This window comes from Mycobacterium lepromatosis (genome assembly GCF_000975265.2).
GTDB classification, from domain to species: Bacteria; Actinomycetota; Actinomycetes; order Mycobacteriales; family Mycobacteriaceae; genus Mycobacterium; species Mycobacterium lepromatosis.
Window position 1 is genome coordinate 691,730 of sequence record NZ_CP083405.1, and the last position, 115,343, is coordinate 807,072.

At 59.2% G+C, this 115,343-nt stretch carries 90 protein-coding genes and 20 pseudogenes (1 of these 110 cut by a window edge); 82 read left to right on the forward strand and 28 right to left on the reverse strand.

From position 1 onward, the window contains the following. Positions 1-264: 264 nt before the first annotated feature. Positions 265-630, reverse strand: a pseudogene (locus MLPF_RS03180) (MmcQ/YjbR family DNA-binding protein). A 291-nt stretch (positions 631-921) separates the two neighbouring features. Between MLPF_RS03180 and MLPF_RS16970 the strand changes: the two are divergent. The 20 genes and pseudogenes from MLPF_RS16970 to aroQ all read left to right on the forward strand — a co-directional run. Beyond that, positions 922-1,164: pseudogene (locus MLPF_RS16970) on the forward strand (hypothetical protein); the annotation flags it as partial. A 184-nt stretch (positions 1,165-1,348) separates the two neighbouring features. Then, positions 1,349-1,633, forward strand: a complete 285-nt coding sequence (locus MLPF_RS03185) for a hypothetical protein (RefSeq protein WP_236684857.1) — start codon at positions 1,349-1,351, stop codon at positions 1,631-1,633. A gap of 47 nt (positions 1,634-1,680) precedes the next feature. Then, positions 1,681-1,968, forward strand: coding sequence for a hypothetical protein (locus MLPF_RS03190; RefSeq protein ID WP_052696423.1), 288 nt, complete (start codon positions 1,681-1,683; stop codon positions 1,966-1,968). An 83-nt stretch (positions 1,969-2,051) separates the two neighbouring features. After that, the gene (locus tag MLPF_RS03195) at positions 2,052-2,327 is read left to right on the forward strand and encodes an alpha-E domain-containing protein (protein ID WP_050038919.1); all 276 of its coding nucleotides are present in this window, start codon (positions 2,052-2,054) and stop codon (positions 2,325-2,327) included. A gap of 82 nt (positions 2,328-2,409) precedes the next feature. Beyond that, complete coding sequence (locus MLPF_RS03200) at positions 2,410-2,706, forward strand: hypothetical protein (protein ID WP_050038920.1); 297 nt, start codon at positions 2,410-2,412, stop codon at positions 2,704-2,706. Positions 2,707-2,716: 10 nt separating this feature from the next. Beyond that, positions 2,717-3,115 (forward strand): alpha-E domain-containing protein, encoded by a 399-nt coding sequence (locus MLPF_RS03205; RefSeq protein WP_052696424.1) that lies wholly within the window; start codon positions 2,717-2,719, stop codon positions 3,113-3,115. Positions 3,116-3,121: 6 nt separating this feature from the next. Next, positions 3,122-4,058: pseudogene (locus MLPF_RS03210) on the forward strand (transglutaminase family protein). Next, positions 4,055-5,107, forward strand: a pseudogene (locus MLPF_RS03215) (putative zinc-binding metallopeptidase). The pseudogenes MLPF_RS03210 and MLPF_RS03215 overlap by 4 nt, the downstream one beginning before the upstream one ends. A gap of 234 nt (positions 5,108-5,341) precedes the next feature. Then, the gene (locus tag MLPF_RS03220) at positions 5,342-6,697 is read left to right on the forward strand and encodes a replication-associated recombination protein A (protein WP_162196869.1); all 1,356 of its coding nucleotides are present in this window, start codon (positions 5,342-5,344) and stop codon (positions 6,695-6,697) included. 31 nt (positions 6,698-6,728) lie between these two features. Beyond that, on the forward strand, positions 6,729-6,986 hold the full coding sequence (locus MLPF_RS03225; RefSeq protein WP_175266336.1) for a hypothetical protein: 258 nt from the start codon (positions 6,729-6,731) through the stop codon (positions 6,984-6,986). A 440-nt stretch (positions 6,987-7,426) separates the two neighbouring features. Continuing rightward, a pseudogene (locus MLPF_RS16975) lies at positions 7,427-7,519 on the forward strand (secondary thiamine-phosphate synthase enzyme YjbQ); the annotation flags it as partial. A 153-nt stretch (positions 7,520-7,672) separates the two neighbouring features. After that, the gene (gene alaS, locus MLPF_RS03230; RefSeq protein WP_045842514.1) at positions 7,673-10,399 is read left to right on the forward strand and encodes an alanine--tRNA ligase; all 2,727 of its coding nucleotides are present in this window, start codon (positions 7,673-7,675) and stop codon (positions 10,397-10,399) included. After that, positions 10,400-10,954: a Holliday junction resolvase RuvX gene (ruvX, locus tag MLPF_RS03235; RefSeq protein ID WP_045842515.1), complete on the forward strand. Its 555-nt coding sequence runs from the start codon at positions 10,400-10,402 to the stop codon at positions 10,952-10,954. Further along, entirely contained in the window at positions 10,947-12,200 is a 1,254-nt protein-coding gene (gene mltG / locus MLPF_RS03240; RefSeq protein ID WP_045842516.1) for an endolytic transglycosylase MltG, read from the forward strand. The genes ruvX and mltG overlap by 8 nt, the downstream gene beginning before the upstream one ends. Then, positions 12,175-13,014 (forward strand): shikimate dehydrogenase, encoded by an 840-nt coding sequence (locus MLPF_RS03245; protein ID WP_045842517.1) that lies wholly within the window; start codon positions 12,175-12,177, stop codon positions 13,012-13,014. The genes mltG and MLPF_RS03245 overlap by 26 nt, the downstream gene beginning before the upstream one ends. Before the next feature lie 86 nt (positions 13,015-13,100). Then, positions 13,101-13,389, forward strand: a pseudogene (locus MLPF_RS03250) (prepilin peptidase); the annotation flags it as partial. A gap of 176 nt (positions 13,390-13,565) precedes the next feature. After that, positions 13,566-14,780 carry a chorismate synthase gene (gene aroC / locus MLPF_RS03255; RefSeq protein ID WP_045842519.1) on the forward strand — a complete coding sequence of 405 codons (1,215 nt, stop codon included), beginning with the start codon at positions 13,566-13,568 and terminating at the stop codon, positions 14,778-14,780. 15 nt (positions 14,781-14,795) lie between these two features. Further along, positions 14,796-15,395, forward strand: a complete 600-nt coding sequence (locus tag MLPF_RS03260; protein ID WP_045842520.1) for a shikimate kinase — start codon at positions 14,796-14,798, stop codon at positions 15,393-15,395. Further along, a complete protein-coding gene (gene aroB, locus MLPF_RS03265; RefSeq protein ID WP_045842521.1) occupies positions 15,392-16,480 on the forward strand; it encodes a 3-dehydroquinate synthase in 1,089 nt (362 codons plus the stop codon). Before MLPF_RS03260 ends, aroB begins: the two co-directional genes overlap by 4 nt. Next, on the forward strand, positions 16,477-16,914 hold the full coding sequence (gene aroQ, locus MLPF_RS03270) for a type II 3-dehydroquinate dehydratase (protein WP_045842522.1): 438 nt from the start codon (positions 16,477-16,479) through the stop codon (positions 16,912-16,914). The genes aroB and aroQ overlap by 4 nt, the downstream gene beginning before the upstream one ends. Here the strand turns inward: aroQ and MLPF_RS03275 are convergent. After that, positions 16,911-17,589, reverse strand: a pseudogene (locus MLPF_RS03275) (B-4DMT family transporter). The gene aroQ and the pseudogene MLPF_RS03275 overlap by 4 nt on opposite strands. A gap of 33 nt (positions 17,590-17,622) precedes the next feature. Between MLPF_RS03275 and MLPF_RS03280 the strand changes: the two are divergent. The 6 genes and pseudogenes from MLPF_RS03280 to MLPF_RS03305 all read left to right on the forward strand — a co-directional run bounded on the left by MLPF_RS03280 (position 17,623) and on the right by MLPF_RS03305 (position 23,504). Continuing rightward, entirely contained in the window at positions 17,623-18,753 is a 1,131-nt protein-coding gene (locus MLPF_RS03280; RefSeq protein ID WP_045842524.1) for an aminopeptidase P family protein, read from the forward strand. A 14-nt stretch (positions 18,754-18,767) separates the two neighbouring features. Further along, complete coding sequence (efp, locus tag MLPF_RS03285) at positions 18,768-19,331, forward strand: elongation factor P (protein WP_045842525.1); 564 nt, start codon at positions 18,768-18,770, stop codon at positions 19,329-19,331. 3 nt (positions 19,332-19,334) lie between these two features. Next, a pseudogene (nusB, locus tag MLPF_RS03290) lies at positions 19,335-19,787 on the forward strand (transcription antitermination factor NusB); the annotation flags it as partial. Between the two features lie 119 nt (positions 19,788-19,906). Continuing rightward, positions 19,907-20,122, forward strand: a pseudogene (locus MLPF_RS03295) (hypothetical protein); the annotation flags it as partial. Positions 20,123-20,444: 322 nt separating this feature from the next. Beyond that, positions 20,445-23,297, forward strand: coding sequence for an aminotransferase class I/II-fold pyridoxal phosphate-dependent enzyme (locus tag MLPF_RS03300; protein WP_045842527.1), 2,853 nt, complete (start codon positions 20,445-20,447; stop codon positions 23,295-23,297). A gap of 45 nt (positions 23,298-23,342) precedes the next feature. After that, positions 23,343-23,504, forward strand: a complete 162-nt coding sequence (locus MLPF_RS03305) for a hypothetical protein (RefSeq protein WP_175266337.1) — start codon at positions 23,343-23,345, stop codon at positions 23,502-23,504. A 658-nt stretch (positions 23,505-24,162) separates the two neighbouring features. On the opposite strand, the gene MLPF_RS03310 is transcribed toward MLPF_RS03305, so the two are convergent. The 5 genes from MLPF_RS03310 to MLPF_RS16980 all read right to left on the reverse strand — a co-directional run bounded on the left by MLPF_RS03310 (position 24,163) and on the right by MLPF_RS16980 (position 29,595). Further along, positions 24,163-24,390, reverse strand: a complete 228-nt coding sequence (locus MLPF_RS03310) for a hypothetical protein (protein ID WP_045842528.1) — start codon at positions 24,388-24,390, stop codon at positions 24,163-24,165. 146 nt (positions 24,391-24,536) lie between these two features. Beyond that, entirely contained in the window at positions 24,537-24,905 is a 369-nt protein-coding gene (locus MLPF_RS03315) for a hypothetical protein (protein ID WP_237817242.1), read from the reverse strand. Between the two features lie 479 nt (positions 24,906-25,384). After that, positions 25,385-25,693, reverse strand: a complete 309-nt coding sequence (locus MLPF_RS03320) for a hypothetical protein (RefSeq protein WP_045842530.1) — start codon at positions 25,691-25,693, stop codon at positions 25,385-25,387. A 2,331-nt stretch (positions 25,694-28,024) separates the two neighbouring features. After that, positions 28,025-28,420, reverse strand: coding sequence for a serine hydrolase (locus tag MLPF_RS03325; protein WP_050038926.1), 396 nt, complete (start codon positions 28,418-28,420; stop codon positions 28,025-28,027). Positions 28,421-29,256: 836 nt separating this feature from the next. Next, the gene (locus MLPF_RS16980) at positions 29,257-29,595 is read right to left on the reverse strand and encodes a hypothetical protein (protein ID WP_236684858.1); all 339 of its coding nucleotides are present in this window, start codon (positions 29,593-29,595) and stop codon (positions 29,257-29,259) included. A gap of 335 nt (positions 29,596-29,930) precedes the next feature. Between MLPF_RS16980 and MLPF_RS16985 the strand changes: the two genes are divergently transcribed. From MLPF_RS16985 to MLPF_RS03410, 16 genes and pseudogenes are all read left to right on the forward strand, one after another. Next, positions 29,931-30,077, forward strand: a complete 147-nt coding sequence (locus MLPF_RS16985; protein WP_237817243.1) for a hypothetical protein — start codon at positions 29,931-29,933, stop codon at positions 30,075-30,077. A 413-nt stretch (positions 30,078-30,490) separates the two neighbouring features. Beyond that, positions 30,491-31,059, forward strand: a pseudogene (locus MLPF_RS03340) (type I phosphoribosyltransferase). After that, complete coding sequence (locus tag MLPF_RS03345; RefSeq protein ID WP_045842533.1) at positions 31,031-31,993, forward strand: aspartate carbamoyltransferase catalytic subunit; 963 nt, start codon at positions 31,031-31,033, stop codon at positions 31,991-31,993. Before MLPF_RS03340 ends, MLPF_RS03345 begins: the two are co-directional and overlap by 29 nt. Beyond that, complete coding sequence (locus tag MLPF_RS03350; protein WP_045842534.1) at positions 31,990-33,282, forward strand: dihydroorotase; 1,293 nt, start codon at positions 31,990-31,992, stop codon at positions 33,280-33,282. Before MLPF_RS03345 ends, MLPF_RS03350 begins: the two co-directional genes overlap by 4 nt. A gap of 37 nt (positions 33,283-33,319) precedes the next feature. Continuing rightward, a complete protein-coding gene (locus MLPF_RS03355) occupies positions 33,320-33,787 on the forward strand; it encodes a PH-like domain-containing protein (RefSeq protein WP_236684859.1) in 468 nt (155 codons plus the stop codon). A 76-nt stretch (positions 33,788-33,863) separates the two neighbouring features. After that, the gene (carA, locus tag MLPF_RS03360; protein ID WP_045842536.1) at positions 33,864-34,991 is read left to right on the forward strand and encodes a glutamine-hydrolyzing carbamoyl-phosphate synthase small subunit; all 1,128 of its coding nucleotides are present in this window, start codon (positions 33,864-33,866) and stop codon (positions 34,989-34,991) included. Between the two features lie 82 nt (positions 34,992-35,073). Beyond that, complete coding sequence (gene carB, locus MLPF_RS03365) at positions 35,074-38,436, forward strand: carbamoyl-phosphate synthase large subunit (RefSeq protein WP_045842542.1); 3,363 nt, start codon at positions 35,074-35,076, stop codon at positions 38,434-38,436. After that, entirely contained in the window at positions 38,436-39,284 is an 849-nt protein-coding gene (pyrF, locus tag MLPF_RS03370) for an orotidine-5'-phosphate decarboxylase (RefSeq protein ID WP_045842537.1), read from the forward strand. The genes carB and pyrF overlap by 1 nt, the downstream gene beginning before the upstream one ends. 301 nt (positions 39,285-39,585) lie before the next feature. Continuing rightward, a complete protein-coding gene (locus tag MLPF_RS03375; RefSeq protein WP_045842538.1) occupies positions 39,586-39,885 on the forward strand; it encodes a PE family protein in 300 nt (99 codons plus the stop codon). Then, positions 39,882-41,513 (forward strand): PPE family protein, encoded by a 1,632-nt coding sequence (locus tag MLPF_RS03380; RefSeq protein WP_237817244.1) that lies wholly within the window; start codon positions 39,882-39,884, stop codon positions 41,511-41,513. Before MLPF_RS03375 ends, MLPF_RS03380 begins: the two co-directional genes overlap by 4 nt. 822 nt (positions 41,514-42,335) lie before the next feature. Further along, complete coding sequence (gene mihF / locus MLPF_RS03385) at positions 42,336-42,653, forward strand: integration host factor, actinobacterial type (RefSeq protein WP_045842545.1); 318 nt, start codon at positions 42,336-42,338, stop codon at positions 42,651-42,653. Positions 42,654-42,708: 55 nt separating this feature from the next. After that, positions 42,709-43,335 (forward strand): guanylate kinase, encoded by a 627-nt coding sequence (gene gmk / locus MLPF_RS03390; protein WP_156146966.1) that lies wholly within the window; start codon positions 42,709-42,711, stop codon positions 43,333-43,335. Between the two features lie 84 nt (positions 43,336-43,419). Further along, a complete protein-coding gene (rpoZ, locus tag MLPF_RS03395; RefSeq protein ID WP_045842547.1) occupies positions 43,420-43,752 on the forward strand; it encodes a DNA-directed RNA polymerase subunit omega in 333 nt (110 codons plus the stop codon). 19 nt (positions 43,753-43,771) lie between these two features. Next, positions 43,772-45,031 (forward strand): bifunctional phosphopantothenoylcysteine decarboxylase/phosphopantothenate--cysteine ligase CoaBC, encoded by a 1,260-nt coding sequence (coaBC, locus tag MLPF_RS03400; protein WP_045842548.1) that lies wholly within the window; start codon positions 43,772-43,774, stop codon positions 45,029-45,031. 121 nt (positions 45,032-45,152) lie between these two features. Then, entirely contained in the window at positions 45,153-46,364 is a 1,212-nt protein-coding gene (metK, locus tag MLPF_RS03405; protein ID WP_045842549.1) for a methionine adenosyltransferase, read from the forward strand. Positions 46,365-46,382: 18 nt separating this feature from the next. Further along, complete coding sequence (locus MLPF_RS03410; protein ID WP_237817245.1) at positions 46,383-46,535, forward strand: hypothetical protein; 153 nt, start codon at positions 46,383-46,385, stop codon at positions 46,533-46,535. 492 nt (positions 46,536-47,027) lie between these two features. Here the strand turns inward: MLPF_RS03410 and MLPF_RS03415 are convergent, their stop codons facing one another. Next, positions 47,028-47,360 (reverse strand): alpha/beta hydrolase fold domain-containing protein, encoded by a 333-nt coding sequence (locus tag MLPF_RS03415; protein ID WP_236684860.1) that lies wholly within the window; start codon positions 47,358-47,360, stop codon positions 47,028-47,030. Between the two features lie 220 nt (positions 47,361-47,580). Further along, positions 47,581-47,691, reverse strand: a complete 111-nt coding sequence (locus MLPF_RS03420) for an alpha/beta hydrolase fold domain-containing protein (RefSeq protein ID WP_236684861.1) — start codon at positions 47,689-47,691, stop codon at positions 47,581-47,583. 571 nt (positions 47,692-48,262) lie between these two features. Between MLPF_RS03420 and MLPF_RS16990 the strand changes: the two are divergent. The 3 genes and pseudogenes from MLPF_RS16990 to MLPF_RS03440 form a co-directional block, all read left to right on the forward strand. Further along, positions 48,263-48,657: pseudogene (locus MLPF_RS16990) on the forward strand (lysoplasmalogenase family protein); the annotation flags it as partial. A 213-nt stretch (positions 48,658-48,870) separates the two neighbouring features. Continuing rightward, positions 48,871-50,865: a primosomal protein N' gene (locus tag MLPF_RS03430; RefSeq protein ID WP_175266345.1), complete on the forward strand. Its 1,995-nt coding sequence runs from the start codon at positions 48,871-48,873 to the stop codon at positions 50,863-50,865. 1,101 nt (positions 50,866-51,966) lie between these two features. Further along, positions 51,967-52,452, forward strand: coding sequence for a MarR family winged helix-turn-helix transcriptional regulator (locus MLPF_RS03440; RefSeq protein WP_045842551.1), 486 nt, complete (start codon positions 51,967-51,969; stop codon positions 52,450-52,452). A 134-nt stretch (positions 52,453-52,586) separates the two neighbouring features. On the opposite strand, the gene MLPF_RS03445 is transcribed toward MLPF_RS03440, so the two are convergent. After that, positions 52,587-53,411, reverse strand: coding sequence for a class I SAM-dependent methyltransferase (locus MLPF_RS03445; RefSeq protein ID WP_045842552.1), 825 nt, complete (start codon positions 53,409-53,411; stop codon positions 52,587-52,589). A gap of 186 nt (positions 53,412-53,597) precedes the next feature. On the opposite strand from MLPF_RS03445, the gene fmt reads away from it, so the two are divergent. The 4 genes and pseudogenes from fmt (at position 53,598) to ribD (ending at position 57,671) form a co-directional block, all read left to right on the forward strand. Continuing rightward, a complete protein-coding gene (fmt, locus tag MLPF_RS03450; RefSeq protein WP_162196871.1) occupies positions 53,598-54,548 on the forward strand; it encodes a methionyl-tRNA formyltransferase in 951 nt (316 codons plus the stop codon). Then, positions 54,545-55,933 (forward strand): annotated as a pseudogene (locus MLPF_RS03455) (RsmB/NOP family class I SAM-dependent RNA methyltransferase). The gene fmt and the pseudogene MLPF_RS03455 overlap by 4 nt, the downstream one beginning before the upstream one ends. 23 nt (positions 55,934-55,956) lie before the next feature. Then, on the forward strand, positions 55,957-56,655 hold the full coding sequence (rpe, locus tag MLPF_RS03460; protein ID WP_162196872.1) for a ribulose-phosphate 3-epimerase: 699 nt from the start codon (positions 55,957-55,959) through the stop codon (positions 56,653-56,655). Positions 56,656-56,687: 32 nt separating this feature from the next. Next, a complete protein-coding gene (gene ribD, locus MLPF_RS03465) occupies positions 56,688-57,671 on the forward strand; it encodes a bifunctional diaminohydroxyphosphoribosylaminopyrimidine deaminase/5-amino-6-(5-phosphoribosylamino)uracil reductase RibD (RefSeq protein WP_162196873.1) in 984 nt (327 codons plus the stop codon). Here ribD and MLPF_RS03470 read toward each other — a convergent pair. Together MLPF_RS03470 and MLPF_RS03475 are read right to left on the reverse strand one after the other, a co-directional pair. Beyond that, on the reverse strand, positions 57,652-59,244 hold the full coding sequence (locus MLPF_RS03470; RefSeq protein ID WP_045842555.1) for an MFS transporter: 1,593 nt from the start codon (positions 59,242-59,244) through the stop codon (positions 57,652-57,654). The genes ribD and MLPF_RS03470 overlap by 20 nt on opposite strands. Then, complete coding sequence (locus tag MLPF_RS03475) at positions 59,244-59,963, reverse strand: LppX_LprAFG lipoprotein (protein ID WP_045842556.1); 720 nt, start codon at positions 59,961-59,963, stop codon at positions 59,244-59,246. The genes MLPF_RS03470 and MLPF_RS03475 overlap by 1 nt, the downstream gene beginning before the upstream one ends. A 149-nt stretch (positions 59,964-60,112) precedes the next feature. On the opposite strand from MLPF_RS03475, the gene MLPF_RS03480 reads away from it, so the two are divergent. From MLPF_RS03480 to MLPF_RS03530, 11 genes and pseudogenes are all read left to right on the forward strand, one after another. Next, the gene (locus MLPF_RS03480) at positions 60,113-60,736 is read left to right on the forward strand and encodes a riboflavin synthase (RefSeq protein ID WP_045842557.1); all 624 of its coding nucleotides are present in this window, start codon (positions 60,113-60,115) and stop codon (positions 60,734-60,736) included. Positions 60,737-60,892: 156 nt separating this feature from the next. Further along, a complete protein-coding gene (locus MLPF_RS03485; protein ID WP_045842570.1) occupies positions 60,893-62,170 on the forward strand; it encodes a bifunctional 3,4-dihydroxy-2-butanone-4-phosphate synthase/GTP cyclohydrolase II in 1,278 nt (425 codons plus the stop codon). Beyond that, positions 62,167-62,649: a 6,7-dimethyl-8-ribityllumazine synthase gene (gene ribH / locus MLPF_RS03490; RefSeq protein WP_045842558.1), complete on the forward strand. Its 483-nt coding sequence runs from the start codon at positions 62,167-62,169 to the stop codon at positions 62,647-62,649. The genes MLPF_RS03485 and ribH overlap by 4 nt, the downstream gene beginning before the upstream one ends. Then, positions 62,646-63,131, forward strand: a complete 486-nt coding sequence (locus MLPF_RS03495) for a PH domain-containing protein (RefSeq protein ID WP_045842559.1) — start codon at positions 62,646-62,648, stop codon at positions 63,129-63,131. Before ribH ends, MLPF_RS03495 begins: the two co-directional genes overlap by 4 nt. 294 nt (positions 63,132-63,425) lie before the next feature. Further along, positions 63,426-65,369, forward strand: a complete 1,944-nt coding sequence (gene uvrC, locus MLPF_RS03500) for an excinuclease ABC subunit UvrC (protein WP_045842560.1) — start codon at positions 63,426-63,428, stop codon at positions 65,367-65,369. Then, positions 65,366-66,262 carry an RNase adapter RapZ gene (rapZ, locus tag MLPF_RS03505; protein ID WP_045842561.1) on the forward strand — a complete coding sequence of 299 codons (897 nt, stop codon included), beginning with the start codon at positions 65,366-65,368 and terminating at the stop codon, positions 66,260-66,262. Before uvrC ends, rapZ begins: the two co-directional genes overlap by 4 nt. Next, positions 66,259-67,338: a uridine diphosphate-N-acetylglucosamine-binding protein YvcK gene (gene yvcK, locus MLPF_RS03510; protein ID WP_045842562.1), complete on the forward strand. Its 1,080-nt coding sequence runs from the start codon at positions 66,259-66,261 to the stop codon at positions 67,336-67,338. Before rapZ ends, yvcK begins: the two co-directional genes overlap by 4 nt. Beyond that, positions 67,335-68,312, forward strand: coding sequence for a DNA-binding protein WhiA (whiA, locus tag MLPF_RS03515; protein ID WP_156146969.1), 978 nt, complete (start codon positions 67,335-67,337; stop codon positions 68,310-68,312). Before yvcK ends, whiA begins: the two co-directional genes overlap by 4 nt. A gap of 115 nt (positions 68,313-68,427) precedes the next feature. Further along, a pseudogene (locus MLPF_RS03520) lies at positions 68,428-68,856 on the forward strand (wax ester/triacylglycerol synthase domain-containing protein); the annotation flags it as partial. A 411-nt stretch (positions 68,857-69,267) separates the two neighbouring features. Beyond that, a pseudogene (locus tag MLPF_RS03525) lies at positions 69,268-71,004 on the forward strand (DUF3556 domain-containing protein). A gap of 312 nt (positions 71,005-71,316) precedes the next feature. Continuing rightward, entirely contained in the window at positions 71,317-71,856 is a 540-nt protein-coding gene (locus tag MLPF_RS03530; protein ID WP_237817246.1) for a hypothetical protein, read from the forward strand. A gap of 781 nt (positions 71,857-72,637) precedes the next feature. Here the strand turns inward: MLPF_RS03530 and MLPF_RS16995 are convergent. Beyond that, the gene (locus tag MLPF_RS16995) at positions 72,638-73,216 is read right to left on the reverse strand and encodes an ATP-binding protein (RefSeq protein WP_082082306.1); all 579 of its coding nucleotides are present in this window, start codon (positions 73,214-73,216) and stop codon (positions 72,638-72,640) included. Then, positions 73,213-73,470 carry a hypothetical protein gene (locus MLPF_RS03535; RefSeq protein ID WP_045842572.1) on the reverse strand — a complete coding sequence of 86 codons (258 nt, stop codon included), beginning with the start codon at positions 73,468-73,470 and terminating at the stop codon, positions 73,213-73,215. The genes MLPF_RS16995 and MLPF_RS03535 overlap by 4 nt, the downstream gene beginning before the upstream one ends. A gap of 3,731 nt (positions 73,471-77,201) precedes the next feature. Here MLPF_RS03535 and MLPF_RS03540 point away from each other — a divergent pair. After that, on the forward strand, positions 77,202-77,348 hold the full coding sequence (locus MLPF_RS03540; RefSeq protein WP_237817247.1) for a hypothetical protein: 147 nt from the start codon (positions 77,202-77,204) through the stop codon (positions 77,346-77,348). Positions 77,349-78,120: 772 nt separating this feature from the next. On the opposite strand, the gene MLPF_RS03545 is transcribed toward MLPF_RS03540, so the two are convergent. Continuing rightward, a complete protein-coding gene (locus tag MLPF_RS03545; protein WP_045842604.1) occupies positions 78,121-78,936 on the reverse strand; it encodes a L,D-transpeptidase in 816 nt (271 codons plus the stop codon). A gap of 424 nt (positions 78,937-79,360) precedes the next feature. Between MLPF_RS03545 and gap the strand changes: the two genes are divergently transcribed. From gap to ppc, 6 genes are all read left to right on the forward strand, one after another. Continuing rightward, positions 79,361-80,380 (forward strand): type I glyceraldehyde-3-phosphate dehydrogenase, encoded by a 1,020-nt coding sequence (gap, locus tag MLPF_RS03550; protein WP_045842574.1) that lies wholly within the window; start codon positions 79,361-79,363, stop codon positions 80,378-80,380. 2 nt (positions 80,381-80,382) lie between these two features. Then, on the forward strand, positions 80,383-81,633 hold the full coding sequence (locus tag MLPF_RS03555) for a phosphoglycerate kinase (protein WP_045842575.1): 1,251 nt from the start codon (positions 80,383-80,385) through the stop codon (positions 81,631-81,633). Continuing rightward, entirely contained in the window at positions 81,630-82,415 is a 786-nt protein-coding gene (gene tpiA, locus MLPF_RS03560) for a triose-phosphate isomerase (RefSeq protein ID WP_045842576.1), read from the forward strand. Before MLPF_RS03555 ends, tpiA begins: the two co-directional genes overlap by 4 nt. Positions 82,416-82,572: 157 nt before the next feature. After that, positions 82,573-82,737 (forward strand): hypothetical protein, encoded by a 165-nt coding sequence (locus MLPF_RS03565; RefSeq protein WP_237755943.1) that lies wholly within the window; start codon positions 82,573-82,575, stop codon positions 82,735-82,737. 1,633 nt (positions 82,738-84,370) lie between these two features. Continuing rightward, positions 84,371-84,604: a preprotein translocase subunit SecG gene (gene secG, locus MLPF_RS03570; protein ID WP_045842579.1), complete on the forward strand. Its 234-nt coding sequence runs from the start codon at positions 84,371-84,373 to the stop codon at positions 84,602-84,604. 29 nt (positions 84,605-84,633) lie between these two features. After that, positions 84,634-87,438 carry a phosphoenolpyruvate carboxylase gene (gene ppc, locus MLPF_RS03575; RefSeq protein WP_045842580.1) on the forward strand — a complete coding sequence of 935 codons (2,805 nt, stop codon included), beginning with the start codon at positions 84,634-84,636 and terminating at the stop codon, positions 87,436-87,438. A gap of 108 nt (positions 87,439-87,546) precedes the next feature. Here the strand turns inward: ppc and pgl are convergent, their stop codons facing one another. From pgl to tkt, 5 genes and pseudogenes are all read right to left on the reverse strand, one after another. Beyond that, positions 87,547-88,290, reverse strand: coding sequence for a 6-phosphogluconolactonase (gene pgl, locus MLPF_RS03580; protein ID WP_045842581.1), 744 nt, complete (start codon positions 88,288-88,290; stop codon positions 87,547-87,549). Continuing rightward, a pseudogene (gene opcA, locus MLPF_RS03585) lies at positions 88,287-89,164 on the reverse strand (glucose-6-phosphate dehydrogenase assembly protein OpcA). Before opcA ends, pgl begins: the two are co-directional and overlap by 4 nt. Before the next feature lie 49 nt (positions 89,165-89,213). Beyond that, positions 89,214-90,755 (reverse strand): annotated as a pseudogene (gene zwf, locus MLPF_RS03590) (glucose-6-phosphate dehydrogenase). Beyond that, complete coding sequence (tal, locus tag MLPF_RS03595; RefSeq protein WP_045842582.1) at positions 90,752-91,879, reverse strand: transaldolase; 1,128 nt, start codon at positions 91,877-91,879, stop codon at positions 90,752-90,754. The pseudogene zwf and the gene tal overlap by 4 nt, the downstream one beginning before the upstream one ends. 16 nt (positions 91,880-91,895) lie before the next feature. Then, on the reverse strand, positions 91,896-93,995 hold the full coding sequence (gene tkt, locus MLPF_RS03600) for a transketolase (protein ID WP_045842583.1): 2,100 nt from the start codon (positions 93,993-93,995) through the stop codon (positions 91,896-91,898). 257 nt (positions 93,996-94,252) lie between these two features. On the opposite strand from tkt, the gene MLPF_RS03605 reads away from it, so the two are divergent. Beyond that, a complete protein-coding gene (locus MLPF_RS03605; RefSeq protein WP_045842584.1) occupies positions 94,253-95,155 on the forward strand; it encodes a heme o synthase in 903 nt (300 codons plus the stop codon). Positions 95,156-95,333: 178 nt separating this feature from the next. Here MLPF_RS03605 and MLPF_RS03610 read toward each other — a convergent pair whose 3' ends face one another. After that, the gene (locus MLPF_RS03610; RefSeq protein ID WP_237755945.1) at positions 95,334-95,690 is read right to left on the reverse strand and encodes a hypothetical protein; all 357 of its coding nucleotides are present in this window, start codon (positions 95,688-95,690) and stop codon (positions 95,334-95,336) included. 737 nt (positions 95,691-96,427) lie between these two features. On the opposite strand from MLPF_RS03610, the gene MLPF_RS03615 reads away from it, so the two are divergent. Next, a complete protein-coding gene (locus MLPF_RS03615; RefSeq protein ID WP_082082307.1) occupies positions 96,428-96,691 on the forward strand; it encodes a hypothetical protein in 264 nt (87 codons plus the stop codon). A 257-nt stretch (positions 96,692-96,948) separates the two neighbouring features. On the opposite strand, the gene MLPF_RS03620 is transcribed toward MLPF_RS03615, so the two are convergent. The 4 genes and pseudogenes from MLPF_RS03620 to mptB all read right to left on the reverse strand — a co-directional run bounded on the left by MLPF_RS03620 (position 96,949) and on the right by mptB (position 102,118). Continuing rightward, complete coding sequence (locus MLPF_RS03620; RefSeq protein ID WP_420329575.1) at positions 96,949-97,962, reverse strand: COX15/CtaA family protein; 1,014 nt, start codon at positions 97,960-97,962, stop codon at positions 96,949-96,951. Between the two features lie 631 nt (positions 97,963-98,593). Next, a complete protein-coding gene (locus tag MLPF_RS03625) occupies positions 98,594-99,304 on the reverse strand; it encodes an ABC transporter permease (protein ID WP_236684882.1) in 711 nt (236 codons plus the stop codon). A gap of 86 nt (positions 99,305-99,390) precedes the next feature. Further along, on the reverse strand, positions 99,391-100,338 hold the full coding sequence (locus tag MLPF_RS03630) for an ABC transporter ATP-binding protein (RefSeq protein ID WP_045842587.1): 948 nt from the start codon (positions 100,336-100,338) through the stop codon (positions 99,391-99,393). After that, positions 100,335-102,118 (reverse strand): annotated as a pseudogene (gene mptB, locus MLPF_RS03635) (polyprenol phosphomannose-dependent alpha 1,6 mannosyltransferase MptB). The gene MLPF_RS03630 and the pseudogene mptB overlap by 4 nt, the downstream one beginning before the upstream one ends. On the opposite strand from mptB, the gene MLPF_RS03640 reads away from it, so the two are divergent. From MLPF_RS03640 to MLPF_RS03675, 8 genes are read left to right on the forward strand one after another with little or no spacing between them, the layout of a single operon-like run. Continuing rightward, positions 102,088-102,267, forward strand: a complete 180-nt coding sequence (locus MLPF_RS03640; RefSeq protein WP_162196874.1) for a hypothetical protein — start codon at positions 102,088-102,090, stop codon at positions 102,265-102,267. The pseudogene mptB and the gene MLPF_RS03640 overlap by 31 nt on opposite strands. Then, positions 102,234-103,007 (forward strand): helix-turn-helix transcriptional regulator, encoded by a 774-nt coding sequence (locus MLPF_RS03645; RefSeq protein ID WP_045842588.1) that lies wholly within the window; start codon positions 102,234-102,236, stop codon positions 103,005-103,007. Before MLPF_RS03640 ends, MLPF_RS03645 begins: the two co-directional genes overlap by 34 nt. 51 nt (positions 103,008-103,058) lie before the next feature. Further along, positions 103,059-105,665, forward strand: coding sequence for an intein-containing Fe-S cluster assembly protein SufB (sufB, locus tag MLPF_RS03650; RefSeq protein WP_045842589.1), 2,607 nt, complete (start codon positions 103,059-103,061; stop codon positions 105,663-105,665). Continuing rightward, a complete protein-coding gene (sufD, locus tag MLPF_RS03655) occupies positions 105,662-106,840 on the forward strand; it encodes a Fe-S cluster assembly protein SufD (RefSeq protein WP_045842590.1) in 1,179 nt (392 codons plus the stop codon). The genes sufB and sufD overlap by 4 nt, the downstream gene beginning before the upstream one ends. Beyond that, on the forward strand, positions 106,837-107,619 hold the full coding sequence (sufC, locus tag MLPF_RS03660; RefSeq protein ID WP_045842591.1) for a Fe-S cluster assembly ATPase SufC: 783 nt from the start codon (positions 106,837-106,839) through the stop codon (positions 107,617-107,619). Before sufD ends, sufC begins: the two co-directional genes overlap by 4 nt. A gap of 2 nt (positions 107,620-107,621) precedes the next feature. Beyond that, on the forward strand, positions 107,622-108,878 hold the full coding sequence (locus MLPF_RS03665; RefSeq protein WP_045842592.1) for a cysteine desulfurase: 1,257 nt from the start codon (positions 107,622-107,624) through the stop codon (positions 108,876-108,878). Next, entirely contained in the window at positions 108,875-109,354 is a 480-nt protein-coding gene (sufU, locus tag MLPF_RS03670; protein WP_045842593.1) for a Fe-S cluster assembly sulfur transfer protein SufU, read from the forward strand. The genes MLPF_RS03665 and sufU overlap by 4 nt, the downstream gene beginning before the upstream one ends. After that, positions 109,347-109,694 (forward strand): metal-sulfur cluster assembly factor, encoded by a 348-nt coding sequence (locus tag MLPF_RS03675; protein WP_045842594.1) that lies wholly within the window; start codon positions 109,347-109,349, stop codon positions 109,692-109,694. Before sufU ends, MLPF_RS03675 begins: the two co-directional genes overlap by 8 nt. Before the next feature lie 344 nt (positions 109,695-110,038). Here the strand turns inward: MLPF_RS03675 and MLPF_RS03680 are convergent, their stop codons facing one another. Continuing rightward, positions 110,039-110,437 carry a hypothetical protein gene (locus MLPF_RS03680; protein ID WP_050038939.1) on the reverse strand — a complete coding sequence of 133 codons (399 nt, stop codon included), beginning with the start codon at positions 110,435-110,437 and terminating at the stop codon, positions 110,039-110,041. A 251-nt stretch (positions 110,438-110,688) separates the two neighbouring features. Next, positions 110,689-111,808 (reverse strand): annotated as a pseudogene (locus MLPF_RS03685) (acyl-CoA dehydrogenase family protein). A gap of 201 nt (positions 111,809-112,009) precedes the next feature. Between MLPF_RS03685 and MLPF_RS17000 the strand changes: the two are divergent. The 5 genes and pseudogenes from MLPF_RS17000 to holA all read left to right on the forward strand — a co-directional run bounded on the left by MLPF_RS17000 (position 112,010) and on the right by holA (position 115,073). Next, positions 112,010-112,845: pseudogene (locus MLPF_RS17000) on the forward strand (ComEA family DNA-binding protein). 216 nt (positions 112,846-113,061) lie between these two features. After that, a complete protein-coding gene (locus MLPF_RS15530) occupies positions 113,062-113,187 on the forward strand; it encodes a hypothetical protein (protein ID WP_282435826.1) in 126 nt (41 codons plus the stop codon). Between the two features lie 155 nt (positions 113,188-113,342). After that, positions 113,343-113,899, forward strand: a pseudogene (locus tag MLPF_RS17005) (ComEC/Rec2 family competence protein); the annotation flags it as partial. An 8-nt stretch (positions 113,900-113,907) separates the two neighbouring features. Continuing rightward, positions 113,908-114,105, forward strand: a complete 198-nt coding sequence (locus tag MLPF_RS03710) for a hypothetical protein (protein ID WP_237817248.1) — start codon at positions 113,908-113,910, stop codon at positions 114,103-114,105. Continuing rightward, complete coding sequence (gene holA / locus MLPF_RS03715; RefSeq protein WP_045842596.1) at positions 114,102-115,073, forward strand: DNA polymerase III subunit delta; 972 nt, start codon at positions 114,102-114,104, stop codon at positions 115,071-115,073. Before MLPF_RS03710 ends, holA begins: the two co-directional genes overlap by 4 nt. A gap of 38 nt (positions 115,074-115,111) precedes the next feature. Here the strand turns inward: holA and rpsT are convergent, their stop codons facing one another. Further along, positions 115,112-115,343, reverse strand: partial view of a 30S ribosomal protein S20 gene (rpsT, locus tag MLPF_RS03720; protein WP_045842597.1) — the 3' portion only. It continues 29 nt past the right edge of the window; the window shows 232 of its 261 coding nt (coding positions 30-261); its start codon lies off the right edge, out of view; it ends in the stop codon at positions 115,112-115,114.

The following is a 115,343-nucleotide window of genomic DNA, read 5'->3' on the forward strand; positions in this document are numbered from 1 at the left end:
CTAACACCGTGAGGTGAACTTCGTGCTTATATTGACTTGCTGATAACACAAGGTTGGTTCGGAGAAAAATATTCATTAATCGCACCCATCAAGGCTGTATACTTGTAGTACTAGGAAAAAACTCCTGGGTGATAAAGCAATCTATGCCTAAAGAGATTTCGACTGTGCTGTCGTTGATGACTTCGTTTGTGGAGCTGCCGTAGATTGTTCACCAGGTCAAGTCGGTACAGAAGGCGTCGTCGTGCCGAGTACGATAGCAGCTAGTCAGGTGGTGGAGCGAATCCCCCCGGCGCAGTAGTCCTCGACTAGCTTCTTAGGCGCCTGCGTCAGCCAGGCTTTAGTGATCAACTCTCCGAGATCGGGGATGTCGATCTCGGAGAGTTTAACCAGCATCTCCGGATAGCCGTCGAAATGCGGGGTAGTGAAATACACTCCTGGGTCGTTGGCGATTTAAGGCGCACTCGATACCCGCATCAGAAGACCCGGACATCGAGGATGTTGCCGCTCGGTGGGTCGGCCCTGCATGCTGTCAGGGCGTCACGGTAAGATTGGCGTAGGGAGTCGTTCTCACGCAATCCATCTCTTGCTAACCCGCTGGATGTGCGGTGGCTGCCTGGTGGTGGGTGAGATGCTTTACGACATCGTTCCATGCGGCCACGTGTCGATTGTGCGCCGGCTATGGTGATCTTGGTGTTGATTGCCGACTGAGCCCACGCGAGGGACGAGTGTGATGTGCTTGGCCTTGTTGGACCACCGGGCTTGTCTCGTGGAGTTAGGTCAGTATCGAGACCAAGGGGGTTGTTTTTTGTCGGAAGGTAGCGTGTTGCTTCTGACGCCTTGTGCGACTCGCCGCCAGCTGCGCATCTGGTCGGTGGGCCCCGCGATCCTGACCAGTTGTTGGCCGGTTATCGCGTCACGTGGATGCGACAGCTGTTGTTTGACCTGCGTGACGGTCGGTCCGGTTGGCACCCTCTAGGTGCCAGTGTGTTTACACTTTGGCACCTGGAGGCACTCCCGTTAATCCTTGCTCTGGAAGACTGGACCACGTTGGAATCCAGTGTCGTGCAACCCAGTCGGTTGTTCCATGCGGCCCTCGCTGACCTTTATGGGTTGCGTCGCTGCGTCACCAGCGGGGTGTTGCCGGTTGTGCCGCTGCTGTTCGCTCACCCTAGGCTATGTCCGGGTGGCCAATGCGACCGAAATACCGGGCCGTCATCAGTTTTATATATGACTGTGACATCAGCCAGAACCGGTCCGGGAACTTTCTGGTCGATGCGGATTGGACGCAGGTACTGTCGGGAGCCGGATAGGCGCTGGCCAACCGTTGGGTCGTCACGCGCGTGGCTTCTTGCCTGTAAGGACGGGTCGTGCTGCATCCGGCGTCGCCAGTTTCGTGCCGACGTTGCGGCCGGCGCTGATCGATGCCACACCCGAGGCCGCCGAAGATCCGGTGGTTGGTTGTGGTTCCCCGGCATCCACTCCGAGATTGTGGATGTGCTCGCTGAACACCATGAAACAGATCGACATGGTGTTGCTCCGGGTCAACGTCTACTACGTTGACCCGCTGGATTTGCTGTCTGATTCGAGGCCGGGTGTGGTAGGTCTGGTCGAATGTTGCAGCGCGGGTTGGTGACTGTGGTCAGCGCTCTGAGCACCAGTGTCCTTGAAAGCGCAAGGCCCATGTGGTTATTGCCCGGTTTGTCGCTGCAGCTGCTTGGCGAAAGCCCCGCTGGTTCTAGCGGCCGCGCATATCGAAGCCGCGCCCTGGCAGTGGTTCGGTCAGGAGTTGCCACGGTTTTCCTCCGCGCCCACCAACTACTACCGCCCGTCGACCATTACCTGGGCAGGTTGATTGCTGCCGGTTTTGGGGTGCGGTTGTTTATCGTCTCACAGCGCGGTGGTTACGCATTGGTGATCGGTGTCCTGGAGTATATCCTTACCCCCCGGGTAACGCTTCGTGCAATCTGAATACCCGTGCGGCTAAGGGTATCCGGGTCAGGCCGCCGACCCGGATCGCGCCGAAGTTATCATTCCCGTCGGTTGAATGGGCGGTGTTAAAGACCGGCGGCACTCGCGGCATCAGCCCGCTACGGGTGCTGTCCGACATTTTTTGGGTCGGACGTTACGCTGAGCTCACTGCGGGGATGGCCCGACTACTGGTCTTCACCCGGGAGCGGTACCATGAATTCCACCACCGCGAGGACATTGACGGTAGCAAATGTGTGCTAGTCGTGCTCATTGCACTCGGGCAGGCCACCAGCACTGATATTACTGACGCGCAAGCAACGCTAGGATCGCTGACTACTATCCTGGAGCGTCGTCGCTGACGTGGTCGGTCGCGCGGCGTGGACTGGCTTTTAGCGGGATCAAATGTCGAAGGACATCTAGGATGGTGCTCGGCAGTGTCGAGTGGTCACCGGCGCAGCTGTCTGCTCCGGTCTCGGCGACGTCTGGGCAGTCCCTCGAACCGGGCAAACTGGCGAATCCGGCGAGTCATCCGCGTTCGCTGACGACACCAAATTCGCCCCGGTGCAGGCCACGACGCTAACATTGTCCCAGTTGGCGGACGAATCGGTGGTGTGTGGTGTCGACTTGACCATGACCGATATCGGCAAACGTATCGAAAGCAAGCAGTGGCTGACCACGCTGCTGGAGGCCATCCCGTTGACGGACCACAGCCGTGCCGCTGAGCAAACGATCATTTGAGTCCACGCAGGTGGCTTGCGAGTCATCGGTGATCTACCTGCGGAGCGACCTCCGCGCGGTGAGTGTTGCTACGGTTGCTGAGCTGATACTTTTCGAGGTCGACAATCCGAGGTCGCTAGTCTATGAGCTGGAGCGGCTGCGGGCCGACTTGCGCAAGCTACCTGGAGCGTCGGACTTGTTGCGAGTTGAACGGTGGGTCGACGACATAATTATTCGACTGCACCGGCTCGATCCGACACACTTCGATGTGGTCACTGCCAACGAGAAGCGCGCCGAGTTGGCGGAATTGCTGACCGGTATACACAACGTGCTGCTTGACCCGGCCAACGTCACCACCGCCACCCGGCTCTCGCTGCTCGGCGAAGTGCAGCCACTGCGGGGACCAGACCAACGTCGGGTGATGCCATGACGTCACATGAAGCGGACGCAGCTGACATGGCGACGACCCGGCAGTACCAAGAGCCGCAGTATAGGGTACCGCTATTCCGACGTTGTCACCAGTTCCTGCGGTCGTGGGTTCCTCACGCCATGCGACTCCTTGCGTCAGCGCTGTGTCGACCATCGGTTGCATATCGCGCCTGTCCCTGCCTACAGCTCGATCAGCCGCGACGGCTACGGCAACCTCAGCTCCTACTTCCACGTCACCGAGCCGCACCGCACCCTGACCGTCACCAGTGAATCCGTTGTTGACGTGTACTCAACCCCACCTGAGCTGTTTACCAATGGGCTGGCGTCGGCACCGTGGGAGGCGGCCCGGCCGGCCGGGCGGCGGGGAGTGCTGGCCACCGAAATGCACGCTGGATCTGAATCCGCCGAAGATCACTGACGAAGTGCGGCAGTACGCTGCGTCAAGCTTCGAGCCGAAGCGTCCACTGATCGAGGTGCTGCGCGGCCTCATCGCACGGATCTACGCCGATTTCACTTATCGTTCGGGCTCCACGACGATTTCCACCGGAGTTAACGAGGTTCTGCTGGCCCGAGAAGGGGTATGCCAAGATTTCACTCGGTTGGCGACTGCTTGTTTACGCGCCAACGATCTGACGGCCAGCTATATATCAAGTTACTTGGCCACCGATCTTCCGCCGGGGAAGGATCGGCTGGTTAGTATCGATGCGACCCATGCCTGGGCCTCAGTCTGGACGCCGCAACAGTCTGGCCAATGCGAGTGGTTGGGCCTGGATCTCCATCAATGACCAGCTGGTTGACGAGCGATACATTGTCGCCGGCCAGGGCCGCGACTACGCGGACGTGCCACCGCTGCGCGGCATCATCTACACGAACTCTGGAGCCACAGCGTGATCGACGTTGCCGTTGACGTAGCGCCCTGCGAAGGCGGCACCCTTTATGCGTGATCCGATGTTCCAACTGCGGCCAGCGCCCGACGTTCGAGAAACCTCCATGTGTCTGTCCTACGGCAGCGCGCTGGGGTTTTCGCCGAAGGCTATGGCGCTGGTGGGGATTGGCAACGCCGAGCACGCCGGTGCCGTTGTTGCCGGAGATTATCAACCGTGTGCCAATCTTCATCTGGACGAATGCAATGGTTGGTCCTCGTTGATTAACCTGGCGGGTTGTGCACGTCATGCGCATTGACTCAATAATAGCAGCACGATGCGTAAACCATTGATTTAGCCGAGTTCGTCCGAGTCGAAGCGGCGGCTGATCGCGCAAGTAAACGAACTAAAGTTGCCGCTTGTCGGGCGTGCCCCAGAATCCCGACTTGAACTGGTATTCATCTGCTGCCCAGCAAGCACGATAAGTGTCGTAGCCGGGCATGACAGCGGCGTCATCACCCTGGATTTGACCACGGGCGACGATGTTCACTGCGAGCAGTTTCAAGTTGAGCTGAACGAGCTCACTGTTCTCTGCTCGGGCACTTCCGCCACGGGAACGGATGCTACTTAGTGTTTAGTATCAAAGTATACCGGCTGATCACCAAGTCGGGTGTATACGTGGAGTACGATCACGGATCGTTCGTTGATCTCGTCTCCAACTAAGTTGAGGTGCTAGTCTATGGCGGCCTGCCCGCTGACTGGTAGGAATGCTTTGTGTCATTGTATATGGCCGGGCACGCCGCTGAGGATTGGGCTGAGATGTTTGTTAACTATCTGCACATCCGCGATGCCCTGGACACCTTCGGCTTGGTGCGGTTTGACGTCGGCTTCAGTAACCTTTGAGCGACGCGTGTTGGGCTTCAGCGCTTTTCTCACCATCATCGGCATGTGGCTGCCGTTGTCCTGGTTGTTGAACATGGTTAACCGTTCGATGGACCACGGTGACCTATACTTGTACTTGCTTCGTGTTGATGCCCTTCGTTTTGGACAAGATGCAGTTAACTAACGCCGTCGTCGACGATTTGACTTCCAGCCTAGACAACAGCACAGAGGTACACGGCCGGGGTTAGGCGAAGTGGGACCCGGCGGCGGTGGACCGCCACTGGGGGTGGGGGAGAAGCTCCGTAACCAGAAAGTGGTGGATAGTCGGGAAGGCTCTGGTTGCCGCTCTACTTAGTCGGGTGGGTTAGTTAGATAGTCCGTGGCCGGCTTATTACCTTGATTTGTTTGCAAGTTAGCTGTGGAGACCGTTGGGCACCCAATCATCGGGGTTTACCGTGACTGACGTGTCTGCCCTTCGTGGTATTTCTAATGTCGTGTCCGACAGTTTGTTTGATCTGCCTGGCGCGCCGCAGCCGACCGACCACGCCTTGGGTGTCTCGGCCGGGGTCCCGCTGGCGGTGCGAATGCGTCCGGCATCACTGGACGAGCTGGTTGGACAGGGTCACTTGTTGGCACCGGGGTCGCCGTTGCGCCGTCTTGTCGAGGGCTCTGGTGTGGTGTCGGCCATCCTCTACGGCCCGCCGGGATGCGGTAAGACGACCCTGGCAGCTCTGATCTCGCAGGCGACCGGGTGCCGGTTCGAGGCACTGTCGGCGTTGTCGTCGGGTGTCAAAGACGTTCGAGCTGTTTTGGAGAGTGCAAAGAGTGCGTTGCGCTCGGGGAAGCGGACTGTGCTGTTTATCGACGAAGTGCACCGATTCTCCAAGACCCAGCAGGACGCTCTGCTTTCCGCGGTGGAGAACCGGGTGGTGTTGCTGGTTGCGGCGACCACCGAGAACCCGTCGTTTTCAGTGGTGGCGCCGCTGCTATCTCGATCGCTGATACTTCAGTTGCGACCGCTGAACGCTGACGACATCCGTGCCGTGGTGCAGCGGGCCGTCTACGATCCTCGTGGCCTGGGAGGACAGATCGCGGTGGCACCCGAGGCCGTAGATTTGCTAGTTAGGTTGGCAGCCGGCGACGCCCGACGGGTTTTGACCGCATTGGAGGTGGCCGCCGAAGCCGTTCAAATCGGTGACGAGCTGACGGTCGCGGCCATCGAACAATCCTTGGACAACGCCGCGGTGCGTTACGACCGGGACGGTGACCAGCACTACGATGTTGTTAGCGCCTTTATCAAATCGGTGCGTGGCTCCGACGTGGATGCTGCGCTGCACTATCTGGCACGCATGGTGATCGCCGGAGAGGATCCAAGGTTCATCGCGCGCCGGCTGCTGGTCCTGGCTAGCGAAGATATCGGCCTGGCTGACCCGACCGCGCTTCCGCTTGCGGTCGCGGCCGCGCAGACTGTTCAGTTAATCGGCATGCCCGAAGCCCAGCTGGCCCTGGCACATGCCACCATTCATTTGGCTACTGCACCAAAGTCGAACGCCGTCGTGACTGCGCTGGGTGCCGCGTTAGACGACATCAAAGCCGGCAAGGCCGGTTTGGTGCCGGCCCACCTGCGCGACGGGCATTACTCCGGTGCGGCAGCGCTGGGCAATGCCAAAGGCTACAAGTATTCCCACGATGACCCCGACGGTGTTGTTGCCCAACAGTATCCGCCGTATGAGCTGGTGGGAGTGGACTACTATCGGCCTACCGGTCGTGGCGGTGAACGTGAGCTCGTCGGCCGACTGAACCGGCTGCGCGCGATAATCCGCGGCCGGCGAGGCTAGCCGTTCGAGTAGTGTGTGGCTGGCTGCACGCTTGTCATCAGACCAGATCGGGCACCATCAAGTGCGCGATCGCTGGATCGAAGTCGGCCACGTCGAGTACTTCGGTTTCCAAATCCGGACCTGTTTGCTGCGCAACTTGGTTGCCCGGTCGCGGTTGCTGGCCATTGCGTTATGTGCTCTCGAACGTCGGGCAGGTTACCGCACGCCGGCATACGGGTGGTCGGCCACCAGGCTGGTGCTGCAGAACCCGTTGAGTTTCTCCAGTTCTGGCAACACCCATGTCCGGTGAAGTCTACTGATCGGCTGCGCTGGCGGATACCGTTTTGAGCCAGATAGCCCGTGCGCATGCGTCCTCGTGCGAGCGGTGGTTACGGTGCAGCAGAGTGATCTCCCATTCTTCGACCTGTGTCTGCCGTTGAACATCTGCACAGCCTGATAGCGAATGCGCACCAGCCGCGCATTGCCTGCCCGCTCTCCCGAGAGCTGGTGGTGATGCATCTGCCGGACTGTTGGTCTACCAACAGGGGTTGTCGCCTGGATGGTGGTAGAGCGTGTGTACACGATCGACCCCCCCCATCCTCTCTGGGCAGTGTTCTGGGTGGCCGCCACCGGTTCACTAAAACTGTCTTCCTCCGACCACTTAGGCGTGGCAATGCTTCTTGCGGGGCTGTTTCGCGGGTTACGCATCGGATTGGCAGGTAGACAAGCCACGCCTGTAGGCTGGGCTGTGTGCATACCAATGTGCTGGATGTGAACACTGCGTGTCGTCGTATCGTGGATCTTACCGACGCGGTACGCGAATTTGGCGCTACTCACAGCGACGACCGGTAGTCTTTGCGGTCGAAAGTGTCGTTAGACGGCTTTCTAATTGTCTGGTGTCTGGCAAATAGGCTTGAAATCGACCCCAAGCAACGTTGCGATGTTGTCCCGGCAGAGCCGCTGGAATTAAGGGAACTAGGGAAGAAGAATACTAGAGTGCAAACACACGAGATCAGGAAGCGGTTCCTTGATCATTTCGTGAAGGCGGGTCACACCGAGGTGCCCAGTGCGTCGGTGATCCTCGATGACCCCAACCTGTTGTTCGTCAACGCTGGCATGGTCCAGTTCGTGCCGTTCTTTCTGGGGCGGTGCACGCCACCGTACGCGACGGCCACCAGCATCCAGAAATGCATCCGCACTCCTGACATCGACGATGTGGGTATCACCACCCGGCACAACACCTTCTTCCAGATGGCAGGCAATTTCTCGTTCGGGGACTACTTCAAGCGCGGGGCCATTGAACTGGCCTGGGCGTTGCTGACCAACAGCTTTGCCGACGGGGGTTACGGGCTGGATCCGGAAAGACTCTGGGCCACGGTATATCTTGATGACGACGAAGCCGCCGCCCTATGGCAGGAGATCGCCGGGTTGCCAACTGAGCGAATCCAACGTCGCGGTATGGCCGATAACTACTGGTCGATGGGCATCCCCGGGCCATGCGGGCCGTCGTCGGAGATTTATTACGACCGCGGGCCCGAGTTCGGCCCCGAGGGCGGTCCCATCGTCAACGAGGACCGCTACCTCGAGGTTTGGAATCTCGTGTTCATGCAAAACGAACGCGGTGAAGGGACCAGCAAGGAGGACTACGAGATCCGCGGACCGTTGCCACGCAAGAACATCGACACTGGTATGGGTGTTGAGCGGATCGCGCTGGTTCTGCAGGGCGTGCACAACGTCTACGAGATCGATCTGCTGCGGCCGGTGATCGACCTAGTGGCCACCCGCACACCGCGCCCGTACGACCCCGAAAATGAGGAAACCCACCACGCCGACAACGTTCGCTACCGCATTATCGCAGATCACAGCCGCACCGCCGCCATCTTGATCTGCGACGGTGTTAGTCCCGGCAACGACGGTCGTGGTTATGTGTTGCGTCGGTTGCTGCGCCGGGTAATCCGTTCGGCCAAGCTGTTGGGCATCGATAACCCGATTGTGGGCGACCTGATGGCTACTGTGTGCGATGCGATGGGGCGAGCGTATCCAGGGCTGGTCACCGACTTTGACCGGATCAACCACATTGCCGTCGCTGAAGAGACGGCATTCAACCGCACCCTGACTTCGGGCTCGAAGCTGTTCGACGACGTCGCCGGCGCCACCGTAGCGTCGGGCTCCACCGTGGTTGCCGGTTTGGACGCATTTACCCTGCACGACACCTACGGTTTCCCAATCGAGCTCACCTTGGAGATGGCGGCCGAAGCCGGCCTGACTGTGGATGAGAGGGGATTTCACGAGTTGATGCTGCAACAGCGTCAGCGCTCCAAGGTCGACGCCGCCGCCCGCAAGCACGCACACGTCGACCTGACTGCGTACCGTGAGCTGGTCGATGCCGGTCCGACGGAGTTCACTGGCTTCGATGAATTGACTACCGAGGCAAGAATTCTCGGCATCTTCGTCGACGGCAAGCGGGTCCCGGTAGTCGCGTACGCTGTCCAAGGCCAAGCTGGCATCACCAATCGGGTAGAGCTGGTGTTGGATCGCACTCCACTTTATGCTGAGTCGGGAGGCCAGATTGCTGATGTCGGCACCATCAGCGGAACTGGTGCCGGCGCGAGCTCCCGGGCGGCGGTCACCGACGTGCAAAAGGTCGCCAAAACCCTTCATGTCCACCGGGTGAACTTGAAGTCCGGGGAATTCGTCGAGGGTGATACCGTTGTTGCGGTAGTCGACCCGAGTTGGCGCCGGGGAGCCACGCAAGGGCACTCGGGTACCCACATCGTGCACGCCGCGTTGCGCCAAGTGCTGGGGCCCAACGCCGTTCAAGCTGGCTCGCTGAACCGGCCGGGCTACTTGCGCTTTGACTTCAACTGGCAGGGTTCGTTGACTGATGAGCAGCGTACCCAAATCGAAGAAGTCACTAACGAAGCTGTGCAAGCCGACTTCGAAGTACACACCTTCACCGAAAAGCTCGACAAGGTCAAGGCGATGGGCGCCATGGCCCTGTTTGGTGAGGTCTATCCCGACGAGGTGCGGGTGGTAGAGATGGGTGGACCGTTCTCGCTGGAGTTGTGCGGCGGCACGCATGTGCACAACACGGCGCAGATTGGTCCGGTCACGATCTTGGGTGAATCGTCGATCGGCTCCGGGGTGCGCCGGGTGGAAGCATACGTCGGGCTGGATTCGTTTCGCCACCTGGCCAAGGAGCGTGCACTCATGGCCGGGTTGGCCTCATCGTTGCAGGTGCCTTCCGAAGAGGTACCCGCCCGGGTGGCCACGCTGGTGGATCGGCTGAAGGCCGCCGAGAAGGAACTCGAACGTGCTCGGCAGGCAAACGTCCAGGCGGTGGCGACCAACGCCGCGGCGGGTGCTGAGTGGATCGGTAATGTGCGGGTGGTGGTGCAACGGATATCAGGCGCTCTAACACCAGCCGACCTACGCTTCCTTGTCGGCGATGTTCGCGGCAAACTAGGCAGTGATCCGGCGGTGGTCGCGCTGATCGCGGTGACTTCGGACGGGTCGACCGCAACTGTGCCGTACGTGGTCGCTGCCAATTCCGCCGCCCAAGATCTGGGAATTCGCGCTAACGATCTGGTGGAACAGCTTGCCATGGTTGTCGACGGGCGCGGCGGCGGTAAGGCCGACCTGGCGCAAGGTTCGGGAAAGGACCCGAACGGCGTCGACGCCGCGCTTGACGCGATACGTGCACAGATAGCGCAGGTCGGTTGAGTGTTTTCGTCAAAGCACCGCCTGCTCGACCAGCCAGGTGGCCCTAACCTGTCAAAAAACTTAGACTCTAGGCAGGGACGGCGGCTCGGCATCGATGTGGGCAGTGTGCGCATCGGTGTGGCTTTCAGCGACCCAGACGGCATCCTGGCCACCCCGGTGGAGACGGTGCGCCGTGACCGTTCCGCTAAGCACCTGCGCCGACTAGCTGAGCTCGTCGCCGAACTGCAGGTGGTCGAGGTGATCGTCGGATTGCCGTGGACACTGACCGACCGGACCGGCTCGTCGGCGAAGGACGCCATCGACACCGCCGAGGCACTGGCGCGGCGGGTTGCTCCAGTACCGGTCCGACTGGCTGATGAGCGGCTGACCACTGTCAGCGCGCAGCGTTCGCTGCGTGCTGCAGGTGTACGAGCCAAAGACCAGCGGGCGGTGATCGACCAGGCGGCGGCGGTGGTGATCCTGCAAAGTTGGCTCGATCAATGCCGCGCTGCTACCTCCGCAAGAGCGGGTGGTCCTACGACTGGATCGGTAGCTGGAGAAGTCATCGATGGGTGATTACTTAGCACGCCACCGCATCGCGCCCGAGGCGACCGGGTTGGGCCGACACCAGATGAGTAGCGAGGGTCGGGATGGGCGCCGTCTGGCCAAGAGCGGATATCGTTGTCGGCGTTTCTCCGACAAAGTAGTATTTGGTCTGCTAGTCGTGGTCGTGGTCGTGGCTACCTTCGTTGGCTTGCGGCTGTGGCACACGCTGTTCGGGTCTGCTGATGATTACAGGGGAGCCGGCAAGCACGACATCATGATTCAGATTCATGCCGGTGACTCGACCACCGTAATTGGTGAGACGCTGCATAACCAGGGGGTGGTCGCCTCGGTCCGGGCATTCGTCGACGCCTCGCACGGCAACACCGCGATTTCGTCGATCCAGCCGGGTTTCTACCGGATGCGCACCGAAATCCCGGCTGCTGCTGCGGCAGCGCGGCTTGCTGATCCGGAGAACCGGGTGGGGAAGCTGGTCATCCCGGAAGGTCGTCAACTTGACGACGCCACCGACATGACGACCGGCAAGGTGAATCCTGGCATATTCTCGTTGATCTCCCGTGCCACCTGCGTGGATCTCGACGGCAATCGACATTGTGTTTCACTGAATGACCTCCGTGCTGCGACGAGCAGAACCTCGTTAGCCAAGCTGTTCGTGCCGGCTTGGGCGATTCAATCGGTGATTGAGTTGGGCAACGACCATCGCCGGATCGAGGGGCTTATCGCGCCGGGGACCTTCAATGTCGATCCTTCGGCCTCAGCCGATAGCATCATGGCCAATTTGATCAGCGCCAGTGTCGTGGGGTACACGGAATCCGGGTTGGTGGGCACTGCTCGCTCTCTTGGCTTGTCACCTTACGACATCCTCGTGGTGGCATCGCTGGTGCAACAGGAAGCCAGCCCGCAGGACTTCCCGAAAGTGGCGCGCGTCATATACAACCGCCTTTATGAGCACCGCACGTTGGAGTTTGACTCGACCGTGAACTATCCACTGGACCGCCGCGAGGTGGCTACCAGTGACGCTGACCGTGGCCTGTGGACGCCGTGGAACACCTATGTTTCGCCAGGCTTACCGGCCACCGCGATTTGTTCTCCCGGCATCGATGCACTGTACGCCGCCGAGCATCCCGAGCCCGGTGACTGGTTGTACTTCGTCACCGTTGATACTCAAGGGACAACCCTGTTCACTAGGGATTATCAGCAGCATTTAGCCAATATCGAACTCGCGAAGCACAATGGTGTTCTCGACAGTGTGCGCTAACGGGGTGCCTCGAAAAGCTGGAATTCTCGGTTCGCCAATCGCGCATTCCTGTTCCCCGCGCTTGCACCTGGCCGCTTACCGTGCACTGTGTCTCTACGACTGGACGTATGAGCGGATCGAATGCGGTGCTGACGAGCTTCCGGCTGTCGTAAACGGGTTCGGGCCGCAGTGGGTCGGCGTCTCAGTGACCATGCCGAGCAAATTCGCCGCGTTACGGTTCGCTGATGAACACACCGCACGTGCCGGCTTGGTTGGATCGGCTAACACGTTGCTGCGGACCCGGCGCGGCTGGCGGGCCGACAACACCGACATTGATGGCGTGGCGGGGGCGCTGGCGGTGATCGGGCCTGTGGCAGGGCGTGCGCTGGTGTGTGGGTCGGGCGGCACCGCCCCGGCGGCTGTTATGGGTTTGGCGGAACTCGGAGTCACCGATATCACCGTTGTGGCACGCAATCCCGACAAGGCGGCCCGGTTAGTTGATCTCGGGGTTCAGGTCGGTGTGGCGACCCGATTTTGTGGTCTGGACAGCGGTGGCTTGGCTGATGAGGTGACGGCCGCCGAAGTTCTGGTTAGTACGGTACCGGCAGACGTGGCTGCGCGGTATGTCGATGCTTTCGCGACGGTTCCAGTGCTGCTAGATGCCATCTACGACCCGTGGCCTACGCCACTGGTCGCCGCGGTGGCCGCGGCGGGCGGCCAAGTGATCAGCGGCTTGCAAATGCTGCTGCATCAGGCGTTTGCGCAGGTGGAGCAGTTCACCGGGATGCCTGCACCGCGCGAGGCGATGGCTTGCGCTCTGCCGGCTTTGCATTAGCATGTCGCCTATGCGGGTAGGGGCTGCTTGTGTGGTGCTGATCTGATTGGCCGGTGCTTGAACTGTTATGATATTGCCGAGCGTCGTTACCGAACGCGTTGACGCTGCCCGGGGCGGGTGTGATTTTGCTGACCGGTGTCGTCTCCGGCCTGGTAGGGTCCCGCGCTGGCCACGGTGGTGGCATTGATTGGGGTTTATCTCTGCCTGGTGCACTTAGTGTCGGCGGTTATTGGGTCAGCGATGTCAAGCTGGCGATTGAGCTAGGCTGGGTTGATCGGCTGTTTCGGCGTCGAGGTGTGGTTTCTGGTGGCGCTGGGCGCGCAAATGCTAACCGTGTTGCTAGGGTGCGGCCGCTCGGTTTTTCGGCGCTGCTGAAGTCTTGCTTCATGGTTCCGCAATGTTCCTGGTCACCGTGAGCCTGGCTATTGTGTGGTCTTCCATCGAAATCCACGGCAGCGTGGAAAACTGCGAGAGATACCATACGCTGGCGTCTATTTCGACGTTTGCGCGCATTTTGAGTGAACCCGAAACTACAATGGCAGGATAGTCAAGTGTTACGCTGGATCACAGCCGGGGAGTCGCATGGCCGGGCCCTGGTAGCCATTGTTGAAGGCATGGTTGCCGGTGTCGAAATTACTTCCACCGCCATCGCTGATCAGTTGGCGCGCCGCCGACTTGGCTACGGCCGTGGTGCTCGGATGGCCTTCGAGCGTGACGCGGTGACAGTGTTGTCTGGGGTACGCCACGGCGTCACTCTGGGTGGCCCTATAGCCGTCGAGATCCACAACACCGAGTGGCCAAAATGGGAATCAGTGATGGCTGCCGATCCGGTCGATGCCGCGGAATTGGAAGACTCTGCTCGCAACGCCCCGCTCACCAGGCCGCGCCCGGGTCATGCGGACTATGCGGGCATGATCAAGTACGGTTTCGACGACGCTCGTCCGGTGCTGGAGCGAGCTAGTGCCCGGGAAACCGCTGCCCGTGTCGCGGCGGGGACGATCGCGAGGCAGTTTCTGCGCCAAGCTCTGGGGGTCGAAGTGCTTTCGCACGTCATCTCTATCGGTGCGTCGGCCTGTTACGGTGGGCCACCGCCGGGACCCGAAGACCTCACTGCAATCGATGCGAGTCTGGTACGCGCCTTTGACGAGCAAGTTGAAAAATCCATGATAGCTGAGATTGAAGCGGCCAAGAAAGACGGCGATACCCTTGGTGGGGTAGTAGAGGCCGTGGTGCTAGGCCTGCCAGTCGGGCTGGGATCCTTTACTAGCGGTGACGACCGGCTCGACAGCCAGCTGGCCGCAGCCGTAATGGGAATACAGGCGATCAAGGGCGTAGAGATCGGTGACGGCTTCGCAGCTGCGCGTTGCCGCGGCAGCTACGCTCACGACGAAATGTATTCCGGTACCGACGGCGTCGTCCGCTTCACCAACCGGGCAGGTGGACTCGAAGGCGGTATGACCAATGGGCAGCCGCTGCGGGTGCGCGCGGCGATGAAGCCGATCTCCACTGTGCCGCGGGCGCTGGCCACCGTCGATCTGGCAACCGGAGAGGAGGCCGTCGCAATCCACCAACGCTCGGATGTGTGCGCGGTGCCGGCCGCCGGAGTCGTCGTTGAGACCATGGTTGCGCTGGTGCTTGCCCGCGCAGCACTACGAAAGTTCGGCGGTGACTCACTGAGCGAAACCCGCCGTAACCTTGCAGCATACCAGCGCGCGGCCGCCGACTGGGAAGCGCCAGCTGCTAAGATTGCGGCGAGTCGAGAATAGGCGGGTAGGGGAGCGATGGCACCCAAGGCAGTACTCGTGGGTCTGCCGGGAGCCGGCAAGTCCACCATAGGCCGGCGGCTGTCTAAAGCACTAGGGGTGAGTTTGCTCGATACCGACGCTGCTATTGAGAAGCAGACCGGTCGCAGCATCGCTGACATCTTTGTCACCGACGGGGAAGAAGAGTTCCGCCGTGTCGAAGAGGGCGTGGTGCGGGCGGCTTTAGTCGAGCATGACGGTGTGGTGTCGCTTGGCGGTGGTGCTGTCACTAGCCCCGGGGTGTGCTCGGCGCTTGCTGGCCACATCGTCATCTATCTAGAGGTCAGCGCCGAAGAAGGGATTCTGCGTACCGGTGGCAGTACCGTGCGACCATTGCTGGCCGGGCCCGACCGTGCTGAAAAATTCCGGGCGCTGATGGCCAGACGGGCTCCTCTTTACCGGCGAGTTGCGACTATCCGGGTTGATACCAACTGCCACAACCCCGGGGCGGTAGTCCGCTACATCGTCGCCCGGTTGCAGGCTCAACTAGCCACTCCTGTCTCTGGTGGTGATCGCAAGACTGGCGAAGCCGGGTGCAGTGGGATGCCACTCCGCAAATCTAGTGGGGTTGCCAAATGACTAATATCGACGCACCGGTCACTGTGCAGGTGGCTGCCGATCCGCCATACCCCGTGGTGATCGGCACCGGGTTATCGGACCAATTGGATGAACTGCTTGCCAACCGACATCGGGTCGCGATACTGCATCAACCGGTACTGACCCAAACCGCGGAGGGGATCCGAAGCCACTTGGCCGGCAAGGGGGTCGATGCGCACCGAATCGAAATACCTGACGCCGAGGCCGGCAAGGCTCTTCCTGTTATGGACTTTATCTGGGAAGTATTGGGTCGCATTGGACTTGGACGTAAAGACGCACTGGTCAGCTTTGGTGGCGGCGCCGCTACCGATGTAGCTGGGTTCGCAGCGGCTACCTGGTTACGCGGCATCTCGATCGTACATGTGCCCACCACGTTGCTCGGCATGGTCGACGCAGCGGTTGGGGGCAAGACTGGTATCAACACTGAGGCTGGCAAGAACCTGGTCGGCGCATTTCATCAACCTCTCGCCGTGTTGGCTGATTTGGCGACTCTGGAAACGTTGCCGAGCAAAGAAATTGCTTCCGGTATGGCCGAAGTGGTCAAAGCCGGATTCATTGCTGACCCGGTCATCCTCGACCTCATCGAAGCCGACCCACAGGCCGCCTTGGACCCGGCGGGTGACGTGTTGCCGGAGCTGATCCGCCGGGCCGTCACCGTCAAGGCGGACGTTGTCTCCGCCGATGAAAAGGAATCGGAGTTGCGCGAAATCCTGAACTATGGCCACACTTTGGCACACGCAATCGAGCGTCGGGAGCGCTATGAATGGCGTCATGGCGCCGCCGTATCGGTGGGCTTGGTGTTCGCCGCCGAACTGGCCAGAGTTGCGGGGCGGCTCGACGATGCCACGGCGCAGCGACACCACACCATTCTGACCTCGCTTGGCCTGCCGGTCAGCTATGACGCCGATGCGTTGCCGCAACTGTTGGAATATATGGCCGGAGACAAGAAAACCCGGGCCGGCGTGCCTAGATTCGTGGTTCTCGATGGGCTGGCTAAGCCAGGGCGGTTAGTGGGGCCGGACCCAGGGCTGTTAGTGACCGCTTACGCGGGATTGGGTGCCCGATGACGATTGTTAACATCATCAACGGTCCGAACTTGGGCCGGCTGGGTCGGCGTGAACCCGATATCTATGGCAGCACCACCCATGACCAACTGGCGGTTCTGATTGAGCGTGTGGCCTCCGAGCTTGGGATCAAAGCTGTTATGCGGCAAAGTGATAGTGAATCTCAGCTACTGGATTGGGTCCATCTGGCCGCTGATGCCGGGGAACCGGTGATCCTCAACGCCGGCGGTTTGACGCATACGTCAGTGGCGCTGCGCGACGCGTGTGCTGAACTAAACGCACCGCTTATCGAGGTGCACATCTCTAATGTGCATGCCCGCGAGGAGTTTCGGCGCCATTCCTATCTTAGCCCGTTGGCGACAGGAGTGATCACTGGGTTAGGAGTCCAAGGCTACCTGCTTGCCTTGCGCTATCTAGCCGAGATGACTGCGAGCTAATCCTTTTTCGGGATATCGCGTGTCGCGGTGGCGTCGGTGTCGGTGCGGATCACCGCAGTGGGCGCGTCGTCACGCTCGCTGGTGGTAGATTATCTCAGTGGGTGCCTCGTGTTCCGCTGTGGCAACTGGCGTGGTCTGTTCCTCGGACTGTGCCGTGGCGAGCTCTCCGGTCGTTGTGTCGTCGGTGCAGACAGCGGCAAAAATATTACTGTCAGCTTGGCCTTGCCCGGATCTATTATGCTGTGGGACTGATGGGCTACTGCGATCAACGTGCCAACGCCCAAACACCACGCCGATGACCCCAGTTAGAAAAACAATCAGGGCAGTGAACGCGGCGAACGTCGTCAATTCACTTATCAGCCCTCCAACGTAGATGTTGCTATACAACAGCGAAATGACCCAGGTCACCGCGTCGCCGAGGACCCCCACTAGGACACTGGTTAGCAGCCACATCGTCGCCAGATCCCGGCGTCGTTCCGGGTCCGGGTTCGCGGTGGCGTCGGCGCAGCCATCGCGCACCGCCCACATGACCACCGCGATGATGACCACGCCCAGCAGCACCACGTTAATTAACACTGACTGCGCTTGCCAGGCGTTTATCATAATCCCCTGTGTCAGGCGGACAACGATCATCAGGACGGCGAACACCAAACCGCGCAGCATCCAGTCATTCATGGGACCTTAGCGTAGCGAGTAGCGTCAGCAGCTGTGACACATTCCCAGCGTCGAGACAATCTCAAATCACAAATCGTGACCACCGGGCTGGACGCGATGCTGGTAACGGACCTGATCAATGTGCGCTATCTGTCGGGTTTCACTGGGTCGAATGGTGCTTTGCTGGTGTTCGCCGACGAACGTGGTGCTGTGCTGGCCACCGACGGCCGTTACCGGACTCAGGCTACGCAGCAAGTACCCGAGCTCGAGGTTGCCATCGAGCAATCCTGTGGACGCTATTTGGCTGGCCGGGCAGCCGACGATGGCGTGCGCATACTGGGCTTTGAAAGCCATGTGGTCACGGTCGACGGCCTGGACGCGTTAACCAGCGAGATCGAAGGCCGCCACATCGAGTTGGTGCGTGTTCCTGGAACCGTGGAGGCGCTGCGCGAAGTCAAGGATGCTGGCGAGCTTGCGTTGCTGCGGCTGGCCGCCGAGGCGGCTGACGCCGCGCTGGCGGAGCTGGTGGCGCACGGCGGCGTTCGGCCCGGCCTTACCGAACGTGAGGTGAGCCGCGAGCTGGAGGGGTTGATGCTCGACTACGGCGCTGACGCGCTGTCATTCGAGACGATTGTGGCCGCCGGGCCGAATTCGGCGATCCCGCACCACCGGCCGACCGACACGGTGTTGGCTACGGGAGATTTCGTCAAGATCGACTTTGGTGCGCTAATTGCCGGGTATCACTCCGACATGACCCGCACCTTCGTGCTGGGCCCGGCCGCTGACTGGCAGCTGGAGATCTATCAGCTGGTCGCCGATGCGCAACGTGCCGGTCGGGAGGCGCTGCGGCCGGGTGCCAACCTGCGCGACGTGGATGCTGCGGCACGCAAATTGATCGCCGACGCGGGCTACGGTCAACAGTTCAACCACGGTTTGGGTCACGGTGTGGGCCTGGAAATCCACGAAGCACCGAGTATCGGCGCCACCGCCGCAGGTACACTAATTGCGAGCTCCGTAGTGACCGTGGAACCCGGTGTCTACTTGTCTGGCCATGGCGGTGTCCGCATCGAGGATACACTGGTGGTGGCTGTTCAGGGAACGCCAGAGATGCCGCTAACGTTTAGACCCGCCGGATTCACTCCGGAATTGTTGACCCGGTTCCCTAAAGAACTGGTAATACTGTAGGAGACTCACCGACTGTGGCGACCACTGCCGACTTCAAGAACGGGCTTGTGCTAGTAATCGATGGACACCTTTGGACAATCATCGAGTTCCAGCACGTCAAACCCGGCAAGGGCCCGGCCTTCGTGCGTACTAAGCTCAAAAACGTCCTGTCCGGCAAGGTCGTTGAGAAGACTTATAATGCTGGGGTGAAGGTGGATACGGCCACCGTCGACCGGCGTGACACGACCTACCTGTATCGCGACGGTGCTAATTTTGTGTTCATGGACAGCCAAGACTACGAGCAGCACCCGCTGCCGGAGTCTCTTGTTAGCGATGCTGCCCGGTTTCTGCTGGAGGGCATGTCGGTACAGGTGGCGTTCCACAACGGTGCGCCGTTGTACATCGAGCTGCCGGTTACCGTCGAACTAGAGGTCACTCACACCGAGCCGGGATTGCAAGGTGACCGGTCCAGTGCCGGAACCAAGCCGGCAACTTTGGAGACCGGCGCTCAGATCAATGTTCCATTGTTCATTAATACCGGCGACAAGCTCAAGGTGGATTCGCGCGACGGCAGCTACCTGGGACGTGTGAACGCCTGATTCATGTCTAAGCTGGTGAAGGGACGCCATCAGGCCCGTAAGCGTGCCGTAGACCTGTTGTTCGAAGCCGAGGCCCGCGATCTGAGTCCACTTGAGGTGGTCGAGGTTCGTAGTGCATTGGCGGAATCCAAGCCGGATGTGGCGCCGCTGCATCCGTATACGGTCGCGGTCGCCCAAGGTGTTAGCGAGCATAACGCCCGTATTGACGAACTGATAATCTCGCATCTACAAGGCTGGCAGCTCGATCGGCTGCCAGCAGTGGATCGCGCCATTCTGCGGGTCTCGGTATGGGAGCTGCTATACGCCGACGACGTGCCCGGACCTGTCGCCGTCGACGAGGCGGTCGAGCTGGCCAAGGAGCTGTCTACCGACGACTCACCTGGCTTCGTCAACGGAGTACTGGGCAAAGTTATGCTGATTACTCCGCAGATCCGTGCGGCCGTTCAAGCAGTCCAGCAGGCGGTGCGCATGGCCGCCGGCACTTCCGAGAATTACGTACCGCAGTATGAGCTGGCTGCTGACCAACTGGGTCAGGTGGGTCAGGACGATTCGAACGGCGGCCAAGTTGCTGCTGCCTGCCGGTGATGGCCGCGATCATGGGTTTGACGCAGGGTGTACTGAGGTTGCCCAGTGATGTCACCGGCCTGTTTGCGCGCCTTTGGGAGCTTCCAGTTCCGCGCTGGATGGAGAACCCGTTGGCCGATCAGAGCGCTCGGTGGGCCTTGGATAGTGAAGGCCGTGGAATCGAGCTGGATCGCCGACCGGCCCGGTCGAATCGCGCCGCGACATGATCGCGCATTGAGCGCTGACGAGTCACAGTACTTGCTGGACTCGGCAAAATAGATCGGGCCACGCCTTGGACGGAAGCGGAATGAAACCCGTATGCGGACAACTGGTTTTTTGCGTAGTCGTCGACGAACTCGAATGCCCTATGAGTGCGACGCACAAAACAGCCGCCGCGTGCACAGTCCGCTACCACGTGGGCCGCGTCCACGTCGCCCCCCTGCATGGGAAGTGACATACACAAATACTGGTAACGGTCATTATTCCTTATGCCCGCGATAACTACGAGTTGCCCCGACGGCGGTTACCTGCACCAGAAGAGGTTACGATATGAATCGAGACAGTGGTCATCCGCGACGACTTTGTGTTTCAGCGCTGGCGGCAGTAGCCAACCCGTCATACACGCGGATTGACACGTGGAACGTGCTCGATGACGCCTGCCGTCACTTGGCTGAGGTCGACCGCGCCGGGCTGGATACCGCCCACGACGTTGCGCGGGTCAAGCGCCTGCTCGACCGCATTGGTGCCTACGAACGTTACTGGCTGTATCCTGGCGCGGCAAATCTGGCGGCGTTCCGCGACTATCTTGCCACCATGGCGACGGTTCAGCTTACCGAAGAGGTATCGCTGGCCGTGCGTCTGTTGTCTGAATATGGTGACCGTACAGCGCTTTTTGATACTTCAGCGCCGCTGGCCGACCAGGAGCTGGTGGCTCAAGCCAAGCAGCAGCATTTCTACACCGTGTTGCTCGCCGACGATGCCCCGTCCACGGCTCCCGACTGTCTGGCGGAGAGCTTGCGGGAACTGCGCAATCCATCCGACGATGTGCAATTCGAGCTCCTTGTTGTGTCCAGTGTTGAGGACGCCATTACCGCGGTCGCGCTAAACGGCGAGATTCAGGCCGCGATCATCCGCCACGACCTGCCGCTGCGGTCCCGCGACCGGGTGCCGTTGATGAATACCTTGCTTGGGGCCAACGACTCGAAGGGCGCGCTGGTCGCCATTGACCGCCCGCATGACTGGGTCGAATGCGGTGAGTGGATCAGGGAGCTGCGGCCCCATATCGACCTCTATCTTCTCACCGACGAGTCGATTGCGGCGGGCAATGATGACGAGCCCGATGTCTACGATCGGACGTTTTATCGGCTCAACGACGTTACCGACCTAAACAGCACCGTACTTGCAGGCTTGCGAAACCGGTTCGCCACCCCCTTTTTCGATGCTTTACGCGCCTACGCAGCAGCACCGGTCGGCCAATTCCATGCTCTTCCGGTGGCGCGTGGTGCCAGTATCTTTAACTCTAAGTCGCTGCAGGACATGGGCGAGTTTTACGGTCGGAACATTTTCATGGCCGAAACATCGACCACCTCTGGTGGCCTGGATTCGTTGCTGGAACCGCACGGCAACATCAAGAAAGCGATGGACAAAGCCGCAGTTACTTGGCGCGCCAACCATACCTACTTCGTCACCAACGGAACTTCCACCGCCAACAAAATCGTCGTACAGTCGTTGACCCGGCCGGGTGACATTGTGCTTATAGACCGCAATTGCCACAAGTCGCACCACTATGGCCTGGTATTGGCCGGTGCATACCCGATGTACCTGGATGCTTATTCGTTGCCGCAGTTCGCGATCTATGGAGCGGTACCGCTGCGCACAATCAAGAAGGCGCTGCTGGATCTAGAGGCAGTCGGACAACTGGATCGGGTCCGCATGCTGTTGCTCACCAACTGCACTTTTGATGGTGTCGTCTGTAACCCGCAGCGGGTGATGGAGGAGGTGTTGGCGATCAAGCCAGACATTTGCTTTCTGTGGGACGAGGCTTGGTATGCGTTTGCCACTGCCGTGCCGTGGGCCCGTCAGCGGACTGCAATGGTGTCTGCTGAGCAGCTCGAACAAAAGTTGTGGTCTGCCGAATACGCCGAGGAATACCGGAATTGGTGCGCATCGGTGGCCGAAATCCCTCGGTCCCAATGGGTTGACCAGCGGCTACTGCCCGACCCCAATCGGGCGCGGATTCGCGTATATGCGACACACTCGACTCACAAGTCGCTGTCGGCGCTTCGGCAGGCGTCGATGATTCATGTCCGCGATCAAGATTTCAATGCGCTGGCCCGGGATGCTTTCGGTGAGGCATTCTTGACGCATACCTCGACATCGCCGAACCAACAACTTCTCGCGTCACTGGACCTAGCGCGCCGCCAGGTTGACATCGAGGGATTTCAACTGGTCCGACTGGTGTACGACATGGCTCTGGTCTTTCGTCACCGTGTCCGCAAAGACCGGCTGATAAGCAAATGGTTCCGTATCCTCGACGAATCCGACCTGGTGCCCGACGAATACCGGGCATCGGCGGTCAGCTCGTACCGTCAGGTTCGGCAGGGTGCTCTGGCGGAGTGGAATGAGGCGTGGCGGTCCGACCAGTTCGTGCTGGATCCGACAAGGGTCACCTTGTTCGTCGGGAAGACCGGAATGAACGGATATGACTTCCGCGAGAAGATCCTGATGGAGCGATTCGGCATCCAGATCAACAAGACATCCATTAACAGTGTGCTGTTGATCTTCACCATCGGTGTAACGTGGTCGAGCGTGCATTATCTGCTCGACGTGTTACGCCGGGTGGCCAGTGACTTTGACAGGATCCAGAAGGTGGCCAGCGGGGCCGACCTCGCGCTGCATCAGCGCCATGTCGAGGAGATCACCCAGGATTTGCCCCATCTGCCCGGCTTCAGTGGGTTCGACGTTGCCTTCCGTCCCGAAGATGCCAGCTCGTTCGGTGATATGCGGTCGGCCTTCTACGCCGGTTACGAAGAATCGGACCGCGAGTACGTGCAGATCGGCACGGCCGGACGTCAGCTTGCTGAGGGGAGGACCCTGGTGTCCACCACGTTCGTGGTGCCCTACCCTCCCGGCTTCCCAATTCTAGTCCCCGGCCAGGTGGTTTCCAAGGAGATCATTTACTTCCTGGCTCAGCTTGACGTGAAGGAAATTCACGGATACAACCATGAACTGGGATTATCAGTATTCACTGAGAAAGCGCTGGCTCGGATGACCGCGAGGCGCAACGCGGAGTCGGCCGCGGCGGGTTCTGCGTTTGCGGCTCTTGAGATCCCACCGCATTCTGCTGCTATGCGCGGGGACGTGAACGGTGACAGGGTGGAGGCTGTTGCAGAAGACGTGTGATTTGGTCTTCTGTCTCAAAGCGATGTTCTGGAAGGTGTGCGCAACATGGCGCGACTAGGCGGGCATTCGGTCGGTGCGGTGATTGCTGACTTCGCGCGAAGGCCGCTTCGTCCAGGTGGGATTGCCGAGGTTGACGGGTTGCCGGTCTTTGATGTCCCACCGTATGCCCCCAGGGTGACTTTCGATGATGTCGTGTGTTACAGTTGAAAAAGATGTGTGATAGCCCTAGTTGATGTGTATGTGCGGGTTTACCCGCGTCGGGCGTTGGAACTCGGACGCTGCGTGGTCGGGCAATTCGATCTCATCGGCCGTGGTTAGCTATTTCTGCTCGGTGAACAGTCGGAACGGTTGGTGTTGCATGTACTGCGTCACCACCGCGGTAATAGCGATGTTGGAAGTGGACCGTGTCAGATAGCTGTTGATGTCGTTCGGTAGCTTCTGGGCACCTGCGCACCTAGGACCGCATCACCGTCTGGCAGCGGTCCAGAGCGGCCGCCGGTGGTTCCGGGCATTGACTGTGCCCTCGCCTCTTTAACCTACGGTTTCGGCGGGGACCAATTCGCGGCCAACATGTACGCGCCGACCAAGGCTAGGCCTGGTGCCCACGCCTTTCAGCGGTGATGCGCAGTAGGCGGTGTCTTCGACCAGCTTGACCGGGTCCAGCCCACCAGATGTTCATGTGTAACTGGGCGAACGCGTCGAACAATAGCAATTGAATAATATGAAGTCGTCGACTACACGTGCAGCGGTAACTAGTGCATGGTATTGTCAACCGGCAGCCGGGTGGTGAGTAGATTGCGTTAGCCGCTAAGGTTCCTATATGTTGTAGCGGGGCGACATGTTAGAATCCCCACCTTACCAATCGTTAGGTTAAGAATACCAGCCGTCCAAGGCCGACGGGGTCGGGAGTGGTGAGCCAGGCCAGGCAGTGTAGTCGCCCAGCGGGCTGAAGAAATTTTCTCAAGGCCGGAAAGCCGGCTGTTGCATTGCCGAGTGCGGTCAGTTGGCTCCGCACACCAGGTTGGTTGCGCACTGTCATGTTGTCGGATAACGTCACCACCACGTCCTCGGATACGTCGTCTCCGGTCGCCACCCCTATTACGCGGGTGGCGAGTCAGTACTTGGTGTTGACTGCGGTGGTCTGATACAGAGTATCAGGCTAGGCCGCCGCGAAGGATCTTAAGTTTGTTGACCATGCTGTTGCCGGAGAATGTCTTGACCGGAATTGCGCTGCGGCGCCTATCGGCGATTAACTGGTAACTGGTAACTGGTAACTGGTAACTGGTAACTGGTAACTGGTAACTGGTAACTGGTAACTGGTAACTGGTAACTGGTAACTGGTAACTGGTAACTGGTAACTGGTAACTGGTAACTGGTAACTGGTAACTGGTAACTGGTAACTGGTAACTGGTAACTGGTAACTGGTAACTGGTAACTGGTAACTGGTAACTGGTAACTGGTAACTGGTAACTGGGTGATGTCTCTCTGGTCCAGGTTGCGCTCGCACAGGCGGTCCATCAGTCCTATCCTCTCAACGACCGCCGTCACCGTGCCGTGCAGGTCGACGGTCTGGCCGCTCGGGTGGATGCCTTCGGCAATCTCGAGCACCACTACGGTGGTAGCCGGCCTGGTTGAGTGAAAACACAATGGCCGGGCCAGCGATGCCTGTGCCGCTGATCAGAACTGTCTGATTTGATATGGGTATTAGTTTATGGCACGGTCGCTGCTTGTTCAGAAATGCTCCGCCATGACTAGTATTCGTTCGTCGGGTATGCGAATCGTTCATTGTTGGTGAGTTGGGAAATTTGGAAAATTTCTTAGTATGGTGTACACTCGGTTGGAATGATTGCTGTATTCGGCGGCAGAGAAACTACTTTGAAGCATCCCGGAGTTCGGTGAAGTGATGACGATAATCGGCACGTGGTTTCCTTGATTGTTGATTCTCAACGATAGGTTTTTGTGGTCCTAATTCCATGTTATGGAAATGGTGGAATGCTGCGTCATTGAGGTGGAAGAGTGCACTATTTTTGGCATCATGTCCGCGAAGAAATTCTCGCCGTAGGCGACGTTATATTACTCTATTGAATTTAATTGTAGATAAAGAGGAATTGGTTATTATATTCCATATCTTGAGCTCCGCTAGTAAACCACACGACGTTCGAGGTAGTGACAGCCGAAGCGAGATCCACAGCCATTTTAGAAACAGCAAAATGTGTTTTTTCGTGGTGGGCGACGTTGGAGAAAACGTTACGGAAAATCAGAAAAAATGCTACTTCGTCGGTAGCGAAGCCGAACTGGGGTGCGCGAAAACATCGCTGCGGCATGGCCTGGCTTCTACGTAGCTGGTTCACGTCTTGCCGCCGCTTCGATGTTGTCTGCCAGGTTGGGTTGGTCATAGCAGTCCGCGCGGCAGTTCCAGTTGATACCGAAGTCGGATCTGCCGTTGACCGCCGTGTAGTTCGGGCCACTGGGGTAGGCCAGGGCATATTACTTTGATCCATATCCGTAGGCGTTGATGAGGCGGTTGATGTAGAGTGCGTTGGGACCGCCTATCAATGTTTTCACGCCCTGGTTTTCCAGGTAAACTACGAATATGTGATCAAGAAGGCCGACCGTCGACACCGGTGGTGTGGATGGTGGCGCAGGGAGTAGTGCGCCGATGGTGAAGCGACAGGTTGCCGGTGTAGGGGTCGTTATAGCTGCCTGGTACTGGCTTGCGATTTGTCAGGGTCACGACCCACAACCGAGCTGCAGATGCTTGCCGGCATAGTGCCAGAGGTACTGTATTCAAGCAGCATGGTCAGGAACCGGCGATCTAACGCTCTGACCGGCCCAATCTTCCTGGTGCCTAACTGCTGCTGGTCTGATGTCAGAAAATTTACGGTGACTGGCGTCTCCTACGGGTCGTTTACCCAGCTGCTGAGTCGTCCGCTCAATGTGTAAAACACTCTACTGGTTGTCCAATCTTGGACGCCATGTGGCAGAGGTCGATTTTTTTTGAGTGAGTGTGCAGGTCGAACATTTCCGTCGCCGAAGAACTAATTGCCGCCATCGGGAGGGTTGGTGGCTGCTGGGATTTCCCAGCGGCCACGGCAACGGTAAACGTTGGCACCTAAAGGAGCGACGGCGGACGGGACGTGGTGCAGTGATTTGATCGCTGTCGATGTGTCTGTCCCGGTCCAACCCGGGATGGTCACCTAACTCTATATCCCAACAATGATGGTTCACCGAGTTTGGCGCCAGGGTTTTACCAGCAAATTCATGCTCTCAGTCGGATATATTCCTATTGCGGGAATTGCCATTTTGAAATGACTAGCACAGTGACCCCAATAAGTGTGCCAGATATAGGACAAATTACTTTATATGAATATAAGCAAGTTTGACCGATAAATTGGCTGTGCAGCATCATCAATTCTTGTTTTTCACGAGGTTTGTCTACACGTTATTTGCGGTGTCGCACATCGGTTATTTCTTCGGTCCAACGCTAAAATTCTCGCCTGTGGGTGATTTTTTCACTTCGTTGATCAACAAGCGACTACACGTCACGTGTTATTTCTGCGATCTCGCAGTCTACTATAAAAATTATACAGCTTGTTCAGCAACGGTCAGCGGTGGTCAAAAAACGTCATTGGTGTCCGCAACGGGATCGGTGATAATTGAAGTCACGGCGACAAAATTTGAATCTTTTTCAATTCGTCGTAAGTTCATTCTGGTCACAATAACAACGTGTCAGAATCAAGTGCTTCGACCGGCCAGCCGAGTCAACGCAAGTTTTTGCGTAAAGCAAGTTTGCGCGGTTCAGAGTACATAGACAGGTAGACGGCGTGGCGGGCAAGTCGGCTCTACCAACGCGAAGCCGGCTCGTTCCATCAGTTGCACCGAGCGCGTGTTATCGACATTGCAGATGGCCCAGACCTGGTACACATCCGGGTCGGTGTTAGGCTTGGTGGGCAACATGATTGAGCGCCTACGACATTAAACTTTCCCCCACTGCCAACCGAGGCAGTAATCAATTTCGACGTAGTGCTGCATCGGGCATTGGCAACTGGTCAGCTCGATGAGATCGCACCTGTTTCACAGCGTGATGGCCCAGGTCTGTTCATTGTAGCTGAAATTGGTGCGCTCAGCGATGACCCATCGCATTACCGCGACGTCAGGGTGTGGCATCCAAGGTTAGGTATCGCATGACTCGGGGATCGGTGGGTGACTTGCTGGACAATCGGGCCGATGTCGTCGAGCATTTGGTAGGTGCAGCAGCAGTCGTGGCCCGACCATGGGCCAATAACATGTCCCGAACCCGCGCGGAACGAATAACGGCGCGTACTTCGCTGGGTCGGTTACCACCGCCAGATTCGGTTCAACCCGAACCCACGGGCCAACCTAGAATGGCGTTCTGGGTAGGGCGTGTCGCTTGTGTCTCGTCCGTGAACCGATCCGGGCGCATCAGGTGCACCGACCCTGCGGACAGCCCACACGCTGTCGGTTGTCCCGTCGCCGAAAACAATATACGCACGAACCGCGGTTAACCGCCGGCGGTCGGCCCTAGTCCGCCGCCGACGGTACAGAATAACGGTGGCTTGATGTGTGGTGGCCCTATCGCGTCGTGTCGTGAATAAGCCCTTCTCGTTGAGTCGGTACATGGTCGCTGCGCGTATTCGTATGTCGGCGGGGATGACGAACTCGGTGTCGGTCATGCCCGCCTGGCCTAGGAGTCGTTCGTCGAGAACCTAGTAAAAAGGGGGGGTGCCCTCGATGCGGGACGCGATCACGCCCAGCGCATCTATCGAGTGGCTGTAGGTGACTCGATTGCCGGGCTGATGCACGAGCGGGAGTCGGTTAGCCAGTGGTCTGAGTTCCGACAGAACGGCAGTAGCAGGTATACTGATCAACAAGACCGGCGCGGGTACCGAAAATCGGTAGGCCAGGACGCTAGTATGGGTGAACAGATCCTCGAGCAGGGCGGCGCGCTGTGCCGGGTGCGTCCGGTCTAACGGACCGTCCGGTTGGTCGAGCACTTGCGGCTCGGCTAATTTCGGTTCCCGGCGCGCGATCGGGTCGTGCAATATCAGCTTGCTCTCGCCGACCAGACACATCACCGCGGCCACCGTGACCGGTTTGGTCATCGACGCGATACAAAACAGCGTGTCTCTTTGCATCGGCAGGTCCGTGTCGTGTTTCGGTAACCGATCTCGTTGATCTGCAACGTTTCTCCGCGATGCCAAACCACTGTCAACTTGTTGGCAAGTAAGCCGGCATAGCAAACCTCGCGGATGGAGATCTAATTGCCGTCGAGGTTCACCCGGTTTAGCCCAATTCTCGCTGCTGCGCGCGGGACTTACCAGAACACCAATTCTATTCTTTTTCCTTTCTGTTCGCGGCGAACCGTGGTGGATTCCAGCGATGCAATATCCCACTATGTTGCCAAGGACGTCTTGCAACGTCTGCTTGAAGACCACGGGCAGCGGCTTTTCCACATTGGACGAGTTGGCGTCGGAGAAGCAGTTGCTCAATAGGGTGACGCCGGGTCTGGTAGCGCGATGAACTACGGCGGCTCAGCTGCGTGCGGTCGTCCAGGCAATGGAACGTGCCGCTGTCGGATAAATTGGTGTAGCCACCGAGCTTTATAGAGTCGGCCACTGCGCACTCTACCTCGCCTCCGGCGTCCTTGGTAGCCCATGGTGGTTTGGATATCGGCGGGATGTCGTCGCCTAGGCTCTTACTGCGATATAGGGCACTCGAAATTCCATTCGGGGGAAGTTCGTCCTAGTCCTACGTTTAGCGTGGTCGTCGGGTTACTTATGCAGTGTGAAATTCGTTCAGTGCGGCATCGATCCTGGTCTACACTTCACTGACGAGTATTTCAAGCCGACCCGATGATGGTCGAGTGGTAGTGCGTCCCGGTGGGTGTGTTGGATTTAGCTCTGTGCCAGACAGTTTCGTCTTTCCTTGTGCTTACATCTCAACCGATGTTTTTCCTTGACATAGTTGCAGAGCTCGCGGTATCCGAGCCCGTTTGCCATAGTGATCGGTCCGACCCGATGACACGGCTAGGCGTGGTCGCAGTAACGGATTGGGGCATCACAAAAGATGAGGTACGACAGCGCTGATCCCGCAACCCGATGAAGCGGGCTGGCCCCTTCGGGAAGCAGCGTGTCCGCGACTCCATGACTACCAGGGCTCCCGAGCGCGGATGATGGTAGAACCGGCGCAGCGTAGCCTGTGACCGGGTATCGGTGACCGCCTTGCTGACCAGGTTGCGCGCCACCGCCTCTGGGATGGGGCCATACCCGTCGACCACCGCCGCGGTGTTGTCGCTATCCAGCCGCGTTTTCGTGGAAGATTTAGTAGGTTAACCGCAACCGATTGAGCCACTTACGCCGGTCGTCCTGTGATGCGCGCGACCAAATGTATGACCAAATGTATTTTGGTCATCACCTGGCCACGTGTGCGGCTGTCGAATGTGGTGTCGGCAACCTGCTCAAGTGTCGTATGCACCGACATACCTTGGGCGAGTGGAAACAACGCCATCACCCCGGTTATGGTGTCGGGGACGGCTGAATCGTGTCACGATGCGTTCGGCTTCAGCTTTGGAGGCCCGATCCACCTATTGCCTAACCGTTGAGCAGGTAGGCAATGGGCTTTGCCGCGGTCGCGCTGCGCGCATCACCGATGCCTTTCAATTTCGACATGTCGGTGCAGAGCTCGGCGTTCAGTGCGCGCAGGCCTAAACGTCCAAGCAGGCTGACTCCGCACTATCAGTGTGGCCCGCCACTCGGATAGTCTCCTGGTCTCCAGTGCGGCCAGTGGGTTCGGTATCTCGTACACCAACGCGATCTCACTGGCCGCCCCACGGCCGTGCGGCGGTGCTGGTATCTCCGTATAAACTTCAATGGTTGCCCGTGCTTGAACTGCGGCGGCGGCTGATTTCACCCGTTCCAATGTGGCGATTCGAGCGACCAGTATCGCCTTATCGGCATGCGGATCTATCGCCGCCAGCCACCTAAGATCGAATATACTTGCGGTATTGGATCCGGGCGCCGACAGGTTGACTTGGTAGGGATTAGCCGACGATCCCGCTGGGTGCCCCGCATCGTCGCCAAGGGGCAGTAGTGCTACGCTGCCCGGCAGTCGACGTCCTTTAACGATCCGTCCGGAGAGGCGGAGAAGGAGGTCTGCGTACCACCATGTCTCGCATGGGTACCGCGGATGACCCCGCTTTTGCCCTGGGATCCAGAGAATCCCGAGAACTTATGTCCGTGGCCGACGTCGGTCGTACTATTTTCCGTATTGCTCACCAGATCACCGGAAAGACTGCGTTAGATGGCTCCGATACGCCCCGGGTAATGCTGCTGGGAAGCCCGATGCACGGCATCATCTTGACCGGCAACACTGGCGAATACACTGGAATTGAGGTAGGTCCCGGTGGGTTGGACATCGCTCTGTGCTGCGATGACCCGATGATGCAGTCGACGCGGCCACTGAAGGCCACGTCGATCTTGCTCGGCGGTGTTGACGACGTTCTGTATGCCGGGCGCTCGGTACATGCCACTATCGATGCGGGGCCAGTTGCGAACCGTTCAGTTTGTTTTGCTGGTCGATCCCGACCACCGAGAACTGTCTCCGTACCGACTACGTGGGCAAGAATGTGCCTACCTCGCAACGTGAGAGTGTGCATGTACTGCTGCGTGAGCACGACGACCGCTATGGCGTAGTGATATCCAGGGACGGTGCGTATGCGCAGACATCTTTTGACCGCCGGTGATTTGAGCCGCGACGATGCCACCGCCATTCTCGACGATGCCGATCGGTTCGCGCAGGCTCTGGTGGGTCGTGAGATCAAGAGGCTGCCGACGCTACGAGGTCGCACGGTAGTCACGATGTTCTACGAAAATTCGACTCGCACCCGCGTGTCGTTCGAGGTGGCAGGCAAGTGGATGAGCGCCAATGTGATCAGTGTCAGCGCGGTAGGATCGTCGGTGGATAAGGGCGAATCGTTGCGTGACACCGCGCTGACACTGCGTGCGGCCGGTGCTGACGCGTTGATTATCCGGCACCCGGCGTCCGGTGCTGCCCATCTGCTTGCCGGTTGGACTGCTGCTGAGACCGGCGAGGGTGGCCCGGCGGTGATCAATGCCGGCGACGGCACTCATGAGCACCCGACCCAGGCGCTGCTGGACGCGCTCACTATCCGTCAGCGGCTTGGCGGCATTGAAGGCCGGCGCATCGTAATCGTCGGCGACATCTTGCACAGTCGGGTCGCGCGGTCCAACGTCGTGCTGCTAGACACTCTGGGCGCCGAGGTGGTGCTGGTGGCGCCGCGGACTTTGTTGCCGATTGGGGTTGACGGCTGGCCGGCCACTGTCTCAGGCGACTTTGACGCTGAACTACCCGCCGCCGATGCGGTGCTGATTCTGCGAGTACAGGCCGAACGGATGAATGGCGGGTTTTTCCCTTCGGTACGCGAGTATTCGTGTTTTTATGGGCTAACCGAGCGGCGCCAGGCAATGTTGCCCGGCCATGCCGTGGTGCTGCACCCAGGGCCGATGCTGCGTGGCATGGAAATCGCCTCCTCGGTTGCTGACTCGTCGCAATCAGCTGTTTTGCAACAGGTTTCCAACGGTGTGCATGTGCGGATGGCAGTACTTTTCCATGTTCTGGTTGAGACCGAGTTGGCTGAAGAAGAGGGTGCGGCATGAGCGTGTTACTTCGCGGTGTCCGTTTGTACGGCGAGGGTGAACGGGTCGATGTAATGGTTGAGGGCGGCCAGATTACCAACATTGGTGCGGGTCTTGATATTCCCGACACTGCTGACCTGATCGATGCCACCGATCAGGTACTGCTTCCCGGCCTGGTGGATCTGCACACCCACTTGCGTGAGCCGGGCCGCGAATATGCTGAGGACATCGAAACTGGTTCGGCAGCGGCGGCTCTTGGTGGTTATACTGCGGTTTTCGCGATGCCCAATACCACCCCGGTGGCGGACAGTCCGGTGGTTACCGACCATGTCTGGCACCGTGGCCAGCAGGTCGGCCTGGTTGATGTGCACCCCGTCGGTGCGGTCACTGTCGGGCTGGCCGGAGCCGAGCTCACCGAGATGGGTATGATGGCTGCCGGTGCCGCACAGGTGCGGATCTTCTCCGACGATGGCAACTGCGTGCATAACCCGTTGGTGATGCGCCGTGCCCTGGAGTACGCCACCGGTTTGGGAGTGCTGATCGCTCAGCACGCCGAGGAGCCGAGGCTGACTGTCGGCGCTGTTGCGCACGAAGGACCTACGGCCGCCAGGTTGGGATTGTCGGGATGGCCCAGAGCGGCTGAGGAATCGATCGTTGCCCGTGACGCCCTGTTGGCCCGCGATGCCGGCGCTCGGGTGCACATCTGCCATGCCTCTACCGCAGGCACTGTGGAGATCCTGAAATGGGCTAAGGAGCAAGGAATTTCCATAACTGCCGAGGTAACACCACATCATCTTCTGCTCGATGACAGCAGGCTAGCCAGCTACGATGGGGTGAATCGAGTCAACCCGCCGCTACGTGAAGCCGCCGACGCAGTCGCACTACGGCAGGCGTTGGCTGATGGGATCATCGATTGCGTGACTACCGACCACGCCCCGCATGCCGATCATGAGAAATGCGTCGAATTCTCCGCGGCGCGCCCTGGCATGCTGGGCTTGCAGACGGCGCTGTCGGTGGTGGTGCACACGATGGTGATGCCTGGTCTATTAAGCTGGCGCGATGTCGCGCAGGTGATGAGTGAGAACCCGGCCCGCATTGCTGGGTTGCCAGATCATGGCCGGCCACTGGAGGTGGGCGAACCGGCTAACCTGACGGTGGTGGACCCGGACGTTACCTGGACGGTTACCGGTGACGGCCTGGCCAGCAGGTCAGCCAACACACCATACGAGGCGATGACTCTGCCCGCCACTGTGACTGCGACCCTGCTGCGCGGGAAGGTCACCGCTCGGGATCAGAAGAGTCCGGTATGAACTCCGACACGCTGGTGGGTCGCTGGTTTTTGCTTCGGTGCTGGTGGTGTTGGTGGCAGTGGTGATTCAACTGATGATGCGCAGATGGCGGTGCCGTGGGCGTCGGCAGGTGGAGCTGATGAGCATTCAGTTCGACATGCTTGCCGAGGTGTGTGCGGAAACTACGATTACCCACGGCATGTACGTCGGGTACATGATGGCTCCACTCTGGAACGAGCGGATCGCGGCCGGTGATTTTGGGTATCGCAGCAAGGTGGTGCCGACCCGCTATCCCGAAGAAATCATGTTGCAGTGCATCCATATCCGCCAGATTTGGATTCCGCAGGAGTCGATTATTGCCATCTGTACCGAGTGCGGCATCGCTGGAAAGATTGCTGTTCGCAATCGGATATTTGCTATTCGGTGGCGGTTCCTGTCGGGCGTTGAGCTCGATACCGCGTTTTGGGCAAATAACCGCAACCAATACCACGAGTGTCTGGAGCCCCATACAGGAGAAGCTGCGTGAGCTGCGCCGTCGACGATGCAGAGCGAAAGAGTAATGTGGGGGCACCTCCCGCTTGCGGGAGAAAGGAGCGGCTCTCGTGAGCAAAGCCCTACTGGTTCTCGAAGACGGCCGTGTCTTCACCGGCATACCGTTTGGTGCGATCGGCCAAACGCTGGGTGAAGCCGTGTTTTCCACCGGGATGTCCGGCTACCAGGAGACGTTGACTGATCCCAGTTATCACCGCCAGATCTTGGTGGCCACCGCCCCGCAGATCGGCAACACCGGCTGGAACGACCAGGACGGTGAGAGTCGCGAAGATAGAATCTGGGTCGCTGGTTACGCGGTGCGTGACCCGTCGCCGTACGCCTCGAACTGGCGTGCCACCGGCACGCTGGAAGACGAGATGGTTCGCCAGGGTATTGTTGGGATCGCCGGTATTGACACTCGGTCGGTAGTGCGTCATCTGCGTAGATATGGTTCGATGAAGGCAGGTGTGTTTTCTGGCAAGGCAATGACCGAGCCCCTAAATATCGAGACGCTAGTACAGCATGTGCGCACCCAGCAGTCGATGTTGGGTGCCGATCTTGCTGGCGAAGCCAGTACACCAGATGTATATGTTGTTGAACCCGAAGGGAAGCAACGATTTACGGTGGCAGCCCTTGACCTCGGGATCAAGACCAACACGCCGCGCAACTTCGCTCGGCGTGGGATCCTCAGCTATGTGCTGCCGGCGTCGGCGACGTTCAACCAAATTGCTGACATCAAACCACATGGTCTGTTTTTATCCAGTGGCCCCGGCGACCCGGCTACGGCCGACCACGTCGTTGCGCTCACCCGAGAGGTGTTGGACGCTGGAATTCCTTTGTTCGGTATCTGTTTCGGCAGTCAGATCTTGGGCCGGGCGCTGGGACTGTCGACCTACAAGATGGTGTTTGGCCACCGCGGTATCAATATACCTGTCATCGACCACGCCACCGGACGGGTCGCGGTGACCGCGCAAAACCATGGTTTCGCGCTGGAAGGGGAGGCGGGTCAGTCCTTCGACACACCTTTTGGTCCAGCGGTGGTCAGTCACACCTGTGCCAACGATGGGGTGGTGGAAGGTGTCAAACTCGCTGATGGGCGTGCATTTTCGGTGCAATACCACCCGGAGGCGGCCGCCGGCCCGCACGATGCAGAGTACCTATTCGATAGCTTTGTCGAACTCATGGCAGCTCAGCGATGACCGCGAGCTCGCGCATTGCACAGCTACACGTCGCAATTGCCGTGCAAATGTGGACGCTCGCGCCCAGAAAGGGGGGACGCTAGTGCCGCGGCGGACTGATCTCAACCACGTACTGGTGATCGGCTCGGGGCCGATCGTCATCGGGCAGGCCTGCGAGTTCGACTATGCCGGTACCCAGGCATGTCGAGTGCTGCGGGCCGAGGGCTTGCGAGTGAGTCTGGTCAACTCCAACCCGGCCACCATCATGACCGATCCGGAGTTTGCCGACTACACCTACGTCGAGCCGATTACACCGGCCTTCGTGGAGCGGGTAATCGTTCAGCAGGCCGAGCGTGGCAACAGGATTGATGCTTTGCTGGCCACCTTGGGTGGGCAGACCGCGCTCAACACAGCGGTAGCTCTGTACGAAAGCGGAGTGTTGGAGCGCTACGGCGTCGAGCTCATCGGCGCTGATTTCGAGGCCATCCAGCGCGGCGAGGACCGACAGCAATTCAAAGACATCGTCACCAAGGTCGGTGGTGAATCAGCCCGCAGCAGAGTATGTTTCACTATGGATGAGGTGCGAGAAACAGTCGAGGATCTTGGTTTTCCGGTGGTGGTGCGGCCAAGTTTCACAATGGGCGGGCTGGGTTCGGGCATGGCGCACTCCGACGAGGAGGTCGGCCGGATGGCCGGCGCCGGGCTGATCGCTTCACCTAGTGCCAACGTGTTGATCGAGGAATCGGTCTATGGTTGGAAGGAATTCGAACTTGAGCTGATGCGTGATGGACACGACAGCGTCGTGGTGGTGTGCTCGATCGAGAATATCGACCCGATGGGTGTGCACACCGGTGATTCGGTCACCGTAGCACCCGCCATGACGCTGACCGACTGGGAATATCAGCGTATGCGGGATCTGGGCATCGCGATCCTGCGCGAGATCGGCGTGGACACCGGTGGCTGCAATATCCAATTTGCGATCAACCCCCACGACGGCCGGCTTATCGTCATCGAGATGAACCCGCGGGTATCTCGGTCCAGTGCGTTGGCGTCCAAGGCCACTGGTTTCCCGATCGCCAAGATCGCAGTCAAGCTGGCCGTCGGTTACACGCTGGACGAAATCCTCAACGACATAACTAAAGAAACGCCGGCTTGCTTTGAACCGACATTGGATTACGTTGTGGTTAAGGCGCCGCGGTTCGCGTTCGAGAAATTTCCCGGCGCTGATCCCACGCTGACCACTACGATGAAATCTGTCGGCGAAGCAATGTCTTTGGGCCGCAACTTTGTCGAGGCACTCGGTAAGGTGATGCGATCGTTAGAAACCGGCCGCTGCGGTTTCTGGACAGCGCCCGACCCCCAGGGTGACGTTGAGCAGGTGCTTCTCCGGCTGCAAACCCCGACCGAAGGTCGACTCTATGACGTTGAACTGGCGCTGCGACTGGGTGCTTCGACTGAAAAGGTGGCACAGGTTTCCGGCATCGACCCCTGGTTCGTAGCGCAGATCGGCGAGCTGGTGAAGCTGCGCCGCGAGCTGGTCGCTGCCCCGGTCCTTGACGCCGAACTGCTGCGGCGCGCTAAGTACAACGGGCTGTCGGATCGACAGATTACTGCCCTGCGACCAGAATTAGAGGGAGAAGACGGGGTTCGGTCGCTGCGTAAACGACTGGGCATTCATCCGGTGTATAAGACGGTCGATACATGTGCCGCGGAGTTCGAGGCCACAACGCCCTACCACTACAGCAGCTATGAACTAGACCCTGCCGCCGAAACGGAGGTGGCCCCGCAAACCGAAAAACCCAAGGTGCTGATCCTAGGGTCCGGCCCCAATCGCATTGGCCAGGGAATCGAATTCGATTACAGTTGCGTTCATGCGGCAACCACGTTATCGCATAATGGTTTTGAGACAGTGATGGTTAATTGCAACCCGGCGACGGTGTCCACCGACTACGACACCGCCGACCGGCTTTACTTCGAGCCGTTGACGTTCGAAGACGTCCTTGAGGTGTTCTATGCCGAAGAGCAGTCTGCGGCGGGCGGTGCCGGCGTAGCCGGCGTCATTGTGCAGCTCGGCGGCCAGACCCCGCTAGGGCTTGCACAACGACTCGCCGATGCTGGGGTTCCTATCGTGGGCACCTCACCGGAGGCCATTGATCTCGCCGAGGATCGCGGAGCGTTCGGAGACGTGCTGACAGCCGCCGGGCTACCGGCGCCAAAGCATGGCACCGCAACAACTTTTGCTCAAGCACGCCGTATCGCCACTGAGATTGGCTATCCGGTGTTAGTGAGGCCCTCGTATGTTCTTGGCGGTCGTGGCATGGAGATCGTCTATGACGAGGAGACACTGAAGGGTTACATCACGCGTGCCACCGCACTATCACCCGAGCACCCGGTGCTGGTGGACCGCTTTCTCGAGGATGCGGTTGAGATCGACGTCGATGCACTGTGCGACGGCACCGAGGTGTACATCGGCGGAGTTATGGAGCACATCGAGGAAGCTGGTATCCACTCCGGTGATTCGGCTTGCGCACTTCCGCCAGTAACATTGGGTCGCAGTGACCTAGAGAAGGTGCGTCAGGCGACCGAAGCCATCGCACGTGGGATTGGTGTGGTGGGACTACTCAATGTGCAATATGCTCTCAAAGACGACGTGCTCTACGTCCTGGAAGCCAACCCTCGCGCCAGCCGAACGGTGCCGTTCGTTTCCAAGGCCACTACAATCCCGCTCGCCAAGGCTTGCGCCCGGATCATGTTGGGTTCTAGTATTTTCCAGCTTCGTTTCGAAGGGATGCTGGCGGCTTCCGGTGACGGCGGTAACTTGGCGTCACACGCCCCGATCGCGGTCAAAGAAGCTGTGTTGCCGTTTAACCGGCTCCGGAGCGCCGACGGAGCCGCTATCGACTCCCTGCTCGGTCCGGAGATGAAATCGACCGGTGAGGTCATGGGGATCGACCACGATTTTGGCAGGGCGTTCGCCAAGAGCCAGACCGCTGCGTATGGCTCGCTGCCGACTCAAGGTACGGTGTTTGTGTCGGTGGCTAACCGGGATAAGCGGTCACTGGTGTTTCCCGTCAAGCGGCTGGCTGACCTTGGTTTTCATGTTATAGCCACCGAGGGCACTGCGGAGATGTTGCGCCGCAAAGGAATTCCTTGCGATAAGGTGCGTAAGCATTTCGAGCCACCGAAAGCGGGCCGCCCCGCGTTGTCCGCGGTCGATGCGATCCGGGCCGGTGACGTCGATATGGTGATCAACACGCCATACGGCAACTCCGGCCCGCGTATCGACGGCTATGAGATCCGCTCGGCCGCAGTCTCGGTCAATATTCCGTGCGTCACGACGGTGCAGGGCGCTTCCGCCGCTGTGCAGGGTATCGAAGCGGGGATCCGGGGTGACATCGGTGTGCAGTCGCTGCAAGAACTGCACAGTGCTATTGGCGCGGTGATCGCAGCTGATAAGGAGGTCTAGTGACTGGTTTCGGCGCTCGGCTGGTCGAGGCGACGTCACGCCGCGGGCAGCTGTGTCTGGGGATAGACCCACATCCTGAACTGCTGCGCGCATGGGACTTGCCAACCAGCGCGGACGGGCTAGCCGCGTTCTGCGACATTTGTGTGGAGGCGTTTTCCGGTTTCGCCATCGTCAAACCGCAGGTGGCGTTTTTTGAAGCCTACGGCGCTGCCGGCTTCGCGGTGCTGGAACGTACCATCGCCGCGTTGCGGTCTGTCGGCGTGCTGGTGTTGGCCGACGCCAAACGAGGGGATATCGGGTCGACGATGGCAGCCTACGCCGCTGCTTGGGCAGGCGATTCGCCGTTGGCCGTCGACGCGGTGACGGCCTCGCCGTATCTTGGATTCGGCTCGTTGCGGCCGCTGCTGGAAGCCGCCGCTGCACACGACCGGGGCGTGTTCGTGTTAGCATCAACCTCTAACCTTGAGGGTGCCACCGTGCAGCGCGCCACATTTGACGGTCGCGTAGTAGCTCAGGTGATAATCGACCAGGCGGCCTTCGTCAACAGGGAAGTGAATCGGTCCGCCTATCTGTCCGAGTCGGGATACTGGGGTTACGTTGGCGTAGTCGTAGGTGCAACGGTTTTCGGGGCGCTGGATGTCAGCGCGTTGGGTGGGCCGGTGTTGGTGCCCGGAGTGGGGGCCCAGGGCGGGCACCCCGAGGCGCTCGGTGGCCTGGGCGGGGCGGCGCCGGGGCAGCTGTTGCCTGCGGTGTCACGTGCAGTGCTGCGCGCCGGCCCCGGTATTCCAGAGCTGCGAGCAGCGGGCGAACAGATGCGCGATGCCGTCTCCTATCTCGCTGCTGTTTAGTTGAGTGCCGCAGCCTGTCATTGCGAGGCGATTGCGTCACTGGTAAGGCTGCTTGGAAACAATTTTAATTCATCGGCGGCCTCTAATAATTTTTAAAGTGCGTATACGCAGGTTCAGCACCGCTAAAACTCTCCGAGCGGGGTCTCAAGGTTAGTGTTAGCAGTAGTGTGACTACACTCATCGTCTTTGGTCCTGCGGCACGCTGTACTTTAGCCTGTGGTTAGCAACGATGATTCATATCCAGTGGTATGGAATGCCTGTCGAATCCCCATTGCATCCTTAAATAGATGGAGTCTTTGTCATGACGTTGCGAGTCATGTCCGAAGGCCTGGAAGGCGCCAGTGCTACTATCGGAGCTGTGACCTCCCATGTGGTTACCATGCACGCCGAGGCGGCCCCGTTTATCGTGACACCCGGGTCTGACTCGGTATCGGTGCAGAACGCGGTTGGGTTCAGCGTGTGTGGTTGTCAGTACGTGGCGATGACCGCTCAGCGGGTGGAAGAGTTTGGCCGCTCGGGGGTCGGGGGGGCCGAATCGAGTATTGGTTATGCGCTTAGAGACGCGTTGGTAGCAGCATCGCACCTTGGCGGTGGGCTATGACGAACCCATGGATGGCTTTCCCTCCCGAGGTGCAGTCGGCCATGCTGAACTTCGGTGCAGGGATCGGACCCATGTTGAGCTCCGCCTCGTACAACTTATGGCTTAGCGCCGAGTACCGCTGGGCTGCATCGGAGATCGAGGCATTGCTAGGGGAAGTGCGGTCCGGGGGGTGGCAGGGGCAAGCCGTTGAGACGTTTGTGGGTGCGTGTATGCCGTTTCTGGCATGGCTGATGAAAGCCGCCGCCGGCTACATGGAAGTGGCTTCGCAACAGGAGGTCGTGGCCGCGGCTTACGTCGCCGCAGTAGAGGCCATGCCGACACAGCTCGAGCTGACCGCCAACCGAGTCGTGCGTGGAGTGTTGATGGCGACCAATTTCTTTGGCATCAACACCATCCCCATTGCGCTCAACGAGGAGGAGTATGTGCAGATGTGGGTCCGGGCCGCCACCACGATGGCGACCTATTCGGCAATCTCTCATTCGGCATTAGCTTCGATGCCGCAGACCACTTCCCCGCCGCCGATCCTGAAATCCGATGCACTAGTCGATGACGTTGAGGAGGACTCCCGTAATGACGGTCACAGTAATAGTAGTCACGCCAGCGCTATAGATAGGGTCTTTGCGGACATCCTGCGTAACGTCAGCGGAGGCCGTCTAGTTTGGGACCCTCTCAACGGTACCTTGAACGGACTGGACTACGACGACTATGTCTACCCGGGGCAGCCGATCTGGTGGCTTGCTCGAGGCCTTGAGTTTTTTCAGGATGGTGAACAGTTTTGGGAACTGTTGTTTACCAATCCGACAGCGGCTTTTCAGTTCCTCCTTTACATCGTTTTGTTCGATTGGCCGACACACATAGCCCAACTTGGTACCTGGCTGGCTGAGAACCCGCAGTTGCTGTTGGCTGCTCTCGGTGGCACCATCGCCAACTTGGGAGCGGTAATTGGCTTGGCGGGGCTATCTGGTCTGAGCGCCGTTCCGTCTGCTGCGATACCCACCGTTGTATCGGAGTTGGCACCCATAGCGGCTGCGCCCGCTATGGCAGCTACCGCCGGGGCAGCCCCGGCGGTAGCTGCCATAGCCCCGTTGACAGCCAGCGGCGCCCCGGCCTCGTTGACTGCCAGCGGCGCCCCGGCGACCGCCGGGGCGCCGCTGGGGCCGGCTACCGGTTTCGGAGGTTTCCCGCCTTACCTCGTCGATGGTCGCGGTCCAGGCATTGGGTTCGGCTCCGGACAGTCGGCTTATGCCAAGGTCTCGGGGTCGGTCTCCGATTCCGCCGCTGTGGCTGAGGCGACTACCCAGGCTTCGGCGCGTGAGCAGGTGAGGGCTCGGCGGCGGCGCTCGGTGGCGCAAGAACGTGGCCATCGTGAAGAGTGCGTGACGATGGACACGGGTTTTGACGCGGCAGTTCCGTCGTCAGAGGGCCAGCCGGGTACCCGGGTGTCCGATCGTGGCGTGGGATGCTTCGGGTTTTCTGGAACGGTACGCAAGGAGGCTGTTGTCGAAGTGGCTGGGTTGACTACGCTGGCTGGTGATGACTTCGGTGGTGGCCCAACGATGCCGATGGTACCGGGCACCTGGGCCCCAGCCAGGGAGCCATCGACGAGGCACTGTGATACCGACCGTTAAGGGGATTGCGAAGCTCTGAACACTGAGTTCACAAGAGGATTTTTGATGAGTCGTTGGATTCCTAATATTTCTTAACCGGTAGCTGCGTAGTTGGGGTTTGGTGTCAAGGCGGTTCCGACTGGTCGGTGTAGGCGTTTTGTCGCCAGATGGGCGATAGTGTTTCAGGCTGCCAACGCCCGGTTTGTGGCGGTGGTTTCCGATGTGAACACTTTAGCTAAATGTCGCAAGGTAAATCTGGTGTTAAGTGCCGCGGGCGCAGTTCGTGGCTGTCGATATCGGCTCGGCTTAAGATTCCGGAGTCTCGGCGTGCCAGGCAGTTCCGGGCAGCTGGACGCGCGGAAACTGCTGCACCAGGATGTTTGTTCAATGCCGTAAATCGTAAATGCCGAAACGAAGATATCGAGTGGCCGCTCTGGCAAACCAGGCGACACGCGCGACACGTCACACGAAAATGCGTGACCCGTCGCACGTGGCACACGGCCGACGGCCACCGCCATCCACAGGTGACACCGTGCTGTCGGGCTTGGTACTGGCTCACAAGCTAAAACAACTGTTAGACGGCATGATCGGGAGTCCAAAGGGAGAACATGTTGGCTTCGACACGCCGATGTATTCGGTTGCTTTCAACGATGCTTGGCGGGCAGCTAAGCGGTGTCAGGAGGCCTGACTGAGCTGGGCTTATGTTGGCTAACATGTTAGCGAAAGCAGGGGGTCGGGTTAGATTTCGTCAGGAGGCGTGGGTACGGTCGTCTCCGCCGGCTGGAGTACCTCGGCTGAGACAAATAATGATCGATTTGCCATGGAGTGAGAGACGGAGGAATTGTGGCCCTTCCCCAGTTGACCGACGAACAGCGCGCGGCCGCGTTGGAGAAGGCTGCTGCCGCACGTCGAGCACGAGCAGAGCTTAAGGATCGGCTCAAGCGCGGCGGCACCACCCTCAAGCAGGTGCTGAAGGATGCGGAAAGTGATGAAGTCTTGGGCAAGATGAAGGTGTCTGCGCTATTGGAGGCATTGCCGAAGGTGGGCAAGGTCAAAGCGCAGGAAATCATGACTGAGCTGGAAATCGCACCGACTCGCCGGCTGCGCGGCCTCGGCGAGCGTCAGCGCAAGGCGCTGCTGGAAAAGTTCGGCTCCGCTTAGCTCAGCTAACGATGCAGGCTGCTTGATCTATGGGGGCACCGACGCAGGAGTGCCAGTGAGCGCGCGCGGGGCACCGGATACTGAGCACGGGGCATGGTGCGAGCAGGCGGGTAAAGGACGTGTGGTTGTGCTGTCCGGTCCCTCGGCGGTCGGCAAGTCAACGGTGGTCAGGTGTCTGCGCGAACGGGTGCCGAACCTGCATTTCAGTGTGTCAGCCACGACGCGACAGCCTAGGCCGAATGAGATGGACGGTGTTGACTATCATTTTGTTAGCCCCGCCCGATTCCAGCAGCTGATTGACCAGGGTGCATTGCTGGAATGGGCCGAGATCCACGGCGGGATGCACCGTTCGGGCACCCTGGCCGAGCCGGTGCGGGCCGCTGCTGCGGCCGGTCTTCCGGTGCTTATTGAGGTTGACCTGGCCGGAGCCAGGGCGGTCAGGAAAGCGATGCCTGGGGCTATCGCCGTGTTTTTAGCGCCGCCCAGCTGGGAGGATTTGGAAGCCAGGTTGGTTGGCCGCGGCACCGAAACACCCGAGGCCATTCGGCGCCGGCTCGAGACCGCGCGCATCGAATTGGCGGCACAAGATGACTTCGACGAAGTCGTGGTCAACCGTCGATTGGAGTCTGCGTGTGCCGAATTGGTATCCTTGCTGGTGGGAGCCGCGTCGGGCTCGGCATGAGCCACCTAGCCACAACCGGACCCCTAGCACCGAATTCCTTAACTGCATTCAGCACCGCTTTATCCCGCCAGGAGAGTATCTTACGTGAGTATTCCGCAGTCCAACACGTCTTTGGGTGCCGTCACTGTCGTGGATCCGTTCGATCCATCGTCAGGTGGGCAAGGCGCTTACGACACCCCGTTGGGCATTACCAACCCACCCATCGACGAATTGCTGGACCGTGTTTCAAGCAAATACGCCCTGGTGATCTACGCGGCCAAGCGGGCGCGCCAGATCAACGACCACTACAACCAGCTTGGCGAGGGCATCCTCGAATATGTTGGTCCGCTGGTGGAGCCTGGGCTGCAGGAGAAACCGTTGTCCATCGCGATGCGCGAGATTCACGCCGATCTGCTCGAGCACACCGAGGGCGAGTAACAGGGCAGGGTCGGAGGTGATGGACCGCAAGCGGGTCGTTGTCGGCGTCTCCGGGGGTATCGCTGCGTATAAGGCGTGTACCGTGGTTCGTCAGCTTGCTGAAGCCGGTCACGAGGTGCGGGTCATCCCAACCCAGTCGGCGTTGCGTTTCGTCGGAGCCGCCACCTTCGAGGCACTCTCCGGCCAACCGGTGCACACCGGCGTGTTCGACGACGTTCCGGCAATGCCGCACGTGTACCTCGGCAAGCAGGCCGATTTGGTGGTGGTGGCGCCGGTCACCGCCGACCTGTTGGCCCGTGCAGTGCACGGCCGAGCCGACGAGCTATTGACCGCGACCCTGCTCACCGCGCGGTGTCCGATCCTGTTCGCGCCGGCGATGCACACCGAGATGTGGTTGCATCCGGCCACCGTCGACAACGTGGCTATGCTGCGTCGCCGCGGCGCGATTGTTCTGGAACCTGCATCTGGGCGCCTCGCCGGTATCGATAGCGGAGCGGGACGCCTGCCCGAGGCTGAAGAGATCACAACGCTTGCTCAGTTGCTGCTGGAGCGGCACGACGCTTTACCCTATGACCTCGCGGGTAGCAGACTTCTAGTGACCGCCGGTGGTACTCGAGAGTCGATCGATCCGGTGCGCTTCATTGGGAACCGTAGCTCCGGTAAGCAGGGCTATGCTGTTGCGCGGGTCGCTGCTCAGCGCGGCGCCGAAGTCACGTTGATCTCCGGGTACACCTCGGGGCTGACCAACCCTGCTGGGGTCGATGTGGTGCATGTTGGCTCGGCCCAGCAACTCGGAGACGCCGTTTCCAAGCACGCTCCCGACGCTGACGTGTTGGTGATGGCTGCGGCCGTGGCTGACTTCCGGCCCGCCCAAGTTGCTACCGCCAAGATCAAAAAAGGCCCCGATGACCAGGAAGAGCCGCTGATCGAGCTGGTGTACAACGACGACGTGTTGGCCTCCGTGGTGCGGGCTCGTGCGCATGGGCAGTTGCCTAACATGCGGGCCATTGTGGGATTCGCTGCCGAAACCGGCGACGCCAACGGCGATGTGTTATTTCATGCTCGCGCTAAGCTGCGGCGCAAGGGCTGTGACCTTTTAGTCGTGAACGCTGTGGGTGACGGCAGGGCCTTTGAGGTGGACAACAACGACGGTTGGCTGCTGGCGTCCGACGGTACCGAGTTGGCGCTACAGCACGGTTCCAAGATGCTCATGGCCAGTCGTATTGTTGATGGGATCGTCACGTTTCTGCATGGCCTTCCCGATCTACGAGGCGGGTGACTGGCCCGTATCCTGTAAGGCTCCTGGATAAGTGCTGGGTGCTCTCTTTTCGAGTGGACGCACTGAGACTTATGTCAGAGAAGATAATTCGTTTAGCTAATTACTGAAAGGAAGCAGTGTAGTGAGTGGGAAGGGTCGGCTGTTCACCAGTGAGTCGGTGACCGAGGGACATCCCGACAAGATCTGTGATGCGATCAGCGACTCGATCCTCGACACACTTTTGGCGGAGGATCCTTGCTCACGTGTCGCGGTCGAGACGTTGGTCACCACCGGGCAGGTGCATGTGGTGGGTGAAGTGACGACGTTGGCCAAGACGGCGTTCGCTGATATCAGTAAGACGGTCCGCGACCGTATTCTCGAGATCGGCTACGACTCGTCGGACAAGGGCTTCGATGGGGCGTCGTGCGGGGTCAACATCGGCATCGGTGCTCAGTCGCCTGACATTGCCCAAGGCGTCGATACCGCCCATGAGGTACGCGTCGAAGGCACGGCGGATCCGCTGGATGCCCAGGGTGCCGGTGACCAAGGCCTGATGTTCGGTTACGCGATCAATGACACCCCGGAACTGATGCCGCTACCGATTGCTCTGGCTCACCGGCTGTCGCGACGGCTGACCGAGGTACGCAAGAACGGTGTGCTGCCCTACTTGCGTTCTGACGGCAAGACCCAGGTCACCATCGCCTACGAGGACAATGTCCCAGTGCGTTTGGATACGGTGGTCATCTCCACTCAGCACGCTGCTGGTATCGACCTGGATGCCACGCTGGCTCCCGATATCCGGGAGAAGGTGCTCAACACCGTTATTGACGACCTGTCTCATGACACCTTGGATGCATCGTCGGTGCGGGTGCTGGTAAACCCGACCGGCAAGTTCGTGCTCGGGGGGCCGATGGGTGATGCCGGGCTCACCGGTCGCAAGATCATCGTCGACACCTACGGTGGCTGGGCGCGCCACGGCGGCGGCGCCTTCTCCGGCAAGGATCCGTCCAAGGTGGACCGGTCGGCAGCCTATGCGATGCGCTGGGTGGCCAAGAACATCGTCGCTGCTGGGCTGGCGGAGCGGGTCGAGGTGCAGGTGGCATACGCCATCGGCAAAGCCGCCCCGGTCGGTTTGTTCGTCGAGACCTTTGGCACCGAGGCGGTCGATCCAGCCAAGATCGAGAAAGCCATCGGCGAGGTGTTCGATCTCCGTCCCGGAGCGATCATCCGCGACCTGCACCTGTTGCGCCCGATTTACGCGCAAACTGCCGCCTATGGGCACTTCGGTCGCACTGACGTCGAACTGCCGTGGGAGCAGCTCAACAAAGTCGACGATCTCAAGCGCGCCATCTAGGGGCGCACCGCTCACACGGTGGGCGGCATGGGGGTGGTCGTGGTCAAGCGCGGGCAAGCCGTCGATGCTGCGTCGGTTGACTTCTGCGAGGTGAGCGAACTTCTCATGGGTGGCTTTGCTGTGCGCCGCGACGAGCGTTGGCCGCTCATCGACAAGTTCGTAGTCTCGTAGTAGGGCACTGCGTATCCGCATGCATCGGCTATCTGCTCGACATCAATGACGAATGGTTCCTCGCAAACCTGGCTGCGGGGAACCGAAATACGATTGCGAATTGTCGAATTCAACGTTGTCTCGCCGCACGACCCGGCCGATGCCTAATAGTCACAAGATCTGCGAGTTGCGGGTGAACGAGCAGAACATAATGGTGATCCGGCCATTGTCACTCAAGTAGGTGATGATTTCAGCAGCGCTATCGAACAGATCGAAAATAGGCGACGGTGTGGTCGTCTAGCACCGCGAATGTGTCATAGTATCCTTTGGGTGAGAGGTTCACTCGGTCTCTTTGGGACGGTGCAGTTGCGACGAAAAACATGGCCTGTTTGCCGATGAATTCTCGTAGCGACGGGTCAAGGCGCGAAACTTCTTCACCACCGAGAAGCTCCTTACCAGCACATCATGGGCTACCCAGAGGCGCCAGCCTACTGGGACGAGGAGTGCAGAGCCTTACGCAGCGCCGCCGGTACCCGGCTCATCGTCTCGGCTGGCGGGCACACCCAGGGCGAAACTGATGTAGCCGTGCACCATTGTCGGCTCGTAGCGCCACTTTGTTTTTGTTGGCACTCCGGCTGAGTTGAGGGGTCGGCGTACCGAGTTCCGTCGTATCGCACTGGGGTCATGTTTGGTGACGTCGATGAAGGTAGGAGGTAGACTTGATAGATCAGCGGCATTGGCTGGGGCGAGGGTGGCAGGAAGTGTCGTGTAGTCGCGGATGTCGAGGGGAGGAACGTACCAGGTCAGAAATACATTCAATGACGTTGCGGTCCAGAATCGGTCCACCGGCATTCTAGGTGAAAGACGGCAGCGACAGGTCAGCTGTGGTTGACGGGCACCACAACAATTGGAAAACTACTTTCGGTCCGCCACTATACACGATAATCGCCGGCCAGCTGTGTCATGACCGCTGAGGTGTTGGTGGCCCGCGGAAATCACTAGCGACGGTGATCCGACGTGGGGCACCGCCTAGATCGGCGCCGTGCTTCAGCTACCTGGCTTGTCCTCAATTGCTCCCCGCTAACGGATGCTCCGGTGCCAGTGGGTAGCTGACAGACACCACGACGGCGTCCATGCTGACGGCGTGCGCGTGAGTGATTGCGTCGTGGGTGTCCACGACTCCCGATAGACCAGCTGCCGCCGTGGTAGTAAACGACGAAACGATGGGTCAGCTGTTAAGTGGTCCTAGTGGACGGCCAATAGATTCGAACCGGGCTGTCCGGTGAGTTTGTCATATCCGACGGTCCTATCTGCGATCCGCAGTTCGGGAAGCATCTTCAGAGGTGCCTTGAACTGCTTGAGTTTCGCGCGTGCGAAGTTGATGCCGTCGGCGATACTTAAGGTCGGTGTGAATACGTCGAGCAGCGCCTTGAGCGTCGGATCGATATCTGGCCGGGAGGGGCCGTGGGCTCCGTCATTGGCCTACCATACGCACCAAGGGATCTAAATCTAAAATCTAAGGAGTGCAAAGCTGGCCGCAGCGTGGCTAGTCCACGGTACCAGTGTGGTGGTGCCCCCGGGCAGCACACCCGCGTTAGTCGTGCACCATCATCTCGGCGCATTGTGCACCTCGACAGGTCTTCAGCGGCTGTCACCAACTCGCCGTACCGTATCCCGTTGTCGTGCAACTGATTGTAACCGGCGGCTGCTTGTTGGCGATCCCGTGATGGACAGAGTCATGCGTTTGAGGCTTGGCGACATTCCTGTTGGCGCGCTTCTGTGTCCTGGCCGCATTAGTGCTGCTGGCGCCGTCCCGGACGCGTGTGCCCTCTGTGATCTTGGTAGTGTCTCCCTCGGTGGCCCTGCTGACCTGGTTCTAACCGTACCTGGGCGCTGACAAACTGACGGCTCCGGTGACAATCTACATTGTCGTGCTGTGCGCAATGATCTGCGCCGATCTACTGACGCGGCTGCCGACGATCTAGACTGCGGTGGGGGCCAGTGTTGTTTCGTGGTGTCGGGCACGACGATTGCCATCGTCCGGTTCATCCTGGGCAACGAGGTGTTGGCGATGCTTATTTGGTGGTCGTATGCCCTGGAAGGGATCCTGATCACGGCCGGGTTTTTCTTTGGTCGAGAGTAGTTGAATAACGCTCCCGAGTTCGCTAAAAGCTAGAGGTCAGTGGTCGCGGCTACCGTGTCAAGGCTGTCCGGCAGAATGTCGGCTGCAGTATCGTAGGTTGCGAAATATAGGAAAGTCGTTGCATCAAAATATATTTCGACGAAGAGTTGGATATCGAGACGACCGTTGCGGCTGGTCAGTTGGCTCGACGTGACCCGGGACAGTGGTGCCCGCATGCCCGTTGGGGTTGAGCCCATCGCGCGAGTGTTGCCGATGCTGTCGATGCCGCATCTGGATCGCGAGTTCGACTACCTGGTATCCGCCGAGCAGTCTGACGATGCTCAGCCGGGGGTGCGGGTACGGGTGCGGTTCCATGGTCGGCTGGTAGACGGGTTTGTGCTGGAGCGCCGTAACGACACAGAGCACCTCGGCAAACTGGGCTGGCTGGATCGCGTAGTATCCGCTGAGCCGGTACTCACCGCAGAAGTACGCCGGCTGGTCGACGCGGTGGTGGCTCGCTATGCCGGGACTAGACCGGATGTGTTGCGGCTGGCGGTCCCGGCTCGGCATGCCAGAGTGGAGCGGGAAACTCTTGCGGTCCCCGCGTCACCGCCCCCGTTGATTCCAGCGCCGGTCGACCCGTCGGGCTGGGAGGTGTACGGTCGTGGCGGGCAGTTCCTGACCGCGCTGGCCGAGTCGCGTGCCGCACGCGCTGTCTGGCAAGCGCTACCCGGCGAGCAATGGGCGGACCGATTTGCCGAGGCTGCCGCGCAAGCCATCCGAGCCGGACGTGCGGTGTTGGCGATCGTGCCTGATCAGCGGGATTTGGATGCTTTGTGGCAGGCCGTGACGACTCGTGTCGACGAACGCAGTGTCGTGGCCCTCTCGGCGGGTCTGGGTCCGGCAGTGCGGTATCAGCGTTGGCTGAAGGTGTTGCGCGGCAGCGCGCGGCTAGTGATCGGCACCCGTAGCGCGGTGTTCGCACCGGTCAACGACCTGGGTCTGGTCATGGTCTGGTCTGACGCTGACGACATGTTGGCTGAGCCGCGGGCACCCTATCCGCATGCCCGTGAGGTGGCGATGTTGCGCGCGTATCAGGCTTGCTGCGCAGCATTGATCGGCGGCTACACTCGGACGGCAGAAGCCCACGCGTTGGTGCGCAGCGGATGGGCTCACGATGTGGTTGCGGCACGCCCTGTGGTTCGTGCTCATGCTCCGCGGGTAGTGGCCCTCGACGACAGCGGATACGCCGAAGAACGTGACCCGGCAGCCCGCACTGCGCGACTTCCATCGATTGCACTGCGCGCGGCCCGTTCGGCGCTTGCGGCTGGAGCACCGGTGCTAGTGCAGGTGCCACGGCGTGGGTATGTACCATCGCTGGCCTGTGGGCGGTGTCGCACAGTCGCCCGTTGTCGACACTGCACGGGTCCGCTTTCGCTGCTAGACCGCGCCACCCCCGGTACCTTCTGTTGCTGGTGCGGCCGGGTCGATTTGACGTTGCGTTGTGCGCGCTGCGGGTCAGAGGCGGTGCGCGCGGTGGTGGTTGGGGCTCGCCGCACGGCCGAAGAGCTCGGCCGTGCGTTCGCCGGTACGCCGGTCATCACCTCGGTGGGCGACATCATCGTCTCGGAAGTCGGTGCCCGACCGGCCCTGGTGGTTGCCACCCCCGGGGCTGAACCGTGCGTGCCAGGTGGGTACGGGGCAGCGCTGCTGCTGGATACCTGGGCATTGCTAGGCCGGCAAGATCTGCGAGCGGCTGAGGAAGCTCTGTGGCGTTGGATGACCGCGGCCGCGTTAGTGCGTGCGTGGGGTGATGGGGGGGTGGTGATGGTAGTAGCCGAAGCATCCATTCCGACAGTGCAGTCGTTGATCCGTTGGGATCCGGCCGGTCACGCAGAGGCTGAACTGGCGGCTCGAACCGAAGTCGGCTTGCCGCCTAGTGTGCACATAGCGGCGGTTGATGGTACCGCCGGCGCAGTTAAAGAGTTGCTGCAGGAGGTCCGGTTGCCCGATGAAGCTGATTTGCTCGGCCCAGTGGACCTGCCGCCGGGCGTGCGCCGCCCAGCAGGCACCCCCGTCGGCGCACCAATCAGCAGGCTGTTGGTCCGTGTGCCTCGCGAGCAGGGTTGGCAACTGGCAGCGAGTCTGCGGCGTGGCATCGGCGTGCTCAGCGTCCGGCAAACTCATCAGTTGGTCCGGGTGCAGATTGACCCGCTGCACATCGGATAGCCTCACAGCTTGTGGACGACGAAATCAAGTATTCTCGCTTTACTATTATTCCCTACTTCATATATTGTCGGCTGAGCTCGGCAAGCTTGGCGTCGGGTGCCGCTGTGCGTTCGAGGCCGTCGGCGATGTTGAGTTAGGCAATTGATCAACCGGGCTGTATAAGGTCTTGAAGTAGTCGCGGCATGCTTTGGGGGAGCAGAACCGGTCCACTGTCAAGCATTCGCTTTGTGTGCGTGTATCATTGACGTGGTAGCACAGCAAGTTGAAGTCGCTCGCATAATCCTCGTGTCCTCACCACCCCTCCGGGGGGCGCTTCCGGCGTGACATCCGGTCGGTACAGTGTCAATCTGGTGGAAAAAATCGACAGTAGAACTCTTCGGGTGTCAATCCGTCAATCTGGGTCAATCTGGATCGTGCCGCGACGATACATCCGGGCTAGTTTCATCAGCAGCACGTTGATGACGCGGGGCGAACATCACTCCGGTCGTCGAGAGTGCCGCGTCAAATTCGCCGGCTCCGAACGGCAAAGCTTGGACGTTGGCTTCCCGTCAGTCGAGCTCAAGACCCGCTGCTGCCTTGATGGAGGCGGCAGCAACCCGGGTGTCAGATCGCTGGTAACGACAGGGCACCGACCATAGCAGCGGGGAGTGAGGCATTGCACGAACCGTGCGGTTACGTTAAGCACGTGATCGCCGGAACGCATGCCGATAGCAGAACACAAGGTTGGATGTTGGGCCTAAGTGTCGCCAGAACCTCGTCGGTGATGGACGCGTAGTAGCCCAGGTCCACAATGCCTGATGTGTGGTCGCTGGGACACGGAGCATGCTGCTCGAGTTTACTGGTTGCGGCGAAAGCCATCGGATCTCTTGGGGAAGGAAACATGACACGATTAGGGACCTGCGACTCCGATCCGATTTCGCCGTCGAGGGCAGGAATTTTCGACTAGCAATCTAGATCATGTTCCGCGGCAATAGTGTGTGAGTGCAATAGTAGTATTTTATAGTTGCTACGCTGTAGGGCTGTTACACTTTTCATGTGTTTAGCCCGTCTAGTGCGACAACGATGTTGGCGGCCTGAGAAGGGTTTGGACATGGGGGCACGATGGTAATGGAAGATACGACTGTAGCTGATGAGTCGTTGGATGGCATTACCGATGCTTTGCTTACAGCGTCCCGGTTGTTGGTTGCTATCTCGGCTCACTCAATCGGCCAAGTCGACGAGACCATTACCTTTCCTCAGTTTCGAACATTGGTGATCTTGTCCAATCGAGGTCCGGTCAACTTGGCCACCTTGGCTGGTTTGTTGGGTGTGCAACCGTCGGCTACCGGCCGTATGGTCGATCGATTGGTCGTTGCCGGGTTAATCGATCGCTTGCCGCATCCTACCTCTCGGCGGGAACTGCTCGCAGCGTTGACCAAGCGTGGACGGGAGGTCGTTAGGCGGGTCACCGCGCAGCGGCGTGCTGAGATCGCTCGAATCGTAGAAAAAATGCCGCTCTCCGAACGTCGCGGACTGGTACGAGCCCTGGCGGCATTCAGCGCCGCTGGCGGTGAGCCAGACGTACGACTCGATATAATTTCGATATAATGACATAATGTAAGCGGTAGGTGGGGCGACGCTCTGCTGTTAACGGCCTATGGCCAATTCTTTAATTTTTTGTGGCAGCGCCCCGAGCTCGGCATTGGGGGAGGGGGGCCGAGCTCGGGGCGGCCGGTCTCATCTCAGTGTCTTTGCGCGGTGAGCAGTAGGTATTCCCAACTCATAGTGCTGTTTGTCAAGTATTTTTGTGCTAGCTCGATGAGTTGTGCGTCAAGTTCGGCGGTAAGCACCGAGTTGTCGCCGATGTTTGCGTAGGCCTCGATGGTCGGGCCGTAATGGTTCTTGAAGTAGTTGTGGACGCCCTCGGCGGAGTCGAACCGCTTTACCTCGAGCTGTCTGCGCTCTGTTTTTACGTTGGTGACGCCATCACCTAGCAGGCCGCGGATGTAGGTCTCGCGTCCCCATAGTGCCGCCGGGGGTAAGGCTGCCGAAAGGCTTGGCCGATATGGCCTGATGGTAGCCAACATTCGGCCGAAGAATCCCTCTTGTGTCCAACTGATCACACCGATTGTCCCGCCGGGCCGACAAAGTCGAATTAGCTCGCTAGCAGCGCGTCGATGGTCTGGCGCGAACATCACACCGATGGCTGACATCACGACGTCGAACTCCCCGTCACCAAACGGCAGGGCTTCTGCATTGGCTTCTCGGTATTCGAGTGTCAATCCGAGTTCGGTGGCTCTGGCTTGGGAACGCTGTAACAGCTCCGGCGTCAGGTCGGTGGAGACGATGGTGGCACCCGTCTTGGCGGCGGGAAGTGAGATGTTGCCGGAGCCGGCGGCGACGTCGAGTACCTGCATGCCCGGTCGAATGCCTGTGGCGGTGACCAGGATTGGCCCGAGTGGAGCCATCACCTCTTCGGCCATCAAAGCGTAGTCACCCAGCGCCCACATCGCCCGATGAATAGCCGCAAGCGACTGATCCTCGTGGATGGGCGTGTCGAGGTTCATCGGTCTCCTCCCAAGTGCAATCGTGCTCGCTAGAAATAGTAAGCACTAGCAATAGTGAATGTCCATAACATATAGAAAATGTTCATAATAACCTGTTGCGTGTGCGTATGTCGTCTACGTGGTTTACGCCACATGCGTACAGGCTGCGGGATAGGAAAGGACGGGGACCGTTTTTAGACTGTGTTGGTGCGTCTCGTCTTTGCCGGTACCCCCGAATCCGCGCTACCCGCGCTGTGTCGTCTTATCGACTCGCCCCGTCATGACGTGGTTGCGGTGTTGACTCGGCCCGACGCCGCATCTGGTCGGCGGGGCAAGCCGGAACCGTCGCCGGTGGCCCGCGAAGCGCTCGACCGTGGCATTCCATTGCTGCGGCCCGCGTGGCCGAACTCGCCCATGTTCGTCAGTGAACTATCGGAATGGGCACCCGAGTGTTGTGTAGTGGTGGCCTACGGCGCACTATTGGGCAATCCGCTGCTCGCAGTGCCCCCGCGCGGCTGGGTTAACTTGCATTTCTCGCTGCTGCCGGCTTGGCGCGGCGCGGCGCCGGTGCAAGCAGCGATCGCTGCCGGGGACACTATTACCGGAGCGACAACGTTCAAGATCGAGCCGAGCTTGGATTCTGGACCGGTTTACGGAGTCGTTACCGAGATGATCCAGCCGACTGACACTGCCGGCGATCTGCTTGAGCGACTAGCGGTTTCCGGGGCAACGCTGCTGTCAAGTACACTAGACGGCATCGCCGACGCGACGTTGGCACCGCGACAACAACCGGTGGATGGGGTCAGTATAGCGTCGAAAATCACTGTTGAGCAAGCCCGGGTACGTTGGGACCTTCCGGCGCCGGTTGTTGAACGTTGTATTCGAGCGGTCACGCCCAATCCGGGTGCATGGACACTTGTCGGTAAGTTACGGGTCAAACTTGGACCGGTGCGTTTTGATGCTGACGCAGCTGAGCTGCCGAAGTTGTCAAAGCCCTTGCTGCCGGGTGTTATTCACGTAGACCGCAAAAGCGTTTGGATCGGCACTGGCTCAGATCCAGTGAGGCTGAGCAAAGTTCAACCGCAGGGAAAGAAATTCATGAACGCTGTCGACTGGGCCCGTGGCGCCCGACTAGATCCCGCAGCGCGGGCGTCATGACTTCGGTCCAGGACAAGTCACACTGCACCCAGCCAGATCGCAAACTAATCCGGCCGCAATACCGAGGAAGCGGACCGCGCCGCTGGCCTCTGGATCCGGCGCGTGACGTTGCGTTCGAGATACTTCGAGTGGTCAGTGAGCGCGATGCGTATGCGAACCTTGCGCTGCCCGCCCTGCTGCGACAACTTGGTGTTAGCGGCCGCGACGCGGCGTTTGCCACCGAGTTGGCTTACGGTGCGTGCCGAACCCGAGGTTTTGCTTGACGCGGTCATCGATGCGGCGGGACGTTCGCTGCAAGCGATCAATCCGGTGTACTTGACCTACCCAGACTGGGCGCCTACCAGTTGCTGCGCACCCGCGTTGAGGCGCATGCCGCAGTGTTCACCACAGTAGAACAGGAATAAATCGAATTTGACTCGGCGCGAGCGGGTTTCGTCAATGGTGTGTTGCGTACTATCGCCAAGCGAGACGAGCGATTCTGGGCGGACGAGTTGGCCCCCGTCCCGTCAGGCGATCCGATCGGGTACACGGCTTTCGTCCATGCTCATCTCCCGCTGGATTGCCCAGGCCTTCGCGGATGCGCTGGGCTCAGCGGCTACAGAGCTTGACGCGGTGCTGGCCAGCGACGGCGAACGGCCCCAGGTGCACTTGGCAGTTCGCCTGGGAATGCTGAGCGCCGCAGAACTGGCCGTCATGGTGCACGGCACCGTCGGGCGGTACTCGCCGTATGCGGTGTACCTATCTGGTGGCGACCCCGGACGGCTGGTGTCGGTGCGCGACGGTGCAGCCTGGTCCAGGATGAGGGAAGTCTAGTTGGTGGCTCGCGCACTCACCGTGGCACCGGTCGACGGTGACACTGGCCGATGGCTGGATTTGTGCGCCGGGCCGGGCGGCAAGACCGCGCTGGTCGAGCCGGCGCCGCGCCGCGCTGATTTGGTGGTGGACAACACCCGCGGGTTGCCGGTAGACGTGCTGTGTGTCGACGGGCGTCAGTCCAGCCTCGACCCGAGCTTTGACCGGGTGCTCATCGATGTGCCCTGCACCGGGTTAGGCGCATTGCGCCGTCGGCCCGAGGCCCGCTGGCGCCGTCAGCCCAGTGACGTGCCAGCGTTAGCAAAGCTGCAGCGTTAGCTTTTGAACGCCGCGATCGGCGCTGACTCGACTGGGTGGTGTGCTGCTTTATTCGACGTGTTCACCGCACCTGGTCGAGACGGTAGGAGTGATAGCCGACGCGTTGCGTCATCATCCGGTGTGCGCGTTGGACACCGGGTTGTTATTTGAGCCGATCACCGAGGGTCTGGGAGTTGGTCCTTATGTGCAGCTTTTGGCCGCACTGGCACGGCACTGACGCCATGTTCGCAGCTGCATTGCGCCGCCTGCTGTGAGCCGCGCCGTGGGGCTTAGTAGTCTGCCGCTCATGCCCGGCAACAACATGGGACCCCTGATCGCGCCGTCGATCCTGGCCGCTGATTTCGCCCGGCTCACCGACGAAGCCGCCGTTGTGTCCGGTGCTGACTGGTTGCACGTCGATGTGATGGACGGCCATTTCGTGCCAAACCTGACGATCGGACTGCCGGTGGTGCAGAGTCTGCTAGCTGCCAGCGACATCCCGATGGATTGTCATCTAATGATCGACAACCCAGATCGGTGGGCACCGCCATACGCTGAAGCTGGTGCCTATAACGTCACCTTCCACGCCGAGGCTACCGACAATCCGGTAGGAGTAGCTCACGACATCCGGGCCGCTGGCGCCAAAGCGGGGATCGGAGTGAAGCCTGGGACACCACTGAATCCCTATCTGGACGTTTTGCCGCACTTCGACACCTTGCTCATCATGTCGGTGGAGCCTGGCTTCGGAGGCCGGGAATTCATCCCCGAAGTGCTGAGTAAGGTGCGTACAGTACGCAAGATGGTTGATGCGGGCGAGTTGACGATCTTGGTCGAGATCGATGGCGGCATCAATGTGGACACCATTGAGCAAGCTGCCGAAGCCGGCGTGGACTGTTTCGTCGCCGGATCGGCCGTCTATGGCGCGGCCGACCCCAGCGCCGCAGTAGCTGCTTTACGGCGACAGGCTGGTGCCGTGTCACCGCATCTACGCCAGTGAACGTTCGAACGGCTGACAGCTTCGATGCCGCCATGCGGCTGGCTGTCGAACAGTCTTACCTGGTTAAGGGTGCCACCTATCCAAATCCACCGGTGGGGGCGGTTATTGTGGACCCCGACGGACGGGTTGTTGGCGTGGGCGCCACCGAGCCGGCCGGCGGTGACCATGCTGAGGTGGTGGCGCTGCGCAGCGCCGGCGTTACGGCGGCCGGCGCCATTGCGGTGGTCACCCTTGAGCCGTGCAACCACTACGGCAAGACTCCGCCATGCGTGAACGCGTTGTTGGAGGCCAGAGTGGGTACGGTTGTTTATGGCATCGCCGATCCGAACGCAATCGCTGGTGCCGGTGCGGCTCGGTTGACGGCCGCCGGCGTGCATGTGCAGTCTGGGGTGCTGGCCGATCTGGTGACTGCCGGACCGTTGCGGGAGTGGCTGCACAAGCAGCGGACTGGGTTGCCACACGTGACGTGGAAGTATGCCACCAGCATCGATGGTCGTAGCGCTGCCGCCGATGGTTCCAGTCGGTGGCTCTCTAGTGAAGCTTCGCGCGCAGACCTACATCGTCGCCGCGCCACAGCTGACGCGATTGTGGTTGGCACCGGCACCATCCTGGCCGATAATCCGACCCTGACGGCCCGGCTGGCTAATGGTGCGCTGGCTGACCGGCAACCGCTGCGGGTGGTGGTAGGCATGCGGGACATACCGCTAGAAGCGAACGTTTTCAACGACGATTCACCTACCATGGTGATTCGTACCCACGATCCCATGGAGGTCCTCAAAGCGCTCGCAGATCGGACAGATGTGTTGCTGGAGGGGGGGCCCACCCTCGCCGGCGCTTTTCTGCGGGCCGGGATGATCAATCGGATCCTGGCCTACGTCGCGCCGATCCTGCTGGGCGGTCCCGTCACTGCAGTCGACGACGTGGGGGTGTCCAACATTGCGCGGGCGCTGCGTTGGCAGTTCGACGGCATCGACCGGGCTGGCTCGGATCTGGTGCTCAGTCTGGTGACGCGTTAGCGCGTAACCTTTGCGGTGTTGGCTCTGGGTCTTTTGTGGTCCGCTGCTCGGGGACTTTTGGCTCGATAGCGTGTTCTTTGCGGCCGCTGATTAGCAGACCCAGTAGCGCTCCGATGACACACACGATGGCCGTTATCGTGAATATGTCGCCGTACATCATCGTGTATGCACGTTGGGCCTGGCCAGCTACCGCAGCTGCGCGTTCAATCAGGTTGGCGTTGGGCGGGACTGTCGTCGACAACCCTGCAAGGATCTGGTTGAACCGGTACAACCCCCAGGCGGTCAGTGCGGCTACCCCGATCAACATACCGATCATCCTGGCGACCACCACTGCCGCTGAGGCGATGCCGTGCTGCGCTGTCGGGACAACTCGCAGGGTGGCCGAAGATAGTGGACCGATCACCAGGCCAAGTCCCAGGCCGGCCACCAATAGGTCGGCGTGCATCGTGGGCACACTGAACAGGCCTACGATGCTGCGCCGGTAGTGCAACAAGTCGACCGGCCAATGTGAGATCAGCCAATAGCCGCCCGCAGTGATGAGCAGCCCGACGAAGGCCATTGTGCGGTCACCGACCTTGGTAGCGCCCCACCCGCCTAGCAGTGCCCCGATCGGTAGCGCGATCAGAAACCACACCAGCAGCCCGGCCGCTTGGGTTTGGTCCATTCCCAACACACCCTGGCCGAACAGCTCTACATTGACCAGCGTCACCATTAGTGCAGCGCCCGCGGCGACCGATGCGCCCAGTGCGGACAGGAACGGCCGGATGTGCACACCGGCAGGGTCGATCAGCCGGGTGTGTGCGCAGCGCTCCCAAACCGCGAATGCCATCGCGGCGACAATCCCCCCGACCAGTACGGGCACCCCATAGCTCGGCAGTACCTGTTTGCCGTCGGGTTGGGGGTTGTATAGCCCGATGACCACCAGGCCCAGTGTGATGGCCAACAGCACACCGCCGACCACGTCAATCTTCTCCGGCTCGTCACCGCGGTCGTGCGTTGACAGGCTGACTTGGATCATCAGCATGGCGATCGCGGTCAGCGGGACGTTGATCCAGAAAACGTATCGCCAATCGTTGAATAGCCAAACGATGAAGATGCCGTACAACGGACCCAGCACACTGCCGAGCTCTTGCGCGGCGCCAATGCCACCTAGCACGTTAGCTCGGTTGCGTTGTGTCCACAAGTCGGCGCCCAGCGCAAGGGTGATCGGTAGCAGCGCGCCGCTGGCGACCCCCTGGATTGTGCGGCCCGCAATCAGCATGTGGAAGTCGCCAAATTGTCCGGCCAGCGCGGTCACCACTGACCCGACGGCGAAGCCGGCCAAGCTTATCTGCAGCAGCAGCTTGCGGCCAAATCGGTCGGAAGCTCGGCTCAGCAGCGGCATTGCGGCGATGTAGCCCAGAAGATACATCGTGACGATCCAGGTGATTCGCTGCATCCGGTTTACCGGGATGCCAACGTCGTGCATGATGTCGCGCATGATGGTGACCACGACATAGGTGTCCAGGGCCCCCAGCAGTACTGCGAGGCTGCCGGCGCTGATTGCGACTCGGCGTCCTGCCCGCGTGCTCATCAGCTCACCTGGGGCTTGGTGACCTGCACCGGTTCACCCCAATTCGACAATGTAATTTGGACGGAATTGCCCGAACTCTTATTATCTAGCCTGATCTGCGCTAGCTGGTGATCACCTGTTTCTTGAATCCAGACGGTGGCTGGCATGGGCTGCGTCGCCTTGAAGGGCGGCGCTATTTTGTTCACAGCATCTGCGGAGACATTGCCGCTTATGCGGACAGCGCTTTGATCGTTTATTCTGTCGCGGCCCTCGGTCTTGGCTCCGGTAAAATTCGCAAGCACGTTGGCTAGACCGGTGTTCGGATTAAGGATGGAAGCGACATCGTAAATGTCGGAGGCCTTACCGAAATCGCTCCATTTGCTCGGGGTCAGAGTAGCATATAACTCCCCGTCGACAACTACGAAGTTGGCGTTTAGATCGGACCCGTCAAGTGTGATTGTGGCGTTTCCCGACGCGACAGTATTCGGGTGCGTGGTCAAGTCACCCGTGAGCGTCTTTACTGGCAGTCCGGTGATTTTGCCATTCACCAGCAATACCAGGTGTACGCTCGTGACGTTCTTGGTGACGTCGGTGGCTTGTTTGATCCAAGTCGTTGCGTCGGGCAGTGGTCCGCCGCTTAGCTTGGAGCCTGATGAGCAGCCGGCGATCACGGCGGTGACGGTACTCAGGGTGGCGGCGAGGACGGCGAAGAGACGGCGAAGATATCTAGGGGCTTGCATACCCTGCATCGTAGAGGTTGACAGTGACCGGCTCGGAAAACACGGGGAGTGTTCAGGGGTCGAACACGGCGCGGCGACGTAGCTGGACAACGGCGTTTGCCGTACCTCACAGGGGTTGGGCGACCGGCCAAACTAGTTAGTCTTGTGCCATGTTCACCGGAATTGTCGAGGAGCTTGGAGAGGTGGTCGGTCGGGACGTCCATGCCGATGCGGCGCACCTGATCATTCGTGGTTGCACGGTCACAGCCGACGCTGGCCATGGCGACTCGATCGCGGTTAACGGCGTGTGCCTGACGGTGATGGAGTTGCTGCCCGACGGTCAATTCAGCGCTGATGTGATGGCCGAAACGCTCCATCGCTCTAACTTGAGTGAGCTACGAGTCGGCAGCCGGGTCAACCTGGAGCGCGCTGTGGCCATTAACGGCCGGCTTGGTGGGCATATCGTGCAGGGGCATGTGGACGGCACTGGCGAGGTGGTGGCCCGAACCCCCTCAGACCACTGGGAGGTGGTGCGGATAGAGGTGCCCCCGGTGGTGGCTCGCTATTTGGTTGAAAGGGGCTCGATCACCGTCGACGGGATTTCGCTGACGGTCTCCGGGCTCGGTGCTGAACCTCGGGACTGGTTGGAGGTTTCATTGATCCCAACGACCCGAGAGCTAACCACCCTTGGCCGTACTCCGGTGGGAACGCAGGTGAACCTTGAAGTGGATGTCATCGCCAAATATGTTGAGCGGCTAATCCAGAACGTTCCTCCCGGGGGTTTGACTCGATAGCCGTTCCTGCAGTGGCATCATTCGCGCGGTTGTGCGGACTCATGCCACTGAATCTGCCCTGAAAGCTGTGGCAATAACCGTGGCAGTGCGGTGGTTCATACTTAATGCAGCGTGTGGGCTGCTTGCGTGGGCCCCTTTGATAGCAAGGTGGCAAAGATGACGAGGTTGGACTCCGTCGAACGGGCGGTTGCTGACATTGCGGCCGGTAAAGCCGTCATCGTCATCGACGATGAGGACCGCGAGAACGAGGGCGACCTGATCTTCGCCGCCGAAAAGGCAACGCTGGAGATGGTGGCCTTTATGGTCCGCTACACCTCGGGATACTTGTGTGCGCCGCTGGACGGTGCTATCTGCGACCGGTTGGGTCTGTTGCCGATGTTTGCGGTGAATCAAGACAAAAACGGGACTGCCTACACGGTCACTGTCGACGCGAGAAACGGTGTAGGAACAGGTATTTCGGCTTCTGATCGGGCTACCACAATGCGGTTATTAGCTGACCCAACCAGTGTCGCCGACGATTTCACTCGCCCTGGCCATGTGGTTCCGTTGCGCGCCAAGGACGGCGGTGTGTTGCGCAGGCCGGGTCATACAGAGGCCGCTGTCGACCTGGCCCGGCTGGCGGGACTCCAGCCCGCGGGCGTGATCTGCGAGATCGTCAGTCAGAAGGACGAAGGCTCGATGGCACAGACCGACGAGTTGCGGGTCTTCGCTGATGAGCATGATCTGGCGCTGATCACCATTGCCGATCTGATCGAATGGCGGCGCAAGCATGAGAAGCACATTGAGCGGGTTGCTGAAGCCCGGATCCCGACCCGTCACGGAGAGTTTCGCGCTATCGGCTATGCTAGTATTTACGAGGACGTTAAGCATGTGGCACTGGTCCGCGGCGAGATTGCCGGATGCAGTGGTGACGGCGATGACGTATTGGTGCGGGTGCACTCCGAGTGTTTGACGGGTGATGTGTTCGGCTCACGGCGTTGCGATTGTGGGACTCAGCTCGATGCCGCTATGGCGATGGTGGCGCGAGAAGGACGCGGCGTGGTGTTATATATGCGTGGCCATGAAGGTCGAGGTATCGGGTTGATGCATAAACTGCAAGCTTACCAGCTGCAGGACGCTGGCGCGGACACCGTGGATGCCAACATCAAACTCGGATTTCCTTCTGATGCAAGGGATTACGGTATTGGCGCGCAGATATTAGTCGATCTCGGAGTGCGCTCGATGCGATTGTTGACCAACAATCCCGCCAAACGTGTTGGGCTAGATGGGTACGGACTGCACATCATCGAGCGGGTGCCGCTTCCGGTTCGGGCCAACGCGGATAACATCCGTTACTTGATGACCAAGCGTGACAAGATGGGCCACGACCTGGCTGGGTTGGATGATTTTCGTGAACCAAACCATTTTACAGGTGAATTCGGTGGTGCTTTGTGAGTGGTGGAGCTAGTGTTCCGGCGTTTCCGGCGATCGACGCGTCCGGTCTGCGGCTCGGTATTGTCGCAAGCACCTGGCACGGCAGGATTTGCGATGCGCTGTTGGCGGGCGCGTGCAAAGTTGCTGCAAGCTCAGGTATCGATAGCCCGACAGTGGTCCGTGTGCTCGGTGCCATCGAGATTCCGGTAGTGGTGCAGGAGGTCACTCGCCATCACGATGCAGTTGTTGCCTTGGGTGTCGTGATCCGTGGCGATACACCACATTTCGACTATGTTTGCAATTCCGTAACGCAAGGCTTGACGCGCGTAGCGCTGGATACTTCGACGCCGGTTGGCAACGGTGTGCTGACCACCAATACCGAGAAACAGGCGCTGGATCGGGCTGGGCTTCCGACGTCGGCCGAAGACAAGGGGGCCCAGGCGGTAGCTGCTGCCCTGACCACCGCATTGACTCTGCTTAACTTGCGTGCTCGGACATGACCACACAGTTGGAGCGGGACGACTGGGATGTGGAATTGCGTCCCTACTGGACACCGTTATTTGCCTACGCCGCAGCTTTTCTGATTACTGTAGCGCATATCACAGTGGGCTTGCTGCTCAAAATCCAGTCCAGTGGAGTGGTCTTCCAGACTGCCGACCAGGTAGCGATCGGTGCGTTGGGGCTGGTTATCGCGGCTGCCGTGCTGTTGCTCGCGCGTCCACGACTTCGGGTCGGTTCCGCAGGATTGTCGGTGCGTAATATCATGGGCTACAGGATAATTCCGTGGTCTTATGTGGTTGACGTGTCATTTCCGTCAGGAAGTCGTTGGGCGCGAATCGACCTGCCCGACGATGAGTACATCCCGTTGATGGCGATCCAGGCTGTCGACAAGGATCGTGCTGTGGATGCCATGGACGCCGTTCGTGCACTGCTGGCGCGATATCGGCCCGACCTTATGGTCCTTGACAAAACAGCACAATGAACATCTGGTTAGCGACCGTCATACCCTGCCCAATGAACGGGCTCAATTAGCATCGGAGTATCCAGCTGAACGGCCCCGTTGCCGATAGCCTCGGTTCCTGCCGTCACGTTACTGGCAGAATTGAGCATGCCATCTCCCCCAGGTGGCGCACCGCAACCGGGGACTTTGGTGGGTGGTTCGAAGTGGTTGTTCGAAGGTTCCGTCGAGGAGTAGGATAACGGTCCTTGACCGGACTAGTTCGACGGAAACCCGCCTTTCTAAATGATACTTGTTAGCGACCACTAGCCTAGATGCGTGCCAGATCCCGTGACGTATCGCCCCGCGACCGGATCCATACCGGTCGAGCCTGGTGTGTACCGATTCCGGGATCCGTACGGACGCGTCATTTACGTCGGCAAGGCCAAAAGCCTGCGTAGCCGGCTGACGTCGTACTTTGCCGACGTCGCGAACCTGCACCCGCGGACTCGGCAAATGGTGACCATAGCAGCCAAGGTCGAGTGGACGGTGGTAAACACCGAGGTTGAGGCTCTGCAGTTGGAGTACAACTGGATCAAGGAATTCGATCCGCGCTTCAACATCCGCTACCGCGACGACAAGTCCTATCCGGTATTGGCCGTCACCCTGGGCGAGGAGTTTCCCCGACTGATGGTCTATCGCGGTCCCCGACGCAAGGGCGTGCGCTATTTTGGACCGTACTCGCACGCGTGGGCCATTCGGGAAACGCTTGATCTGCTTACCCGGGTGTTTCCAGCACGAACCTGTTCAGCTGGAGTATTCAAGCGACACAAGCAGATCGACCGTCCATGCCTACTTGGCTACATTGACAAATGTGCGGCGCCGTGTGTGGGCAGGGTTGGTGCTGAGCAGCATCGCCAAATCGTGGCAGATTTTTGCGACTTCCTGTCTGGCAAGACCGATCGTTATGCCCGTGACTTGGAACAACAGATGAACGTCGCCGCAGAGCAACTCGATTTCGAACGAGCCGCCCGGCTTCGTGACGACTTTTTTGCGCTCAAACGGGCTATGGAGAAGCAGGCGGTGGTGTTCGGCGATGGCACTGACGCTGACGTGGTGGCATTCGCCGACGACGAACTAGAGGTGGCGGTGCAGGTGTTCCACGTTCGCGGCGGTCGGGTGCGTGGCCAGCGCGGCTGGATTGTTGAAAAGTCCGGTAACCCTGGTGATACCGGGGGGGAGCAATTGGTGGAGCAATTCCTGGCACAGTTCTACGGTGAACAGGCGGAGTTAGACGGTGCTGCTGACGAATCCGCTAACCTGGTTCCCCGCGAGGTATTGGTGCCGTGTTTACCTTCTAACGCCGACGAGTTGGCCAGTTGGCTGTCCGGTCTGCGTGGATCTAGGGTCGTGCTGCGGGTGCCACGGCGTGGCGACAAACGGACGCTAGCTGAAACGGTGCAGCGAAACGCGAAAGAAGAATTGCAGCAACACAAGCTAAAGCGTGCCGGTGACTTTACCTCCAGATCAGCTGCGCTGCAGAATATTCAAGACACGCTGGGGTTGGCCTATGCACCATTGCGAATCGAATGCGTCGACATCAGCCATGTGCAGGGCACCGACGTGGTGGGCTCTCTGGTGGTATTCGAGGACGGTCTGCCACGCAAGTCGGACTACCGACACTTCGGGATCCGGGAGGCTGCTGGGCATGGGCGCTCTGATGATGTTGCCTCCATCGCTGAGGTGACTCGACGCCGATTCCTGCGGCATCTTCACGATCAGAACGATACGAATATGCTTTCTCCGGAAGGAAAATCGCGCCGATTTGCCTATCCTCCCAATCTGTATGTCGTTGATGGAGGCGCGCCGCAAGTCAATGCGGCCAGCACCGTGCTTGAGGAACTCGGTATCACTGACGTGGCAGTGATTGGTCTGGCTAAGCGGCTCGAAGAGGTGTGGGTGCCGTCCGAGCCGGACCCGGTCATCATGCCGCGCAACAGCGAGGGCCTGTTTCTGCTGCAGCGGGTTCGTGACGAGGCACACCGATTTGCCATCACCTACCATCGCAGCAAGCGATCCAAGCGAATGACCACATCGGTCCTGGACTCGGTGCCGGGGTTGGGAGCGCATCGCCGCAAGGCGCTTGTCACCCACTTCGGATCGATAGCCCGCCTCAAGGATGCCACCGTAGAACAGATCACTGCCGTTCCGGGTATAGGCGTGACAACGGCTACCGCCATCCTCGATGCGCTGCGACCGGATTCATCTGAGGTCTCGGAATGAGTGGGAACAACCACCTTGGAAAGGCGTCGGCCGAAATCGACGTCGTTCTGGTGACCGGGTTGTCCGGGGCCGGGCGCGGCACCGCAGCCAAGGTCCTAGAGGACCTTGGCTGGTATGTTGCCGACAACCTCCCGCCTCAGCTGATCACCTGGATGGTGGATTTCGGTTTGGCGGCCGGGTCGCGGATCACCCAGTTGGCGGTGGTGATGGATGTGCGATCGCGAGGCTTTACCGGCGATCTGGACTCGGTACGCAGCGAGCTCGCCACTCGCAACATCACTCCGCGTGTGGTGTTCATGGAGGCATCTGACGACATGTTGGTGCGCCGCTACGAACAGAATCGACGCAGTCATCCACTGCAGGGTAAGCAAACGTTGGCCGAGGGCATTGCCGCTGAGCGTAGGATGTTGGCTCCGGTTCGCGCTACGGCCGATTTGATTATTGACACATCGACGTTGTCCGTGCCTGGTCTGCGGGAAAGCATCGAGCGTGCGTTCGGCGGGGATGCCAGCGCGACTACCAGCGTCACCGTGGAGTCCTTCGGCTTTAAGTACGGCCTGCCGATGGATGCCGACATCGTCATGGATGTGCGGTTCCTGCCGAATCCGCATTGGGTCGACGAGTTACGTTCACTCACCGGCCAGCATTCGGCGGTACGTGACTATGTGCTGGGCCAGCCTGGCGCGGCTGAGTTTTTGCGGACTTATCATCAATTGCTTTCTTTGGTTGTCAACGGCTACCAACGGGAGGGGAAGCGCTATATGACAGTCGCCATAGGTTGCACTGGTGGCAAACATCGCAGCGTGGCGATCGCGGAAGCATTAATGGGACTATTGCAGTCGGATCTGCAATTGTCGGTGCGGGTGCTGCACCGGGATCTGGGTCGCGAATGATTTCGCCTGGAAGTCCCCCAAGCATCGTTGCGCTGGGTGGTGGGCACGGTCTGTACGCGACACTGTCGGCAGCCCGTCGGCTTACCCCTTACGTCACGGCGATCGTGACCGTAGCCGATGATGGAGGCTCCTCGGGTCGGCTGCGCAGTGAATTGGGTATAGTGCCACCGGGCGATTTGCGAATGGCCTTGGTGGCGTTGGCATCCGATAGCCCGTATGGACGACTGTGGGCAACCATCCTGCAGCACCGCTTCGGCGGCAGCGGTGCTCTGGCCGGACATCCGATCGGCAATTTGATGCTGGCTGGCCTCAATGAGGTGCTTGCCGATCCCGTCGCTGCACTCGATGAGGTTGGACGCATCCTCGGGGTCAAAGGCAGGGTGTTGCCGATGTGCCCGATTGCGCTGCAGATTGAAGCCGATGTCTCCGGTCTGGAGGCCGACCCACGGATATTCCGGCTGATCCGCGGTCAGGTGGCGATCGCGTCCACACCGGGCAAGGTGCGGCGGGTGCGGTTGCTTCCGGTAGATCCGCCGGCGACCAGGCAGGCTGTTGACGCCATCATGGCCGCCAACCTAGTGGTGCTAGGGCCGGGGTCGTGGTTCACCAGCGTGATCCCGCATGTGCTGGTACCTGGGCTTGTCACGGCGCTGCGGGTCACCACCGCCCGGCGAGCGCTGGTGCTAAACTTGGCGGCCGAGCCGGGGGAGACGGCGGGATTTTCCGTGGAGCGTCACCTGCACGTGCTTGCTCAGCACGCGCCCGGGTTCACTGTCCACGATATAATCATTGACGCCGACCGAGTGCCGAGTGACCGGGAACGGGAGCAGCTGCTTCGCGTCGCGACATTGCTGCAGGCTGAGGTTCACTTCGTCGACGTGGCCAGACCTGGTACACCTTTACATGACCCGGGCAAGTTGGCGACAGCCTTGGACAGGGTGCGGCTGGGTAACCAGGACTCGTCGGCGCCTACGGTGGCGGCCACCGAACAGATACGGCTCGATGGTAAACGTCCACAGACCGGGGTGAATGGGCCGGTTGGCAAGGGACCAAGGAGTGACGACGCGTGGCGATGACGACTGAAGTCAAGGACGAATTGAGCCGCCTGGGGGTGAAATCAGTCAGTGCGCGTCGTGCGGAAGTCACGTCTCTGCTGAGGTTCGCTGGAGGGTTGCACGTCGTCGGTGGTCGTGTGGTGGTCGAAGCTGAGGTCGACCTGGACAACATCGCGCGCCGGCTGCGCAAGGACATTTTTGATCTGTACGGTTACAATGTGGTTGTACATGTCTTGTCGACCAGCGGGATTCGTAAGAATACTCGGTACGTGCTGCGGGTGGCCAACGACGGTGAGGCACTGGCACGTCAGACTGGTCTTCTTGACATGCGTGGTCGCCCGGTACGCGGTTTGCCGGCTCAGGTCGTGGGCGGCAGTCTCGCCGATGCTGAGGCTGTGTGGCGGGGAGCGTTTTTGGCGCACGGATCACTGACTGAGCCGGGACGTTCGTCGGCATTGGAGGTCAGCTGTCCTGGTCTGGAGGCCGCGCTGGCCCTGGTGGGTGCGGCGCGCAAGCTGGGAGTCAGTGCTAAAGCTCGCGAGGTGCGTGGTGCCGATCGTGTGGTGGTGCGCGACGGTGAGGCGATCGGCGCGCTGTTGACTCGAATGGGTGCCCAGGACACCCGGCTAGTCTGGGAGGAACGTCAGATGCGTCGCGAGGTGCGGGCGACAGCCAACCGGCTTGCCAATTTTGACGACGCCAATCTGCGCCGTTCGGCGCGTGCCGCGGTCGCGGCGGCAGCCAGAGCGGAGCGGGCGCTAGAGATACTCGGGGATACGGTGCCTGATCATCTGGCCTCGGCAGGCAAACTTCGCGTCGAGTATCGACAAGCTTCGCTGGAGGAATTGGGTCGACTTGCCGACCCCCCGATGACGAAAGACGCTGTGGCAGGACGTATTCGGCGGTTATTGTCGATGGCCGATCGCAAAGCGAAGATCGAAGGCATCCCCGACACCGAGTCCGCGGTGACGCCGGACTTGTTGGAGGACGCCTAAGCCCGACGATGGTGTACGCCGTGCAACGGTGTGAGGAAGAGTTAGGCCGGGTTGTGTGACTGTTCGGGATAGCTCGCTGCTGCTCCCGTGCTAAGGTTGTGGTCGGGGAGCGAAGCTGTTTTCGAATGTTGATGTGGTGTTTTCTGCAGAAGCAGCGTCATAGCACCATGAGTGTTGATGCGTTGACGATCTGCTATCCCATTAACGCGTCCGATTACAGCTTTCAGAGACTCTGCGAACTGATCAACGAGCGGCTGCCTGGGCTACCCGCAGTTGCGGTGGCGGGTTACCGGCGTCCCGCTCGGGCTGGACCGGCCGCGGTTTGTTGAAGACGACGACCTTGACGTCGACTTCGACATCCCCCGTATCGGTGTTCCTGATCTCGGGCGGTCGACGTGAGCTTGACGAGCTCTCTAGCCGGCTGATGGCCTACAAACTGGACCGCTCACGACCGTTGTGGGAACTCTGGGTGATCGAGGGCGTCAGCGTTGGCCGCATCGCGGCGCTGACCAAAATGCATTACGCTATAGTTAGCGAGGTCTCGAGCGTTTTCTGGGAATGCTGATCCAGTGTAGACGACGGGTTGATAATATCAGACGGCGATCGTTATAGCCTAAGCCGACGACAACACCCAAAGGCCCTCGACTTTCAGGGCTTAGCGTTCTTAAAAGAACAGAATCGGCACGGGAGCCAGGGAATGATCAAAAACCTGCAGTGACGGTTTCCCGTTCTGGTCTCGGGTAAGATGACCCAGATCTCTCTACCAGGGGCGCGGTCCGGTAGGCTGGGAGGAGCCTCGTGTGGCAGCATCAACGAAACATTCGTGCATGATGAGGGGTTGCGTGCAAAACACCAGGTCGGTGCCCAGACCAGATTTGCATTGAGGGAAGACGTCGTTGTGCGATACAGATCCATCGAATTCGCCAACTGGTTAGACACGTAGAACGAGGCCTTCATGGGATTCATCACACCGGAGCTTCCCGACGTCGATCGTGACACCTGGCAGACCGCGCCGCGGACACTGCAACTACAAGTTGTGACCCAACACTGGGTTGAACACAGCTTCGGAACTCCCTACGCGGTGTATAGCAGCCTCTGCTGTGATCATCTCGCGTACCCTGGTCCTGGGCGCTCTGGGTCACATCGGCGACTGGTGGACACAGCCAATCCTGTACCAGGAAGTTATCGTCTGCACCTTGCTGTTCGAGGTTTTAGGTCTCGGTTGCGGATCCAGCTCGCTGACCGATCGGTGCGTTCCATCGATCGGTGGCTGTCTTTATAATTGCGGTTCAAAATAATTCGGCTTCCGTCTTGGCCGGGCAAGGTTCTACTCACCAGTGAGTGATATTCGTACCAGTGTCGGTGTCGTGCTCTATGTCATCGTGTTGCTCGGCGGAACGTAGGCACTGTTGTCGCCTGGCTCACCCTGTCAAGGTGGGCTCGGTCTCACCGCTGCGGACGACGTCGGCTTGATAAACCCCGTTCTGGTGGCGTTGACCATTGGTGTGTTGATATTGTTGGGTCTGCGTGACAAGGCTATTTTTTCTGGACGCCCGCAGAGAGCACCATTGGCTGAAACTTTTCGTGTTCTTCTGCCCGTTCATCGATCAAATCGCAGCTTTTAAGCGCATCATGCTTGCGCCGAGGTGGGGAGTGGTGACTGCGAGGGTGAATTACCACTTACCGTACGTCGTCGCAGTGATGACCAGCAATAATGCGCTACTGCGACGCAAGCTGTTCAACTCGATCAAGCACATGTTCTAGAGCGACTCGATCAGCGGCCTGCGCCCCTCCCAGTTACCGAAGTGGATGGCCCATGTCGGCGGCACCACCACGGAATTTCTGGTTCCGGGATTCTGGTCCTGGTTGCCGGTGGTGAACCCTGGTGGTGATTCCTTATCGGGTGCATGGTGATTGTCTGCTTCAAACATCCTGTCCAACCTCCCGATGGGAGTTCCGTTGGAGCGGGACGTGTTCTTTATCTTTTCGCTGTTCTACCTCTTCGGGCACTATGGCTCGATCCGTGCCACCGACCTTCGGCTACCGCTGAGTGTTGGCTCTCGCGATCGCCGTGGTGACCGTAATGATCAGAACCCGTTCCCGGAAAAATGTTATTCCTGCCCGCAATGCACTACCCCTGTCGACAACAGGGCCACCAGCTTGCGTGTTTCCACGCTGGCGCCGAAGAAATAGCGGGAGGCGAATGTTGTCAACAGCTCCGTGCTCGTTGTCAATCAGCTGGCCAAGCTGTAAGGGGTGGCCGACCAGCCAAAGTTATGTCAGACCATATGGCGGCCGTTCCGGGCAATGTACACGTATGGGCGGGTGCTCAACCGGGGCTGTTCCCCCCGATAATAGATAACTAAGAATAGATAACTAAGCCGACTACCGCGTTTGCGAGGGCGAAATAGTTGCCGGGTCGCTTGTCAGATGGAACTTCGGTGAAGATCACCTGCAAAGCGAGCAGCTACGGGTCGTGCTGTTGCGGCTATGCAACTTCGACGAAGGCGACACCGTGTCATTCTCCTTGAAGACCCAACTGGCCCACATCTAAAAGCAATGGTACTGCATTCTCAACGCCAAGACCAGGGTGATAGAGGCGGGTTACATCGAGGTAGCGGATATGCTGACCCGCCAGCCGCGGCTTGAGCCCGGTGACGAATTCCCCAACCACGCTAACAACGTAACTTAGCTTTTGCGATAGGTGATGACGACGAATGGTTGATCAGAGCTGGGCCCACGGTTGGGTACATCAAAACGACGCCATCGGTCATTATATGGATAAGGACACGGTCACGGCATGGTTTGTATTTCACATCGATTCTGCAATTGTTCTACATCAGTTTGACAACCAATTCGTCGCCTACGCTAGGCAAGGTGTCGGGACAAACGCTACGGTGCTGGTAACCGCGATCAACGGAGGTATATTAGGTATTAAATAAGGGACATAAAAAGATACTAGGGAGTTAGCGACAAATAAGGGCAAATTAAGAGGGAGTTAGCGTTGAAGGTCTTTGATCGATTCAACACCGCAATGCTTGTTAGTGCCGGGTTGTGCGGGGCCGCTTTGGCGTTCAGTCCTGGCGCTGCTGCTGCACCGCTGCCAATACCAACGGGGGGTCCCACATGCATTGAGCAGATGGCCGTGGCCGGCCTGGGTGCTGCACCGGCAGCCGTTCCGGCGGTCCTGCCTGGTCCGGTCCCAGGGACCGTGCCACCGGTACCTCTGGGGCCTGGTGGGTTTCCCCCGGTGGTGCCGCCTGGTGGGTTTCCCCCGGTGGTGCCGCCTGGTGGGTTTCCCCCGGTGGTGCCGCCTGGGGCTCCGGCGATAGGACCTCTGCCGGCTGGGGATTCGGCGGCTTTGGGGAGTGGGATTTTGGCGGGTAAGGGTGTGCCGACTGCTCCGCCGCAGGCGGCTTTGTCTGGTTTAGTGGTTCTGCCCGGTCCGCCCGCCAGCGTCGAGGCACCTCCTGCCGCCGCACCCGTGGTGCCGGCTGCCGCGCCTCTTCTTTGCTGTGGGGAGGCGGCACCACAAGTCAGGTAGTTCTGATTTCGTCGGTGTCAGCGGTTCGGTCGGCTTAGCCGCTCGCAGATGCGTGCCAGCGGCTCGAACGGTCCTGGCTTGCCTAATTTCCCGGTCTCTCGGTTGGGGGTGGCTTACCTGCCGGTTGGATTCGAGTTTGTGGCGTGACTGAAATGCTAAAATTGATAGATCTCTTTGACAATCTGTGTCTGCTGGCACTGGGAGACATGGCGGTGCTAGTCATCGCTGCTATGGCTATGAGGGGTCTATCCCCGCCGGCACTATAGGGATCCAGTTGGCAGGATCTGCTACCGGTAGCAAGGCATAGAGGGGCTGCGGGACTTAAAAATTATATGAAGGGTTGCGTCATAGCGCCCGGACGCCACCGACGTCGGATGTGGTCGGGAAAGTCCTCAACCTGAGGTAGAGTTACCCACCCGGGTTCATCACAGACCGACGATGCGTGCTTGGGTTTGTGTGGGTTTCGGAGGTTCCAGTCGGCCGGTGTGAGATCGTGACCGGGAAGAGCGGGGTTGACGTATGAACCGTATATGCGGTTGGTTGGCTTAAGCTGGCCGCTCGAATGACCGGAGCCCATCATGGCTATAGCGCGATTTGTTAAGCGCTGTACCAGCCGTGCTGGGCGCTCATTGAAAACGACCAGTTTTGCTCAATGAAAGTTGACCGTTTTAGCGATTGTTCAGGGTAGTGCTATGTGATCACTTCCTGGGGTTTGGATGTGTGTGGCGTCGTCGGTGTTGATCGTAATGGCGGTGTCCGCAACTGTGCCGGTTGGTAATGGTCATGGTTTGGTTTCGGAGTGCAGTGCTCGGCTAAGCGCATCGCTGCGTTGCTGGTGAACACGCATCCGATATAATGAACATTGATGCAGAACACGATCTCTGTGTGCAGCAGTCGATCCAAAACCGCAGCGACGAGTATCGGGTTGCAGAGGCGCTAGCTCTACCCGGCGATTGCCGGTATGTGAGGTTAGAATTATCGATGGTTTCAGGTAGCGCTGCGCAATCACTTCGGAGAGCGCGGTGTTGGCTTCGTGATTGGAATAGCTTCGGGAGTAAGCGAATTCGTCGATTACCAGTAACCGTTGACCGCACAAGAACCGCATGCGAGTGGCCCGCCGGCCTTCGAGCGTAACCATGTGGCAACGCTTGGTCACAGATCGACAGGCGGTGGTGAAAGTAGACACGATGATCGTTCTGGATCGTCGTACGAGCCGGCCCGATAGCCAACATAGCCTTTGCCGGTACCCGGTGGCCCGACAAAGACCACATTGCCGGTGTTGTCGAGGAATCACAAACGAAGCCAGCGCGCGGATGAGTTTCTCAATCAACACCGGGCTGGGCGATGAAATCGAGCTCATCGAAGCGGAATTCGGTTGGCAGATAAGCGAACCGCCAATAGCTGTTTGAGCATGGCCACCGTAGACAGATCCTGATACTGGACGTCGTCCAACATCCCCATCGGCACCTCGGTCGCCGCGGAAAGCCGAAGAACGTGCAGACGATCGCGTAGTTGTTGGTAGGGGGCGGCCTGGTTATTGGTGGTGCTCGTCGGTCCTGTCCCCGTATCGGTGAGTCCGAATTGATCGGGTGGTTGCAGCGTAGTGTTCGACATCGGTCACTGCCTGCTCAGCCGGACAGCTGCTGGTTATTCTGTCGGATACGGCCGACCGTGGCTAGCGTCTGCGCGATGGGTCAGTGTTTGCGTTGACATACAGGCCTGTTGGGCAGTTGGCCAGCATCACCCTTCTCCGGGGCTACTACATGCTAGGCGGCGAACCCCATTGTGCCGATGCTATCAGGGGCGTGGCGGTGCCGGGCTAGCATCACTCCGGTGTCGGTGACCACGTCTAACCTCAGTCAGCTCACCGCACCGGTGACAGACCAACAGACGCCGGCCTGTGTTAACGGTTGGTACCGAATAGCTTTTGGCGCGGAACGAAATCCGTTCCTGGTTGCGCACCGTGTGCCACCAGCATTGAGCGGTCGTCGCGAAGACTTTGTCCACCGCGCCCTTGCGTCAGGCGTGATAGGCTGGACACACGTCAATACCGACCTTATAGTGACGGGTGATCGGCTCAAACGACATCTAGAGTCGGTTGCTGTGCCAGCTTGGACATCCGGTCAAAGCACCACAGGCGCGCCATCGCGTCCCAAGTCCTCCGCCAGATGTGGCTGATCGGTCAACCTAGTTAGCCGCGTCCTTAATAATGCGGCAATGGGTCGGTAAGCACACTAGCCGTCTTACTCCGGCCCCCACACGGCCGTAAGATTGGGAAATAGCAACCAATCCCATTGGGTTTCAGCACCTAACGGATGTTCGATCACCGCGCGGCCAGGCTGTCGTATCTGCCTGAACAACGTCGCAGCGAGCACAACGCTCGTTCGCGAAGCGCTTGAGTAAACACCGAATACGGTCTAGTGCAACCCAGCGTGGTGATCTCGTCGGAGAACGTGATAGCCGCACAGATATGGATCATCCGCCAATCGCAGCTGACATTACTCGATATACTAGGCCAACGGGTCCAACGCCAAGCTGGCTTGCCAGCGGAGATCTGTTCGCTGGACAGATATCGTAGCACCGTTACCGACGGTTACTCCTAAATGGTAAATGGCGGGAGATCGGGTTGATTGTCCAGCCCTGCTTATTTAGTGCCTGTGCTTTCACAACGAACTCTCATGCGAGCGTGTGGGACGTGTCTCCTTATAATTCCTTTCTTAATCCAACGTTTACAGCCGGGGAGGGGTCTACCTACAACCAGTTGATCGCAAACGGCGAGTTGCCTCTAGGGGTAGTTACTTTTGATGAGCAGGACTGTCACTTTAATAAATTAAGCTGTGGCAGCATTGGGCACAGCCACTGCTATACCGTGCACCGAGCACGGTCTACACATTGCCCACTTCCTGACCTGTGTGCATGGCCGATTCCTATCTATCGTCCTGACACACCTCACTGACCACACCGCACGCTACCACTCTAAGTAGCCTAGTGCCCCTAAAGACATCACTTTCGGAAACTTCAGCGACACAATACGGCTTTTGCATTGTCTTGGGTTCGCTGGAGGCTTTCTGTACACGGAGAGGATGTGGATGGATGGTATCACAGTGGGCGTACTCGCAGGAGTTGCGGGAGCGGCAATAAGGGCAAGAAGGATGGCGGGAGAAGTCGGGGCGGGATACGGTGGTAGCCAGAGGAGCGATTAGGCCGAGCGTGAATGTCAAGTGCAAGAATTGAAGCTTGTCAACGAGATTGTGCGAATAGTGAGCGCGTTTTTCGCCGCGGTGGAAGTCGATCGCTGACTGCAGTGATCGTGGAGTACATCAATATCCACCGCGAAGAATTTGGGTCGATCCGATCTGTCGTGTGCTGTCTGAACAGGCTGACGTGCAGTTCACTCCGTCTACCTACGACACCGTCAGGCGGCAGATTTTGTGCGGGCAACCGATTTTACCGACACGTATGACGGCAAAACCCTGTTTGATCTGCAGATGGGCTAACCTACTGATCTGACGGTGTGCACAGGCTTTGGTGTGCTGCTAAACACACAGGTCACAGTTGGGGTCCAGACAAGGCGGCACAGCTGATGTGCATCGCCGGTATTGACGACGTAGGGCACAGTAATTTAAGTGCAACACTCGCACGATTGAGCACGACAAGCCTTCGCCGCAGCAGCATCCCGACCTGCTCGATCATGGCTGGTCAACGCCGACCCACCCGGATGAGTGATGGGTAGCGGATTGCACGTATGTGTGGACGCTGCAAAGGGTTTACTATACCGCGTTTTGTGTGGACGTGTTCTCCCCCAGCATCCTGGGCCGGCCGGTGATGACCAGCAAGATCGCGGTGCTTGGTCACATCGGTGCTTGATCAGGCACTGCTCACCCGCTATTGCACATAGCTCCGTGTCCCTATAACGGGTTTGATTCACCACGTAGACACAAGGGGAAAGCGGGAAGTCGGTATACGTCGATCAGCGTTCACCGAGGCGCTGCACGAGGCCGGTATCGTCGGGTCCATCAGCAGTGACCGCGACTTTTTGTGCATCGGTTGTGGGGTTCGGGCTGTAGGACGGTACAAATCTGAGTTAATCGACTAGCGTCCAACCTTCACCGGTCGCGTCGAACTAGAACGGGACACCGCCTCCTGAGTGCACTGGCACAACACGATCAGACTCCACCTCATCAATCCCAATACCGACCACCAGTCGCATACGAACAGCGCTACCATCAGACAGTCACCCCGACCGAAATGACATGAACCGATAATCTCCGACAACACCAGAACAGTTCATTCGCCGCATAACACCAACGACTTATTCCGAAGTTACTGCTGGCTGTCCACACAAAAATTGAGTAAAATTCGGTTTTTACATTGCGCGGAGTCGAGCTATTCTGGCTACATCGCGCATCTGATCACTGAAGCGGGCGGTGCTGCGGAAAACGATCGGCGTTGAAAGACATGCCAGATCACACCTAGGGTAGCCAGAATTTCTGGCTACTCCAGAAACGTATTAATTCTGCTTCTACATCGTTCAGAAGGCTTTTTGAGCAGTAACTTTGGTCTAACCCGGCACGTCAAACTCGAGGAAACCATGGCGAATGACAGGCGCATTCGTTGACCGGCTCTGGTGCTACCGGTGCAGTCAATGCAAGGCGAGGAGGGGGCTTCCTCGGCCCCGGTGGTGTAGTCCGGTGACTGCACCGACGGTTTCGTGGATGTCAAAGCCGGACAAGGGCCACCGCCAAGCTTCCCAGGCGATATGGCGCGCTGATGGATTGCCTGCGCGATTCCTTGCGTTGCCCGGGACGGACACGCCAGCTTCGCGGATAGAGATACCCTTTTCCAACGGCACCGTGGTCAATGCCGACCCGGCCGAGTTCACAAGCTGCGTGACGGCCCTAAGGGGTCGATATGATGTGTGTTTGGTAACCAGCGTTCCGTAGGGTACTGCTTGCGGAGGAACGCTAACCCGACATTGACGCGCTTGGCCTGGATGCAGTGGTGGATGAGATCACGGTCAAGCCTCCCGACGCATAGGGCGACCGCGTGGTGGAATTCATCGTCTGGATGATAGCACCCGGGACCCTGATGGAATTCCTGTTCTGCGTTTAGTGGTTACGAGCACATTACGCAAACCGGCGGCTGAATACCCTGATGGGAAATGGGATTCGTGGTGTCGATGACCGAACATCCTTATCAATTACGTTGACGAATTGGGTTGCCAGGCCGACTGAGCGGATTGCGATTTGTACATCGGTGCCGAGGTTGTGGTTGATGCCGTCGTCCCGGTGTCGTGGTGCGTGATGACGATGCTTGCGTAACCCGAGTTGCTTGGGGATCCCTTTGTGCTGAAGTCTATTGCTCGAGTCGGGTGCAAGCAGTTCGGTACGCTGGACCGATTCGTTTATATGGGAAGCTATGTTGAGGTGGTCATCCCCAGCGTGCTGCGCAGTGGTGACTCAGTTCGCATCGCACGTCTCAAGCCAAGCTAGAGTGTGCTCGCAACGACGATCGAGAGGATGGCTGCCACGCTTTTCGTAGTAGGTAGGCTGGCTCGGTCAGGTCACGTTGCAGCAGAATCTTATCGAGCTATCTGTCATTTTGAAGCCCAAGGCCTTTAGCGCTAATCGGGCTTTGCTCCAGTTCGATTAGGCGTTTCTGGAGTTGTCTTGATTTGGGGGTGTGGTGGGTGGATGAAGACCGTGACCGGCGTGCCGGTCTGGCGTATGGCCTTGAGCCGTGGTTCGTTGACTGGCTGTTACATCTTTGTCGGGCATCCATCACCTCGCCGACCACAGCGTCACTACAAGCAGCTTTTCGTAACTACAACACTGTTCTCGAAAAATTCAGCTGCACAAAACGACTCGATTTTTAACACCACCTACTTAACCCAGCATGTTAAATGTGACTCACAACACTCTGGCTTCGTCGGAAGTAGCTAAGCTAGTTTAGGATGTGCTAAGATCGTAGCATATCACTAACACTACCAAGACATGGGTGGTGTCCAACTCCGGCTTCTAGGTGAATCGTGTACTCCTTGGCCTCAATCTCCTCCGTGTTTCAGCGAGACAATCGGCAACGACAATCCTTGGAATACCCACTTCTTCGCGATCCGCGACTTGCGCCCGGTTACGGGTGCCCTTGCGGTTACGGGTGCCCTTGAACGACTGCTCTTCTTCGTATAGATCATCCAGACAGACGATGGTGTCAACTTTTCAATCGGTTTTCCATTGCCGTATCTTGGACCAAGCGAGTTTACGACCGTTATTCCTTAACGATTACTGGGTCACCAATGTTAACTGTGTTGTAGTACCATTCTGCGTCGGCGGGGCTTAGGCTGATGCAGCCGTGGCTGGTGTTATCAAACCCCATTGACTGCACCGCCCAAGGAGCCGAATGGATGTAGAGGCCACGGCTGCTGATACGGACGGCGTAATCCACTGAGAGCCGATAACCCTCGGGATCGTCGACAGGTATGCCGACACTACTCGAATCCATAATCACTGACCGGTCCTTAGCCATGACGGTGTATTTACCCGTAGGCGTGGGGAATTCTGTCTTACCCATCGAGGCCGGCATCACCCCTTCTTCTCCCCAGTGGGGCCGATGATGGGGCGTAGGCAGTGGAGGGGGTGTCTCCGCCTCGACTCCGTCGATCGTCACCGTGAACGTGTGATTCGAGATTTCGGCAATACCGAGGATGGCAGGACCTGTTTTGAAGTTGGTGGACAGGCCGCCTACCGCAAGTGCGATCGTGCTGTGCGCTGGCCAGTAGCGGTCGGGAACCCACTGCACGACGTTGCTGTCGAGCCAGTCGAACTTGCCATTCATCGTTGGCGCCGAGCGCACTTCAAGGGAACGCTCGGTCGCCTTCTGGTTAGTGATGGGTGCGTTGAATGTTACTACCACGGGGTGCGCTACGCCCACCATCGCCCCCCGCGTAGGTAGAATCGACGTGATAGCGAAGCCATGCGATTGATTCACCGCCGCTAGGCTTACCCCCACCGGTCCGGTGACCACCGTGGCCGCGGTCCCGATCATCGCAAGAATACCTCGAATTGCTGCCCACATAGTTCCCATCACCTTTGAGATGACCAAAATGTTGTTGATATTGGCGATGGTAGGGGCCCATGACGATTGAGCAGGTACGTACGCGCTAGATGGCTTGGTCAAGTCTCGGTCAAGTTTTAGTTGCGAGTTCAGCATTTGGGAGAGACGCTTGTATTTTACTGCCGTGATTCGGCATCTAGCTGTGTTGTATCGGCATGATTACCGAAAAGTTGATACGTGTCCGGCGGTTGTGCGCAGACACCGGGCTCCAGGTATTGGTGGCGCACGGTCTCGGTCGTATGTTCTATGTCACATGAATACATCGATGCTGGTTAACCACAGCTGTCGCAGTATGTGATGTGCTCAACCGGTCCATGACTTGGGCTAATTGTCACTGATCTAGGCTGACGGCGAGCGGTGTATCAGTCGATTGAAGACAACAAAGGAGAGACCAGTGACGGTCCGCGTAGGCATTAACGGCTTCGGCCGCATCGGACGCAACTTCTACCGGGCGTTATTGGCCCAACAGAAGCAAGGTATCGCCGACGTGCAGGTAGTCGCCATCAACGACATCACCGACAACAGTACGCTGGCTTATCTGCTCAAATTCGACTCCATCTTGGGCCGGCTGCCGCACGACGTCAGCCTCGAGGGAGATGACACGATCGTGGTTGGCCCCGAGAAAATTAAGGCGCTTGCGGTTCGAGAAGGTCCGGCGGCATTGCCGTGGCATGACCTCGACATCGACGTTGTCGTCGAATCGACCGGCTTGTTCACCAACGCGGCCAAGGCCAAAGGGCACTTGGAAGCTGGCGCCAAGAAAGTGATTGTTTCGGCACCTGCCACCGATCCCGATATCACCATCGTGTTCGGGGTCAACGACGACAAGTACGACGGCAGCCAGAACATCATCTCCAATGCGTCGTGTACGACGAATTGCCTTGCACCACTGGCGAAAGTGCTGAACGACGAATTCGGCATCATCAAGGGTTTGATGACCACTGTCCACGCGTACACTCAAGACCAGAACCTGCAGGATGGACCGCACTCGGACCTACGTCGCGCCCGCTCTGCCGCGCTGAACGTTGTGCCGACCTCTACTGGTGCGGCCAAGGCGATCGGCCTGGTGATGCCCGAGCTCAAAGGTAAGCTTGACGGTTACGCACTACGGGTGCCGATCCCTACCGGCTCGGTTACCGACCTGACCGCCGACTTGTCCAAGTGCGTCAGTGTCGATGAACTCAACGCGGTGTTTAAGGCCGCCGCTGAGGGTCGGCTTAAAGGTATTCTGAAGTACGTCGATGCCCCGATCGTCTCCAGCGACATCGTCACCGACCCGCACAGTTCGATCTTCGACTCCGGTCTTACCAAAGTTATCGACAGCCAAGCCAAGGTGGTGTCCTGGTACGACAACGAGTGGGGCTACTCCAACCGTCTGGTTGATCTGGTCGCACTGGTTGGCAAGTCACTTTAGCCGTGCGCATTCCTACTCTTAAAGATCTTCTTGTGGAAGGTGTTTCTGGTCGCTGCGTGCTGGTGCGCTGTGATCTGAACGTTCCGCTGAGGGATGATGGCGCCATCACCGACCTCGGTCGGGTCACCGCGTCGGTGCCTACGTTGAAAGCGCTACTTGAGGCCGGCGCCAAGATTGTGGTTGCTGCCCATATGGGTCGCCCCGAGAATGGGCCAGACCCAAAGCTGTCACTGGCACCGGTCGCCGCGGCGCTCGGTGAGCAGCTGGGCCACCACGTCCAGTTGGTCTGCGGCACTGATTGTTTCCCTGTCGGTGGTGAAGCGCTCGCCTGTGTTGAGAGGCTGACCAGTGGCGATCTCCTGCTGCTGCAGAACATCCGCTTTGATCCGCGCGAGACCAGTAAGGTCGACGACGAGCGACTCGCTCTGGCCAGGCAATTGGTTGAATTGGTCGGGAGAGCAGGAGCTTTCGTTTCGGACGGATTTGGTGTGCTGCATCGCAGACAGGCTTCGGTGTATGACGTCGCCACGCTGTTGCCGCACTACGCCGGTATACTGGTTGCTGACGAGATAAAAATGCTCGAGCAATTGACCAGTTCGATCAAACGCCCCTACGTAGTGGTGCTCGGTGGGTCGAAGGTATCCGACAAGCTCGGCGTCATTGAGTCGCTGGCGACAAAAGCCGATAGTATCGTAATCGGAGGCGCTATGTTCTTCACTTTTCTTGCTGCACAAGGATTTTCAGTAGGTAAATCGTTATTGGAAACTGAGATGATCGAGACCTGTCGTAGTCTGCTGAACACCTACGCTGATGTGATTCGGCTTCCCATGGACATTGTAGTGACAGAGAAGTTCGTTGCTGATTCTCCACCGCAGACCGTCGCCGCTGACGCTATCCCAAATGGATTGATGGGCCTGGATATCGGGCCGAAATCGGTCAAGCGGTTCGCTACGTTGTTATCCAACGCCTCGACCATCTTCTGGAATGGACCGATGGGCGTGTTCGAATTTCCTGTGTACGCCGCGGGAACCAGAGGGGTTGCTGAAGCGATCGTGGCTGTTACCGGCAAGGGGGCGTTTAGTGTGGTCGGCGGCGGTGACTCTGCGGCTGCGATGCGGGCGCTCAGCTTACCCGAAGGCAGCGTCTCCCACCTCTCCACCGGCGGCGGCGCGTCGTTGGAATACCTTGAAGGTAAGACGTTACCGGGGATCGAGGTACTAGGTCGTGAGCAGCCAAGGGGAGGAGACTCGTGAGCCGTAAACCGCTCATCGCCGGCAACTGGAAGATGAACCTCAATCATTTCGAGGCGATCGCGTTGGTGCAAAAAATCGCTTTTTCATTGCCGAACAAGTACTATGACAAAGTAGACGTCACAGTTCTCCCGCCATTCACTGACTTACGCAGCGTGCAAACCTTGGTCGATGGCGACAAGCTGCGATTGACCTATGGTGCCCAGGATCTTTCGCAGCATGACCCGGGCGCTTACACTGGAGACATCAGCGGGCCCTTTTTGGCCAAGTTGGGCTGCAGCTTCGTGATTGTGGGGCACTCTGAGCGGCGCGCTTACCACGACGAGGATGACGCGCTGGTGGCCGCGAAGGCTGCCGCGGCGCTCAAAAACAGCCTGACCCCGATCGTGTGCATAGGCGAGTACCTCGAGATCCGAGAGGTGAGCGAACACGTCACCTACTGCCAGAACCAGTTACGCGGCTCGCTGGCCGGGCTGTCACCTGAACAGATCGGCAATGTCGTCATCGTTTATGAGCCGGTATGGGCGATTGGCACTGGACGGGTAGCCAGTGCGGCCGACGCCCAGGAGGTGTGTGAGGCGATCCGAAAAGAGTTGGGCATGCTGGCGTCACCGCAGATAGCTGAAAACGTTCGGGTGCTCTACGGTGGTTCGTTGAACGCTAAAAACATTGGTGATATCGTCGCCCAGCAAGACGTCGATGGCGGTCTGGTCGGGGGAGCGTCGCTGGACGGGAAGCAATTCGCTACGCTCGCGGCCATCGCCGCCGGTGGGCCTCTTCCCTAGGGAAGCCCTAGAGGTTCCTCGGACTGACCACTGGCCTGGTCTGATAAGTTATCTTGCGGAGCTTGGCCGTAGCGTTAGCTCGGCGCTGCGGGTGGCTAGTGCTGCGCTATGGTTCAGTGTGCCTGTCGGGTGGGTGTGGCGTTGATAGCGGGCATCGGTGTGCTGGTTAGCGATCTTTCAAGTTGTCGGGCTGGTGTTCCTAGGCGCGTTCCGCGGCGTTAGCGTTAGGCTGGTTGCTACCGGGTTATACCGCGACCGGTGGCGATCCTCTTATGTACAGGGTCGCACGGTATTCGACAATGCGATCGCTGCGATCCGCTAGTACAACAACCAGATTCAAGCGTGCATGTCGGGTATTGGTCGAGTTGTCGGCGGCAGATGCCGGTCGGGAGCTTGGGTTGGTGGATGCGTTCAGCCCAGAAGCCGGCACGCCGGGGGCGCATGCTAGTGACTCGCCGACTGTCGGCGCTGATTTGTGCTGCTAGCTCCCATACCGCCCTGTTCAACAGGGTACGGATCAGACTTTCTTGGCCGTGGCCACCGGCATGACTTTTGCGCGATGCATGAAAGCTCCCACTTGTTTTGGCTGCTGTTGACCACCGTCGTCATGGTGAGGCCAGGATATGTTTCGGTGTTCGTCCCGTACGGTTAATCGATCTTCAGCACGGTGATCGGTGCGTTGCTTGTGACGGTTTCCTGGCGGTCTGCTCTGCTGGCCTGCCATTGGTGGTCGCAACCGTGCTGGCGCTGGGTTGTGTCGTGCTATCGGCGCCGAAAACTTTACGGTCTCGGTGTTATTGGAATCACTTCCGCCTGCCGCGCGTGTCCGGTATCGCCCGCGGTGCGCCTAGTCGACATGCTCATCAGTACCGCGGTGGTGGTTGCCCGAATCCGCCCGGTTATCATTGGCGCTTGGGGCAGCCCGGAGCTATTTCGTCGAAGCGGGTCAAATCGGCTGGTCGACGCCTACGGCTGGCAATTGTCTCGCGACGTCTACTGGCCTTGCGCATCAGGTTAGTGTTATTCATCCAGGCTGTGGTGTTGGAGCCGCTGGCAAGTGATTCCACGTGCTGAGCAGATTATTCCGGCTACCATTATGCTGGAGGATGCTGTGGACGCGATCAGCTCGGGAGCGTATGCCGATGTGGGGATCCGATTACGCTGATTAACAAGGTACAGCGTCGGCTGGACTACCTCGATCAGACTGCCGTCACGCTTAAGTATTAAGTGGCCGCCGGGACGTATGCTCCCACCGTCAGGTTCCCACACCATGCGAGCCGTCAAGATCCGGGTTAGGCGCGCCGGATAGAGGGCGGTATCATCAAACATAGGGAACGTGACGTCTCGTGCAGTGCCTCCGAGTCTAGCCGCCGTTCCAACACTATATTCAGCGTCAGTCCGCCGGACACATAATATTTTTTGTATCATGGCCCGATAGAGAGGGTGAGGTAGGATAATTTCTCCGAAGCTCACTTCGGAAATTCAACTAATAATTGAGTAATTGAGTGGGTGGCTGCGCTGCGTGTACACGTGGAGATCACGTGGTTGTCTCTGCTTGAGGCGAATCGGTCAGTATCGTTAGTCACCGGGACCAGTACCGCGAAAACCGGCATCGCCACCACCTCGGCAACGGCACGCGGTGGCCTTTTGTTCGAGCTCGGCCCGCTCGTCGGTGGAGTAATCCTTTAGGCCTGCGGGCACGGGGGCGGGATGGCGTCGGGGGGTCAACATCCTGCAGGGCGTGTTCGCGGTCATCGCCCCTGTTCTGTTGCTTTCGGTCGGCACCGAAAACGCGGAAACCGAGGCGGACTGGCCTGGTCTTGCTGTATTGTCGGCCGGACTCGTCGCTGTGCTGACACTGCTGATCCACGATCAGCAAGAAGACTGGGCGTGCGTGCCCACTTGCGGCCCGCCTATGCTAGGTCCGGTCGACTGTAGACGGTAGTCTGTCGACCATGGAGTTGGTCCTGCAGATCATCCTGGTGGTCACCAGCATCCTCGTAGTGCTGTTAGTGCTTTTACACCGCGCGAAGGGTGGTGGCCTGTCGACGCTGTTTGGTGGTGGCGTGCAATCTAGTCTGTCCGGGTCGACGGTGGTGGAGAAGAATCTGGATCGTCTGACTCTGTTCGTCACCGGAATCTGGCTGGTATCCATAATCGGTGTAGCCCTGTTAACCAAATACCGTTAGCACTGCTACTCAAGTTGATCCTCGCACACATGGTTGAGGTTTCTGATGCTGTGCTGGAACCGATCGGTGCGGTCCAGCGGACTCGAATCGGTCGCGAGGCGACTGAGCCGATGCGTGCCGACATCAGGCTATTGGGTACCATCCTTGGTGATATTGTGCGTGAGCAGAACGGTGATGAGGTTTTCGATCTCGTCGAACGAGCCCGGGTGGAGTCGTTCCGGGTGCGGCGTTCTGAGATTGATCGGGCCGAGATGGCGCGCATGTTCTCTGGTCTCGACATTCACCTGGCCATCCCGATCATCCGGGCGTTCAGCCATTTCGCACTGTTGGCCAACGTTGCCGAGGACATCCACCGGGAGCGTCGGCGCCAAATTCACCTCGACGCCGGCGAGCCGCCGCAGGATAGCAGTTTAGCGGCCACATACGCGAAACTGGTTCTGGTAGAAATTGATTCGGCCACTGTGGCAGATGCCCTTACGGGTGCACTGGTCTCGCCGGTGATCACTGCTCATCCCACCGAGACCCGTCGGCGTACCGTATTCGTCACCCAACGCCGGATTACCGAGTTGATGCTGCTGCATGCAGAAGGGCACACCGAAACCAACGATGGCCGCAGCATTGAGCGTGAGTTGCGCCGTCAAGTTCTCACGCTGTGGCAGACGGCATTGATCCGGTTGTCGCGGTTGCAGATCTCCGACGAGATCGACGTCGGGCTGGGATACTACCCCGCCGCGCTTTTCCATGTGATCCCGCAGGTGAATTCCGAGGTGCGCAACGCGTTGCGTGCCCGGTGGCCCGATGCCGAACTGCTGTCCGGCCCTATACTGCAACCCGGATCTTGGATCGGTGGTGACCGGGACGGAAACCCGAACGTGACTGCCGACGTGGTGCGGCGAGCGACCGGTAGCGCCGCCTACACCGCGGTGGCGCACTATTTGGCCGAACTCATCCACCTCGAGCAGGAGCTGTCGATGTCGGCGCGACTGATAACCGTCACCCCTGAGCTGGCCGAGCTGGCTGCTAGCTGTGAGGATGCGGTTTGTGCTGACGAGCCGTACCGGCGGGCATTGCGGGTGATCCGGGGTCGATTGTCAGCGACTGCCTCCAACATCCTGGATCAGCAGCCACCCGACCAGCTTAGCCTGGGTTTGCCACCGTATTCGACGCCAGCCGAATTGTGTGCCGATCTGGACACCATCGAGGCCTCCCTATTCACGCACGGCGCCGCGGTGTTAGCCGACGATCGGCTGGCACTGTTGCGAGAAGGCGTTGAAGTCTTCGGTTTTCACTTGTGCGGTCTGGATATGCGACAAAACTCCGATGTGCACGAAGAGGTGGTCACTGAGCTGTTGGCGTGGGCCGGGGTGCACCCAGACTACAGTTCGTTGCCCGAAGATCAAAGAGTCGAGCTGCTGGCGGGCGAACTCGGCACCCGCCGCCCGTTGGTCGGGGATCGTGCGCAATTATCCGACTTGGTGCGCGGCGAATTGGCCGTTCTTGCGGCCGCTGCCCACGCCGTCGAGCTTTACGGGTCGGCTGCGGTGCCCAACTACATCATCTCGATGTGCCAGTCCGTGTCTGATGTCCTGGAGGTTGCTATCCTCCTGAAGGAGGTGGGTCTGTTAGACGCCTCTGGACCGCAGCCGTACTGCCCGGTGGGCATCTCGCCGCTATTTGAGACGATCGACGATCTGTACAACGGGGCGGCCATTCTGCACGCGATGCTGGAACTTCCGCTATATCGAGCGTTGGTAGCTGCTCGCGGTGACTGGCAAGAAGTAATGCTCGGCTACTCTGATTCCAACAAAGACGGCGGCTATCTGACCGCCAACTGGGCGGTTTACCGCTCCGAACTCGCTCTGGTAGACGTGGCCCGCAAAACCGGAGTCCGATTGCGCCTCTTCCATGGTCGCGGCGGTACTGTCGCACGTGGCGGTGGCCCTAGCTATCAAGCTATTCTGGCGCAACCCCCAGGGGCGGTAAATGGCTCGTTGCGTCTCACCGAGCAGGGCGAGGTAATTGCCGCCAAATACGCCGAACCGCAGATAGCGCGACGCAACCTGGAGAGTTTGGTGGCCGCAACCCTGGAATCAACGCTCTTGAATGTTGAAGTCTTAGGCGATGAGGCTGAACTTGCTTACACCGTACTCGACGAAGTAGCCACCCTTGCACGGCGTTCCTACACCGAATTAGTCAACACACCAGGTTTCGTTGACTACTTCCAGGCTTCCACACCAATCAGCGAGATCGGAGCGTTGAACATTGGCAACCGACCGACATCACGTAAGCCTACCACGTCAATCGCGGATCTGCGTGCCATCCCGTGGGTACTGGCATGGAGCCAATCACGGGTCATGCTCCCTGGTTGGTATGGCACCGGATCGGCGTTTCAGCAGTGGGTTGCGGTTGGACCCGAAAGTGAATCGCGACGGGTAGAAATACTGCACGACCTCTATCAGCGTTGGCCGTTCTTTCGCAGCGTGCTGTCGAACATGGCTCAGGTACTGGCCAAAAGTGATATGGACCTGGCAGCCCGCTATGCCGAGCTGGTGGTCGACGAAGCCTTGCGGCACAGAGTGTTTGATAAGATCGTCGACGAATATCAGCGCACTATCGCCATGCACAAACTCATTACGGGTCATGACGATCTGCTTGCTGACAACCCGGCGCTGGCGCGCTCGGTGTTCAACCGTTTCCCGTATCTGGAGCCGTTAAACCACCTTCAGGTGGAGCTATTGCGTCGCTACCGCTCGGGTTACGACGACGAACTGGTGCAACGTGGCATCCTTTTGACGATGAACGGATTGGCCAGCGCGCTACGTAACAGTGGCTAATCCGGGGCAAGGGTTGAGATCGGGGTGACATCATCTTGTTTTGATAACCGCCTTCGCTCCAGTTCGCTGCGCACGACTCTGTCGGCCATGAAGGTCATTATGACGCCACTAGCCAGGCAGCTTGGCTGCGGCTTCCTCGTCTAGCAGCCAGAGCGTGGTTTCAAGTCCGATAGCTCCGGCGGCCGGTATCGAGGTAGAGGGAGCGCCACCCATGGCGGCTGCCACTGCGTCGGCCTTCGCCGCACCGGATACCATCAGCCATACTTCACGGGAACGTTGAATAGCATTAAGTGTCAAGGTGATTCGTTCTAGCGGCGGTTTTGGAGAGTCCCTGACCCCGACCACCATACGACTGGTCTCGCGCACAGCTACGGTGTTTGGGAACAGCGAGTTGATGTGTCCTTCGGGTCCCATGCCCATCAGGTGCACATCAAAATTCGGAGTGGGATCACCGGGTGCGGCGTAGGTAGTCAGCAGCTGTTCGTAGGCTAGCGCCGCTGTTTCTAGATCGTTGCCGAATTCACCGTCGCCTGCGGGCATCGGGTGCACCTGGCTAGGCGGGATGTCGATGTGGTCGAGCAACGCTACACGTGCCTGCTTCTCGTTGCGCTCGTCGTCGTCTTCGGGAACGTAGCGCTCGTCACCCCAGAATAGATGCACCCTAGGCCAATCGATCTGCTGTCCACGTGTGGCTAAATCCCGCAGCAATCCAATGCCGCTGCTGCCACCGGTCAGCACAATCAACGCCCTTTCCCTGGCAGTCACGGCGGACTGGATGGTGCTGGCAAGTCGTTTGCCGGCGGCTCCGATCATGGTCTTGCTGTCTGGAAAGATCTCTACATTGACGCTCACAGGTACTGCACCTTCTCAATGCCTTCGAGGGCTTTGAAGTAGATCTCGTCGGGATCCAATCGTCGCAGGTCTTCGACTAGGAACTCGCCGGTTTCCCTGCGGGCCAAAGGAACTAGGGCATCTGGTTTCGCGGTTCGGACAAGGGTAGAGGTCGCCCAAGTCTGAGGTCGGCTTATGAAGATGGTTTCCCTATTGCGTATCAGTTCGACCTTCAGATTGGCGACCGCTCGGCGTACCGGTCCGTTGATCCAGCAGGCCAGCGCGTCGAGCGTGGGTTCGGTCTTCAAGCCGGAAATCAGTGCCGAATCGATCGGCTCGTGGGGTGACAGGTTGACCGCGGAGTTCAGCAGAGCGCGCCAATAGGTTATTAGGGCCCACGCCAGGTCGGTGTCGCTGGCGGTGTAACCGGGTAGTCGGCTCTTGATGACCAACAGCGGTTCGATACTGTTGGTAGTACACTGAATTGCCAACTTGTTCAGCGAGTCTTGACAGGACATCGTTGGGGCGATGTCCTGCCACCAGGCCAACATCGAGATGTCAGGGAGCAGGAACGGGATAACGACGCTGTGGGCGTGACTAGCAAGAGGTCCAGACACCACCACCCCGGCGCCTGTATCGGCACCCATCCGCAGTTGTGCATCCAGAAGTGCTTTATTGGCGTACGGATTGACTCTCATCGCGACGATGATTCGGTTGGGGATATTCGGGCTGGCTCTCCGTTGGCGGCCTTGATAGATTCTTCGAGCACGGCTTCGCTGTCCGGCGTGATGAACAGCGTAAACACTCGATTCATCGTGACGGCGCCGATCCTTTCGCGGAGCTCGTCGAGTTTCTTATTGACCGTCGTGGTGGTGTCGGGAAAATCAACGATCATTTGCGTCGCTCCTCACCATCGCTTCGTTCTGCATCGTCGCTGACGCGGATCATGGTGGCTGCCATTCCCGGCCAGTGCGCCATAGCATCTTGAAGGGTAATTCTGGACCCCAGGTTCCCGCCTCGTACGGATCGGGCTTGCTGTGTATCGACCAACCGGCGAGAGCTGGGTCGAGTTTTTCCCAAGCTAATTCGACCTCCGCATTGACCGGAAACAGATACGGTCGGCCGAGCAGCATATCAAGGATCAGTCGCTAGTTGGTCTCCGGTGAATCCTCGGCGAACGTCGAGCCGTAGGAGAAGTCCATGTTGACGTCGCGGACTTCCATCGCGCCTTCCGAGACTTTGGAGTTGAAATGCAAGTTGATCACTTCGTCAGGCTGTACGCGTATGACCAAAGTGTTGGTGCAGAGCTCGTCGGTATGGTGGCGTTCCAAGGGATGCTGCGGTGCGCGTTTGAAAACCAGAGCGATTTCGGTCACCCTACCTCTTAGTTGTTTCCCGGTTCGTAGGTAGAGTGGTACATCCGTTCAACGCCGGGTATTAACCCTGAGCGTGATAGCGGCGACGGTCTCGGGCGTTGGAGTCCGTGGCGAACCCGTCCTCGTCGAACAGCCTGGCCACTTTTCGCCGCCTTGCCAGCCGGCGGTGTATTGGCCGCAGTTGGTGGTCTCGTCGAACGGGTCGGCGAGGTACGTCGCCGACAGCACCTTGATCGTCTCAACTTGCCACGAAACCGGATTAAAGCTGGGCCGGCTTTTCCATCGCGGTCAACGTCAGCAGTTGCATCAGATGATTCTGGATAACATCACGGGTTTCACCGATGCCGTCGTAGGAACCGGCTCGGTAACCAAGTCTGATGTCTTTGGCCACGGTGATCTGCACATGTGCGTTCCAGATCGGATCCCACAGTTGATTGGCGAATCTAAGCGTCGAGATGTTCTGCACTGTCTCTTTGCCCAGGTAGTGGTCGATACGAAAATAGCTTCCTCCGGGAAGACTGCGTTGTCCGACTTGTTCAGGTCGCGGGAGCTGTCCAGGTTGTGGTCGAACGGTGTCTCGGTGACAACCCGGCTCCAGCTGTCGGTTTGTGGGCGAGCCAATTCGGACTTATGTAGCTGTTAGCAGACCACCGGGAAAGATTTGGGCGAGATCGCCAGGTAGAATTCCTGATCGCCGCTGGTGCTGGGGCTTGGCTTCCAGCTTGTCCAGGGCATCGGCGAACCGGCGAACGCATCCTCATTGTCATAAAGAGGCCGATATGAACCGGAATCCTTCCGCCAGCTGGCTCCAGTTCGCCTGCCGAAATGGCATCCGGCAGTGCTACTTAACGATGTTGTAGACGACGTCAACGAAATCCTGGGTGCTCTAATCTCGTCAGGCGAAGCTCACCATGGAAAACATGGGTGATAAAAGGCTCCGACTGGCCAGATCGTAAGTCGCTGACATCACTTTACTTGTGGGACAGGTCACCAGTGACCCCGAAAACCACCATCGTGCACGGCTGGCTATTCTGGATAGCTGCCTGCCTTGTCCCGTAGCGGGTTCCGCCACTGAGTTGCGGTGGAGATACGTGTGGCTACTGGGTTCATTTGGCGACGGAGTCCAGCTGTTCCTGAGTTTCCTTGAGTAGTTCTTGCCAGGATTCCACAAACCTCTGCACACCCTCATGCTCTAGTACCGCGAACACATCGGTCAGATCGACCCCGACCGCCACCAGTGAGTCGAGCACTTTTTGGGCGGACAAAGCAGTACCGCTGATCGTGTCACCACGGATCACACCGTGATCGGCTACGGCATCAATCGTCTTCTCCGGCATGGTGTTCACAGTGTTTGGAGCTACCAGCTCGGTGACGTACAGGGTGTCGGAGTAATTGGGGTTTTTGACACCGGTCGATGCCCACAGTGGGCGCTGTACCTGGGCTCCGCGAACCATGAGTGTTTGGTAGCGCTGGCCACTTTCGAAGGCCTTTTGGTAAGCCGCGTAGGCTAATCGGGCGTTGGCGACGCCGGCCTGGCCGCGTAGCGCGAGTGCTTGCTCGGAACCAAGTTTTTCCAGTCGTTTGTCGACTTCGGTGTCCACGCGTGAGACGAAAAACGATGCTACCGAGACTATCTTGGATAGGTCGTGTCCAGCTTCGGCGGCCTTTTCGATCCCGGCCAGGTAGGCGTCAATCACCTCGAGATGCCGCTGTACAGAGAAGATCAGCGTGACGTTGACCGAAATCCCTTCTGCTAAAACGGCGGTGATAGCCGGTAGGCCAGCTTTGGTCGCCGGGATCTTGATGAACAAGTTCGGGTGGTCGACTATTTTCCATAGTTCGACGGCTTGTGCGATGGTTTTGTCGGTGTCATGTGCTAAACGGGGATCGACTTCAATCGATACCCGGCCATCTTTTCCGTGGGAAGCTTCCCATTCACACGCCAACAAGTCGCATGCGTGGCGAACATCGTCGGTGGTGACGGCTCGGACGGTGGCATCTACATTGGTGCCGCGCTTGGCAAGCTCGGCAATTTGGGCATCGTAGGTGTGGCCGTTTGCGAGTGCTTTCTGAAAGATGGACGGGTTGGTGGTCACGCCAACGACGCTCTTGGTGTCAATCAGCTCCTGTAGGTTGCCTGACTGCAACCGGTCTCGCGACAAGTCGTCCAACCAGACGGACACCCCGGCAGCGCTCAATGCGGCGAGGTTGGGGTTCTGAATTTGTGAGGTCATCCAGATCGCCTCATTCTTAATTATCCAATACCTGTTCAGCTGCGGCAACCACGGCCTCCGGCGTGAATCCGTACTCACGGAACAAAGTCTGGTAGTCTGCGGATTCGCCGTAGTGCTCGATGGACACGATCTTGCCGGTGTCTCCGACCAGCTTATGCCAGCACTGCGCGACACCGGCTTCGACGGCCACCCGTGCCGACACCGACGGGGGCAACACGCTGTCGCGATACTCGTACGGCTGTGACTCGAACCATTCCACACACGGCATCGACACCACCCGAACAATGATGTCTTTGTCCACCAACAACTTCTGAGCAGCGACAGCGAGTTGGACCTCGGATCCGGTGGCGATCAAAATGACGTCAGGCTCCTCAGCTTCGGGACCACCACCGTCACCTAGCACATAGCCGCCTCGGGCGACGCCTTCGGCGTTGGTGCCTTCCAACACCGGCACATCCTGCCTGGTCAGGATCAGCCCGACCGGACCGCTGTTGGCCCGGCGGGCCAAGATCGTGCGCCACGCATACGCCGTCTCGTTGGCATCGGCGGGACGCACCACGGACAGTCGAGGGATCGCACGTAACGCTGCGAGGTGTTCGATGGGCTGATGTGTTGGGCCGTCCTCGCCGAGTCCGACCGAATCATGCGTCCACACGTAGATCGTGTCGATATCCATCAACGACGCCAGCCGCACCGACGGACGCATGTAGTCAGAGAACTGTAGAAATGTACCACCATATACGCGGGTGGGGCCGTGCAGCACTATGCCGGACAGAATGGCGCCCATCGCATGTTCGCGAACACCAAAATGCAAGGTGCGGCCATACCAATGTGTGGTGTACTCTTTGGTTGAAATCGACGGCGGCCCAAAGGAATCAACGTCTTTCATGGTAGTGTTGTTACTGCCTGCTAGATCGGCCGACCCGCCCCACAACTCCGGGAGTTTCGGTCCTATTGCGGATAGCACCGCACCAGAAGCGGCTCGGGTGGCCAATTCCCTGGACCTCGGCTCCCAGTAAGGCAGGTCAGCGTCCCAGCCGTCGGGAAGCTGCTGGGCGAGCAACCGGTCCAACAGTGCCTTGCGTTCGGGCTCGCGCTGCGCCCACGTCTCGAATTCTAGTTGCCAGCGTTCGTGGGCTTCTTTGCCGCGGGCTATCAAGCCGCGGGTGTGGGTGATTACGTCCTCGCGGACTGCAAAGGTCTCGTCGGGATCGAACCCAAGGATTCGCTTAGTGGCCGCTACCTCCTCTTCGCCGAAGGCCGCACCGTGCGCCTTGCCGGTGTTCATCAAGGTCGGCGCGGGATAACCGATGATGGTGCGCAGTGCGATGAACGACGGCCGGTCGGTGGCGGCTTTCGCGTTGGTGATGGCTTCCTCAATGCCGACGACGTTCTCGCCACCTTCCACCTCTTGTACGTGCCAGCCGTAGGTTCGGTAGCGTGCGGCGGTGTCCTCGCATAGCGTGATTTTGGTATCGTCTTCGATCGAGATCTGGTTGTGGTCGTAGAACACGATGAGGTTGCCGAGTTGTTGGACTGCGGCCAGCGACGATGCTTCCGATGTCACCCCTTCTTCGATGTCTCCATCAGAGGCGATCACGTAAATGTAGTGGTCGAAGGGACTGGTTCCCGGCTCAGCGTCGGGATCGAACAGGCCACGTTCGTAACGTGATGCCATCGCCATCCCGACTGCTGACGCCAGGCCCTGGCCGAGTGGGCCGGTGGTGATTTCAACACCCTTAGTGTGCCGGAACTCTGGATGCCCAGGAGTTTTGGATCCCCAGGTGCGCAGCGATTCGATGTCAGATAGTTCGAGACCGAAGCCGCCGAGGTAGAGTTGAAGATACAGGGTAAGGCTGCTATGCCCGGCTGAAAGCACGAATCGGTCACGACCCAGCCATGCGGTGTCATTGGGATCGTGGCGCAGAGTGCGCTGAAACAAGGTGTAGGCCAGCGGGGCCAGGCTCATCGCCGTCCCAGGGTGCCCGTTGCCAACTTTTTGCACCGCGTCGGTAGCCAACACCCTGATGGTGTCGACTGCAGCCGAATCTATCTCGGTCCAGTCATCGGGATGGCGCGGTTGGGTCAGCGTGGAAATCTGGTCGAATGTGGTCACGAATCAGTCCTTAGGTCAGCTGGTCAGGTCATCAAACTGATTAATCTCACCCTAGTGTGGGAGTGCGGCCCTGTTGCAGGGCCCGGTTTTCGGGTGCCTACGGCCCGCTGCGGCGCAACTAGCCGGTGTCCTTTCGCGCTTTGCAATTTGGGATAAATCTGCGTTGAAAGACCTGTCGGGCTGTTGGCTACGGGCATGCGGTCTACCATCGTGCGTAGTAGAAGCTGCGCGCTGCTGCGATCCCGAGGAGTTAATACGTGAGTTTTCGCGCGCGCTTAGCGCGGAGCCGAGTGTTGGCATACCTGGCGTTGACCAAGCCGCGCGTCATCGAGCTGCTTTTGGTCACCGCCATACCAGCGATGCTGCTCGCCGACCGCGGTAGCGCTAATCCGCTGTTAATTCTCAACACGCTACTCGGCGGGATATCGGCTGCTGCAGGTGCCAACACGCTCAACTGTGTGGCCGACGCCGATATCGACAAGCTGATGAAGCGGACTTCCCGGCGGCCGCTGGCGCGGGCCGCGGTGCCTCCCCGAAATGCCTTGGCGTTCGGGCTGGTGTTGACTGCGGGTTCATTCTTCTGGCTGTGGTGGACGACCAATCTGCTGTCGGGACTGCTGGCACTCGCTACCGTCGCGTTCTATGTATTCGTTTACACGCTGTTGCTCAAGCGCCGGACGTCGCAAAACGTCGTATGGGGCGGTGCGGCTGGGTGTATGCCGGTGATGATTGGTTGGTCGGCGATCACTGACACTATCGGCTGGCCGGCATTGGCGATGTTTGCCATCATTTTCTTCTGGACTCCGCCGCACACCTGGGCATTGGCGATGCGCTACAAGGACGATTACAAAGTGGCCAGCGTCCCGATGCTGCCGGCTGTGGCGACCGAGCGTCACGTCACCAAACAGATTTTGATCTATACTTGGCTCACCGCATTATCTACGCTGGTGCTGGCACTGGCGACAGGGTGGCTGTATACGGCGGTGGCCGTCGTCGCCGGGGCATGGTTTTTAGCTATGGCCCATCAATTATACGTTGGAGTCTGTGCCGGTGAGCCGGTTAAGCCGCTACGGCTGTTCCTGCAATCAAACAACTATCTGGCAGTGGTGTTCTGCGCGTTAGCGGTCGACTCGGTGCTCGCCTTGCCGACACTATTTTGATTTTGATCACCCCCTCTGGTGGCTCGGCCTAAGGCAGCAACATGACCGAGCCGGCGGTCTTGCGGCCTTCCAGATCTTCGTGGGTGCGGACGGTTTCAGACAGCGGATAGTGTGTACGCCGACCTCGATGGGGACGGTTCCGTCGCCGATTGCTTCGAACAGCTCGCTGGTCCGTCAGCTAAACTTCTCGCCGGTTCGGATGAAATGGGTCAGCGTCGGCCGGGTGAGGTAGATTGAGCCGGCGGCGTTGAGGCGTTACGGATCGACAGGTGTAATGGGTGCGCTTTGCGACACCTGAAAGCGCCAGTGTCCCGTGGACAGCCATGCTGGCGTCAAAAGGTGGTAACACCACGCTGTCATAAACCGCTGCCACGTAGGGCACTTCCGGTAAGTGCCCGAACTGGCTGGCCGAATTGGGCAGCGTCGGGACAAGAGAGCAGCTCGTCGGCGCCAGCCTCCTTGGATAGTTGTGCTTTTCCGCATTCGAGACGGTGATGATGAACCGCGCCCCGAGATGAGTGGCCCACCGGGTCAAGATCAAACCGATGCTTGACGGCGCCGGTGGGCACCAGTACGGCCGTGCCGTGTCGCACCGGGTGCATCGACTTCAGCAAAGAGTGGGGGCGGTCAGACCTTTTAGTATTACCATGTTTTTGCTTCAGTTTCTGCTTCAAGATTACTCCGTATGGCACTTTGTCGGTCAAAAGGCTGGTAGAGGAGATTATTCAACGTAGCTTCCGTTACCGTGGCACTGACCACCTGTTCGCCTACGTCGACAACGTGGTGTTGGCACCCTCGCCAGCAGCAACGGCCGTGCCGCACACGTCCGAGCCGAGGATGAACGGCAGTGGGAGGATATATTATGGTTGAGTGAGAGCAAGTGTTGATGAAGTTTATGTCAATACCTTCGGCTGTGATCAGTAGCTTGCCGTGCGTGGCCTCGGCTGCGGCTTGTCGACATAGTGCAGGAATTCAGGGCAGCCAGTTGCGACGGCGTCGATTGCATGTATGTGGCTATCATGCCCGGGTATGAAGCTCGCACGAACAGACCTTTTCCCTCCCCGCGTCGTGTTGGCAGGATCTCGCCAGCAGGTTGCTGGCGGCCGGCGATGATCCCGGGTTTGTTCCGGCCTGCTGCGACGCTACGGCCTGCACGCCCAGAGGTGGTTGCCTTAGGACGACCCCGAGGTCGGCAGCGCGGACCTGGGGATCCGGCAGGCTACCTACGACTACGCTGAGCAGCTCGACGATTTCCTGGCCTGGACCACTAGTGTGCCCAATTTGCTGAACCCACCCGCCGTCGTCGTCTGGAATGTTGACCGGCGTTACTGGGAAGACCTGGCGAATCGAGCGGTGTCGACGGTGTTGGGGAGGTGTTCGCGCCAGGAGGCCCGGTCCGGTGGCCGCGTCCTGGTGCTGTCTTCGTCAGCCCGACCGTCGGGTATCGGCCACGCGATGTTGCAAAGATTGGTCGGCGGCTACCTACGTGGCCACCCTGGTACAGTCGGGTGGATCGGGTGTAGAAACGTATATTGATCTTCGTCGGTGGTGAGCCGTCGCACGTGTTTACCAACCGGGACACTCTGATTTTCAGGCCGAGCCCGATTTCGAAATCTGGGATATCGCCGCCGCTGCTAACAGCTGGCGGCAACCGAGACGAGCATCGACGTCGGCGAGTTGCTGCGCGTGCGCCCACTTAGTCGGTGGTCGCCGGAGGCCTCGGTTGCTGGAATTGCAGCTGGTGGAACCGTCGCTGGGCCGGTGATGATTGGACGTCAGCACCCGCACCGCGCCTAGTGCGAATTCGCGCTGGGCGTGGAGTCAGCGTGCGAGCAACTCGGGCTAGGCCTTTTCCGCAACCGGGTTCGCATTGAGGCCCATAGCGCTGCGGTGGCCGCAGTGCACGCCGCGGCACCAGCCACATGGACTGCGACCAGGGCGGCAGGCACCCCGGTGAAGTATTGCGTGGTGCCAACAGCGGCTTGCGCGCAAACCAGAGTGAGCAACACGGCGAGCCGCACCAGGATGACCCGGGTGGCGCCGACCGCCAACAGCACGAAGCCCAGCCCAACCAGCAGTACTAGGTAGGCGACCAGCAACGACGAATGCAGGTGCACCAGGGTGGTGATCTCGACTCTTAGCCGCGGAACCGTGCGGTTGGGACTGCGGTCTCCCGCGTGCGGGCCAGCAGCCGTCACCAGCGTGCCGGTCACCAGCACCACCGCCAGATTGACTGCAGTTAGGGTCGTCAGTACGCTCAGCGGCCAGATTACCCGCCCATAGGTAATTCTACCATCGGGTTCACCGACCTTGACGTAGAGCAACACCGCCAGCCACACCATAGTCATCGATGTAAGTAGATGGATGGCGACTGTCCACCATAGCAACCCGGTAAGCACGGTGATGCCGCCGATGACAGCCTGCAACACCGTTGAGATCGGCATCAGCCACGCGTACACTCGAACTTCAGTGCGTCGTCGGGCCCGGGTAACTGCTAAGACGGCCAGCGCGGCGGCGATGGTCACCGCTATGCTGGTTACTCGGTTACCAAACTCGAGTGCCTGGTGGATCCGTGGCACCTCGGTGACGGCGACTGGGGTGAAGCTGCCCGGAAAACACTGTGGCCAGGTGGGACAGCCCAGCCCGGACGCCGTGACGCGAACGATCGCGCCGGTGACGGCAATACCGCCCTGGGTGAGGATGACGGTCGCGGCGATGATCCGCTGGACACGCAGGCCAGGGTCGGGCAGTAGGTCGACTAGTTGCAACAGCATTCGTCCGACAGGCACCGCTCGATCGTAAGACAATGAAAACTACATCCGGTAGTAGGGGATTGACGCGGTCGGGCGTTGCAACTACATCCTGGCAAGCCCATGCCCGGGGCTGGTTCATATGGTCGGTGCAACAGGTCATCCAGCGCGAGTGCCTGGTGGGTGCTTCGATGGCCACTTCCAGCAAGGCACAGCGTCGCGGCGCCGTGGGTACCAAGAGTCCGGTTAGGTATTTGCTCGCTCGGTAGTGGGCTGGCTGCTAGGCTAGTAAGCAGTGATCGGCAGCCTTGACATTCATTTCTGGCCGCCAAATCTGCCCAGTTCATGCGTGCGGCGGGTCAACAAATGATGTGTTTGTGGTGGTCGCTGCTCTGATCGAGGAGTGGGAGCGCTGGTTTTTTGGGGGGGCCGGCTGCCGAGGAGACGGTCGTGCAGCCTGCCGCATTGCGCACGTTGAGCGGCGATGCATTCGGCGTTGATCTGTAGGATAGCGATGCTGCCGGGCACTTGGGAGGTAGGGTGTTTGGCGTAGTGCGCTAAGGGGCTAAACTACCACGTAAGTGGCCAATGACGTGGTCAAAACCAACCCCTGGTGGTCAAAACCAACCCCTGTTTGGCGGGTGATGTTCGGTTGCGCAGCTGCTGTGTTGCGGCCGTCATACAGGGATCAGGTGAACCGAAACCAGTGCAGCGCCGCGAGCGCCGCGAGCGTGCCCCATGCCGCCAGAATGACGACCCCGAACCAGTCCACCGACAGAGTCATTGCCTGCGACAGCGCCTCTGTCAGTGCACCCGAGGGGGTTAGGCGGACCGCCCACTTAACCGCCGCCGAGATCGTGTCCGTCTTGACAGTCAGCGCGCCAAGCCCGGCGAACACGAACCACATCAGGTTGGCGACCGCTAGGACGATCTCGGCCCGCAAGGTGCCGCCGAGCAGCAGGCCGAGTGCCGCCAAGCCTGCGGTGCCCAACGCGATGATCGCTGCGCCCAGCGTCAAGCAGATCAGCGCCGGTCGCCAACCCATCGCAACGCCGATGGCCCCCAAGATGATTGCCTGCAAGAACACAACGGTTACGACTGCCAGGGACTTGCCGGCGATGATGCCCCAAACCGGTAGTGGGGTGGCTCCGAATCTTTTTAGTGCGCCGTAGCGACGATCAAAAGCAACCGCGATAGCCTGCCCGGTGAATGCGGTAGAGACCACTGCCAGCGCCATGATGACCGGTACAAACGTGGCGGCGCGATGGTGGCCGAAGGAGCCGAGTGGCAACAGTGTGAGCCCGATCAGCAGGGTGATCGGGATGAACATGGTCAGTAGCAGTTGCTCGCCGTTGCGTAGCAGCAGCTTAAGCTCCAGCGTAAACTGTGCAGCCACCATCCGAGGCACGGCGTTGGGTCGGGGACCTGGAGTGAAAATCCCCGCAGGAAATAGTGGGCCGTTCGTTTGTGTGTTGTTTTGTGTCACTATCGCAACTTCCTGCCGGTGAGATCCAGGAACACGTCTTCGAGGCTGTGTTGCTCGACCCGCATATTGGTGGGCAGCACGTCGATTTGTGCGCACCAGGAGGTGACAGTTGCCAGCACTTGTGGGTCGATGGGGCCTTCGACCAAGTACTCGCCTGGAGTGAGCTCTGTGGTCTTGTAGTTTTCCGGCAGTGCGAACGCCAGAAGTGACAAGTCTAGCTGCGGCGACGCGCTAAACCGCAGTTGGTCTTTGGCGCCGGTGTTCATCAATTCGGTCGGTGTTCCGTCGGCAACTATGCGTCCGTGGTCAATGATGACTAGCCGGTTGGCGAGTTCCTCAGCCTCTTTCAGTTGGTGAGTGGTCAGCACCACCGTCACTCCGTCTCGGCGCAGCGTGTCGATCAACTCCCACACCAGCAGCCTGGCGTGCGTATCCATGCCCGCGGTGGGCTCGTCCAGGAACACCAGTTCGGGACGGCCAACCAACGCACAGGCTAGGGCAAGCCGTTGTTGCTGGCCGCCGGACAGCCGCCGGTAGGTGGTGCAGGCAACGTCGGTGAGGCCTAAGACTTCCAGCAGCCATTCTGGGTCCAGCGGGTCAGCGGTGTATGAGGCCACCAGGTTGAGCATTTCTCCTGCGCGTGCCGCCGGGTAACCGCCCCCACCTTGCAACATAACTCCGATACGGGCGCGCAGACGTGCGTTGTCGGTGATCGGATCCAGGCCGAGTACCTCAATCGTGCCGGCATCGGGGCGTACAAAGCCCTCGCACATCTCAACCGTCGTCGTCTTGCCTGCGCCGTTGGGCCCCAGCAGAGCCAGCACCTCGGCGGCATGGATGTCCAGATCGAGGTTCGATGCGGCCAATATGGACCCGTAGTGCTTGCATACCCCACGTAGCCGGACGACGATTTCGGGGGTTTCGGGGACTGTGCAGGCCGAGCTCACGTTAAGTCAGCGTAGGCGGTCGGCCGCCGGGTCGCAGGAGACGCGGAGTTTTGCGAGGTCTCCGAGTCCGGCGCGACAACTCTCACCGGTTTGTTGATCGAGTTTGCGCCTCTTGGCTGGGACCGTCTGGAGTGGGTCGCCATGGCAAACGGGTGTAGGTCAGCGCAATGAGCACCAACACGATGATGGTGCTGGCCACGGTGGCATCCACAATTTGGAACAGCGCGAAGCGGTCACCGTTGGCCGTCGGGCCGAAGACACCCACGACGATGGTGACGGCGATTGCAGCCACTCGGAAGCCGGTGCGGGTCGCCCAGGCGGCTAGCGGAATGATGGCCCACAGCAGATACCAGGGCTGCACGACGGGAAACAGCAACACCGTGACGCCCAGCGCGACGCCGAGGCCGCCGATCGGGTGCAGCCGACCGCGGAACACAGCCAGCAACAGCCAACAGGCCATGACCATGATGATCAGTACGCCGATGCCGCGAGTCAGCGACAGCACTGCAGTGGTGTGATCCCCCAGACCCAGCAGAATGCCTACGTGCCCGGTGCCGAGAGCTAGCAGCGTCGGCGGTGACATCCAGCTGCGTACTACGTTTGCGGTGCCCAACGTGTAAATCCAGCCAAACCCGAGCCCACTGGCCCAGCCAACGACGCCCATCACTGCCAGCGACAATCCTGCCATCCACAAGCTGACCATTAGCAACGTTTTCGGGGTACTGCCCAGTCGGCAGGCTAGCGCCATCGCAACGAATCCCAGTGCCAGCAGCGAGGGCAGCTTCACTTGTGAAGACAGTACGATTAGGATCGAACCGACCAGCAACATGCCCAGCGGCTCCCAATTCGAGCTTAACGGGATTGCCTGGTTCGTACGTGTCCCGCTGTATGGCCTGCCGGTACCTCCACCGCACCAGGAGGTGGGCATCAATCGCGTTGTGGACAATAAGTCAATGCCACGCAGCGCGAATTCGGCCCCGGTGAGCATAAGCCCGAGCATCGGTGCCTCGTTGTGGATGCCGGCTACTAGATGCATGATTAGCAGTGGATTAGCCGCACCTAGCCATAATGCGCTGACCTCGGCCACGCCGCAGCGTTGGGCCAGCCGCGGAGTTGCCCATACGACCAGGCCGACGCCGAGTAACACCATCAACCGGTGGCAGAGTACCGCGGCGATGATGTTGTCTCCGGTCAGCGCCGAGATTCCGCGTCCGATCCACAAAAACAGTGGGCCGTAGGGCGCTGGTGTTTCCCGCCATAGGCTGGGCACCGAAAGCGTGAACACCTGGCCTAGTCCCAGTGCGGACGCCGGACCTACCCGGTAAGGGTCGAGTCCCTGTAGGGAAATCTGGCTTTGCGCCAGGTAGGAGTAGACATCCTTGCTGTACATCGGTGGTGCAATCAATAGCGGCAGCGTCCACAGCAACAGGGTGCGGTCCAGCTCGCCGCGCGACATTTGTCTCTTAACCAGCGCGAACCGGCCGAGCATCAACCAGGCCAGTGTCATCATGACCGCCCCGGTTGTAGTCATCGTCAACGAGACCGTTTGGATGCGTGATGGCAGATTGAGCAGCCGGACCCCGAACGTGGGGTCCTGGATGACTGGCCTGGCCCCGGCTCCGAGCGCGCCAACCGCCATCAGAATGGTGCCGGTAGCCCCAAACAAGCGGGTGCGCTGCAACGCGGTCCGGTCGGTATCGTTCAGTGGTGAGCCCACTGCCTGCTCATCACCATGCAAACTGGCGATCGATGAACTCAGCGTGTGGTGGCGGGCTGCCATCAGAGGAGCGTAGCCCCGACGACGAGGCGGGCCGTGGAATGCGCGCCGTTGCGTGGCGGGGCCATCAGGCTGAGCAGCATGCCAGCCGGCGCTGGGGCAAGGTTCATGATGTGATGTGCTCAACGTTCACCGAGGGTATCCTTCACTAGACCGATCGCCAGAATTGCGTCACACTGGTGTTGTGAAAATCCAGTCGGAACTGGATGCTGCTACGACGACAGCTGCAGTGTCGGATGGTCACACTCGCCGCGCGGTGGTGCGCTTGTTGCTGGAGTCCGGGTCGATCACCGCCGGTGAGATCAGCGACCGTCTGGGCCTGTCTGCCGCAGGCGTGCGGCGTCATCTCGATGTACTCATCGAGATGGGCGACGCTGAATCCGCGGTTGCGGCGCCCTGGCAGCAGGTTGGCCGCGGCCGTCCCGCCAAGCACTACCGGCTGACTGCGGTGGGGCGGGCCAAGCTCGGTCATGCTTACGACACCTTGGCGTCGGCGGCCATGCGACAACTGCGGGAAATCGGCGGGGAGGACGCTGTTCGCACGTTCGCTCGGCAACGTATCGACGCGATCTTGGCCGATGTTGAGCCAGCCGGCGGCGGTGCCGACGTCGATGTTGAGGCAGCCGCCAACCGGGTTGCCAGTGCGCTGAGCGACGCTGGTTACGTCGCAACCACCACGCGGGTGGGCGGACCGATCCATGGAGTGGAGATTTGCCAGCATCATTGCCCGGTGTCCCATGTCGCCGAAGAATTCCCCGAGTTGTGTGAAACCGAGCAGCAGGCCATTGCCGAGGTGCTCGGAACCCACGTGCAGCGGTTGGCGATGATCGTCAACGGAGATTGCGCCTGTACTACCCATGTGCCACTCACGTCGGTACCGAGCAAGACCTAACAGCGCGGCATTCAGGCCGCGCCGTACAACGAGCACCAAAGGAGCGCTCAGATGACACGCACGTCAGAGACTACGAAGTCGCCGGCTCCCGAGTTGTTGACCCAGCAGCAGGCAATCGACTCGCTGGGTAAATACGGCTACGGGTGGGCGGACTCCGACGTCGCGGGCGCCAGCGCGCAGCGCGGGCTCTCCGAGGATGTTGTTCGGGACATATCAGCGAAAAAGGATGAGCCGGAATGGATGCTGCAGATCAGGCTAAAGGCGCTGCGTGTCTTTGAGCGTAAGCCCATGCCGCGCTGGGGCTGCAATCTCGATGGCATCGACTTCGACAACATCAAGTACTTCGTGCGCTCTACCGAGAAGCAGGCCACCAGCTGGGATGAGCTGCCCGATGACATTCGCAACACCTATGACCGGCTAGGCATTCCAGAGGCGGAGAAGCAGCGTCTCGTTGCCGGCGTAGCGGCGCAATACGAGTCAGAGGTAGTTTACCACCAAATCCGAGCGGACCTGAAGGCCCAAGGTGTCGTCTTCCTCGACACAGAAACGGGTCTGCGGGAATACCCCGACCTCTTCAAGCAATACCTAGGCACTGTGATCCCGGCTGGTGATAATAAGTTTTCCGCATTGAATACAGCAGTGTGGAGTGGCGGGTGTCTAACCGCCGATGCTCGTATCAATGTTAAGGGCAAGGGCTTGGTGAGTATTGCCGACGTCCAGCCCGGTGATGAAGTGTTTGGTGTAAATATTGGACGCGAACTCGAGCGTGGCAAAGTCTTGGCTAAGGTGGCGAGTGGAACCAAGCTCGTATACGAGATGCATGTTGCAGGTCGGACCCTCGAAGCAACCGGAAACCATCAATTCTTAGTGGCACGGAGAGTCGAGAAGGGCAAGCGCACACGATGGACAGCCGTTTGGGCACCACTCGAGGAGATTGAGCCGGGTGAGCCGATCGCGGTTGCTCGCGTGTTGCCCGACGATAGTGGAACCATTTTTTTCTCCGAGCCGGAGCTGTGCATCAAGAACCGGACTCAGCAGTGCCTTGATTTTCCGTGCCGGAACAGCGTTGATCTGCTGTGGCTCTTGGGGTTGTGGCTAGGTGATGGTCATACTGCTGCACCGCATAAGCACATGCGGCAAGTCACGTTCTCGATCTCTGCAGATGATCCAGTGCATCACATTGCCATCCGGGTGGTGAGTGAACAGTTCGGTGCCAACGTCACAGCGGTGAATTGTGGATTCATCGTGATTTCCAAGGCTTTCGAGACATGGCTTGCACAACTTGGATTTTCTGGAGAAGAGAAAACCAAACGGCTGCCTGCCTGGATCTATAGCTTGCCGCATGAGCACCAGCTCGCTTTTATTGGCGGCCTGGTCGATGCTGATGGTTGGATCGAGAGCAATGGTGCCACCATGTCGATCGAGTTTGCCAGCCAGGAGCTGTTCGAAGACGTCAGGCAACTCGCTATCGGTTGCGGACTATATCCCGACGAGGCGTTCGTTGAGCGGACACGGAGTGCAACTTGCAGGGACGGTCGCATTGTCATGAGCACAAGTTGTCGGCTGCGGATTCAGGGCAGTCTCGACCGAGTAGGTACTCGTACGCCTGGCAAGCGAGGGGAACCGGCGAGCAAGGCAAGAGGACAGCGGTATGTCGCTGCCGCTGGGCTCAATTTCTCGTCATTGTCCACCGATACCGTCGGCTTCGCACGTTTGAAGAGTAAGACGCTGGTGGGTGAGAAGCCTACCTACGACATTCAGGTCGTGGGTTTAGAGAATTTCGTTGCAAACGGGATCGTGGCGCACAACAGCTTCATTTACGTCCCGCCAGGTGTGCACGTTGATATCCCGTTGCAAGCTTACTTCCGGATCAACACCGAGAACATGGGCCAGTTCGAGCGGACGTTGATCATTGCCGACGAGGGCTCGTACGTGCATTACGTCGAGGGTTGCACCGCGCCAATTTACAAGTCGGACTCGCTGCATTCCGCGGTGGTCGAGATCATCGTGAAACCTCACGCTCGCGTTCGGTATACAACCATCCAGAACTGGTCGAACAACGTTTACAACTTAGTCACGAAGCGCGCCCGTGTTGAGGCGGGTGCCACCATGGAATGGATCGATGGTAACATCGGGTCCAAGGTCACCATGAAGTACCCGGCGGTCTGGATGACCGGTGAGTACGCCAAAGGTGAGGTGTTGTCAGTGGCGTTCGCCGGTGAAGGCCAGCACCAGGACACCGGGGCCAAGATGCTTCACATGGCAGCGAACACGGCGAGCAATATTGTGTCCAAGTCGGTGGCCCGAGGCGGGGGCCGCACCTCCTACCGTGGCCTGGTGCAAGTTAATAAGGGTGCACACGGGTCGCGCTCCAGCGTAAAATGCGATGCGTTGCTGGTCGATACGATCAGCAGCAGCGACACCTATCCGTACGTCGATATTCGCGAAGACGACGTCACGATGGGCCATGAGGCCACCGTCTCGAAGGTCAGCGAGAATCAGCTGTTCTACTTGATGAGCCGTGGGTTGACCGAGGATGAGGCAATGGCGATGGTGGTGCGCGGCTTCGTCGAGCCGATTGCCAAGGAACTGCCGATGGAGTACGCGCTGGAACTCAATCGGCTGATCGAATTGCAGATGGAGGGTGCGGTCGGATGACCGCTGTTGAGGGGTCGTCACTTACCGCATTGAATAAGGGGAGGTTGTTCGCGTCGTTTGACGTCGATGCTTTCGAAGTGCCTGGTGGCCGCGACGAGATTTGGCGGTTCACGCCGCTGCGGCGGTTGCGCGGCCTGCACGACGGGTCGGCCGTGGCCAATGGCAAGGTGCAGATCAGAGTCAGCCAGCAACCTGGTGTGCAGACCGAGACCGTGGGCCGTGGCGACAGACGGCTGGGGCAGGGCGGCATCCCCGCTGACCGTATTGCAGCCCAGGCATTTTCGTCGTTCCAGTCCGCGATGGTGGTGACCGTTGAGCGGGATATGCAGATCGCTACACCGGTCAACATCGTCGTGACTGTGCCCGACAAAGGCGCAGTGGTGTACGGTCATTTACAGATCAGGGTCTGTAAACTCGGCGAAGCGGTAGTGGTCATTGACCATCGGGGGAGTGGAACTTACGCCGACAACGTCGAGTTCATTGTCGAGGCCGCCGCACGGCTCACCGTGGTGTGGATCGCTGACTGGGCTGACGATATGGTTCATCTCAGCGCACACCATGTCCTGCTGGGCAAAGACGCGGTGTTGCGGCATGTCACTGTCACACTGGGCGGCGAGGTCGTCCGGATGTCGGCCAACGTACGATTCTCCGGTCCCGGTGGCGATGCCGAGCTGCTGGGTCTGTACTTTGCCGACGATGGGCAGCACCTCGAATCACGCCTGCTGGTTGATCACTCTCATGCTGACTGCAAATCGAATGTGCTGTACAAAGGTGCACTGCAAGGAGATTCGTCCTCGTCACGGCCAGATGCTCATACCGTTTGGGTCGGGGACGTGTTGGTTCGCGCCGAGGCTACCGGCACCGACACCTGCGAGGTGAATCGTAATCTGATACTCACAGACGGTGTGCGTGCCGACTCGGTGCCCAACTTGGAGATTGAGACCAGTGAGATTGTCCGCGCTGGACATGCCAGTGCTACCGGACAGTTCGACGATGAACAGTTGTTCTATCTGCGTTCCCGTGGCATTGGCGAAGAACAGGCCCGTCGTCTGCTGGTCCGCGGCTTCTTCGGCGAAATCATCTCCAAGATTGTGGTGCCCCGGGTGCGGGAACGGCTGATCGCAGCTATCGAACACGAACTGACCATCACGGAATCGAGATCAACAGCCTCATGACGACTTTGATAGTCAAAGACCTGCACGTCGGCGTTGAGAATCCCGGCGCCGCTGAGTCCGAGCGTCAGATCCTCATTCTCAATGGCGTCGACCTGACTGTGCAATCTGGTGAGAAGCATGCGTTGATGGGCCCTAACGGCTCTGGCAAGTCCACGTTATCTTATGCCATCACGGGCCATCCCAAGTACCGGGTTATCGCGGGTGCCATTACATTAGACGGCGCTGACGTGCTATCGATGAGCGTTGACGAGCGCGCTCGAGCCGGATTGTTTCTGGCCATGCAGTATCCCGTTGAGGTTCCTGGAGTGTCGGTGTCGAACTTTCTGCGCTCGGCCGCTACCGTAATTCGCGGCGAGCCGCCTAAACTGCGGCACTGGGTCAAAGAGGTGAAGGCCGCGATGGGTGCGCTGGAGATCGATCCGATCTTTGCCGAACGCAGCGTCAACGAGGGCTTCTCCGGTGGCGAAAAGAAGCGTCACGAGATCCTGCAACTGGAACTGCTCAAGCCCAAAATCGCCATCCTGGACGAGACCGATTCCGGTTTGGATGTCGACGCATTGCGCGTGGTCAGCGAAGGGGTGAACCGCTATGCTGATTCGGAGCACGGGGGCATCTTGTTGATCACCCACTATACTCGCATCTTGCGCTACATTCGTCCGGAATTCGTACACGTGTTTGTTGGTGGCCGGATCGTCGAATCCGGTGGTTCAGAGCTGGCCGACGAACTTGAGCAGAATGGCTACGTACGTTTCTCCCAAACGGCGGCAACCGGGGTTTAACCATGACTATCTCGCTGACCCCATTGGATCTTTCAGCGATTCGTGCTGATTTTCCGATCCTAAAACGTGTCATGCGGGGAGGAAACCAGTTGGTGTACCTGGATTCCGGTGCGACGTCGCAGCGCCCGGTGCAGGTGCTCGACGCTGAGCGGGAGTTTCTTGTCACATCCAACGGCGCGGTGCATCGTGGTGCGCACCAATTGATGGAAGAGGCCACTGACGCCTACGAGCGGGGGCGCGTCGAAATAGCAGCATTTATCGGTGCATCCGCCGACGAATTGGTCTTCACCAAGAACGCTACCGAGTCTCTCAACTTGGTGTCATATGTCTTCGGTGACAAGAGGTTCCAGGGTACCGTCGATGACAGCGGTGATGTTATTGTCACCACCGAGCTCGAGCACCACGCCAACCTGATCCCATGGCAGGAGCTTGCCCGGCGTATCGGTGCGACGTTGCGCTGGTACGGCGTCACCGACGACGGGCGAATCGACCTGGACTCGCTACAGCTCGACGAGCGTGTCAAGCTCGTTGCTTTCAGCCATCACTCCAATGTGACTGGTGCGGTGGCTCCTGTGCGTGAGCTAGTAGCGAGAGCCAAGGCGGTGGGTGCACTGACAGTTCTGGATGCTTGTCAGTCGGTGCCACACCAGCCGGTCGACTTGCATAGTTTGGGTGTTGATTTCGCCGCGTTCTCCGGACATAAAATGTTGGGTCCTAATGGGATAGGTGTTTTATATGCGCGTCGCGAGCTGTTATCGGTGATGCCTCCATTTCTTACCGGAGGTTCGATGATCGAGACGGTTACTATGGAAGCCACGACGTATGCGCCGGCGCCGCAGCGTTTTGAAGCCGGTACCCCGATGACCTCCCAGGTAGTCGGATTAGCCGCAGCTGCAAGCTATCTCGACTCCATCGGGATGGACGCCGTCGAAGCCCACGAACGCGAGTTGGTGGCAGCGGCGATCGAGAGCCTGTCCGAAATCGATGGCGTACGCATAATCGGGCCGACGTCGATGGAGAATCGTGGCTCGCCAGTGTCGTTCGTCGTCGACGGCGTGCACGCCCACGACATCGGTCAGGTGCTAGACGACGACGGCGTCGCTGTGCGGGTCGGGCACCATTGTGCGTTACCGCTGCATCGTCGTTTTGCTTTAACGGCCACTGCGCGGGCGTCGTTTGCCGTGTACAACACCGTCGACGAGGTCGACCGTTTGGTGGCAGGTGTGCTACGCGCGTTGGATTTCTTTGGGAAAGAATGACGTTGCGCCTAGAACAGATCTATCAGGAAGTGATCCTCGATCACTACAAACATCCCCGGCATCGCGGGCTGCGGGAGCCGTTCGGTGCTCAGGTGTACCACGTTAACCCGATCTGCGGTGACGAGATCACCTTGCGTGTAGCATTATCCGACAACGGCGCGGGCGTCGTAGATATTTCTTATGAAGGACAAGGCTGTTCGATCAGCCAGGCGTCGACCTCAGTGCTTGCTCAGCAGGTGATCGGTCAGAGTGTTCCTGACGCACTGGACACCATCTCCGCGTTCACCGAGATGGTGTCCTCGCGTGGAACGATTGAAGGTGACGAGGACGTCCTGGGCGATGGGGTCGCGTTCGCAGGAGTAGCCAAGTACCCGGCTCGGGTCAAATGCGCGCTACTTGGCTGGATGGCTTGCAAAGATGCTTTACTGCATGCTAATTCGAAAGATAATGTCCTCGAGGAGGTCACGGATGCGTGAAACCACTGCGTCGGGTGACGAGTTGCTTGCCGACGTTGAAGAGGCGATGCGTGACGTCGTCGACCCGGAATTGGGGATCAACGTCGTCGATCTCGGATTGGTCTATGGCTTGGGTCTTGAAGAGGGCGAAGAAGGAATGATCGCTTTGGTCGACATGACGTTGACGTCGGTCGCATGCCCACTGAACGACGTGATCGAGGAGCAGTCACGCAGTGCGTTGGTCGGTAGTGGTCTGGTCAGCGACCTACGGATCAACTGGGTTTGGAACCCACCGTGGGGCCCGGATAAAATCAGCGATGACGGGCGCGAACAACTGCGCTCCCTCGGCTTTACCGTCTGAAAACTAGTAGATATCAACGTTTCTTTCGTTGCTGCGAGTGCCCAGTGAGTTCAGGCTCGGCAAGCGCCATTATAAAAGTGGGGTGTATGTAAATCGTGGTAAGCCGGGCCGTGCAGTGGACAACGGATACTCCGTGGTCATATCGATGCCGCCATGCAACTGAATTGAATGTGATGTCGAATTGCTTGCGATTCTTAAGGTAATAGGTGTTCAGACAAAGCACTTCCTCCATCGCGCTGATAGTTTCAGCTCCTAGTGAACACTGGATACGGATTATGGCCTTGTAGATAACAAGGGAGAAGTCTTGCACCTGAGCGGTGTTGTGCCGATAGGAGAGGTGGAGTTTAGTTGGAGCTGGGCACCGCGCTGACCGTCGAACATTGGCTAGGAATGTCTATTACGGCACTACCGCTGACGAGGAACAACCCGATGCAGCCGTCTGGCAACGCGGCGCTGACCACCAGCGTGTCGGTGCAATCATAAGCCAAGATCGGGTTCTTCGCTTCGCGAAATTTCCACGAATAACATTTCTGCACAGCATGACTAGCGATATCGTCGGTAGACTTGCGGTAACCGGTCTCAAGATAAGCGAGCGTGAGTAGTTTTTGGCTCGCCGCGACCTCGTCCAGCAGTTGCCGCTGTGGGTCGTGGACAAGTTCGGCGATCAGTGCTCCAGGTGTTAGTGCATTGTGCACCACTGGTTCGGGCGCTAACCACAGCCCGATTTCATTGAGCATAAACATGGTGTCGATCTGGTCTTCCTAAGACCGATTGAAGATCAGGCTGAGGATCCCGACGTCGGCGAGCTGATTCCGGACAGCACGGCTCCAGCTAAGCTCGGTATCGATAACTTTGTTGCGGCTCGCGGAGCATAGTTGCGCGACAGTAGGTCATGGGTGGTGTTGATGAGAAGAAGCTGCCCGTTGTTCAACTGAAAGTCTATAGATTCCTCACAATACGAGAATGTTTGACGAAAATTATTATTGTGTTGTATCTAGTTGCTGCCACCGTAGATTGATGTCTTCCGGTAGTCGAGATGGCGCGAGGTGCTGGACCACGCTCCCAGTCGGGGGAGGCGATATTTTGGCCGCAATGGATTGACAACGCATACGGTCCGGCCACCTAGACCAGGAGTTCGGTCGTCACTTGTTGTACCTGGCTGTAGCGCAACTCGAGTACCGATGACGCCGGGCTCGGCTTGCCTTCCGCGGAATTTGAGACCACCCGTGCTTGGGAAAGTTTCCAAAGCCGAAAAAATTATTTTCCTACTTGGCTAGTCGCGCCGTGAACAACGGATCTCCTTACAAACCGGTCTGTTTTGCGTGCTTTTTCATCTCGTCGAGATGCACTTTGATACTGTCCCGCGGCTATTTCGGTACGCTTATTACTGAGCAGGAATTTCGCGTAAACCCAACCTTGGTTCTCTTGTCCAACAAGTTGATCCTCCGGTATTCGAACGTCGGAGAAAATACCTTGTTGACTTCTGGCCGCCATCGATCCTCTTGATCGGCCGGCATAGCTGATGCCTGGTGTAGCCATGTGTATGAGCAAAAATGAAATGCAAGCCTTGCGCTTGCTGGTCGGTGCACACCAGACAGAAGATCTAGTCCAAGTACTAGATTGAGCGTTGTTCATGTCTTTTGTCCATTGACAACGTAGCTGTTGCCGTCGCGCACCGAGGTGGTGCGCAGTGAGGCAAGGTTGGAACCGACTTCAGACTCCGGAACCCCTGGCATCACTAGATATCGGTGCTGGCGGTCGGCGGCAGGAAGCGCTGTTTGAGTTTCCGGGATCCAAGACGCCGCGTCCATCCGCGGGCCAACCATCTTGGTGTTGAAGTTCAGTGGTGTTGGACACACGCCAACTGCATCTCATCGTCCCAGATTTGGTGCTGGGTGGGTGTCCAGTCTTTGTTGCCCCATTCGGACCGAACAACTCGGTACTGCGAACCCGTGATCGTTGAGCATACTTCTGGCTGGTGACGATCTGGTTGCGGCTCAGCGTGGAGCCCTGGCGTATCAGCGTGTGGATCTCGTTGGGGATCTGCGTAAGTGTAGAAATGTGCGGAGCTGGCCACGCAACGCGGCTTCATCGGTGGTCAGTGCCAGTTTTATGGCAACCTCCCAGTGTCCTGAAATGTTTCCGATGGAGGACAGTGGGGTGTTCGGCATTAGTCGTTCACCCCGAACTCCATCTTGACCCATTTCGGGCTGAGTTTGTGCACAGCGTCAGTTAATCTACAGTCCCGGGTTCTTGGCCCGCTGGCGCAACCGTTATTGTTGCCCCCTGCATTACCGTCAGCGCATGCGAATAGAATGTTTCCACTTAGCAAACTGCATCGGTGGTTGGCAGCTGCCCCGAATACCGATTTGTCCGCTAACGCCGATGCTACCGAAGACGCCTGATAGTGACCCTACCTCCTGGTTTCCCCGCCGGGTTCCCGACGCACCCAACGGCACAGGCTCTGGATAGCCTGGGCCACAGCCCGCGTCGATCCCAGATGTGCCGGTGCCATCACATTAGCGGTGGTGGTAGCTCTCACGGAGCTTAATCACCGCGTTCACCTCGGTGCGGGACTGGCTTACACCGGTGATGTCAGCGAAGCTCCCCCGTTAGAAACGGTTGTGTCGGTAACCCCTAGGGTGTCCATAAGTCCGGGTGCCGGACGGCCAGCCGGTCTTGATCCGCCGTTGGTGGTTCAGCGTGGTTGGTCTAGTGTATACTTCTGGGTTAGTAATGCTGGTGTGTGGATAGTTGATGCGGTGGTGTAGAAGACGTGGGCGGTGGCGGACATCATCGGGTTCCACCTGGCTTGTTTGCTGGGTGACGGAGAGCAGATCGTGGTTGGGCTGTCCTCTCTGGGCGGCCGAAGGTACTAGGCAGTTCGATGAGCTTGCGTTCAGCCACGCCATCGGAATCAGGGCTGTCATCGGGATCGGTCACGTCGAAGGCAAGCGAGCTGCTTGACCGTAACACCGCGACTGTGCAGCAGTTGGAAGCTCGGCCTGGGGTCGGAATGGTCACCGTTGCGACGATCGTGGCTTGGCAGCATGCCAACGGCAAGTCCACTAGCGTCGACTAGCTAATCGGTGTTGATGGCGTCGGTTCGGCGCGGCTAGAGAAGGCCTTATGTGCTCTGGTCTGTGTTTGACGCCTGTGTGCCACCTCGGCCCCGTGGAATCCCGCGATGGCGCCGGTTGATGTACGCCTGGTGCCCGACCGCTCTCACCAGCTGGGTCGTGACTGCCGTCGGGATGCTATGGCCGGTTCTGCCAGACTGAGCTGCGCGGTTTTGGGTAATCAGCATCGGCCTGGTGGCGATCGGTATTATTGGTGTGGGCTAACGATCGCATTGCGTGCAATCACGGTGAGTCAGCAACCGATTATCACGGTGTTCGGAACAGCCGCCTCGGTGACGGCCATCCCCAGTGAAAGTGCGGTGTCGGTGGGCCCCGGAGGTCAGCACCGTCTGATGTTGCGCACGACCCGATAGCTCCTGCGAGCCGGCGAGATATTTTGCCAGGTAGTGGTTTTCGCGTGTAAATCGAACTTTCGGCTCGCAAACCGGCCCGAAACCAACACAGTGATGGTGGGCCAGCCGGTGCAGTTCGCTGCGGGTATCACCCGCCTGGCCAATCATGATCTGATCTGACGGACTCGGTCTTTAACGTGAGGGGCATTACGCACGTGACGGCGGTATCGGAGGACAACGTTACGGTAATGTACGCGGCGGTGTTGTTTTCGGCCCGGCTGATTGGCCCGCGCGTGGCCGTGGTGCTCGCGGCAATGGCACTGTTGGCCTTCGTGATCATCAAACAGCCAGCGTGCTGTGTGCGGCACCATCGTGTTCTCCGGTACGCCATCTTCGTGTCTGCGACAAGCGATTCCCGCACTGTTCGCCACCGCACTGCTCTTGCTGACGGCTGTCCCTCACCTGGCCGTTGACGTGAGGGTCGCGCTGTCCGTGCTGGCCACGCCGCACTGGTAGTCATTGCGCCAGTCTGGTCACGGTGGCTTGGTCGCGGCGGGGTGTGCCCCAAGCGCTAACCGATGCCCTGGCCGTCGTGTGGGCCACTTACGTGGTCACCGTTTCACTGGTTGCTGGCACCTTGGCCTGGTTCAGCCTCGTTACCGCTGTCGCCAAGCTCGCGGTGGCGACCGTGATAGCATCGACTACCGTCCTGGGCACTGTGGTGGCTGTGTTGTGCGGCCTGTGTGCCTAAGGCAACTGTGCCCGTTTCCGGCGGGTGCGCTCGGCGTGTTGCTGGTGGTGGTTCCGTGGGCGGTGCTTTCGGGTGGTGATGATTTCAGCACTGGTGGTCGTCGTAGCGTGCTTGCTTGCCTGATTGGTTGTCAGGGCTCCTGGCCGGCGCATTTACCGCCGGCTCGTCATGCCACTATCTACGGGTGAGTAATAGGGTTTCGTCGCTGCACTTGGTCCTAGGAGACGAAGAACTGCTGGTTGAGCGGGCAGTGGGGGAAGTGTTGCGGTCGGTGCGGCAGCGGACAGGCACCCAGGAAGTCCCCGTTAGCCGAATGCGAGCCGGTGACGTCGGCACCTATGAGCTCGCCGAACTGCTGAGCCCGTCACTGTTCGCCGACGAGCGGATCGTTGTGCTAGAAGCCGCCGCCGAAACGGGTAAGGAGGCCGCCGCGCTGATCGTGTCGGCTGCCGCCGATATACCGCAAGGTACGGTGCTGGTGGTGGTGCATGCGGGTGGTGGTCGAGCCAAAGCGCTGGCTAATGAGCTGCAGTCGTTGGGTGCTACGGTGCATGCCTGCGCGCGGATCACCAAGTTCAGCGAACGTATTGATTTTGTCCGCCAAGAATTGTGTTCGCTGCGGGTCAAGGTCGACGAGGAGGCGGTGACCGCCCTGCTGGACGCTGTCGGTTCCGACGTGCGCGAACTCGCTTCGGCCTGTTCGCAATTGGTAGCCGACACCGCCGGTAATGTTGACGCCGACGCGGTGCAGCGTTATCACAACGGCAAAGCGGAAGTGAAGGGCTTTGACATTGCCGACAAGGCAGTCGCTGGCGATGTCTCAGGAGCAGCGGAAGCGTTGCGGTGGGCCATGATGTGCGGTGAGCCACCGGTGGTGTTGGCTGATGCGCTGGGCGAAGCAGTACACACGATTGGCCGGGTTGGGCCGCTGTCCGGCGATTCCTACCGCCTGTCGTCGCAGTTGGGAATACCGCCTTGGCGGGTGCAGAAAGCACAAAAACAGGCTCGGCGTTGGTCGCGTGACACAGTGGCAGCCGCGATAAGAGTGGTAGCTGCGCTCAACGCCGACGTCAAAGGAGCTGCCACGGACGTCTACTACGCGCTGGAATCCGCGGTCAGGAAAGTCGCTGAACTGGCCGCCGATGGGAGCCGATGAGTTGATAGATATACAGTCAGCTGCGGCCCCAGCCTGGCTCAGAGCTTGTTGAGGGTGCGAGCCAGCGCCGACTTCTTGTTGGCCGCCTGGTTCTTGTGGATCACACCTTTGCTGGCTGCCTTGTCCAATTTGCGGCTGGTTGACATCAGCAGCATCGCGGCCTTCTCCTTCTCGCCGGCGTGGATCGCCTCACGGAACGCGCGGACAGCGGTACGAAGCGAAGACTTCACCGACTTGTTGCGCAATCTGGCGCGCTCGTTGGTGCGGTTG

Excerpts from the sequence above, each read along its gene's own strand:
- MLPF_RS03380 (WP_237817244.1), top strand. The coding sequence starts at position 39,882 with ATGACGAACCCATGGATGGCTTTCCCTCCCGAGGTGCAGTCGGCCATG.
- ppc (WP_045842580.1), top strand. The coding sequence starts at position 84,634 with ATGGTTGAGGTTTCTGATGCTGTGCTGGAACCGATCGGTGCGGTCCAG.
- yvcK (WP_045842562.1), top strand. The coding sequence starts at position 66,259 with ATGATTTCGCCTGGAAGTCCCCCAAGCATCGTTGCGCTGGGTGGTGGG.
- ribD (WP_162196873.1), top strand. The coding sequence starts at position 56,688 with ATGCGGCTGGCTGTCGAACAGTCTTACCTGGTTAAGGGTGCCACCTAT.
- MLPF_RS03640 (WP_162196874.1), top strand. The coding sequence starts at position 102,088 with ATGAACTCAGCGTGTGGTGGCGGGCTGCCATCAGAGGAGCGTAGCCCC.
- MLPF_RS16985 (WP_237817243.1), top strand. The coding sequence starts at position 29,931 with ATGGGCTTTGCCGCGGTCGCGCTGCGCGCATCACCGATGCCTTTCAAT.
- MLPF_RS03300 (WP_045842527.1), top strand. The coding sequence starts at position 20,445 with ATGAATCGAGACAGTGGTCATCCGCGACGACTTTGTGTTTCAGCGCTG.
- MLPF_RS03545 (WP_045842604.1), bottom strand. The coding sequence starts at position 78,936 with ATGGGAACTATGTGGGCAGCAATTCGAGGTATTCTTGCGATGATCGGG.
- MLPF_RS03320 (WP_045842530.1), bottom strand. The coding sequence starts at position 25,693 with ATGACCAACCCAACCTGGCAGACAACATCGAAGCGGCGGCAAGACGTG.
- MLPF_RS03470 (WP_045842555.1), bottom strand. The coding sequence starts at position 59,244 with ATGAGCACGCGGGCAGGACGCCGAGTCGCAATCAGCGCCGGCAGCCTC.
- MLPF_RS03260 (WP_045842520.1), top strand. The coding sequence starts at position 14,796 with ATGGCACCCAAGGCAGTACTCGTGGGTCTGCCGGGAGCCGGCAAGTCC.
- MLPF_RS03430 (WP_175266345.1), top strand. The coding sequence starts at position 48,871 with ATGCCCGTTGGGGTTGAGCCCATCGCGCGAGTGTTGCCGATGCTGTCG.
- MLPF_RS03305 (WP_175266337.1), top strand. The coding sequence starts at position 23,343 with ATGGCGCGACTAGGCGGGCATTCGGTCGGTGCGGTGATTGCTGACTTC.
- sufB (WP_045842589.1), top strand. The coding sequence starts at position 103,059 with ATGACACGCACGTCAGAGACTACGAAGTCGCCGGCTCCCGAGTTGTTG.
- MLPF_RS03190 (WP_052696423.1), top strand. The coding sequence starts at position 1,681 with ATGTGGTTATTGCCCGGTTTGTCGCTGCAGCTGCTTGGCGAAAGCCCC.
- MLPF_RS03375 (WP_045842538.1), top strand. The coding sequence starts at position 39,586 with ATGACGTTGCGAGTCATGTCCGAAGGCCTGGAAGGCGCCAGTGCTACT.
- MLPF_RS03445 (WP_045842552.1), bottom strand. The coding sequence starts at position 53,411 with ATGAACCTCGACACGCCCATCCACGAGGATCAGTCGCTTGCGGCTATT.
- mltG (WP_045842516.1), top strand. The coding sequence starts at position 10,947 with ATGGGTGATTACTTAGCACGCCACCGCATCGCGCCCGAGGCGACCGGG.
- MLPF_RS03480 (WP_045842557.1), top strand. The coding sequence starts at position 60,113 with ATGTTCACCGGAATTGTCGAGGAGCTTGGAGAGGTGGTCGGTCGGGAC.
- tal (WP_045842582.1), bottom strand. The coding sequence starts at position 91,879 with ATGACCTCACAAATTCAGAACCCCAACCTCGCCGCATTGAGCGCTGCC.
- sufU (WP_045842593.1), top strand. The coding sequence starts at position 108,875 with ATGACGTTGCGCCTAGAACAGATCTATCAGGAAGTGATCCTCGATCAC.
- MLPF_RS03475 (WP_045842556.1), bottom strand. The coding sequence starts at position 59,963 with ATGCAAGCCCCTAGATATCTTCGCCGTCTCTTCGCCGTCCTCGCCGCC.
- MLPF_RS03535 (WP_045842572.1), bottom strand. The coding sequence starts at position 73,470 with ATGTCGAACACTACGCTGCAACCACCCGATCAATTCGGACTCACCGAT.
- aroB (WP_045842521.1), top strand. The coding sequence starts at position 15,392 with ATGACTAATATCGACGCACCGGTCACTGTGCAGGTGGCTGCCGATCCG.
- MLPF_RS03680 (WP_050038939.1), bottom strand. The coding sequence starts at position 110,437 with ATGTTTATGCTCAATGAAATCGGGCTGTGGTTAGCGCCCGAACCAGTG.
- sufC (WP_045842591.1), top strand. The coding sequence starts at position 106,837 with ATGACGACTTTGATAGTCAAAGACCTGCACGTCGGCGTTGAGAATCCC.
- MLPF_RS03665 (WP_045842592.1), top strand. The coding sequence starts at position 107,622 with ATGACTATCTCGCTGACCCCATTGGATCTTTCAGCGATTCGTGCTGAT.
- MLPF_RS03625 (WP_236684882.1), bottom strand. The coding sequence starts at position 99,304 with ATGGTGGCTGCACAGTTTACGCTGGAGCTTAAGCTGCTGCTACGCAAC.
- MLPF_RS03675 (WP_045842594.1), top strand. The coding sequence starts at position 109,347 with ATGCGTGAAACCACTGCGTCGGGTGACGAGTTGCTTGCCGACGTTGAA.
- MLPF_RS03345 (WP_045842533.1), top strand. The coding sequence starts at position 31,031 with ATGCGCAGACATCTTTTGACCGCCGGTGATTTGAGCCGCGACGATGCC.
- secG (WP_045842579.1), top strand. The coding sequence starts at position 84,371 with ATGGAGTTGGTCCTGCAGATCATCCTGGTGGTCACCAGCATCCTCGTA.
- MLPF_RS03245 (WP_045842517.1), top strand. The coding sequence starts at position 12,175 with ATGGTGTTCTCGACAGTGTGCGCTAACGGGGTGCCTCGAAAAGCTGGA.
- MLPF_RS03495 (WP_045842559.1), top strand. The coding sequence starts at position 62,646 with ATGACCACACAGTTGGAGCGGGACGACTGGGATGTGGAATTGCGTCCC.
- MLPF_RS03440 (WP_045842551.1), top strand. The coding sequence starts at position 51,967 with ATGGTAATGGAAGATACGACTGTAGCTGATGAGTCGTTGGATGGCATT.
- rapZ (WP_045842561.1), top strand. The coding sequence starts at position 65,366 with ATGAGTGGGAACAACCACCTTGGAAAGGCGTCGGCCGAAATCGACGTC.
- aroQ (WP_045842522.1), top strand. The coding sequence starts at position 16,477 with ATGACGATTGTTAACATCATCAACGGTCCGAACTTGGGCCGGCTGGGT.
- MLPF_RS16995 (WP_082082306.1), bottom strand. The coding sequence starts at position 73,216 with ATGAGCTCGATTTCATCGCCCAGCCCGGTGTTGATTGAGAAACTCATC.
- whiA (WP_156146969.1), top strand. The coding sequence starts at position 67,335 with ATGACGACTGAAGTCAAGGACGAATTGAGCCGCCTGGGGGTGAAATCA.
- MLPF_RS03485 (WP_045842570.1), top strand. The coding sequence starts at position 60,893 with ATGACGAGGTTGGACTCCGTCGAACGGGCGGTTGCTGACATTGCGGCC.
- sufD (WP_045842590.1), top strand. The coding sequence starts at position 105,662 with ATGACCGCTGTTGAGGGGTCGTCACTTACCGCATTGAATAAGGGGAGG.
- MLPF_RS03350 (WP_045842534.1), top strand. The coding sequence starts at position 31,990 with ATGAGCGTGTTACTTCGCGGTGTCCGTTTGTACGGCGAGGGTGAACGG.
- coaBC (WP_045842548.1), top strand. The coding sequence starts at position 43,772 with ATGGACCGCAAGCGGGTCGTTGTCGGCGTCTCCGGGGGTATCGCTGCG.
- MLPF_RS03325 (WP_050038926.1), bottom strand. The coding sequence starts at position 28,420 with ATGACCAAACCGGTCACGGTGGCCGCGGTGATGTGTCTGGTCGGCGAG.